The organism is Aurantiacibacter hainanensis, assembly GCF_036321025.1.
Classification (GTDB): Bacteria; Pseudomonadota; Alphaproteobacteria; order Sphingomonadales; family Sphingomonadaceae; genus Alteraurantiacibacter; species Alteraurantiacibacter hainanensis.
In genome coordinates this window covers 1,619,573-1,732,713 of record NZ_JAZAPB010000002.1, presented here as the reverse complement: position 1 = coordinate 1,732,713, position 113,141 = coordinate 1,619,573, and the positions used below count along the sequence as shown (strand labels likewise).

The 113,141-nt window shown below is 64.7% G+C and carries 106 protein-coding genes and 1 tRNA gene (2 of these 107 running past the window's edge); 71 read left to right on the top strand and 36 right to left on the bottom strand.

Annotated features, from left to right (window positions below):
• On the bottom strand, positions 1-235 hold the 5' end (the start) of the coding sequence (locus AAA989_RS15815; RefSeq protein WP_338245250.1) for a hypothetical protein. Its footprint begins 257 nt before the window's first position; 235 of the gene's 492 nt are visible here — the first part of the coding sequence; the start codon lies at positions 233-235; its stop codon lies off the left edge, out of view.
• A 118-nt stretch (positions 236-353) separates the two neighbouring features.
• Between AAA989_RS15815 and AAA989_RS15810 the strand changes: the two genes are divergently transcribed.
• The gene (locus tag AAA989_RS15810) at positions 354-665 is read left to right on the top strand and encodes a hypothetical protein (protein WP_338245248.1); all 312 of its coding nucleotides are present in this window, start codon (positions 354-356) and stop codon (positions 663-665) included.
• An 86-nt stretch (positions 666-751) separates the two neighbouring features.
• On the opposite strand, the gene AAA989_RS15805 is transcribed toward AAA989_RS15810, so the two are convergent.
• Both AAA989_RS15805 and AAA989_RS15800 read right to left on the bottom strand, forming a co-directional pair.
• Positions 752-826: transfer RNA gene (locus AAA989_RS15805), tRNA-Asn, on the bottom strand.
• A gap of 82 nt (positions 827-908) precedes the next feature.
• Complete coding sequence (locus AAA989_RS15800; RefSeq protein ID WP_434781450.1) at positions 909-1,709, bottom strand: NAD kinase; 801 nt, start codon at positions 1,707-1,709, stop codon at positions 909-911.
• A 100-nt stretch (positions 1,710-1,809) separates the two neighbouring features.
• Here AAA989_RS15800 and AAA989_RS15795 point away from each other — a divergent pair, with 100 nt between their 5' ends.
• Complete coding sequence (locus AAA989_RS15795) at positions 1,810-2,619, top strand: EAL domain-containing protein (protein ID WP_338245244.1); 810 nt, start codon at positions 1,810-1,812, stop codon at positions 2,617-2,619.
• On the opposite strand, the gene mfd is transcribed toward AAA989_RS15795, so the two are convergent.
• Genes mfd through AAA989_RS15780 form a run of 3 tightly spaced genes read right to left on the bottom strand, consistent with a single transcriptional unit; the run spans position 2,616 to position 6,908 of the window.
• Entirely contained in the window at positions 2,616-6,098 is a 3,483-nt protein-coding gene (gene mfd / locus AAA989_RS15790) for a transcription-repair coupling factor (protein WP_338245242.1), read from the bottom strand. The genes AAA989_RS15795 and mfd overlap by 4 nt on opposite strands.
• 49 nt (positions 6,099-6,147) lie before the next feature.
• On the bottom strand, positions 6,148-6,420 hold the full coding sequence (locus tag AAA989_RS15785) for an FAD assembly factor SdhE (protein ID WP_338245240.1): 273 nt from the start codon (positions 6,418-6,420) through the stop codon (positions 6,148-6,150).
• 53 nt (positions 6,421-6,473) lie between these two features.
• Positions 6,474-6,908 carry a hypothetical protein gene (locus tag AAA989_RS15780; protein ID WP_338245239.1) on the bottom strand — a complete coding sequence of 145 codons (435 nt, stop codon included), beginning with the start codon at positions 6,906-6,908 and terminating at the stop codon, positions 6,474-6,476.
• Between the two features lie 152 nt (positions 6,909-7,060).
• On the opposite strand from AAA989_RS15780, the gene recG reads away from it, so the two are divergent.
• The 9 genes from recG (at position 7,061) to dnaE (ending at position 19,501) form a co-directional block, all read left to right on the top strand.
• Positions 7,061-9,130, top strand: a complete 2,070-nt coding sequence (gene recG / locus AAA989_RS15775; RefSeq protein ID WP_338245237.1) for an ATP-dependent DNA helicase RecG — start codon at positions 7,061-7,063, stop codon at positions 9,128-9,130.
• A 100-nt stretch (positions 9,131-9,230) separates the two neighbouring features.
• Positions 9,231-10,820: an amino acid permease gene (locus AAA989_RS15770; RefSeq protein WP_338245235.1), complete on the top strand. Its 1,590-nt coding sequence runs from the start codon at positions 9,231-9,233 to the stop codon at positions 10,818-10,820.
• A 69-nt stretch (positions 10,821-10,889) separates the two neighbouring features.
• A complete protein-coding gene (locus AAA989_RS15765; protein WP_338245233.1) occupies positions 10,890-12,656 on the top strand; it encodes a DUF885 domain-containing protein in 1,767 nt (588 codons plus the stop codon).
• A 111-nt stretch (positions 12,657-12,767) separates the two neighbouring features.
• On the top strand, positions 12,768-14,009 hold the full coding sequence (locus AAA989_RS15760) for a lipoprotein-releasing ABC transporter permease subunit (protein ID WP_338245231.1): 1,242 nt from the start codon (positions 12,768-12,770) through the stop codon (positions 14,007-14,009).
• On the top strand, positions 14,002-14,685 hold the full coding sequence (locus AAA989_RS15755; RefSeq protein WP_338245229.1) for an ABC transporter ATP-binding protein: 684 nt from the start codon (positions 14,002-14,004) through the stop codon (positions 14,683-14,685). Before AAA989_RS15760 ends, AAA989_RS15755 begins: the two co-directional genes overlap by 8 nt.
• Positions 14,686-14,734: 49 nt before the next feature.
• Positions 14,735-15,016, top strand: coding sequence for a hypothetical protein (locus AAA989_RS15750; RefSeq protein WP_338245227.1), 282 nt, complete (start codon positions 14,735-14,737; stop codon positions 15,014-15,016).
• Positions 15,017-15,074: 58 nt separating this feature from the next.
• A complete protein-coding gene (locus AAA989_RS15745) occupies positions 15,075-15,596 on the top strand; it encodes a hypothetical protein (protein WP_338245225.1) in 522 nt (173 codons plus the stop codon).
• A 47-nt stretch (positions 15,597-15,643) separates the two neighbouring features.
• Positions 15,644-15,988 carry a hypothetical protein gene (locus AAA989_RS15740; protein ID WP_338245223.1) on the top strand — a complete coding sequence of 115 codons (345 nt, stop codon included), beginning with the start codon at positions 15,644-15,646 and terminating at the stop codon, positions 15,986-15,988.
• Between the two features lie 45 nt (positions 15,989-16,033).
• The gene (dnaE, locus tag AAA989_RS15735) at positions 16,034-19,501 is read left to right on the top strand and encodes a DNA polymerase III subunit alpha (RefSeq protein ID WP_338245221.1); all 3,468 of its coding nucleotides are present in this window, start codon (positions 16,034-16,036) and stop codon (positions 19,499-19,501) included.
• Positions 19,502-19,605: 104 nt separating this feature from the next.
• Here the strand turns inward: dnaE and AAA989_RS15730 are convergent, their stop codons facing one another.
• Together AAA989_RS15730 and AAA989_RS15725 are read right to left on the bottom strand one after the other, a co-directional pair.
• Positions 19,606-20,754, bottom strand: a complete 1,149-nt coding sequence (locus AAA989_RS15730; RefSeq protein ID WP_338245219.1) for an OmpA family protein — start codon at positions 20,752-20,754, stop codon at positions 19,606-19,608.
• A gap of 118 nt (positions 20,755-20,872) precedes the next feature.
• Complete coding sequence (locus AAA989_RS15725; RefSeq protein WP_338245218.1) at positions 20,873-21,955, bottom strand: PA0069 family radical SAM protein; 1,083 nt, start codon at positions 21,953-21,955, stop codon at positions 20,873-20,875.
• 48 nt (positions 21,956-22,003) lie between these two features.
• Here AAA989_RS15725 and AAA989_RS15720 point away from each other — a divergent pair, with 48 nt between their 5' ends.
• Complete coding sequence (locus AAA989_RS15720; protein ID WP_338245216.1) at positions 22,004-22,345, top strand: VOC family protein; 342 nt, start codon at positions 22,004-22,006, stop codon at positions 22,343-22,345.
• Between the two features lie 16 nt (positions 22,346-22,361).
• On the opposite strand, the gene moaB is transcribed toward AAA989_RS15720, so the two are convergent.
• The 3 genes from moaB to AAA989_RS15705 are packed head-to-tail and all read right to left on the bottom strand — an operon-like array spanning position 22,362 to position 25,371.
• On the bottom strand, positions 22,362-22,889 hold the full coding sequence (gene moaB / locus AAA989_RS15715) for a molybdenum cofactor biosynthesis protein B (protein WP_338245213.1): 528 nt from the start codon (positions 22,887-22,889) through the stop codon (positions 22,362-22,364).
• Positions 22,889-24,637 carry a lytic transglycosylase domain-containing protein gene (locus tag AAA989_RS15710; RefSeq protein ID WP_338245211.1) on the bottom strand — a complete coding sequence of 583 codons (1,749 nt, stop codon included), beginning with the start codon at positions 24,635-24,637 and terminating at the stop codon, positions 22,889-22,891. The genes moaB and AAA989_RS15710 overlap by 1 nt, the downstream gene beginning before the upstream one ends.
• On the bottom strand, positions 24,634-25,371 hold the full coding sequence (locus AAA989_RS15705) for a uracil-DNA glycosylase family protein (RefSeq protein ID WP_338245210.1): 738 nt from the start codon (positions 25,369-25,371) through the stop codon (positions 24,634-24,636). Before AAA989_RS15705 ends, AAA989_RS15710 begins: the two co-directional genes overlap by 4 nt.
• An 85-nt stretch (positions 25,372-25,456) precedes the next feature.
• Here AAA989_RS15705 and AAA989_RS15700 point away from each other — a divergent pair, with 85 nt between their 5' ends.
• The 7 genes from AAA989_RS15700 to AAA989_RS15670 all read left to right on the top strand — a co-directional run bounded on the left by AAA989_RS15700 (position 25,457) and on the right by AAA989_RS15670 (position 33,567).
• On the top strand, positions 25,457-27,100 hold the full coding sequence (locus AAA989_RS15700; RefSeq protein WP_338245208.1) for an electron transfer flavoprotein-ubiquinone oxidoreductase: 1,644 nt from the start codon (positions 25,457-25,459) through the stop codon (positions 27,098-27,100).
• Between the two features lie 7 nt (positions 27,101-27,107).
• Positions 27,108-27,920: a 4-(cytidine 5'-diphospho)-2-C-methyl-D-erythritol kinase gene (locus AAA989_RS15695; RefSeq protein ID WP_338245206.1), complete on the top strand. Its 813-nt coding sequence runs from the start codon at positions 27,108-27,110 to the stop codon at positions 27,918-27,920.
• Positions 27,917-28,648: an N-formylglutamate amidohydrolase gene (locus AAA989_RS15690; protein ID WP_338245205.1), complete on the top strand. Its 732-nt coding sequence runs from the start codon at positions 27,917-27,919 to the stop codon at positions 28,646-28,648. Before AAA989_RS15695 ends, AAA989_RS15690 begins: the two co-directional genes overlap by 4 nt.
• Positions 28,649-28,776: 128 nt before the next feature.
• Positions 28,777-30,636 carry a dihydroxy-acid dehydratase gene (gene ilvD / locus AAA989_RS15685; RefSeq protein WP_338245204.1) on the top strand — a complete coding sequence of 620 codons (1,860 nt, stop codon included), beginning with the start codon at positions 28,777-28,779 and terminating at the stop codon, positions 30,634-30,636.
• On the top strand, positions 30,629-30,976 hold the full coding sequence (locus AAA989_RS15680; RefSeq protein WP_338245202.1) for a hypothetical protein: 348 nt from the start codon (positions 30,629-30,631) through the stop codon (positions 30,974-30,976). The genes ilvD and AAA989_RS15680 overlap by 8 nt, the downstream gene beginning before the upstream one ends.
• A gap of 3 nt (positions 30,977-30,979) precedes the next feature.
• A complete protein-coding gene (locus tag AAA989_RS15675; protein ID WP_338245200.1) occupies positions 30,980-32,368 on the top strand; it encodes an NAD(P)H-hydrate epimerase in 1,389 nt (462 codons plus the stop codon).
• Positions 32,365-33,567 (top strand): class I SAM-dependent RNA methyltransferase, encoded by a 1,203-nt coding sequence (locus AAA989_RS15670; protein WP_338245199.1) that lies wholly within the window; start codon positions 32,365-32,367, stop codon positions 33,565-33,567. The genes AAA989_RS15675 and AAA989_RS15670 overlap by 4 nt, the downstream gene beginning before the upstream one ends.
• Here the strand turns inward: AAA989_RS15670 and AAA989_RS15665 are convergent.
• From AAA989_RS15665 to AAA989_RS15650, 4 genes are read right to left on the bottom strand one after another with little or no spacing between them, the layout of a single operon-like run.
• A complete protein-coding gene (locus AAA989_RS15665; RefSeq protein ID WP_338245196.1) occupies positions 33,558-34,337 on the bottom strand; it encodes a hydrolase 1, exosortase A system-associated in 780 nt (259 codons plus the stop codon). The two genes, AAA989_RS15670 and AAA989_RS15665, sit on opposite strands and share 10 nt — an antisense overlap.
• Complete coding sequence (locus AAA989_RS15660) at positions 34,334-34,996, bottom strand: alpha/beta hydrolase family protein (RefSeq protein ID WP_338245194.1); 663 nt, start codon at positions 34,994-34,996, stop codon at positions 34,334-34,336. Before AAA989_RS15660 ends, AAA989_RS15665 begins: the two co-directional genes overlap by 4 nt.
• Before the next feature lie 6 nt (positions 34,997-35,002).
• On the bottom strand, positions 35,003-35,296 hold the full coding sequence (locus AAA989_RS15655) for an acyl carrier protein (protein ID WP_338245192.1): 294 nt from the start codon (positions 35,294-35,296) through the stop codon (positions 35,003-35,005).
• A gap of 12 nt (positions 35,297-35,308) precedes the next feature.
• Positions 35,309-36,292: a GNAT family N-acetyltransferase gene (locus AAA989_RS15650; protein ID WP_338245190.1), complete on the bottom strand. Its 984-nt coding sequence runs from the start codon at positions 36,290-36,292 to the stop codon at positions 35,309-35,311.
• 24 nt (positions 36,293-36,316) lie between these two features.
• On the opposite strand from AAA989_RS15650, the gene AAA989_RS15645 reads away from it, so the two are divergent.
• The 12 genes from AAA989_RS15645 (at position 36,317) to AAA989_RS15590 (ending at position 51,921) form a co-directional block, all read left to right on the top strand.
• Entirely contained in the window at positions 36,317-37,819 is a 1,503-nt protein-coding gene (locus AAA989_RS15645; RefSeq protein ID WP_338245187.1) for an acyl-CoA ligase (AMP-forming), exosortase A system-associated, read from the top strand.
• Positions 37,816-39,042, top strand: a complete 1,227-nt coding sequence (locus AAA989_RS15640) for a pyridoxal-dependent decarboxylase, exosortase A system-associated (RefSeq protein ID WP_338245185.1) — start codon at positions 37,816-37,818, stop codon at positions 39,040-39,042. The genes AAA989_RS15645 and AAA989_RS15640 overlap by 4 nt, the downstream gene beginning before the upstream one ends.
• A 195-nt stretch (positions 39,043-39,237) precedes the next feature.
• Positions 39,238-39,882: an XrtA/PEP-CTERM system exopolysaccharide export protein gene (locus tag AAA989_RS15635; RefSeq protein WP_338245183.1), complete on the top strand. Its 645-nt coding sequence runs from the start codon at positions 39,238-39,240 to the stop codon at positions 39,880-39,882.
• A 16-nt stretch (positions 39,883-39,898) separates the two neighbouring features.
• Positions 39,899-41,416 carry an XrtA system polysaccharide chain length determinant gene (locus tag AAA989_RS15630; RefSeq protein ID WP_338245181.1) on the top strand — a complete coding sequence of 506 codons (1,518 nt, stop codon included), beginning with the start codon at positions 39,899-39,901 and terminating at the stop codon, positions 41,414-41,416.
• 10 nt (positions 41,417-41,426) lie between these two features.
• A complete protein-coding gene (locus AAA989_RS15625) occupies positions 41,427-42,395 on the top strand; it encodes a P-loop NTPase family protein (protein WP_338245179.1) in 969 nt (322 codons plus the stop codon).
• A gap of 5 nt (positions 42,396-42,400) precedes the next feature.
• A complete protein-coding gene (locus AAA989_RS15620; RefSeq protein ID WP_338245177.1) occupies positions 42,401-44,068 on the top strand; it encodes a preprotein translocase subunit YajC in 1,668 nt (555 codons plus the stop codon).
• 24 nt (positions 44,069-44,092) lie between these two features.
• Positions 44,093-45,247 (top strand): XrtA/PEP-CTERM system-associated ATPase, encoded by a 1,155-nt coding sequence (locus AAA989_RS15615; protein WP_338245175.1) that lies wholly within the window; start codon positions 44,093-44,095, stop codon positions 45,245-45,247.
• 24 nt (positions 45,248-45,271) lie between these two features.
• The gene (locus AAA989_RS15610) at positions 45,272-46,183 is read left to right on the top strand and encodes an XrtA system polysaccharide deacetylase (protein WP_338245173.1); all 912 of its coding nucleotides are present in this window, start codon (positions 45,272-45,274) and stop codon (positions 46,181-46,183) included.
• The gene (locus AAA989_RS15605; protein ID WP_338245171.1) at positions 46,180-47,238 is read left to right on the top strand and encodes a FemAB family XrtA/PEP-CTERM system-associated protein; all 1,059 of its coding nucleotides are present in this window, start codon (positions 46,180-46,182) and stop codon (positions 47,236-47,238) included. The genes AAA989_RS15610 and AAA989_RS15605 overlap by 4 nt, the downstream gene beginning before the upstream one ends.
• 8 nt (positions 47,239-47,246) lie before the next feature.
• Positions 47,247-48,470 carry a TIGR03087 family PEP-CTERM/XrtA system glycosyltransferase gene (locus tag AAA989_RS15600; protein ID WP_338245169.1) on the top strand — a complete coding sequence of 408 codons (1,224 nt, stop codon included), beginning with the start codon at positions 47,247-47,249 and terminating at the stop codon, positions 48,468-48,470.
• Positions 48,460-50,016 (top strand): exosortase A, encoded by a 1,557-nt coding sequence (gene xrtA / locus AAA989_RS15595; protein ID WP_338245167.1) that lies wholly within the window; start codon positions 48,460-48,462, stop codon positions 50,014-50,016. Before AAA989_RS15600 ends, xrtA begins: the two co-directional genes overlap by 11 nt.
• A 9-nt stretch (positions 50,017-50,025) precedes the next feature.
• Positions 50,026-51,921: an XrtA/PEP-CTERM system amidotransferase gene (locus tag AAA989_RS15590; RefSeq protein ID WP_338245165.1), complete on the top strand. Its 1,896-nt coding sequence runs from the start codon at positions 50,026-50,028 to the stop codon at positions 51,919-51,921.
• Here AAA989_RS15590 and zapE read toward each other — a convergent pair.
• The 3 genes from zapE to AAA989_RS15575 are packed head-to-tail and all read right to left on the bottom strand — an operon-like array spanning position 51,918 to position 54,248.
• Complete coding sequence (gene zapE / locus AAA989_RS15585; RefSeq protein ID WP_338245163.1) at positions 51,918-53,033, bottom strand: cell division protein ZapE; 1,116 nt, start codon at positions 53,031-53,033, stop codon at positions 51,918-51,920. The two genes, AAA989_RS15590 and zapE, sit on opposite strands and share 4 nt — an antisense overlap.
• Complete coding sequence (locus tag AAA989_RS15580) at positions 53,030-53,464, bottom strand: GFA family protein (RefSeq protein ID WP_338245162.1); 435 nt, start codon at positions 53,462-53,464, stop codon at positions 53,030-53,032. Before AAA989_RS15580 ends, zapE begins: the two co-directional genes overlap by 4 nt.
• A gap of 1 nt (position 53,465) precedes the next feature.
• Positions 53,466-54,248, bottom strand: coding sequence for a succinate dehydrogenase iron-sulfur subunit (locus AAA989_RS15575; RefSeq protein ID WP_338245160.1), 783 nt, complete (start codon positions 54,246-54,248; stop codon positions 53,466-53,468).
• A gap of 253 nt (positions 54,249-54,501) precedes the next feature.
• Between AAA989_RS15575 and AAA989_RS15570 the strand changes: the two genes are divergently transcribed.
• Entirely contained in the window at positions 54,502-55,218 is a 717-nt protein-coding gene (locus AAA989_RS15570) for an SDR family NAD(P)-dependent oxidoreductase (protein WP_338245158.1), read from the top strand.
• Between the two features lie 53 nt (positions 55,219-55,271).
• Here AAA989_RS15570 and AAA989_RS15565 read toward each other — a convergent pair whose 3' ends face one another.
• Together AAA989_RS15565 and AAA989_RS15560 are read right to left on the bottom strand one after the other, a co-directional pair.
• Positions 55,272-56,885: a M10 family metallopeptidase C-terminal domain-containing protein gene (locus AAA989_RS15565; protein ID WP_338245156.1), complete on the bottom strand. Its 1,614-nt coding sequence runs from the start codon at positions 56,883-56,885 to the stop codon at positions 55,272-55,274.
• A 186-nt stretch (positions 56,886-57,071) separates the two neighbouring features.
• Entirely contained in the window at positions 57,072-58,085 is a 1,014-nt protein-coding gene (locus AAA989_RS15560) for a D-alanine--D-alanine ligase family protein (RefSeq protein WP_338245155.1), read from the bottom strand.
• Positions 58,086-58,219: 134 nt separating this feature from the next.
• On the opposite strand from AAA989_RS15560, the gene AAA989_RS15555 reads away from it, so the two are divergent.
• The gene (locus tag AAA989_RS15555; RefSeq protein WP_338245153.1) at positions 58,220-58,855 is read left to right on the top strand and encodes a class I SAM-dependent methyltransferase; all 636 of its coding nucleotides are present in this window, start codon (positions 58,220-58,222) and stop codon (positions 58,853-58,855) included.
• Between the two features lie 3 nt (positions 58,856-58,858).
• On the opposite strand, the gene AAA989_RS15550 is transcribed toward AAA989_RS15555, so the two are convergent.
• Entirely contained in the window at positions 58,859-59,686 is an 828-nt protein-coding gene (locus AAA989_RS15550; protein WP_338245152.1) for an NTP transferase domain-containing protein, read from the bottom strand.
• 26 nt (positions 59,687-59,712) lie between these two features.
• Entirely contained in the window at positions 59,713-62,508 is a 2,796-nt protein-coding gene (locus AAA989_RS15545) for an Rne/Rng family ribonuclease (RefSeq protein WP_338245151.1), read from the bottom strand.
• Between the two features lie 479 nt (positions 62,509-62,987).
• On the opposite strand from AAA989_RS15545, the gene AAA989_RS15540 reads away from it, so the two are divergent.
• From AAA989_RS15540 to AAA989_RS15515, 6 genes are all read left to right on the top strand, one after another.
• Positions 62,988-63,860 carry an N-acetylmuramoyl-L-alanine amidase family protein gene (locus AAA989_RS15540; RefSeq protein ID WP_338245149.1) on the top strand — a complete coding sequence of 291 codons (873 nt, stop codon included), beginning with the start codon at positions 62,988-62,990 and terminating at the stop codon, positions 63,858-63,860.
• Between the two features lie 55 nt (positions 63,861-63,915).
• Positions 63,916-66,438 carry a penicillin-binding protein 1A gene (locus tag AAA989_RS15535; RefSeq protein WP_338245148.1) on the top strand — a complete coding sequence of 841 codons (2,523 nt, stop codon included), beginning with the start codon at positions 63,916-63,918 and terminating at the stop codon, positions 66,436-66,438.
• 69 nt (positions 66,439-66,507) lie between these two features.
• Positions 66,508-67,635 (top strand): peptide chain release factor 2, encoded by a 1,128-nt coding sequence (gene prfB, locus AAA989_RS15530; protein WP_338245146.1) that lies wholly within the window; start codon positions 66,508-66,510, stop codon positions 67,633-67,635.
• Between the two features lie 59 nt (positions 67,636-67,694).
• Positions 67,695-68,489, top strand: a complete 795-nt coding sequence (locus AAA989_RS15525; RefSeq protein WP_338245144.1) for a class I SAM-dependent methyltransferase — start codon at positions 67,695-67,697, stop codon at positions 68,487-68,489.
• The gene (locus AAA989_RS15520) at positions 68,470-69,876 is read left to right on the top strand and encodes an NAD(P)H-dependent flavin oxidoreductase (protein WP_338245574.1); all 1,407 of its coding nucleotides are present in this window, start codon (positions 68,470-68,472) and stop codon (positions 69,874-69,876) included. The genes AAA989_RS15525 and AAA989_RS15520 overlap by 20 nt, the downstream gene beginning before the upstream one ends.
• Positions 69,877-69,920: 44 nt before the next feature.
• Positions 69,921-70,583, top strand: a complete 663-nt coding sequence (locus tag AAA989_RS15515) for a PGAP1-like alpha/beta domain-containing protein (protein WP_338245142.1) — start codon at positions 69,921-69,923, stop codon at positions 70,581-70,583.
• A gap of 9 nt (positions 70,584-70,592) precedes the next feature.
• On the opposite strand, the gene AAA989_RS15510 is transcribed toward AAA989_RS15515, so the two are convergent.
• Positions 70,593-71,021, bottom strand: coding sequence for a nuclear transport factor 2 family protein (locus tag AAA989_RS15510; protein ID WP_338245140.1), 429 nt, complete (start codon positions 71,019-71,021; stop codon positions 70,593-70,595).
• Between the two features lie 50 nt (positions 71,022-71,071).
• Positions 71,072-72,370: an ammonium transporter gene (locus AAA989_RS15505; RefSeq protein WP_338245138.1), complete on the bottom strand. Its 1,299-nt coding sequence runs from the start codon at positions 72,368-72,370 to the stop codon at positions 71,072-71,074.
• A gap of 131 nt (positions 72,371-72,501) precedes the next feature.
• Between AAA989_RS15505 and AAA989_RS15500 the strand changes: the two genes are divergently transcribed.
• A complete protein-coding gene (locus tag AAA989_RS15500; RefSeq protein ID WP_338245137.1) occupies positions 72,502-72,975 on the top strand; it encodes an SH3 domain-containing protein in 474 nt (157 codons plus the stop codon).
• A gap of 63 nt (positions 72,976-73,038) precedes the next feature.
• Here AAA989_RS15500 and AAA989_RS15495 read toward each other — a convergent pair whose 3' ends face one another.
• The 3 genes from AAA989_RS15495 to AAA989_RS15485 all read right to left on the bottom strand — a co-directional run bounded on the left by AAA989_RS15495 (position 73,039) and on the right by AAA989_RS15485 (position 75,244).
• On the bottom strand, positions 73,039-73,419 hold the full coding sequence (locus tag AAA989_RS15495; RefSeq protein WP_338245134.1) for a hypothetical protein: 381 nt from the start codon (positions 73,417-73,419) through the stop codon (positions 73,039-73,041).
• Between the two features lie 65 nt (positions 73,420-73,484).
• The gene (locus AAA989_RS15490; protein ID WP_338245132.1) at positions 73,485-73,934 is read right to left on the bottom strand and encodes a hypothetical protein; all 450 of its coding nucleotides are present in this window, start codon (positions 73,932-73,934) and stop codon (positions 73,485-73,487) included.
• Positions 73,935-74,047: 113 nt separating this feature from the next.
• The gene (locus AAA989_RS15485; protein ID WP_338245130.1) at positions 74,048-75,244 is read right to left on the bottom strand and encodes a thiolase family protein; all 1,197 of its coding nucleotides are present in this window, start codon (positions 75,242-75,244) and stop codon (positions 74,048-74,050) included.
• 127 nt (positions 75,245-75,371) lie between these two features.
• Here AAA989_RS15485 and AAA989_RS15480 point away from each other — a divergent pair, with 127 nt between their 5' ends.
• The 27 genes from AAA989_RS15480 (at position 75,372) to AAA989_RS15350 (ending at position 97,864) form a co-directional block, all read left to right on the top strand.
• On the top strand, positions 75,372-76,574 hold the full coding sequence (locus AAA989_RS15480; RefSeq protein ID WP_338245127.1) for an SMP-30/gluconolactonase/LRE family protein: 1,203 nt from the start codon (positions 75,372-75,374) through the stop codon (positions 76,572-76,574).
• 88 nt (positions 76,575-76,662) lie between these two features.
• Complete coding sequence (ndhC, locus tag AAA989_RS15475) at positions 76,663-77,043, top strand: NADH-quinone oxidoreductase subunit A (protein WP_338245125.1); 381 nt, start codon at positions 76,663-76,665, stop codon at positions 77,041-77,043.
• Positions 77,044-77,105: 62 nt separating this feature from the next.
• Complete coding sequence (locus tag AAA989_RS15470; protein WP_338245572.1) at positions 77,106-77,669, top strand: NuoB/complex I 20 kDa subunit family protein; 564 nt, start codon at positions 77,106-77,108, stop codon at positions 77,667-77,669.
• Positions 77,666-77,866 carry a hypothetical protein gene (locus AAA989_RS15465; protein ID WP_338245123.1) on the top strand — a complete coding sequence of 67 codons (201 nt, stop codon included), beginning with the start codon at positions 77,666-77,668 and terminating at the stop codon, positions 77,864-77,866. Before AAA989_RS15470 ends, AAA989_RS15465 begins: the two co-directional genes overlap by 4 nt.
• Entirely contained in the window at positions 77,866-78,717 is an 852-nt protein-coding gene (locus AAA989_RS15460; RefSeq protein ID WP_338245121.1) for an NADH-quinone oxidoreductase subunit C, read from the top strand. Before AAA989_RS15465 ends, AAA989_RS15460 begins: the two co-directional genes overlap by 1 nt.
• Complete coding sequence (locus AAA989_RS15455) at positions 78,714-79,217, top strand: hypothetical protein (protein WP_338245119.1); 504 nt, start codon at positions 78,714-78,716, stop codon at positions 79,215-79,217. Before AAA989_RS15460 ends, AAA989_RS15455 begins: the two co-directional genes overlap by 4 nt.
• Complete coding sequence (locus AAA989_RS15450; protein ID WP_338245117.1) at positions 79,214-80,434, top strand: NADH-quinone oxidoreductase subunit D; 1,221 nt, start codon at positions 79,214-79,216, stop codon at positions 80,432-80,434. Before AAA989_RS15455 ends, AAA989_RS15450 begins: the two co-directional genes overlap by 4 nt.
• Positions 80,431-80,619: a hypothetical protein gene (locus tag AAA989_RS15445; RefSeq protein ID WP_338245115.1), complete on the top strand. Its 189-nt coding sequence runs from the start codon at positions 80,431-80,433 to the stop codon at positions 80,617-80,619. Before AAA989_RS15450 ends, AAA989_RS15445 begins: the two co-directional genes overlap by 4 nt.
• A complete protein-coding gene (nuoE, locus tag AAA989_RS15440) occupies positions 80,606-81,274 on the top strand; it encodes an NADH-quinone oxidoreductase subunit NuoE (protein WP_338245113.1) in 669 nt (222 codons plus the stop codon). The genes AAA989_RS15445 and nuoE overlap by 14 nt, the downstream gene beginning before the upstream one ends.
• Entirely contained in the window at positions 81,271-81,417 is a 147-nt protein-coding gene (locus tag AAA989_RS15435) for a hypothetical protein (RefSeq protein ID WP_338245580.1), read from the top strand. Before nuoE ends, AAA989_RS15435 begins: the two co-directional genes overlap by 4 nt.
• On the top strand, positions 81,417-81,614 hold the full coding sequence (locus tag AAA989_RS15430; RefSeq protein ID WP_338245112.1) for a hypothetical protein: 198 nt from the start codon (positions 81,417-81,419) through the stop codon (positions 81,612-81,614). The genes AAA989_RS15435 and AAA989_RS15430 overlap by 1 nt, the downstream gene beginning before the upstream one ends.
• A complete protein-coding gene (gene nuoF, locus AAA989_RS15425; RefSeq protein ID WP_338245110.1) occupies positions 81,604-82,896 on the top strand; it encodes an NADH-quinone oxidoreductase subunit NuoF in 1,293 nt (430 codons plus the stop codon). The genes AAA989_RS15430 and nuoF overlap by 11 nt, the downstream gene beginning before the upstream one ends.
• Positions 82,893-83,630 (top strand): hypothetical protein, encoded by a 738-nt coding sequence (locus AAA989_RS15420; protein WP_338245108.1) that lies wholly within the window; start codon positions 82,893-82,895, stop codon positions 83,628-83,630. Before nuoF ends, AAA989_RS15420 begins: the two co-directional genes overlap by 4 nt.
• Before the next feature lie 101 nt (positions 83,631-83,731).
• A complete protein-coding gene (locus tag AAA989_RS15415; RefSeq protein ID WP_338245106.1) occupies positions 83,732-84,436 on the top strand; it encodes a hypothetical protein in 705 nt (234 codons plus the stop codon).
• Entirely contained in the window at positions 84,436-86,424 is a 1,989-nt protein-coding gene (nuoG, locus tag AAA989_RS15410; RefSeq protein ID WP_338245104.1) for an NADH-quinone oxidoreductase subunit NuoG, read from the top strand. The genes AAA989_RS15415 and nuoG overlap by 1 nt, the downstream gene beginning before the upstream one ends.
• A 14-nt stretch (positions 86,425-86,438) precedes the next feature.
• Positions 86,439-87,470 carry an NADH-quinone oxidoreductase subunit NuoH gene (gene nuoH, locus AAA989_RS15405; RefSeq protein WP_338245570.1) on the top strand — a complete coding sequence of 344 codons (1,032 nt, stop codon included), beginning with the start codon at positions 86,439-86,441 and terminating at the stop codon, positions 87,468-87,470.
• Positions 87,471-87,475: 5 nt separating this feature from the next.
• Positions 87,476-87,886, top strand: a complete 411-nt coding sequence (locus tag AAA989_RS15400) for a hypothetical protein (protein WP_338245102.1) — start codon at positions 87,476-87,478, stop codon at positions 87,884-87,886.
• On the top strand, positions 87,883-88,368 hold the full coding sequence (nuoI, locus tag AAA989_RS15395) for an NADH-quinone oxidoreductase subunit NuoI (protein WP_338245100.1): 486 nt from the start codon (positions 87,883-87,885) through the stop codon (positions 88,366-88,368). Before AAA989_RS15400 ends, nuoI begins: the two co-directional genes overlap by 4 nt.
• Before the next feature lie 41 nt (positions 88,369-88,409).
• The gene (locus AAA989_RS15390) at positions 88,410-89,030 is read left to right on the top strand and encodes an NADH-quinone oxidoreductase subunit J (protein ID WP_338245568.1); all 621 of its coding nucleotides are present in this window, start codon (positions 88,410-88,412) and stop codon (positions 89,028-89,030) included.
• Positions 89,027-89,332, top strand: a complete 306-nt coding sequence (gene nuoK / locus AAA989_RS15385; protein ID WP_338245098.1) for an NADH-quinone oxidoreductase subunit NuoK — start codon at positions 89,027-89,029, stop codon at positions 89,330-89,332. The genes AAA989_RS15390 and nuoK overlap by 4 nt, the downstream gene beginning before the upstream one ends.
• A gap of 4 nt (positions 89,333-89,336) precedes the next feature.
• Positions 89,337-91,394, top strand: a complete 2,058-nt coding sequence (nuoL, locus tag AAA989_RS15380; protein ID WP_338245096.1) for an NADH-quinone oxidoreductase subunit L — start codon at positions 89,337-89,339, stop codon at positions 91,392-91,394.
• Complete coding sequence (locus tag AAA989_RS15375; protein WP_338245095.1) at positions 91,394-92,926, top strand: NADH-quinone oxidoreductase subunit M; 1,533 nt, start codon at positions 91,394-91,396, stop codon at positions 92,924-92,926. The genes nuoL and AAA989_RS15375 overlap by 1 nt, the downstream gene beginning before the upstream one ends.
• The gene (nuoN, locus tag AAA989_RS15370) at positions 92,926-94,389 is read left to right on the top strand and encodes an NADH-quinone oxidoreductase subunit NuoN (protein ID WP_338245093.1); all 1,464 of its coding nucleotides are present in this window, start codon (positions 92,926-92,928) and stop codon (positions 94,387-94,389) included. The genes AAA989_RS15375 and nuoN overlap by 1 nt, the downstream gene beginning before the upstream one ends.
• Position 94,390: 1 nt before the next feature.
• Positions 94,391-95,116, top strand: a complete 726-nt coding sequence (locus tag AAA989_RS15365) for a biotin--[acetyl-CoA-carboxylase] ligase (protein ID WP_338245091.1) — start codon at positions 94,391-94,393, stop codon at positions 95,114-95,116.
• Positions 95,116-95,913, top strand: a complete 798-nt coding sequence (locus AAA989_RS15360; RefSeq protein WP_338245089.1) for a type III pantothenate kinase — start codon at positions 95,116-95,118, stop codon at positions 95,911-95,913. The genes AAA989_RS15365 and AAA989_RS15360 overlap by 1 nt, the downstream gene beginning before the upstream one ends.
• Positions 95,910-97,559: a ribonuclease J gene (locus AAA989_RS15355; protein ID WP_338245087.1), complete on the top strand. Its 1,650-nt coding sequence runs from the start codon at positions 95,910-95,912 to the stop codon at positions 97,557-97,559. Before AAA989_RS15360 ends, AAA989_RS15355 begins: the two co-directional genes overlap by 4 nt.
• Positions 97,560-97,573: 14 nt before the next feature.
• Positions 97,574-97,864 carry a DUF1467 family protein gene (locus AAA989_RS15350; RefSeq protein ID WP_338245085.1) on the top strand — a complete coding sequence of 97 codons (291 nt, stop codon included), beginning with the start codon at positions 97,574-97,576 and terminating at the stop codon, positions 97,862-97,864.
• 1 nt (position 97,865) lies between these two features.
• Here the strand turns inward: AAA989_RS15350 and AAA989_RS15345 are convergent, their stop codons facing one another.
• On the bottom strand, positions 97,866-100,451 hold the full coding sequence (locus AAA989_RS15345) for an ATPase (RefSeq protein WP_338245083.1): 2,586 nt from the start codon (positions 100,449-100,451) through the stop codon (positions 97,866-97,868).
• Positions 100,452-100,661: 210 nt separating this feature from the next.
• Between AAA989_RS15345 and AAA989_RS15340 the strand changes: the two genes are divergently transcribed.
• Genes AAA989_RS15340 through AAA989_RS15330 form a run of 3 tightly spaced genes read left to right on the top strand, consistent with a single transcriptional unit; the run spans position 100,662 to position 104,148 of the window.
• Positions 100,662-101,768, top strand: a complete 1,107-nt coding sequence (locus tag AAA989_RS15340) for a hypothetical protein (RefSeq protein ID WP_338245082.1) — start codon at positions 100,662-100,664, stop codon at positions 101,766-101,768.
• Positions 101,769-101,804: 36 nt separating this feature from the next.
• Positions 101,805-102,764, top strand: coding sequence for a hypothetical protein (locus AAA989_RS15335; protein ID WP_338245080.1), 960 nt, complete (start codon positions 101,805-101,807; stop codon positions 102,762-102,764).
• Between the two features lie 4 nt (positions 102,765-102,768).
• A complete protein-coding gene (locus AAA989_RS15330) occupies positions 102,769-104,148 on the top strand; it encodes a sensor histidine kinase (protein ID WP_338245078.1) in 1,380 nt (459 codons plus the stop codon).
• Between the two features lie 60 nt (positions 104,149-104,208).
• Here the strand turns inward: AAA989_RS15330 and AAA989_RS15325 are convergent, their stop codons facing one another.
• A complete protein-coding gene (locus AAA989_RS15325; RefSeq protein WP_338245076.1) occupies positions 104,209-105,495 on the bottom strand; it encodes a citrate synthase in 1,287 nt (428 codons plus the stop codon).
• Positions 105,496-105,541: 46 nt separating this feature from the next.
• Complete coding sequence (gene gltX / locus AAA989_RS15320; RefSeq protein WP_338245074.1) at positions 105,542-106,972, bottom strand: glutamate--tRNA ligase; 1,431 nt, start codon at positions 106,970-106,972, stop codon at positions 105,542-105,544.
• Between the two features lie 28 nt (positions 106,973-107,000).
• Between gltX and AAA989_RS15315 the strand changes: the two genes are divergently transcribed.
• A complete protein-coding gene (locus AAA989_RS15315; RefSeq protein WP_338245072.1) occupies positions 107,001-109,187 on the top strand; it encodes a ComEC/Rec2 family competence protein in 2,187 nt (728 codons plus the stop codon).
• 61 nt (positions 109,188-109,248) lie between these two features.
• On the opposite strand, the gene lexA is transcribed toward AAA989_RS15315, so the two are convergent.
• The 6 genes from lexA to trpD form a co-directional block, all read right to left on the bottom strand.
• Positions 109,249-109,920, bottom strand: a complete 672-nt coding sequence (lexA, locus tag AAA989_RS15310) for a transcriptional repressor LexA (protein WP_338245070.1) — start codon at positions 109,918-109,920, stop codon at positions 109,249-109,251.
• Positions 109,921-109,991: 71 nt separating this feature from the next.
• Positions 109,992-111,197, bottom strand: a complete 1,206-nt coding sequence (locus AAA989_RS15305) for a molybdopterin molybdotransferase MoeA (protein WP_338245068.1) — start codon at positions 111,195-111,197, stop codon at positions 109,992-109,994.
• A 6-nt stretch (positions 111,198-111,203) separates the two neighbouring features.
• Positions 111,204-111,674 (bottom strand): cyclic pyranopterin monophosphate synthase MoaC, encoded by a 471-nt coding sequence (gene moaC / locus AAA989_RS15300; RefSeq protein ID WP_338245066.1) that lies wholly within the window; start codon positions 111,672-111,674, stop codon positions 111,204-111,206.
• A 40-nt stretch (positions 111,675-111,714) separates the two neighbouring features.
• Entirely contained in the window at positions 111,715-112,095 is a 381-nt protein-coding gene (locus tag AAA989_RS15295) for a DUF3597 domain-containing protein (RefSeq protein ID WP_338245064.1), read from the bottom strand.
• A gap of 78 nt (positions 112,096-112,173) precedes the next feature.
• Positions 112,174-112,962, bottom strand: coding sequence for an indole-3-glycerol phosphate synthase TrpC (gene trpC / locus AAA989_RS15290; RefSeq protein ID WP_338245061.1), 789 nt, complete (start codon positions 112,960-112,962; stop codon positions 112,174-112,176).
• Positions 112,959-113,141, bottom strand: the 3' portion of a protein-coding gene (gene trpD / locus AAA989_RS15285; protein WP_338245059.1) for an anthranilate phosphoribosyltransferase. Its footprint extends 810 nt past the window's final position; 183 of the gene's 993 nt are visible here — the last part of the coding sequence; its start codon lies beyond the right edge, outside the window — the gene reads right to left on this strand; the stop codon is at positions 112,959-112,961. The genes trpC and trpD overlap by 4 nt, the downstream gene beginning before the upstream one ends.

Sequence of the window (113,141 nt, the reverse complement as noted above, 5' to 3'; positions counted from 1 at the left end):
CGAGCTTCACGGCGAACTCGATGCGATCGCTCAGGTGCTTAACTGGTCGCTTGAGCAAATAGGCTCTTGCCTCTTCAGGCAGGTCCCGAAGGTGGGCCCGAATTAACTCACCCAGATACCGCTCGATGTAGCCAAATCCAATTAGCGTCGCGAGCCGAATGTCGCCGTCGGAGTCGAGTAGTTCGACTACTGCATCTCGATCGGCGGTATGGGGTTTCTCGTCTTCGTCTGGCATCGGGCCACCTTGGGGCCTGACTTGCCAAAGAATCAAGCAGCGAGCATAACGAGCGGACCAGATCGCTGTTGGAGCAGCGATCCGGCCCTAACCTCAACCGTCTTTAGGAGAGACGATCATGGCTTCCAATCCCGTAAACGCCACGCCTGCGCCTCGCAACTATCGCGAGCGCGATGCTGAATTCTGGCAGCTCCACGCCGTGTGGAAGCTGGTCGAGCTGGACGGCGACCAGGCGCAGCGCGAGCTCGCCTTCCGCGATCTTATGCTGTCGTCAGCATCGAGCGCCAGTGCGGCGATGCTGAAGCTGGCTGCGCTTCGGACGTTTCCGGCCACGAAGGCGGGAGAGGAGTTGCGCCCAGGCATGACGCCGCTGGACCTGATCGATTGGGATCTGCAGCGCGCGTCCAAGATTGAAAGCGGCCTAGCATAGCAATTCGGAATGTGGGGCGGGATGTGGGGATGATTTCCATCCTTTTCCCAAAAATCCTGATAAATCAGGCGATTGACAGGATGATTTGGCTCCCCGAGTTGGATTCGAACCAACGACCAAGTGATTAACAGTCACCTACTCTACCGCTGAGCTATCGGGGAGCAGCCCGTCAGGCAGGTGAGCGCCTATATGGGCGGGGATTCGGTTTGGCAAGGCCCGAATTGCCGCAATCTCACCAATTCCTTACGTCATGAACTGTTCGGCCACGATCCGCTCGTCCAGCGTCTGGTGCGGGTCGAACAGCAGGGTCATTTCCATCTCGCGCGCGACTTCGATGTGCACCTCCGCTACGTCGCGCACTTCCTTGGAATCCGCGACGGCCGCCACGGGGCGCTTGGCCGGTTCGTTCACGCGAAAACTAACGCGGCTGCGATCCGGCAGGATGGCGCCGCGCCAGCGCCGCGGGCGAAACGGGCTGATCGGCGTGAGGGCAAGCATGTTCGAATCGAGCGGCAGGATCGGCCCGTTCGCGGAAAGATTGTAGGCGGTCGATCCCACGGGCGTCGAAAGCAGGATGCCGTCACCCGCCAGTTCCGGGATGCGGACACGGCCATTGACGGAAATCTCCAGCTTTGCGGTCTGCCGGGTCTCACGCAGCAGGCTGACTTCGTTGATGGCGCAGTAGGTGTGGCGTTCGCCGGTCTGCGTCGTCACGTTCATGCGCAGCGGCAGGATCGGCACCGGCTTGGCATCGATCAGTCGCTGGGCGAGGCCGCTGGCGCCGTGATACCGGTTCATCAGGAAGCCCACCGTGCCGAGGTTCAGCCCGAAGATGGGCTTGATACGGTTGCGGTCCAGCATGTCGTGCAATGCATCCAGCATGGTGCCATCGCCGCCCAGCGCGATAATCGCATCGGCCTGGTCCGTCGGAACGAAATCATACCGTTCGCCCAGTTCTCGCGCGGCCTTGCCTGCCCGGTCGTCCTGCGAATGGACGAGCGCGAGCTTGTCGAACTTCGGATGATCGCCTGCCACGAAACTCATTCCCCCGATGACGTGCGGCACCCTAAAAACCGGCGTCCCGATTTGCAACGAGGGTTTCTGGCGGGCAGACTTGTTTGCCGAATTTCGACAGGAGGTGCCCATGTCCGTTCCCGTGCAACTCCACGACCGCCGCAGACGTCAGGATCGTCGTCGCAGCGAGCCCCACCCGATCAGCGAAGAGCTCTCTTCCGCGCTGGATGGCGATGGTGTGCAGATCCTGTTCCAGCCGCAATACCGCTGCAAGGACAATGGCATAGCGGGTGCGGAAGCGCTGGTGCGCTGGAAGCACGACGAACACGGCAAATTGTCCGGGGATGCCGTGGTCGCCATTGCCCAATCGGGCGGGATCGCGCGGCGCCTGGCGCGCTACATCGCGCGCGCAGCGCTGGAGGAAGCGAGGAACTGGCCCGAACATCTGCGCCTGTCGCTCAACGTCACGGCGATGGACCTGTTCGATCGCACGTTCGGAGAAGACCTGTTGGCGATGCTGGACAGCACCGGGTTTCCGGCCCGGCGGCTGACGCTGGAGATAACCGAGCAGGCCCTGGTGGCCGATCTGGACCGTTCTGCCCGTCGCCTGAAGCTGCTGGCCGAGACAGGCATTCATATCGCGCTCGACGACTTCGGAGCGGGCTTCTGCAATTTTCGCTACCTCAAGGTGCTGCCGCTCCACTCCCTGAAGCTGGACCGGGCCATGGTGGAAGGCATCGCGAGTGACGAGCGCGACCTGGCCGTGCTGCGCGGCATCGTCGCCATGGCGCGAGCGCTCGACATTGCGGTGGTTGCCGAGGGTATCGAAACCCCCGAACAGCGCGATGTGGTGGTGCAGGAAGGCTGTTCGATCTGGCAGGGTTTCCACGGCGCGAAGCCGATGCCGATGGATGAATTCGCCGCTCTCGTGCGGGCCTAGGCCGCGGCCTTCTCCGCCTTCTTCACGATCCCGCCCAGGCCCTTGGTCAGCTGGAAGAGACCGTTCAGGCGGCTTTGCGGGTCGCCCCATGCGCGGTTGATCTGCAGCTTCATGTCCGGCCGCAGCTTGGCCGTGCCCTTCAGCCTCTCGACATAGGCGATCAGGCCCATCGGATCGGGGAACCGGTCGTTGTGGAAGGTGACCAGCGTGCCGCGCGCGCCGACTTCGATCTTGGCGATATGCGCCTGAATGGCCTGCGCCTTGATCTCGATCAGCCGGATCAGATTCTTGGTCGGCTGCGGCAGTTCGCCGAACCGGTCGATCATCTCGGCCGCGAGCGATTCCACCTCGGCCTTGCCCTCCGCCTGGTTCAGCCTGCGATAGAGCGCCATTCGCACCGCCAGATCGGGCACGTAGTCCTCCGGTATCATGATCGGCGCGTCGACGGTGATCTGCGGGGAAAGGCCGGTGCGATCCGTCTCCAGCCCGGCATCGCCCGCCTTGGCCGCCATGATCGCGTCCTCCAGCATCGACTGGTAGAGTTCGAAGCCGACCTCGCGGATGTGGCCCGACTGCTCGTCGCCCAGCAGGTTGCCGGCGCCGCGAATGTCGAGGTCGTGGCTGGCGAGCTGGAAACCAGCACCCAGGCTATCGAGATCGCCCAGCACCTTCAGGCGTTTTTCCGCCACTTCGTTCAGCGCGGTGTCGGCCGGCGTCGTCAGGTAGGCATAGGCGCGGATCTTGGACCGGCCCACACGGCCCCGCAGCTGGTAGAGCTGGGCCAGGCCGAAGCGGTCGGCGCGGTGAATGATGATGGTGTTGGCGGTCGGCAGGTCCAGACCGCTTTCCACGATGGTGGTGGAGAGCAGAACCTCGTACTTGCCCTCGTAGAAGGCGCTCATCCGCTCCTCGATCTCGCCCGCGCTCATCTGCCCGTGCGCGGCCACGAACTTCACTTCGGGCACCGTCTCCCGCAGCCAGTCCTCCAGCGCGGCCATGTCGGAAATGCGCGGAACGACGATGAAGCTCTGGCCGCCGCGATGGTGTTCGCGCAGCAGCGCCTCGCGCACGACCATGTCGTCCCACTCCATCACGTAGGTGCGCACGGCCAGGCGGTCGACGGGCGGGGTCTTGATGGTGGAAAGCTCCCGCAGGCCCGTCATCGCCATCTGCAGCGTGCGCGGGATCGGGGTGGCCGTGAGCGTGAGGACGTGCACGTCGGCGCGCAGCTGCTTCAGCCTTTCCTTGTGAGTCACGCCGAACCGCTGCTCCTCGTCCACGATGACGAGGCCCAGGTCCTTGAATTTCGTGGTCTTGGACAGGATCGCGTGGGTGCCGATCACGATGTCGATGTCGCCCGAAGCGAGGCCGTCGCGGGTTTCCTTCATTTCGCGTGAAGGAACGAGGCGGGAAAGGCGACCGATCTTCAGCGGGAAGCCGGCAAAGCGGTCGGCAAAGTTCTGGAAATGCTGTCGGGCGAGCAGGGTGGTGGGGGCGATCATGGCCACCTGCTGTCCGTTCATCGCCGCGACGAAGGCGGCGCGCAGCGCAACCTCGGTCTTGCCGAAGCCCACGTCTCCGCAGACGAGTCGATCCATCGGCTTGCCGCTTTCGAGGTCGCTCAGCACCTCGGCGATGGCCTGTTCCTGGTCCTCGGTCTCCTCGTACTGGAAGCGGTCGAGAAACTGGTTGTAGCTCGCTTCCTCGGGTTCCAGCACAGGTGCCTTGCGCAGGGCGCGGCGCGCGGCGACTTCCATCAGTTCGCCAGCGATGGCGCGGATGCGTTCCTTCAGCCGGGCGCGGCGCTTCTGCCATGCCTCGCCGCCCAGGCGGTCCAGCGGCGCGCCTTCCTCGCTGCTGCCATAGCGCGAGAGGACGTCGAGATTCTCGACCGGGATGTAGAGCTTGTCCCCGCCGGCATATTCCAGCATCACGCAATCGTGCTGGCTCTTGCCCACGGCGATGGGTTCGAGGCCCAGGTACTTGCCGATGCCGTGATCCACGTGCACCACCAGGTCTCCGCGGCTGAGCGCCTGCAATTCTGCGAGAAAGGCGTCGGCATCCTTCTTGCGCTTGCGTCGACGCACCAGGCGATCGCCGAGGAGGTCCTGCTCGGTGACGACTTCCAGTTCGTCGTTGGCAAAGCCGGTGTCGAGCGGCAGCACCATGGCAGTGGTCTTGCCCTTCGCCGCTGCGCCCAGCGCCTCCTGCCAGGTTTCGGCAAGGCCCACGGGAGTTCCCGCTTCCTCGATGATCGAGGTGATGCGGCTGCGTGATCCCTGCGAATAGGCGGCGAGAAGAGGACGCTTTCCGGCCTTTACCACGTCCTTGAAATGCGCGGCCGCCGCTTCGTAGACGTTCTTCCCCGCCGAACGCTCCGGCGTGAAGTCGCGAGCGGAGCGGAAGCCGAAATCGATAACGGTGTCGCTTTCCGGCTCCGCGAAGATCGATGAGCGGTGAATTGGCCACCCGGTCATGGCCGAGCCGAATTCGTCCTCGGTCAGGTACAGGGCACCGGGTTCCAGCGGGCGATAGCTGCCCTTGGACTGGCCCGAGATGTCGCCGCGCTGGCGATGGTAGTCGGCGATGTCCTTGAGCCGCTCCTCAGCCGCCGGCAGGGCACCGGAATCGATCACCAGCGCATCGTCTTCGGAAAGGTGATCGAACAGCGTCGACAGCCGATCCTCGAAGAGCGGAAGCCAGTGCTCCATGCCAGCAAGGCGGCGCCCTTCGCTGACGGCCTCGTAAAGCGGATCCTGCGTGGCATCTGCGCCGAACATCTCGCGATAGCGGCTGCGGAAGCGCTTGATGGAGTCCTCGTCCAGCAGTGCCTCGCTGGCGGGCAGAAGTAGGTGGCTGTCGATGGTCGAGGTGGTGCGCTGGGTGCCGGGATCGAACAGCCGCAGCGATTCCAGTTCGTCGCCGAAGAAATCGAGCCGCAGTCCCGCTTCGAGCCCGCTGGGATAGATATCGACGATGGAGCCGCGCATGGCGAATTCGCCCGTGTCCACCACGGTGTCGACGCGCGTGTATCCCTGTCGCCGAAGCAGGGCGGCCAGGCTCTCGTGCCCGATTTCCGTGCCCACCTTGAATTCGCGCACCGCCTCCCGAATGCGGAAGGGGGTGAGCACGCGCTGGAGCAGGGCGTTGATGGTGGTGACGACCAGCTGGTTGCCCTTGCTGCCCGACTGCAGGGAATGCAGCGCGGCCAGTCGCCGGGCGCTGACCGAGAGGGCGGGGCTGGCGCGGTCGTAGGGCAGGCAGTCCCAGGCGGGAAACTCGATCACCTGCAATTCCGGCGCGAAGAAGTGCGCGGCGTCGGTAACGGCACGCATGGCCGCATCGTCGGGTGCGATGAACACGGCCCGCTTTTTCGCCGCCCGGGCAAGGTCGACCATCACAAGCGGCTGCGCCCCGCGCACGACCGATGCGAGGGTAAGCGGCAATGGGGCTTTCAGGATGCGTTGAAGATCGGGCATGGACTTTTGAAAGGCGCGGGCGGCTGGGCGGTTCCGGCGCGCCTTGCCCCTAGATCTTCACATAGTCCAGCTTTCGCATGGCTTCCATCTGCGGACCGGCGAACGCGTCGGGCACCTGCGCCGTGCCCAGGGCCCAGGCCATCACGTCGACATCGTCATGATCCAGCAGCGCCTCGAACCAGGCCAGACCGGCCTCATCCCATTCCTCGTGATAGCGGTCGAAATAGCCGCCGAACATGTAGTCGGCCTCCCGCGTGCCGCGATGCCAGGCGCGAAACCGGGCGCGGTTCATGCGGGTTGTCAGGTCTGTCTCTTCGGTCATGAAAACGGGGCCTTTCGCGCGAAAGGCCCCGTCTAGGCACTTGCTGGCGGCGATCAAGGGTGCGTGTGGGTATAGAGGGTCATCGAATCCTCTACCATCGCATCCATTTCCTCGCGAAGGGCTCCGAGTTGTTCCTCGCCGCCGACCATTTCCGTCAGGGCTTCCACGAATGCCATACGGCTGGCCGGAGCATGGCTGTCGAAAGTCGCCATGCCGTCGGGCTCTTCTGCGACGACGATGATGTCATAGTCCGGATTCATCATCACCCAGTGGATCGCCTGGGGAGACATTCCCGCGGCCTCGCGCGCCGGATTGATGTAGGTTTCGATGACTTCGAGCCAACGATTCTCATCGGCATCCTCGGCAAACTCGAACATCGTGACGGAGTAGGTGGTGCGCGGTTCTTCCGGCTCGTCCTGCGCAAATACCGGAGTCGCGACAAGCGTGAAAGCGGTCACGGCGGCAGCAAGCTTCAGAGATCTTAGCATATTCAGTCCCCCTTGGAGCCGGGGACGTACCCCGGCCATGAGCGACCCTCGCCCACGGGCTTAGCATCAGGCGGGAATGTGACAAGGCGCGGTGTTGATGCTTTTTCGGGCATGCTTCGCATTCTCCGGCCCATTGGCTAAGGCTTGCGATCATGCGGCCCGACGTCCTCAATCCCCTCTTCGCCGAGACCGAAAGCCTCGAAGGTATCGGCCCGAAGCTCAAGAAGCCGCTCGAAAAGCTGGGCCTGACGCGCGTTCGCGACGTGCTCTATCACCTGCCCGAGCGGTTCGTGGTGCGCCGCGCCGTCCAGGACCTCGACGACGCGAACGTGGGGGAACAGATCGTTATCGCGCTGGACGTGGTGGAGCACCGTGCCAGCCGCAGCCAGCGCGGCCCCTATCGCGTGCTGGCGAGCGACGCCAAGGGCAACATCTGCGCGCTCACGTTCTTCGGGCGCGCCAGCTACACGGCGAAGAAGCAGCTGCCGGTGGGAGAGAAACGCTGGGTGGCCGGCCGTCTCGACCAGTACGACCAGATGCTGCAGATCGTCCATCCCGACCACGTTTCCGAAAAGAGCGACGGGGCGATGGGCCAGCTGGTGGAGCCGATCTATCGCCTTTCGGAGGGGCTGACCCAGCCGCGGGTAGCCAGCCTTGTCGAGCAGTCGCTGGCGCGGGCACCGGACCTGCCGGAATGGATCGAACGCACGACGCTGGACCGACAGGGCTGGCCGACCTGGCGTGACGCCGTGGCGCTGGCGCACAAGGGGGAGAACGCGAAGGCGAGAGACCGCCTCGCCTACGACGAACTGTTCGCCAACGCGCTGGCGCTGATGCTCGTTCGCGAGACGAACCGGAAGCGCAAGGGCCAGGTTCTGCAGGGCGATGGACGCCTGCGGAACAAGTTGCAGCTTCCGTTCCCGCTCACGGGGGCGCAGACGCGTTCCATTGCGGAAATTGCCGGAGACATGGCGCAGCCTTCCCCGATGCTGCGCCTGCTGCAAGGCGACGTCGGCGCGGGCAAGACGGTTGTCGCGCTCGAGGCGATGCTTGTCGCGGTCGAGGCGGGCGCGCAGGCAGCGATGCTGGCGCCGACCGAACTTCTCGCCCGTCAGCATTTCGATACCCTGCGTGCGATGGCCCGGCCGACCGGCGTGGAGATCGCTTTGCTGACCGGACGCGACAAGGGCAAGGCGCGCGAAAGCATCCTGATGGGTCTGCTGGACGGAGGCATCGACATCGTCGTCGGCACCCACGCGATTTTCCAGGAGAGCGTCGGCTACAGGAACCTGGGCCTCGTGGTGATCGACGAGCAGCACCGGTTCGGCGTGTCGCAGCGGCTGATGCTGTCGCAGAAGGGAAGGGTGACCCCGCATACCCTGGCGATGACGGCGACGCCGATCCCGCGCACTCTGGTACTGGCCAATCACGGGGAGATGGAAGTCAGCCGCCTCGACGAATTGCCGCCGGGCAGGCAGGCCATCGACACGCGCGTCCTGCCGGTCGACCGGCTTCAGGATATCGTTGCCGCCGTTGGCCGCCATGTCGAAAGCGGGCAGCAGGCCTACTGGGTGTGCCCGATGGTTCGCGGGACCGAAAGCGAGAACGACGACCTTGCCGCCGCCGAGGCGCGCTTCGCGGGACTCAAGGAGCATTTCGGTGACGATGTGGTGCTGGTCCACGGCCAGCTCGCGCCGGAGATGAAGGATGCCGCCATGGCGCGGTTCGCGGAGGGCAAGGCCAAGGTGCTGGTTGCCACCACGGTGATCGAGGTCGGCGTGGACGTGCCCAATGCAACGCTGATGGTGATCGAGCAGGCGGAGCGCTTCGGCCTTGCCCAGCTGCACCAGCTGCGCGGCCGGGTAGGGCGGGGCAGCGAGAAATCGACATGCCTGCTGTTGCGCTCCAGCGAGCTCAGCGAGACGGGCAAGAAGCGGCTCGAGCTGATGAAGAGCAGCCAGGACGGATTCCTGCTGGCCGAGGAAGACCTGAAACTGCGCGGCGGCGGCGAACTGCTGGGCACGCGGCAGAGCGGGGAGGAAGGGTTCTCGCTCGCCAGCCTGGAGCAGGTCACTCGCCTGCTCGACGTGGCCAATGCAGATGCGAAGCTGCTTGTCGAGAATCAGGGCGGCCTTTCCAACCCCGATCGGGGGGAAGCGGCACGCATGGTGCTCTACCTGCTGGAGCGCGACTGGGGTGTGCAGACACTGCGAAGTGGATAGTCCGCAAAAACCGGATTGCGCGCGACGAAAATCAGCGTAAACAGCGCGTTCCGGCTGGTCGAGCGGGGCGTTCCCGCTGCAAGCCTGGTGGAACCCACGAATGCTACTTGACCGGGTAAAGCCGCTCGACGCCATTTTGGCGACTGCCGAGCGCAAATCGCTTCATCGTTCACTTTCCGGCATCCAGCTCATGCTTTTCGGCATCGGCTGCATCATCGGCACCGGCATCTTCGTTCTGACTGCGGCCGGCGCACAGAAGGCCGGACCGGGCCTGATGCTGGCCTTCATAATCGCCGGTGCCGTCTGCATCGTTGCCGCGCTCTGCTATGCGGAGGTGGCGGCAATGATCCCCGTGGCGGGATCGGCCTACACCTACACATATGCCTCCAGCGGCGAGTTTCTCGCCTGGACGGTAGGCTGGGCGCTCGTCCTCGAATATGCGGTGGCTGCCAGCGCGGTCTCGGTTGGCTGGTCAGGCTACTTCAGCGGTACGATCCTGCAGGAATTCTTCGGATTGGAATTGCCCGCGTGGCTTTCCGCCGGCCCCCTCTCGCTTGGAGGCGCGCCGGGCGGATTCATCAACCTGCCCGCGATGGTGATCGCCTTGCTCGTCACCTGGCTGCTGATGATCGGAACGAGCGAGAGCGCGAAGGTCAATGCGGTGCTGGTCGCGATCAAGGTGGCGGCGCTGACGGCCTTCATCGCGCTGACGCTGACAAGCCCCGAATTCGATGCAGAACGCTTCAATCCCTTCCTCCCCGCCGGTTTCGGCGGCGGCTTCGGTAGTGGGCTGGGCGCCGTCGGCGCTGCGGCGACGATCTTCTTCGCCTATGTCGGTTTCGATGCCGTCTCGACGGCGGCAGAGGAAACGAAGAACCCGCAGAAGAACGTGCCGTTCGGCTTGATCGGTTCGCTGCTGTTCTGTACCGTTTTCTACATCCTCGTCGCGGCGGGGGCGATCGGCACCATCGGCGGACAGCCGATCATGGGGCCGGACGGGATTCCGTTCCCCGCGGGCAGCGAGGAACTGGCGCGGCAGTGCGCCATGCCGCAATATGCCGCCGCTCTGGTCTGCTCGGACGAGGCGCTGGCTCACGTCCTGCGACAGATCGGGTTCTCCGGCATCGGCAACATGCTCGGCATCGCCGCATTTCTCGCGCTGCCGTCGGTGATCCTGGTGCTGATCTTCGCACAGACGCGCATTTTCTTCGTGATGAGCCGCGACGGCCTGCTGCCGGAACGTCTCAGCGCCGTGCACCCCAGGTGGAAGACTCCGCACGTCGTCACGCTGACCACGGGTCTCGTCGTGGCAATCGGCGCGGCGTTCTTTCCCGTGGGCCTGCTGGCGGACTACGCCAACGCCGGCACTCTCTACGCCTTCTTCATGGTCGCGGTGACGGTCATGGTGCTGCGCAGGAAGGACCCGCACACGCACCGGCCTTTCCGCATGAAGGGTGTCTGGATCGTCGCCCCTCTGACGATGGCGGGCTGTCTCTATCTCTACCTCAACCTGCCGTGGCAGGCGATCGCGGTACTTCCGGTCTGGGGTCTGATCGGGATCGCGATCTATTTCGCCTACAGCCGCAGGCGCAGTCATCTGGGCCAGGGCATCGTCGAGGTCGTCGACGATGTTGCGGGAGAGGAGAACATGGTGCCGATCCATCCGCCGGCGCCGGAGGGGAGCACCTAAGTCGCTTGCCAAGCGCCCTTGCGTCGCTAGTCTCCCGCGAAACCAATTCCCGCAGGAGTCTCCCCGCAAATGAACCGCCTTTTCGCTGCCACCGCCCTTGCCCTGTCCGCTGCCGTCCCTCTTCCGGTACTTGCCCAGTCCGCAGAGGAAGACTTCACCGAACTGCGCGAGGACGTGTGGCAGTGGACGCTCGACAATTCGCCATATCTCGCCACCGAGATCGGCGACCGGCGCGGTGATGGCGAACTCGGCGACCCGTCGATGGAAGGGTATGACCGGCGCCTGGCGGAAACGCGCGCCTTTCAGCAGCGCCTGGAGGCGATCGACGTGGATGCGCTGCCGGACAACCTCGGCATCGACTATGCGCTGATGCAGCGCGATTTCCGCGATACGCTAGAAGCGGCTGAGTTCGATCAGGATCGCTACATCACCTTCACCAATCGCGGCGGGCCGCAGGGGGCGATTGCGGGGCTGCCCTATTCCTCGCCGCTGTTCACCGTGGCGGACTACGACAGCTACCTTTCCCGGCTAGAGGCATTTCCCGCCTACATTCAGGCCTTTATCACGCGCAACGAAGGCGGCATCGAACGCGGGCTGACCCAGCCGTGCGAACCGATGGAAGGGTACGAGAACTCGATCGCCGGCCTGATAGCGGAATCGCCGGAAGATTCGGTCTGGTGGGAGGCCTTCGAGACGCGCCCCTCCGCCATTTCCCAGGATGCATGGCAGGATCTGCAGGTGCGCGCCCGTTCCGCCATCAGCGACGGCGCGTTCGAGGGGCTGGGCACCTTCCTGGAATACTACGAGGAAGAATACGCCCCCAATTGCCGCGCCGGCGCATCTCCCGGCATCGGCATGACACCCGGCGGCCAGGACTACTACGCCTACCGCGTGCGCAGTTTCACCACCACCGACATGACGCCGCGGGAAGTGCACGAGCTGGGCCTGACCGAAGTCGCCCGCATTCGCGCGGAAATGGAAGCCGTCGCCGCCGAGGCCGGGTTCGACAGCCGCGAGGCATTCATCGAGCACCTGCGCACCGATCCACAGTATTATCCGGAGGACGAGGAAAGCTACCTCGAATACACGGCCGCCCTGGCGAAGGAGATCGACGGGTGGATGCCGCGCCTGTTCGGCACGCTGCCGCGCCTGCCCTATACCGTTCAGCCTATCCCGGCGGCCAGTGCGCCCGGCAACACCACGGCCTATTACGAGAGCGGGTCAATCGCCACCGGCCAGCCCGGCATCTACCGCCTGAACCTGACCGAGCTCGACCAGCGACCCCTGTGGGAACTGCCCGCGCTCGGCGTGCACGAGGCCGTGCCGGGTCACCACCACCAGATCGCCCTGCAACAGGAACTCGATATCCACCCGCTGCGCCAGCGCGGCACCTTCTTCACCGCCTTCGTGGAGGGCTGGGGCCTCTATTCGGAGCGGCTCGGCATCGAAATGGGCCTGTACGACACGCCCGCCAAGCAGATGGGGCGTCTTTCCTACGAGATGTGGCGGGCCAACCGCCTTGTGGTGGATACCGGCATCCACGCACTGGGTTGGACGCGCCAGCAGGCAGTGGACTACATGCTGGACAACACCGCACTTTCCGAAGGTAACATCAACGCCGAGGTGAACCGCTACATCACCTGGCCCGGGCAGGCGCTGGCCTACAAGCTGGGTGAGCTCAAGATCCGCGAACTGCGCACCCGCGCCGAAGAAGCGCTGGGCGACCGGTTCGACCTGCGCGATTTCCACGACACGGTTCTGGAAAACGGTTCCGTTCCCCTCGACGTGCTGGAGGCGCACGTCGATGGCTGGATCGCGGAGCAGCTGGCCGCCTGATCGGGAAAGGAGGGGCGAAGGGACTGGTTAAGGCCCAATGCAGTTGCCAGTCCTACATTGCCCACCTAAACGGCATCTCCCCTCCTCAATCGAGAAGCGAAGCACCTTTCCGTGATCCTTTCCCCATTTGAATGGACCATCGCCAAGCGATACATGCTGCCTGGCCGCAGCGAAGCCGTGATCGCGCTGGTGGCGGGCATTTCCATCACCGTCGTCATGCTCTCGGTCGCCATGCTCGTGATCGTGATGAGCGTGATGAACGGTTTTCGCGCCGAACTGCTGGATCGCATCACCGGGCTGAACGGCCATGCGGTGGTGCAGATCTTCGGCGGGCGCATGGAAAACTGGGAGGACATTCTCGAGGAAGTGCGGGAAACGCCCGGTGTCACGCGCGCATCGCCGCTTATCGAACAGCCGCTGCTCGCCACCTACAATGGCCGGGCAGAGGGCATCTTCGTGCGTGGCAACACGGCGGAAGATATCGATCGCATGGCCGACAACGTGCTGATCGGCGACATGTCGACCCTGCAGCCCGGCGCGCGCAACGTGGCCATCGGCTCGCGCTTGCAGCAGAACCTGGGAATTCGCCTGGGCGACACGCTCACCGTCATCAATCCGCAGGGCAGGCCGACGCCTTTCGGCACCGTGCCACGGCAGATCGGCTATACCGTCACCGCCGTCTTCGAAGTGGGCCTCTACGACTTCGACGAGCGGTTCGTGGTGATGCCCATTCCCGAGGCGCAGACGCTGCTGATGTCGGGCGACACGGTCAGCATGATAGAGGTGCAGACCGAAGACCCGGACCGGGTGGACGAAATCCTCGCGCCGCTGGTGGAGCGGCTCTCCGGCCAGGCGCAGGTGCTGAACTGGCAGGACATGAACGCCTCCCTGTTCGAAGCCCTGCAGGTGGAGCGTGTGGCGATGGCCTTCGCGCTGGGCATCATCGTGCTGGTGGCGGCCTTCAATATCCTCTCGTCGCTCGTGATGCTGGTGCGATCCAAGACGCGCGACATCGCCATCATGCGAACCATGGGCGCGACGCGGCGAAGCCTGCTCAAGATATTCGTGACGACCGGCTCCATCGTCGGCGTGATCGGCACCGGCGCCGGCGTGGCGCTGGGACTGATCGTCTTGTTCTTCCGCCAGCCCATCGTGGAAGGCATCGGTGTCGCATTCGGCGTCGAGCTGTGGGATCCTTCGGTCCGGTTCCTTACCGAACTCCCGGCGAAAACCGATCCTATCGAAGTGCTGGCCATCGCGGGTTCGGCGATGGGCCTGGCGTTCCTCGCCACGCTCTACCCGGCATACCGCGCTGCCAATACCGACCCGGTGGAGGTGCTCCGCTATGAATAACACGGTCCAGCCGGTCATCCGCCTGCGCAACCTGGCGCGCAGTTTCGAGCAGGGCGGCGTGCGCATCGACGTGCTGCGCGGCGTCAACCTGGAAATCGCGCCGGGCGAGATCGTCGCCCTGCTCGGCCCTTCGGGTTCGGGCAAGTCCACCATGCTGCAGGCCGTAGGCTTGCTTGAAGGCGGCTTTTCCGGGCAGATCGAGCTCGCCGGAACCGAAGCGAGCGAGCTCGACGCCGCCGACCGCACGACCCTGCGGCGGGAGCACCTGGGCTTCGTCTACCAGTTCCATCACCTGCTGCCCGATTTCACGGCGCAGGAAAACGTGATGCTCCCGCAACTGCTGTTGGGCACGAAGCGGGCGGATGCCGTTACGCGTGCAGAAGAGTTGCTGGGCGCACTGGGACTGGAACACCGCCTCGACCACCGGCCCAGCCAGCTTTCGGGCGGCGAGCAGCAGCGCGTTGCCGTGGCCCGTGCCCTAGCCAACAAACCTCACCTCGTGCTGGCGGACGAACCGACCGGCAATCTGGACGAGAAGACTGCCGACCGGGTGCTGGGCCAGTTCCTGGAACTGGTACGCGGGCAGGGCAGCGCCGCGCTGGTCGCCACGCATAACGAGAGACTGGCATCGCGCATGGATCGCGTGGTGCGCCTGCACGACGGACGCATCGACTAGGGAAACCGCCGGGCGGGCGGGGCGTTGATCGGGAAAGGAGGATTTTTCCATGACCGACCATCCCAGCACCTACAAGGCCGAAGACACCCACCGCGAAGGCATCCAGTGGGACGACCGCGCCTTCCTGCATGCTTCCAACGATGGCGATGGCGTGCTCGACGGCGCGAAGTCAATTCGCAGCGGCACCTTTTCCGAACTGGTACGCCAGGTCGCATCGCTGCCGGAGGACGAGCGACACAAGTACTACATCGAGAAAGCCGGCGACCGAGAATTTCACGCCGACGAAATCACGACGCTGGCCGGGCGCAAGGATTTCCCCGCCAGCGGCTGACTTGCGATCCCGCGGTTTCCGGGTAGTCCTTACTCCGGGACACTGAGGGGAGAGACCGATGTCGTTAATCGCCGCCGTGCTTCTGGCCGCGCTGCAACAGGCTCAGGAGCCGCAAGCCGCGGCCCCGCCGCCGCCCGATCCTTGCGCTGCCCGGCAGTTTGCCGCCTTCGACTTCTGGGTCGGCGAGTGGGACGTCTATCAGACGGGGAGCGAGACGCAGGTCGCCACCAGCCTGATCGAGAAGGTCAGCAACGGTTGCGCCGTGCGCGAGACGTGGATGCCGTTGCAGGGCGGGGGCGGAACCAGCATCACCAGCCTCGACCCGCGCTCGGGCACATGGCGTCAGCTGTGGGTCGGCGCGCAACCGGGGCAGATCGAGTTCGAAGGCGGGCCGGTCGATGGAGACATGGTGCTGACCGGATATTGGGGACGAACGCCGCAGGGCGAACCAAACCTCGTCCGCATGACCTATTCGCTGGGGGAAGACGGTTCCGTTCGCCAGTACGGACAGGCCAGCACCGACCATGGCCGGACATGGAGCGACAGCTTCGATCTCACCTACCGGCCAAAGGCGGGGTAACCTTTTTGCCCGCTCCTGCGAAAAGGCGGGAAGACTAGGAGGTCGCCATGCTCGAAGCCGCCAATGCCTGGATTCTTGCGCTGGGCTCCCAGTACAACGTCAATCCGTATATCTTCGCCGCCATCTACGTCGGGGCGATCCCGTTTTTCTTCGCCTCCATCGCCTGGCTTGTGCGGCGGGCGCGGGCGGGGCGATCGACCGTGGCGCCGACCATGCTGGCGGGTTTCTTCTTCGTTTCCGCCTACATCTACCTCGCCATCTTCGGGCAGGATATTCCGCTGTGGGTGTGGATTTTTCTGGCCGCGCTGATCGTCTACGGCGCCGTCTCGACCATTCGTGACACCCGGCGCAAGATCGCCGCCGCAACTGTGGACGAGCCGGGGGACAGCTAGGCGCCCGCGCTTGGAGAATCCCCGCCTGCTGCCCATATTGGCGCGATGCCGTTTGCTCCCTTCGTCCCCCTCCGCGTGCTATCCAGTTATTCGATGCTGGAGGGCGCGATCGATCCCAAGGCGATTGCGAAACTGGCCAAGGAACGCGGCTTTCCGGCCGTCGCCATCTGCGACCGCAACGGTCTCTACGGCTCCAGCATGTTCGCCTCTGCCTGCCAGGGGGAGGGAGTGCAGCCCATCGTCGGCACGCTGCTGGGCGTGCTGGCCGATGACGGGGAGACGGTGGACCACCTTCCCTTGTTCGCGCAGGACGAGGACGGTTGGAACAACCTGTGTCACCTCGTCAGCCGCGGGCACCTCGACAGGCCGCTAGAACGCGTCCCGCACGTCGGCATGGCGGATTTCGAAGGGCGCACCGACGGCCTGATTGCCCTGACCGGCGCCAGCGAGGGAGCGATCACGCGCCTGCTGGCGGATGGCAAGGAACGGCAGGCCCACGCCCTGGCTGACCGCATGGCTTCCCTGTTTCCCGGGAGACTCTACGTCGAACTGGCGCGGCGCGGCGATCCGGTGGAGGAAGCCGCGGAGCAGGGCCTGATCGATCTCGCCTATGCCAAGAACCTGCCGCTCGTGGCCACGAACCCGGCCAATTTTGCAGAGCCGCACATGCACAGCGCGCATGACGCCATGCTGTGCATTGCCAATTCCAGCCAGATCGACAGCGACAATCGCCCCACCTCAAACGCGGAGGCCTACGTCAAGTCGGCCGCGCAGATGGCCGACCTGTTCGCCGACCTGCCCGAGGCGACCGAGAACACGCTGGTCATCGCCCAGCGTTGCGCCTTCGCACCGCCGCGCCGCAAGCCGATCCTTCCCAGCCTGGCAGGCGACCTGGAGGGCGAGGAGCGAATGCTGGAGGAGGACGCGCGCAAGGGCTTGGCAGCGCGCCTCGAGCAATACGGCGAGCTCTCGGACGAGGAACTGAAGACCTATGTCGACCGGCTCGACTACGAAGTCGGTATCATCAAGAACATGGGTTTCCCCGGTTACTTCCTGATCGTTGCCGACTTCATCAAGTGGGCCAAGGCGCAGGGGATTCCCGTAGGGCCGGGTCGTGGCTCGGGCGCGGGCAGCCTGGTGGCCTGGGCGCTGACCATTACCGACCTCGATCCGATCCGACTGGGCCTGCTGTTCGAGCGTTTCCTGAACCCCGAACGCGTCTCCATGCCGGACTTCGACATCGACTTCTGCGAAACGCGACGCGGCGAGGTGATCCGCTATGTCCAGGAGCGGTACGGCAAGGACAAGGTCGCGCAGATCATCACCTTCGGCAAGATGAAGGCGCGCGCCGTGCTGCGCGATACCGGACGCATCCTGCAGATGCCCTATGGCCAGGTGGACCGCCTCACCAAGATGGTGCCCAATCACCCAACCGACCCGTGGACCCTGCCGCGCACGCTGAACGGCGCCGCCGATTTCAAGCGCGAGTACGACAACGACAACGAGGTGAAGCGCCTCGTCGATCTGGCCATGCAGCTGGAGGGTTTCCCGCGCAATTCCTCCACCCACGCGGCGGGCGTGGTGATCGGCGACCGGCCGCTGAGCCAGCTGGTGCCGCTCTACCGCGATCCGCGCTCGGACATGCCGGTAACGCAGTTCGACATGAAGCATGTCGAGGATTCGGGTCTGGTGAAGTTCGACTTCCTCGGCCTGAAGACGCTTTCGGTGCTACGGAAGGCGGTGGACCTTCTGAAGCGTCGCAATATCGAGATCGATCTCGACACCCTGGCCTGGGACGATCCCGGCGTGTTCGATCTCCTGAAGCGCGGCGATACCGTGGGCGTGTTCCAGCTGGAATCCGAGGGCATGCGGCGCACCCTGACGGCGGTGAAGCCCACCAAGTTCGAGGATATCATCGCGCTCGTCTCGCTCTATCGGCCCGGCCCGATGGACAACATCCCCAGCTTCGGCAAGCGCAAGGCGGGCGAGGAGGAAATCGTCTACCCGCATCCCAAGCTGGAAGGCATCCTGGCCGAGACCTACGGCATCTTCGTCTATCAGGAACAGGTGATGCAGGCCGCGCAGATCCTGGCCGGATATTCGCTGGGCGATGCCGACCTGCTGCGCCGCGCCATGGGCAAGAAGGTGCAGGCCGAGATGGACGCGCAGCGCCAGCGCTTCATCGACGGTTGCGGAGAAGTCTCCGGTATCGATCCCAAGCAGGCGAACGAGTTGTTCGACTTGATCGACAAGTTCGCCGGCTACGGCTTCAACAAGTCGCACGCCGCCGCCTACGCGCTGCTCAGCTACCAGACGGCTTGGCTGAAGGCGCACTATCCGGAAGAATTCTACGCCGCATCCATGTGCTTCGACATGCACCAGTCGGAAAAGCTGGCGGTGTTCGTGGACGACCTGCGCCGCAACGGCGTGCAATTACTGGCGCCCGATATCGGCAAGTCCGAAGCCGAGTTCATGGTGGAGACCACCGACGAGGGCTACGCCGTGCGATATGCCCTGGCGGGAATCCGCAACGTGGGCGAACGCGCGATGGAGCAGCTTGTCGCGGAGCGCGAGGCCCATGGTCCCTACGAGAACCTGGAAGACCTGTTCGAACGGCTTCCCGCGGGATCGATGAACCGCAAGCAGCTGGAAAGCCTGGCCGGCGCGGGCGCTTTCGATTCCTTCGAACCGAACCGGGCAAAGGTTCTGGCCAATGCCGACATGCTTTTGGCGATCACCGACGCTGCCAATCGCGAGCGCAGCAGCGGGCAGGCCGGGCTTTTCGGCAGCGAGGAGAAGTCCGAGCCCACCTTGCGCCTCGTCGATGCCGACGCATGGCCGCGTGCGAAACAGATGGAAGTGGAACGCGACGTGTTCGGGTTCTACTTCGCCGCGCACCCGGTGCAGGAATTCCGTGAAGTCGCCTCGGCGAACGGCGCTCGCTCCTATGCCGCGCTGATGGACAGCGGGGTGGAGGGCGGCCGCCAGCCTGCAGTGATGGCTGCGATGGTGGAAAGTTTCAGCAAGGGCCGCACCAAGCGCGGCGCGGAGTTCGTTCGCGCCGATTTCTCGGACAGTTCAGGGCAATTCAGCGCCGCGTGCTTCGAGGAATCGCTGGTCGACAGCTTTGTCCGCTGGGCCGAGGACGGGACTTGCGTGCTGCTGAACGTGGAACTGGATTCGCCCAATCCCGACGATCCCCCGCGCGTGACAGTGCGCGGAGCACGTCCGCTGTCGGACGTGAAGAGCTCTGCCAAGATGCAGCTGACCGCCGAGGTTCACGATGCCGGGGCCATCGCCGCGCTGGCGCAGATGCTGGAAATCGGGCGCGCCGGGCACGGCGAAGTCGTGCTGACGCTGTGTTTGGAAGAAGACAACACGCCGCGCATGCTGCTGGGCAGCGATTTCAAACTCGGCGGTGAACTGGTGGACCGGCTTTCGACCATTCCCGGCCTCGCCAACGTCGCGCTCGCGCCGATCCGTGGCGTCGGACACCTGCGCCTGGTCGCCTGAGAGACATCTAGCCACGCCCGCGTCGGCATTTCGACGCGCCTCCAGCAGAAACAGAAAGGGCCGGGATCGCTCCCGGCCCTTTTCGTTGTTCGGTCCGTGTGGACTTACATGCCCGAACCCGGACCGTAAGTGATTTCCACGCGGCGGTTCTGCAGTTCGCGAACACCGTCGGCGGTCGGCACGCGGGGCATGCTCTCGCCGAAGGCTTCGGTCGAGATACGACCGGCCGGGATGCCGCGACCGGTGAGGTATTCCTGCACCGAGTCATTGCGACGCTCTGCCAGGCCCATGTTGTACTGGACCGTGCCCGAACGGTCGGTGTGACCGGCCAGCATGATCGCCGCAGTACCGCAATCGCCGTAGGCGGTGATGGCGGAGTTGAGCACCGTGGCCGCTTCCGGCGTGATGGTCGACTCGTCCCAGTCGAAGAACACGATGTAGGGGCCCTGCTCGCAGACCGGCGCCGGCGGGGGCGGCGGGGGCGGCGGGGGAGGAGGCGGCGGAGGCGGCGGGGGCGGAGGCGGCGGCGGCGGGGGAGGCGGCGGAGCCGGTTCCTCACCACCGAAATTGAAGATGAAGGTGCCCAGCACGGTATGCGTGCCGACGTGCCCTTCGAAATCGCGGCCGATGTTGTCGACCAGCTCGACATCGGTCACGCGGTGATACTTGTACTTGATCGACGCATCGACATTGTCCGACACGGGCGCGCGAACCTGCGCGATGCCCTGCCAGGCAAAGCGGGTGTCGTCGTCGTCAAGGAAGCCGGGGCTCGGCTCGAAGGCGGTGACGTTGTTGAAGCTGGCGTTCGAGATACCTACGCCGCCACCCAGAGAAACACCGAAGGAGTCGTGTCCGCCAAAGTCGAGCAGGGCGTTGAACATCCCGCTCCATACGGAAAGCTCACCGGCAACCGGATCAAGCACTCCGGTCGCGATTTCGTAGCCGTTCGTGGTCGTAAATCCCGGAATGCCGAGGATCGGACCGGCATCGATCGTGTCGATGTCGAAATCCTTGTACGAACCCTCGACCTCGAAACGAAGCGGACCGGCGTCGTAACCCAGCAGCGCTTCGGCTTCCCAGCCCAGTTCGCTTTCCAGCGTCACGACCTGCTCGAAGATCTGGTCTTCCAGTTCGGTCCGCTCGGCCTTGCCGATGCCCGAACCCGCGCCGATATAGAATTGACCGTCGTCGGCCATGGCCGGCGTGGCGACGAACGCCGAAGCCGACAGCAGGGCGACCGTATATTTTTTCATCAGGATTCCCCCATCTCAAGGAGCGTTCAAGAACGCACGTGATCGCGTCGGCGGCAGGCCGCCAATGCGATGAAACTGTCGCGCGTCGTAACCCAATTCGCTGCGATTGCGAAGCATTTCATAGCAATTGCAGCTGTCCGCGCGCGAGGGGTGGTCTAAATGCAACGGTATCGAGTTCGAACCGCTCCTTGCCGATGCCGGACCGGCGGCAGGCAATGCGGAAGCGCGCGCGGAAGAGATCGGCCCACACGCCTTTCGGCCTCATCCGGGTGAAAAAGTCAGGGTCGTTGTCCTTCCCCTGCCTGATCGAGCGCACGATGCTCATCACCTTGCCCGCCCGCTCCGGATAGTGGACGTCCAGCCATTCGCGGAACAGCGGCGCCACCTCGTGCGGCAGGCGCAGGGGCATCCAGTCGCAGCTCCTGACGCCAAGCGCGGCGGCCCTGGCGACGATGGCCTCCATGAATTCGTCGGTAATCGCGGGGATGACGGGCGCGACGGAGCAATGCACGGGTATCCCCGCATCGACGAGCTTTCCCAGGGCTGCCAGACGCTTGGCCGGGGCGGCAGCGCGCGGCTCTAGCTTTCCCGAGAGGACGGGGTCGAGACTGGTAACCGAAATCGCGACGGCCACGAGACGGTGCCGGGCCATTTCGGCGAGCAGGTCGATATCGTGCAGGACCCGGTCGGACTTCGTCGTGATGGTGACCGGATGGCGCGTTTCGAGGCATACCTCGAGCAGCTGGCGGGTTATCCGGTACTGCCCTTCGATCGGCTGATAAGGATCCGTGTTCGTGCCCATGGCGATGGGGCGCGGAGTGTACTTCGGCCTTGCAAGAGTTTGCCGCAGCAGGTCCGCCGCCTCCGGCTTGGCGAACAGCCTGGTCTCGAAATCGAGGCCGGGGGAAAGATCGTGATAGGCGTGGGTGGGGCGCGCAAAGCAGTAGACGCAGCCATGCTCGCATCCGCGATAGGCGTTGATCGATCTATCGAACCCGATATCGGGTGATTGGTTGAAGGTAAGGATGGTCTTCGGCCGTTCTTCCGTCACGGTCGTGCGAAGTTTTACCGGCGGCCCGTCGAGATTTTCCATCGCATCGCGCCAGTCCCCGTCCACCGCGCGATCGGCGAGGCCGAAACGCTGCGGCACGCGGGCCGACTGGGCGCCGCGACCGGCTTGGGGCGGAGAGGGCTTGCGCATGGAACATAAATAGAACATACGCTGAAGGAGATCAAGCGGAGAGCGGTTATGGGAAAGCTGGACTACGTCGAACTGCCGGTGACCTCGGTCGGGCAGCAAAAGCAATTCTATTCAAGGGTTTTTGGCTGGTCGTTCACATCGTATGGCGATTCCTACGCCGCGCATGAGGAGGGGCCATGCCAGTTCGCGCTGAACGGTACGGGCGAGCATCAGGGGGAAGCCGCGCTACCTGTGGTCCGGGTGGAGAATATCGAAGCTGCGCGCGACGCGGTGCTCGCCGCAGGCGGCACGATCACGCTGGACATCTTCGAATTTCCGGGCGGAAAGCGCTTCCACTTCGACGATCCCGAAGGGCGCGCGATGGCGGTCTACACTCCGGCGGAGACCTGATCTCGCATCGAAGGACTCACTTCTCGCGCAGTCTCGGCATCAGTTCGACGAAATTGCAGGGCCGGTTCCGGCTGTCGAGCTGTTCGGCCAGAATGCCGTCCCACCCGTCGCGCACAGCACCGTTGGAGCCGGGCAGGGCGAAGATGTAGGTGCCGCCCGCCAGCACCGCCACGGCGCGCGATTGCACGGTGGAGGTGCCGATGGTCTTGTAGCTGATCCAGCGAAACAGTTCGCCGAAACCGGGTATGTCCTTGTCCTTCACCCGGTCGAGCGCCTCCGGCGTGACGTCGCGCCCGGTCAGCCCGGTGCCGCCGGTCGAGACGATGGCGTCGATAGCGGGATCCTCTATCCAGCGACGCAGCAGCGCGGCGATACCGTGGGCATCGTCCTTCTGGATCGCTCGCGCCGCCAGGTTGTGGCCGGCACTCTTGACCCGTTCCACCAGGATGTCGCCCGAGGTATCCTCATCCAGTCCCCGCGTGTCCGACACGGTGAGCACGGCGATGTTGATCGGCCGGAAAGTGCGGCTTTCGTCGATGGCCATTACTGTCCCCCCGACATGTAGACCCGGCCGTCGGAACCGCTCTCGGGGAACATGGGCCAGTCGTTCTGCGCCAGCGCCTGCCGGGTGGGTGACGCGGCATTGGCCTGCCGTTCGTACATCCAGTAGTTCCGCAGGACGATGGCGACATATCCGCGTGTTTCCCAATAGGGTATCGCCTCCATGTAGAGCAGCGGATCGTTGCCGTCGTTCACCTCTCCCACCCAGCGCGAGACCGGCGTCAGACCCGCGTTGTAGGCCGCCATTATCTGCGGCAGCCGTCCGCGCGTTGCGGGGTCTCGCGCCACCATCTGCAGGTTGCACTGGCCCAGGGCCAGGTTCATTTCGGGCTCGAAGACATTGATCGCGCCTGCCGGGCGACCGACACACCCGGCGTGCTGGCGCAAGGTCGGCGGGGTGATCTGCATCAGGCCCTGCGCGTTCGCCGGGCTGACGGCGTCGGCGCGGAAGGCCGATTCCTGCAGGATATGGGCAAAAGCGAGGCCGGGATCGATCTGCCAGCCTTCGCGCGGCGCGATCTTGGGCGCGGGATAATGCGAAGCCGGGTCCGCTTCTCCGCCTACCGGCGCGTTCAGCGCCATGAAGAGCTGGGTCTGCGGGAAACCGAGGTCGCGAGCCAGGCGCGAATAGGCATCGTAATGGCGCGGATCGCCGATCCGAGCCTGGTGCAGCAGGACCTGGCTGCCCAGCACGTCGCGACCGATCTCCGCCAGCGCAACGGCCACGCGGGTATTCTGGTAGCCGCCGACAGTTCGCCAGTCCTCTGCGGTGAAATCGGCGCTTTCCACCCGGTCCGGCAGCGAGCGGCCTAGCTGTTCGGCGGCCAGCATTCCGTAGAGCGTTTCATCGAGCAGGGCCGCGTCGCTCAACAAGTCCTGGCTCAAAGCCGGCTGACGGCAGCGCAGGGCAGCGCGGGACGCCCAGAAGAGCGAGGCGGCGCGCAGGGTGGGGTTGATCGCCTGCTGCGCCGCGCGCTGGAACGAGGCCGAGGCATTATCGCAGTCGCCCAGCCGCCATGCGGCGAGGCCAGCGGTCCATTCGCCTTCCGCGACCCATGCCCCGCGCCCTTCCGGCACGGTTCGCGCCATGGCCAGGGCCTGCGTATCCTGGTTCTCGATGAAGTAGCTCCACGCGACGCGCTGACGCCATTCCGCCCGCGCCTCCGGGCTGAGCACATGGTCCACGCCATCCAGCAGGATGCGCGCGCCCGTGGGATCGTCGTTGCTGATCCGCTCCAGTATCTGCGCCTCGATGTCGCTCGGCATGGTGCCGTCGTTTACGGAGCGCGGACGCGTGCGGCGCGGAATGGCTCGCTGCGACACCAGGTCGCGTGCGTAGGGCAGGGACGGGTCGCCGTTCAGCCCGCGGGTCTGGCCCAGGCGGACGAGCTGCGCAGCCTGTGGCAGCTCCGATCCGCTCTGCAACCATTGTGAGATCTGGTCGGCCTCTACGCGCGGAGAGTTGGCGGCGAGATAGTATTCTGCCCGCGCCACGTCGTGCAGCAAGCCCGTGGGCCGTTGCTGGAACAGGCTCTCCACCGTTCCCCAGGCGCCTCCTTCGATGGCGGTGAACAGCTGGTCGTAATACTCCCGATCCTCGGAAGAGAGTTGCTGGGGAGCAGGTCGATCGTAGAGCCGCGCGGTAAAATAGGTGCGCGAGTCAGTCTGCTGGGCGAAGGCCGGCGTCGCGGCCAGGCAGGCGAGCGCAAGTGTCGCGGTGACAAGCTTCATTGGGCAGAGGTCCATTCACAAAGCCTTTTCCAGAGCCGCGCACGTTGGCGTGCGTGGTCCAGCAGGCGATCGGGTGAGAAGGTGGCAAGGGCAGGCACGTCGCCATGCCGGTCGAAGGATTCGGGAGGCTCGGCAGGGTCATGGCCAAGCAGCGCCGGTATGCGGCTGCCGAACACGAGCAACCGCCGGGCGCGCGCCAGCGAAATGTGATGCGCGATAACGGTGCCGAGACCCTCTCCAATCAACCCGTTCCAGTCGGGCAGGGTCGTGTGCATCGGGAGGGCGCTGGAAAAATAGGCGGTGTCGGCATCGATACCGATGGCGCGCAGAATATTGCCTGCCAGCCGGCCCTGTGGGCCCGACAGCAGACTGTCGCGATCGTCGGTTTCCGGCATGGTCGTCAGCACCATGATCGGCGCATCTTCCTTGCCGATGGGGGCAAGGCTCGCGGCGTGGGATGCGCCGAAGGGATTGTCCGGGCCGACCCACCAGGTGCGGAATTCGGCCAGGGTGTCGGGCAGGTCGGAGGCCTTGATCCTGGGCTCGGGCGGCTTTTCGGCCTCGGCCACCTGCGCTGCTTGCGGTGCTGCCGGCCGTGCGGGGGAAGGCAGCTCGTCTTCCGACAGGAGCGGCACGATCTCGTCGGAAAATTGACAGTCCACGCCCGCATCGCGCCACCATTCGATGGTGGCGGCAAACTTTTCGCCAAGCGGGATATCGGTGCGATTTTCCATTATCGGGCTTTTGGCCGGTCTTGACGCCCAGCAAGGCAACGATCAAGTCCCCACCGATGGATGTTCCGCAAAACGAGGCGAAATGATGAGTGAACGGGAATCGATGCCCGTCGATGTCGTGATTGTTGGTGGCGGTGTCGCCGGCCTTTCCGCGGCAATCCGGCTGAAGCAGTTGAACGAAGAGCTTGAAGTGGTGGTGCTGGAGAAGGGCTCCGAGATCGGGGCGCATATCCTCTCCGGCGCGGTGGTCGATCCGAACGCGCTAGACGAACTGCTGCCCGACTGGCGCGACATGGATTGCCCCATGGCAGAGACGCCCGTCACCGATAACTGGCACTGGATGCTCTCGAAGGGCGGCAAGACCGCGCTTCCCCATGCCATGATGCCGCCGTTGATGAGCAACAAGGGCTGCTACACCGGCTCTCTGGGCAACCTTACCCGCTGGCTGGGCGAACAGGCCGAGGCAGCCGGCGTGATGGTGTTTCCGGGCTTTCCCGCCGCCGAAGTGATCATCGGTGACGATGGCGCGGTTACCGGCGTCATCACGCAGGACATGGGCGTTGCCGCCGATGGCTCTCACAAGCCGGACTACCAGCCGGGCATGGAAATCCTGGCGAAATACACGCTGTTTGCGGAGGGTGCGCGAGGCAACCTGACCAAGCAGATGAAGGCGCAGTTCGATCTCGAGGCGAATTGCCAGCCGCAGGTCTATGGCCTCGGCATCAAGGAACTGTGGGACATTCCCGCCGAGAAGCACGTGCCGGGCCGGGTGATCCACACGCAGGGCTGGCCGCTTTCGGAAAGCGACACCTGGGGCGGCGGTTTTCTCTATCACCAGGCGAACGGCCAGGTCGCCTTGGGCTTCGTGACCGCGCTCGATTACGAAAATCCCTACTTGAACCCCTTCCAGGAGTTCCAGCGGTGGAAGCACCACCCGGCGATCAAGGAATACCTCGAAGGCGGCACCCGCGTCGCCTATGGCGCGCGCGCGATCAACGAGGGTGGATGGCAGTCGGTGCCGAAACTCGCCTTCCCCGGCGGCGCGCTGATCGGGTGCGCGGCGGGCTTCGTCAACGTGCCGCGCATCAAGGGCAGCCACACCGCTATGAAGAGCGGCATGCTGGCCGCTGAAAGCGTGGCGGCGGCGATCGGCGAGGGCCACGAGCATACCGAGCTGGCCGACTACGACGCCAACCTACGCGACAGCTGGATCGCAACCGAACTGAAGAAGGTGCAGAACGCCCAGCCGCTGGTCGCCAAGTTCGGCGGCGATATCGGCACCGTTCTGGCAGGCGCCGACATGTGGCTGCGCACGCTGGGGGTGGGGCTCGGTTCGATGGGGCACCACCGCGATTACGAGGCTACCCAGCGCGCCGACCTGCACAGGCCGATCGACTATCCCAAGCCCGACGGCAAGATCAGCTTCGACCGTCTCACCAGCGTGTCCTACAGCTTCACGAACCATGCAGAAGACCAGCCCAACCACTTGAAAGTTAAGGACATGGAGCTTCAGCGCGAAAGCGAGCTGGAGGTCTATGCCGGGCCTTCGACGCGCTATTGCCCTGCGGGCGTCTACGAATGGGTGAAGGAAGACGGCGAGGAGCCGAAGTTCGTCATCAATTCGCAGAACTGCGTCCACTGCAAGACCTGCGACATCAAGGATCCCAACCAGAACATCAACTGGACCACGCCCGAAGGGGGCGGCGGCCCGAACTATCCGAACATGTGATGCTGCCTTGCAGCTGACCGAGACAGCCTATGCCAAGATCAACCTTGCGCTGCATGTCCGCAGGCGGCGCGAGGATGGTTATCACGAGCTGGAGACCCTCTTCGCCTTCGTCGATGCCGGCGACAGGCTGGTCGCCCGTTCGGCGGACGCGGACAGCCTGACAACCACGGGCGAGTTTGCCGCTGCCCTGGACAGCCCCTTCGACAATATCGTGATGGGCGCGCTCGGCGTGCTTCCCCGACCCGATGGCCTGGCGATTACCCTTGAGAAGAACCTGCCCGTCGCTGCGGGGCTGGGTGGCGGCTCCGCCGATGCGGGTGCGCTTTTCCGCCTGGTGGAGAAGGCACACGGATTGCCGGAGGACTGGCCCGAGCGTGCCGCCAGGCTCGGTGCCGACGTTCCGGCCTGTGTCCGCAGCGAAATGGCCGTGGGACGCGGGACCGGGACGGAACTGGAACCGGTTGAAAACGATATGGCAGGAATGGCCGTGCTGCTTGTCAATCCGCGGATACCGCTTCCTACTGGCCCTGTGTTCAAGGGCTGGGACGGGGTGGATCGCGGCGCACTGCCGCAGGGTTCGGCTCAAGAGATCGCCAGCGAAGGACGCAACGATCTGCGCGATCCTGCCATCGCGATATGTCCCGCAATCGCCGATGTGCTGGGCGCTCTGGAGGCCACCGATCCCTGGATTGCCGAGATGTCCGGCTCCGGGGCAACCTGCTTTGCCCTTTATGAATCGGCGGAATTCCGCGATAGGGCGGCGCAAAGGCTGGCATCGGATCATCCCGACTGGTGGCAGATGAAAGGACAATTGCGATGAGCGAGACGGTCTACCGCCATATCGGCGAGGCGAGGCCCGGCGGTATCGTGGCGGTTTGCGACCATGCCTCGAACCGTGTTCCCGAGGATATCGAACTGGGCATTTCCGCAGAGACGCTGGACAAGCATGTCGCCTACGACATCGGCGCTGGCGGCGTGTGCGAGCGCCTTGCCCGCCGTCACGGCATCGCCGCTCTGCTGAGCGACATCAGCCGCCTCGTGATCGACATGCACCGGGAAGAGGAGAACGAGAACCTCATCCCGGTCAACACCGACGGAATACTGGTGCCCGGCAACATCGGTGCCAACCGCGAGGCGCGGCTCGATGCCTTCCATCGCCCCTATCACAAGGAAATGGAGCGCTGGCTGGACGAGGTCGATCCCGGCCTGATCCTTTCCATCCACAGCTTCACGCCCACGATGGAAAGCGATCCCGAGGCGGAGCGACCGTGGGAGATTGGCCTTCTCTACAACGAGGACGAGCGCGCCGCGCAGCATGCCATCCGCCTGTTCGGAGAGCTGGGCGTGACCGTAGGCGACAACGAACCCTATTCGGGCAAGCAGCTCAACGCCACGATGAACCGTCACGCCGAAGCGAAGGGGCGGCCCTACTGCGCGATAGAGATCCGCAACGACCTGATCGCCACCGAGACCGGGCAGGCACGCTGGGCGGCGATCATTGCCGACGTTGCCGGACGGGTGAAGCTGGCGATAGACACTTACGAGTGATCCTGGCGGGCGAGCGCGTCCACTATCCACGTCTCGGAAAAGCGCGCTTCCCGGCGTTCAAACATTTCCTGTTTCGGTTGCGGGTGCGGTTCCGCTAGGTTGCCCGCGAGTTACCGACAGGATCGAAAATGCCCGCATATCGCTCTCGCACGACAACCCACGGCCGCAACATGGCCGGCGCCCGCGGCCTGTGGCGCGCCACGGGAATGAAAGACGAAGATTTCGGCAAGCCGATCATCGCCGTCGTCAATTCGTTCACCCAGTTCGTTCCGGGTCATGTCCACCTGAAGGATCTTGGCCAGCTGGTGGCGCGACAGATCGAGGCGGCCGGCGGCGTGGCGAAGGAGTTCAACACCATCGCCGTGGACGATGGCATCGCCATGGGCCACGACGGCATGCTCTATTCGCTGCCCAGCCGCGACCTGATCGCCGACAGCGTCGAATACATGGTCAATGCCCACTGCGCCGATGCGATGGTGTGCATTTCCAACTGCGACAAGATCACTCCCGGCATGCTGATGGCCGCCATGCGCCTGAACGTCCCGTGCGTTTTCGTCTCGGGCGGCCCGATGGAAGCGGGCAAGGTGGTGCTGAAGGGCAAGGAAGTGGCGCTGGACCTGGTGGATGCCATGGTCGCCGCCGCGGACGAGCGGATGACTGACGAGGAAGTGGCCGACATAGAGCGTTCCGCCTGTCCCACCTGCGGCAGTTGCTCCGGCATGTTCACCGCCAATTCGATGAATTGCCTGACGGAGGCACTGGGCCTCTCGCTGCCGGGCAACGGATCCCAGCTTGCCACGCATTCGGATCGGAAGGGCCTTTTCGAGCGGGCCGGGCGGCTCGTCGTCGCGCTGGCCAAGCGCTATTACGAGGAGGACGATGAGAGCGTGCTGCCGCGCTCCATCGCCAGTTTCGAGGCATTCGAGAATGCCATGAGCCTGGACATCGCCATGGGCGGCTCCACCAACACGGTGCTGCACCTGCTTGCCGCCGCGAACGAGGCGGGCGTGGATTTCACCATGGAGGATATCGACCGGCTGAGCCGCAAGGTGCCCTGCCTGTCCAAGGTCGCCCCGGCCAAGAACGACGTGCACATGGAAGACGTGCACCGCGCCGGCGGGATCATGGCGATCCTGGGCGAACTCGACCGGGCCGGACTGCTGCATACCGCGCTGCCGACCGTGCACAGCCCGACGATGGGCGATGCGCTGGACGATTGGGACGTGGCCCGCACCGGAAATCCCAAGGTCCACGAATTCTATCGCGCCGCGCCTGGCGGCGTGCCCACGCAGACGGCCTTCAGCCAGTCGCGCCGGTGGGAGGAACTGGACCTCGACCGCGAGGGCGGCGTGATCCGTAGCGCCGATCATGCCTTTTCGCAGGACGGCGGACTGGCGGTGCTTTACGGCAATATCGCCCGCGACGGATGCATCGTGAAGACCGCTGGCGTCGATGAGAGCATCCTCACATTCACCGGCAAGGCGCGCGTTTACGAAAGCCAGGACGCGGCTGTCGCAGGCATCCTGGGGGACGAGGTGAAGGCGGGCGAAGTGGTGGTGATCCGCTACGAGGGCCCAAGGGGCGGACCCGGAATGCAGGAAATGCTCTATCCCACCAGCTACCTCAAGTCGAAGGGACTTGGGGCTGCCTGTGCTCTTCTCACCGACGGGCGCTTTTCGGGCGGAACCTCTGGCCTTTCGATCGGGCATGTCTCTCCCGAAGCGGGCGAGGGCGGACTGATCGCCCTGGCGCAGACCGGCGACACCATCGAGATCGATATCCCCGGGCGAACCATCAACCTCGCCGTAAGCGAGGACGAGCTCGCCCATCGCCGCGCGGACATGGAAGCGCGGGGCGACAAGGCATGGAAGCCCGTGGAGAAGCGCCAGCGGCGCGTGACGCCGGCGCTGCAGGCCTATGCCGCCATGACGACCAGCGCGGCCAAGGGCGCGGTGCGCGACGTTTCGCAGGTGACGGGCGGTGTCTGAACGCCTGTTGGCGGCCTGCCTGCTGCCGTTGGCCCTGGCTGCCTGCGGGGCCGAGGCGGGAGAGGGCCTGCCCCAGACGGCTGCGACTGGGATCGATTGTTCGCTGAACGGCGCCGGCGGATTCGGGCGCGACTGCACGATGGAGCGGGTAACGCTCGAAGGACAGAGCCAGCTGATCGTGCGGCATCCCGACGGTGCCTTCCGCCGCTTCGATCTCGGCGTGCCCGGTCGAGGCATCGTGACCGCCGATGGAGCCGAACAGGCTGAAGTGACCGAGCGTGGCGGCTACGTCGAAGTCCGCGTCGGCTCGGATCGATATCACTTGCCGCTCGTCGAGTAATCGATGGAAGCACCGAACCAGATACTCACCGCCGGGCAGATGCAGAAGGCCGAACAGGCCCTGATCGATCGCGGCGAAACCGTGGAATCCCTGATGGAGCGCGCCGGAGCAGGTGCGGCGGACTGGATCTGGCGGCTTGCCGCCGGTCGGCCCGTCACCGTGCTGTGCGGACCCGGCAACAATGGCGGAGACGGATACGTTATCGCCCGCGTACTGGCGGAGCGAGGCCTGGACGTCTCGCTCGTCGCTCCGATCCCGCCCAAGACCGACGCGGCGAAAACAGCGCGGGCGAAATGGGGCGGTGAACCTGTCGATACGGCAGGTGGCGGCGTCTTCGTGGATTGCCTGTTCGGCACCGGCCTGGGGCGGCCCCTCGATGCGAAGTTGCTCGACCGGCTGAATGGGCTGGCCCGGACGCATGATCTTTGCGTGGCCGTGGACATGCCCAGCGGGATCGACAGCGATACCGGGCGGCAACTCAACGATGAGCTTCCCTCCTACGACCTGACAATTGCCCTGGGAGCCTGGAAGCGTGCTCACTGGTTGATGCCCGCTTCAGGCATGATGGGTGCAAGGCGCCTTTTCGATATCGGGGTGGGCGCGGTGGAAGACGCGGTGCAGATGGCCCGTCGCCCCCGCATTGAGGAACCGGCCCCCGATTCCCACAAGTACTCGCGCGGCCTTGCGGGTATTGTCGGCGGCGCCATGCCTGGAGCCGCGATGCTCGCCTCGACCGCGGCGCAGCATGCCGGAGCGGGGTACGTGAAACTCGCCGCACCCCACTCGCACCCGGCCTTGCCAGCCGACATCGTCCTGGACGAGAGCGGAGATGCGTGCGCGCTCTTGAACGATGATCGCGTGGGCGCCCTGCTTATCGGACCGGGTCTGGGGCAGGACGACGCCGCGCGGCGCAGGTTGCTCGACACGCTCAGGGTCGGACTGCCACTTGTCCTCGATGCCGATGCCCTCAGCCTGCTGCGTCCCGAGATGGAGATCATCGCGGCCGACAAGGTGCTTGCAACGCCGCACGAGGGCGAACTGGACCGGCTTTGCGGTGCATTCGGCATCGTCGCGGGCACCAAGCTCGACAAGGCGCAGGCCCTTCACGAGAGCAGCGGCATGACGATCCTCGCCAAGGGACCGGACAACATACTGGTCGGGACACAGGGAACGCGCCTCTTTCCGCCAACCTCGCCGTGGCTCTCCACCGCGGGAACGGGAGACGTCCTTGCCGGAATGTGCACGGCGCGCATGGCAACCGGCCGCGACCCGTTCACCGCTGCGGAGGAAGCGGTGCAGTTGCATGCGGAGGCAGCGAGCCTTGCCGGGCCAAGCTTCACCGCCAGCGAACTTGTCGATGCGCTACCAAGGGCCTACGCGGCCTTTCTGTGAGCGAATCCAGCGAAATCGTGCGCCTCGCGGCCAAGGGCGACGGCATCACTGCCGATGGCCGCCATGTCGCGAACGCCGCACCTGGCGACATGGTGGGTGCCGATGGCACCCTCGTGCCCGGTCCGCACCATGTCGAGCCGCCTTGTCGCCACTTCGGCACCTGCGGAGCGTGCCAGTTGCAGCACTGCGACGAGGCGACGCTCGCGGCCTTCGTGCGTGACCGGGTGACACACGCGGCTCTTTCCCAGGGGCTGGAGCCCGCAATCGTTGCCGAACCCGCCATGTCCCCCCCGCGAACGCGCCGACGCGCATCCCTGCGTGCCATCAACGGCGGCGGACGGCCCCTGATAGGGTTCACGCGCACGGCATCGCACAAGGTGGTCGACATGCGCGAATGCCATGTCCTGCATCCTCAGCTGTTCGCGCTCGTCCCGCCGCTGCGCGACTATCTGGCCCGGCTGAAGGGGCGCTATGCCATCGGCGTAGAGATGACCCTGACCGATCAGGGCGTGGACCTCGGGCTGGAAGGGTTCACGCCCGACGGGCTCGAACAGACCGAAAGCCTGCTGGACTTCTGCCGCGATCAGAACCTTGCCCGCCTGACGCTGGACCATGGCTTCGGAGCCGAGAGCTTCTGGGAGCCCGAGCCCGTCACGGTGACACTCGGCGGCGTGCCGGTGCCGTTTCCGGCAGGGGCTTTCCTGCAGGCCACCGCGCATGGCGAGGCCGCGCTGGTGCAGGCGGCGCGCGACTGGATCGCGGGATCGCAGCGGGTGGCAGACCTTTTCGCGGGGCTGGGTACCTTCGCACTGTCGCTGGCAGGGCAGTCACAAGTGCTGGCGGCGGAAGCGGACGCAGCGGCAATCACTGCCTTGCGAAATACCGCCAATCAGTCACGCCTGCCGGTCGATTGCGCGCACCGTGACCTCTTCCGCAATCCGCTGCGCGCGGACGAACTTTCTTCTTTTGACGCCGTGCTGCTCGATCCGCCGCGTGCGGGGGCGAGATCGCAGGTGGAGCAGATCGCCGCGAGCCAGGTGGCGAAGGTCGTCTATGTCAGCTGCAATCCGTCCAGCTGGGCGCGCGATGCGGCGCAGTTGGCCTCGGCAGGGTTCGCGCTGGCGGAGTTGCGACCCGTGGGGCAATTCCGATGGTCCACGCACGTCGAACTCGCCAGCCTGTTCGTGCGTCAGGACTGACATTCCAACAGGCCGACGATCTGCTGTTCGAGCCAGTCCCGGTCCGCCGGCTCGCTGAAAGCATGGTCCGCTCCCTCGCGCAGCAGGACTGTCTCGCCAGCAAGCGGATAATGGCTCCGGAACGCCTGTGCCGTTCGGTCGCGGCCAGCCAGCAGGATACGCGTGTCGCCGCGAAAGCTGGCCATCCGTTCCGCCATTTCCGCTCCCAGCCGGGTAAGTCCCGATGCCTTCCGCGCCTTGCCCAGATCACGGGCGACCCCGCGAAGCGAGACCTTGCCCGTCAGCAGGCGCGCAAGTTCGCGCGGATTACCCAGCTTCTGCCGATAGCGCGCCTTCAGTGCGGTGGATGGCGTCGTCTCGGCTTGCCCCTCGTCGAAAGTCCAGGGGTTTGCCAGAACGAGCGCGTGGGCACCGCATCCTTGCCACAACATCAGCGCAGAGGCGGCGTCGCAGTTGCCGAACGCGACCAATCGGGACACGTGGCTGCACTCTCGACGAAATGTCTCGACTGCGGCTTCGATATCGGACCGGGAGCCGTGAAAGCCCGCGTTGGTGCCGCTGCTGTCGCCCACGCCCCGCCTGTCGAATCGGAAGACCGGATAGCCGCGTGAGGCCAGACTTGCGGCGAGGCGAGCCTGGCCGGCAAATGCCCCGCTTCGCACTTCGTTTCCGCCGCTCACGATCAGCAGGCCCGCCGTTCCGGTGGCATTGTCCAGCGTGCCGACCAGCGATGCGCCCTCGCAGGGAAAGGTCAGATGACGCCGGGTCATGCCAGGCGACTCGCCACCAGCGCAGCCAGTCTTTCCGCCTGTGCGGGATCGTGATCCGGCTCGGCCCGCAGCCACAAGGCGCTGCCGCCGATATCGCCCTGGGCGATCTCCACCGCATCGTCCTGCCGTGCAACGGCGCTTTCCAGATCGGCGATCATTGCGGGACCGAGTTGGTAGCCGGCAAGCCGCAGTCCTCTTGAACGGCCTTGCTCCAGCAGATCGTCGCGACTTTGCGGGCGTCCGGTTTCGCGGGAGGTCATCACTTGTGCCCGCAACATGGAGCGCAGCAGGGTCGCGCCCGACGCGGGAGCATAATGGATGTTGGGCAGGTCGTCCGGGCTCACCAGCGCGGCCCCCCGGAAAGCCAGGACGTGCGTGGCGGCGAAATCGCTTGCGGCAGCGCGCATCGCATTGCGCCAGCTGTCGAGTGTCTGCTCCTCAAGCGGTTGCAGGCTTTCGTTGGTGCCGGGAAGGTCCGGCAGGCTGCTGTCGATGTCGGCTTCGTCCAGTCGTCGCATGAGGTCGGCGGCGAAATGGCGCAGCTTGTTCCCCTCGTCGAACAGCGCGTTCACCACGAGAAGACGCCGTTCGCGCCCCCTGTCGCAAAGGAGAGCGTATTCGTCCGGGCCGGAAGGCGAGGGCCAGCGACCCGTCAGCATCGCCGTTCAGCCGTCGGCGCGCTTCGTCTTGAGGAAGGACAGCAGTCCGCCGAACGTCTCCAGCATCTCGCCATCGACGTCATCGTCCTCGATAAGGATGTCGAGCCTGTCTTCCAGTTCGGTGAGCAGGCCTGCGACGGCCATCGAATCAAGTTCGGGCACGTGGCCGAAAAGGCCTGAATCGGCATCGAGATCGGCAATCCGTTCCGCCGAGAGGCCGAGAACGTCTGCAAGCACTTGCCGCAGGACGAGATCGGTGTCTTCGTCCTGTTGGGTCGGGGCGGGGAGATCGGTCGCCATAGCAGCCTCGCCCTAGCCATGGCGCGCTCCGGAAACAAGCTTGCGCAGGATATGGCGCGCAAGAACGGGCCAGTTGCGCGGATGGTCGGGGCGCAGGCACGTAAGCTGCCAGCGGGTTCGCACCTCCTCCATCCAGTCGCGCTTGTAGGGATCGTCTCCGGTGCCGAAATCCACCAGAGCAACCCCGTCTATATCGATCACCCGTTCGAAAAGGGCAGCGGTAAGGGTGGTGCCTGGCGAAAGGTTCTGCGCGTCCTTTCGGTGAGCCAGCTTGTGAATGTAGGCCGTGTCGCCGTCCACCGTCCAGAACTGCGCGGCGACTGCCGTCCCCTCGTGGCGAGCCAAGGCGAAGCGATAGCGCCCGGCTTCGCTTTCGCGCTGGGCAAAGGCGCGCAGCATGACGGGATCGCCCTCCGCGGGCTTCCAGCTTGCCGCGTAAATCGCCTCATACTCCCCCCATTCCGCCGGGTCGAAGCGGTCGGAAAGCGTGACATCCACTTTTCGGGCCTTGCGCTTCAGCGTCGTGCGAAGCTGGCCCGGCCTGTCGGCCAGGAAATCGGCATAGGTGCGCCCGTTCACTCGCAGCACGTGGTTCGTGTCGCAGGGTTCGGCGAAGGTAATCCACCCGGCACCTGCGAATGCAGTCTCGATGCGGGCGAGGGTGCCATCCTCTGCCGAAAGCTTGGTAAGCGTGACCCTCGAGGCGCGCTTTGCCAGGTCCCCCGCCAGCAGGTGCAACATCGCGGTATCGCTCTCGTGCGTGCGAAGTTCGCACCAGGTGAAGGCATACCAGTTCGTCAGCGCTTCAAGGCCGTATTCCGTTCGGCACAATGGCAGCGCGACGGCCCGGTCTCCTTCGCTGGCCTTGGCGAACAGCGGTCGAAACGCGCCGTTTTCCAGCAGTCCAAACCATTCCGGACGTGCAAATGGGCCTGCGTCAGACCAATCAAGGCCTTGCAGATCGTTAACCGTGTCGTGATAGCTGATCGCCGTCACCGCAATGCGCACTCCAGGAACTTGATGTCCACCACGCCCGATCCGACGCCCTGGCCGCTAGACCACCTCGCCTTGCGCGGGGCGGACGGTGACACGGCGCTGGTCCTGCGCGGCGAAACGCTTAGCTGGAAGGATTTAAGAAGCCGTGTCGCGCAGCTTTCCGGTTGGCTCGCGCAGCAGGTGCCGGAAAAAGGCTCCCGGGTCGCCACCTGGGCGGCCAAGGGTGAACTCACATGCCTCATGCCTCTGGCTGCGGCGCGCGCAGGACTGGTGCACGTACCCATCAATCCGCTGCTGAAACGGGCGCAGGTAAACCATATTCTTTCAGACTGCGCCGCCAGCATCCTGGTCGCCAATTCCGCGCGACTGGCTTCGTTGGAAGAGGGTGATGTGCCCGGGACCTGTCGTATCGAGGAAGAGGGGGCGGCGCTGAAGGCGTCGCAGCTTTCCGATCCGCTCGCCGATGTGTCCAGCGCCAATACGGACGACCTTTGCGCCATCCTCTACACCAGCGGATCGACCGGGCTTCCCAAGGGCGTGATGCTGAGCCATGCGAACCTCTGGCTGGGTGCCGTCAGCGTGGCGCATTACCTGGGGCTGGAAGCCGACGACGTTACCCTGGCCGTGCTGCCTCTCAGTTTCGATTACGGGCAGAACCAGCTGCTCTCCACCTGGTACGCGGGTGGAAGCGTGGTGCCGCTCGATTACCTGACCCCCCGCGACGTCATCAAGGCCTGCGCGCATCATGGGATCACGACCCTGGCGGCCGTGCCTCCGCTGTGGGTTCAATTGGCGGCGCAGGACTGGCCGGACGAGGCTGCGGCGTCCATGCGACGCCTTACCAATAGCGGTGGCGCGCTGACCGAAGAACTGGTGCGAGATTTGCGCTCCATGTTCCCGAAAGCAAATCTTTTTCCCATGTATGGACTTACCGAGGCTTTCCGATCGACCTTTCTCGATCCCGAGCTTGTCGACGACCATCCCACCTCCATGGGGCGTGCCATTCCGTTCGCGGAGATACTTGTCGTCGATGCAGCCGGCGAAGTCGCCAGCGAGGGCGAACTGGTGCATTGCGGGCCGCTCGTCGCCCAGGGGTACTGGCAGGATGCGGAGCGTACCGCGCTGCGCTTCAGGCCCGCTCCCAAGGCGTCCGTCTACGGGGGTCTGGCCGTATGGTCCGGAGACAACGTGCGGCGCGAAGAGAACGGACTGCTCTATTTTCTCGGCAGGGACGATGCGATGATCAAGAGCGCGGGCAATCGCATCAGCCCGCAGGAGATCGAGGAGGCCGCGATCGGGACGGGGCTGGCTGAAGAGGCGGTGGCGATCGGTGTGCCTGACAAGCGGCTCGGACATGCGATCCATCTTGTCGTGCGCGGTTCCGGTGACGAGGAGGGCCTACGCGCGGCTCTCAGGCGCGAACTGCCCAATTTCATGCAGCCTGCGGAAATCCGTTGGGTGGATGCCATGCCCCTCAACCCGAATGGCAAGATCGACAGGGCGTTGCTGGCAAGGGAAGTGGCATGAAGCCCCTGGGACCCATTCCGCCGGACTTTTCCGCGCTCGAAGGCGAACTGGCCATCGGCGGGCGAAAGGTGAGCGCGCTGGTTAAGGAGGCCGGCGATACTCCCCTGTTTGTCTATTCGAAGGAAGTCATCGAAGCACGCATGGCCGGTCTGCGGGAAGCCATGCCCGAACGGCTCGATATACATTATGCCATGAAGGCAAACCCTTACGGGCCTTTGCTCGAATTCATGGCAGATCTCGTGGACGGGCTCGATATCGCGTCGGCAGGCGAACTCCGGCTTGCGCGCGATGCGGGTTACCTGCCGCGGGAGATCAGCTTCGCGGGGCCCGGCAAGCGTGACAGGGAGCTGCTCGCCGCAATCCGGGCAGGCGTGACTCTCAACCTCGAGTCCGAAAACGAGACCGATCGCGCCCTGCAGATCGGTAAGGAACTGGGCATCGCGCCGCGCCTTGCCATTCGCGTCAATCCCGACTTCGAACTGCGCGGATCCGGCATGAAGATGGGCGGCGGGGCAAAGCCGTTCGGCGTGGACGCCGAGCAGGTTCCGGACCTTGCCCGGAAGATCGTCGCGGCAGGGGCGAATTGGCGGGGCTTTCACATCTATTCGGGCAGTCAGGCGCTCGATGCCGAAGCGATCATCGAGACGCAGGGGCAGGTCGTGGACCTGGCAGCCAGATTGGCTGAGGAAGCCGGCGTGAACGTACCCCATCTCAACATGGGCGGCGGCTTCGGCATCCCCTATTTCGACAGGGACAAGCCGCTGGACATCGCTGCCGTCGGTGCCGCGCTGAAGGAGCGGTTCTCACGGTTGCCCACCGCGCTGTCAGAGACGCGGTTCGCTATCGAACTCGGCCGCTATCTGGTTGGCGAAGCAGGGGTTTACCTGACTCGCATCCTCGACCGGAAAGTGAGCCACGAAACAACTTACCTCGTGACCGATGGCGGTCTGCATCACCAGCTTGCGGCATCCGGCAATTTCGGGACGGTCGTACGCCGTAACTATCCCGCCGCGATTGCCTCGCGCTTCGATGCAGCGCCGGAGGAGGAGGTCAATATCGTCGGTTGTCTGTGCACGCCGCTAGACCGACTGGCCGATGCTGCGCATCTGCCGCGTGCCAAAGTAGGAGACCTCGTGGCGATCTTCTGCGCCGGAGCCTATGGCGCCAGCGCCAGCCCGGCGACTTTCCTGGGCCAGGGCCCGGCGTTGGAAATGCTCGTCTGAGCACATCCCCGCGTGCTGTCCCGCTGTGGGACAGGCCTTCAAAAACCCCGCGTAACGCGCGGTTTTGGGTGTGAAGGCTAACGCAATGTTCACCGATTTTCGCGAGAACCTCCCACCATATCCAAGGGCGAACTGAATCCGCGGCCCAAGAGGCCGGTTCAGCACATCACCCGAAATCCGCGAAGGACGCGATCAATGCGACTGAAAAAGCCCGTCTCCCTCCTCCTGGCTTGCATGAGCCTGGGCCTTGGCCTGTCCGGCTGCGGAGCCGGCGCTTCGGGCCCGCAACTCGAACCTGCCCGCTTCGTCGCCATGCAGGAAGGGCCGGGCGAAGAGTACGTCATCGGCCCGCTCGACCAACTCACGGTTCACGTGTGGCGCAACGAGGAGCTGGGGGCGGAAGTGCAGGTGCGCCCCGATGGACGCATCACGACGCCGCTGGTGGCCGACATGCCCGCCGTCGGCAAGACACCGACCATGCTGGCCGAGGACATTCGCCTGCAGCTTTCCCAGTACATCGAGGAACCGCTGGTGACGGTCATCGTGAACGAGTTCGCGGGGACATTCAGCCAGCAGGTGCGCATCGTGGGTGCGACGGCGCAGCCCGCGTCGCTTCCCTACCGGGCCAACATGACGCTGCTCGACGCGATGATCGCGGTGGGCGGGCTGTCCGAATATGCCGCCGGCAACCGCGCCAAGCTTATCCGGTTCGACCGCCAGAGCGGCCAGCAGCGCGAGTACGCCTTGCGCCTGTCCGACCTGCTGCGCCGCGGAGAGAGCGAAGCCAACGTGATGCTGCGACCGGGCGATGTGATCATCATCCCCGAGAGCATGTTCTAGGGCAGGGGGCGCAGTCTTGAACCACCTCATCGAGGAGATGCGCGCGGGCCTGTGGGCGGTGTGGAACCGCCGCTGGCTGGCGCTCGCCGTTGCCTGGGGCACGTGTCTGCTGGGCTGGCTGGTCGTGGCGCTGATCCCAAACACCTACGAGAGCGAAACCCGCATCTTCGTGCAGCTGGACGACGTTCTGGCCGAGCAGATCGGCATCGGGGCCGCAAGCCGTGCGCGCGATATCGACCGCATTCGGCAGACGCTGGTCAGCTCGGTCAATCTCGAGACCGTCGTGCGCTCCACGCGCATCGGAGACGGCGTGACCACGCCCACCCAGATGGAAGCCGCGATAGAGGGTCTGACCGAGGACATCGAAGTCGTCAGCGAGGGTGAGAACATCTTCGAGATCACCGCCCGGAGCGGTCGCAGCGACCTGTCCGACGCGGAAAACGCCGAACTGGCCCAGGTTATCGCACAGAGGATGATCGACATCTTCCGCGAGGAAAACCTCGGCGGTGCTCGCGGCGACATGCAGGATTCCATCGAATTCCTGAACCAGCAGCTGGCCCAGCGCGAAGCCGAACTTGCGGCGGCGGAGGAACGGCGCCTGGCGTTCGAGACTGCCAACCCGGAACTCATCGGCGGCGCGCAGGCCATTGCCAACCAGCTGGCCGCAACGCGCAGCGAATTGCGCAGCGTCGAAGCCGATCTCGCCGCCTCGCAAAGCGCGCTAGCGGCGCTGGAAGGGCAGATCTCATCCACCCCCCGCACCGTCGTCACCCCGGGTGCCGGCGGCCCCCAGGCAAACCTGGCGCAGGCGCAAGCCAATCTTGCCGCGTTGGAAGCGCGGGGGCTGACCGACGAACATCCCGACATGGTGGCTGCGCGGCGGACCGTGGCCACACTTCGCGAACAGGCGCAGGAAGCCGGCCCCGCGGGCGGCACGACCAATCCCGCCTATGCCAGCCTGCAATCGATGCGCGTTGAGCGCCTGTCGAACGTGCAGTCGCTGCAATCGCGCGCGGCAGCGCTACGGGCCGAGATCGCCTCCATCACCGCCAGCCAGGCCCGCGAGCCCGGCGCGGCGGCGGAAGCCACGCGCATCAGCCGCGACTACGACGTGCTTCGCAGCCAGTATGACCAGCTGTTGCAGGACCGCGAGGAACTGCGCCTGCGCGGACAGGTGGAAAACGAACGCAGCGCAGTGCAGTTCGAAGTCGTCGATCCGCCTACCACCCCGGTCACGCCTGCTGCGCCGAACCGGCTCCTGCTGCTGCTGGGCGTGCTGATCGTCGGCCTGGGCGCCGGTGCGGGCACGGCCTACGCCATGAGCAAGCTGGGTTCCACCTTCGCCACGGCGAACCAGCTGGAGCGAACCTTCGGCCTGCCGGTCATCGGAACGATTTCCCACACCTTCACGGAAGCCGGACGCGAACTTCGGGCAAAGCGCCTGAAGTATTTCGCAGCCGGCGCAGGCGGGCTGGGCGTCCTTTTCGTGGTGCTGATGGGCCTTGAATTCGTCCAGCGCGGCATGGTGGCGTGAGGAGCAGGCAATGACGGAACATCGCAAACTGCCCGACGCACCCAAGACCCTGCTGGAGCGTGCCGAAAGCATGTTCGGCCTAGGCGGATACAAACCGGCTCCAGTGCCGGAAGATCTTGCCAGGCCGGTTAACCGCCGGCCCAGTCGGGCAACTCCCAAGCGTCCCGCTCCCGCCCCCGCATCCGACGGCGTGCCCGAGGCGGAGGCACAATCCGAACCCACCTACGAGGATGTCCGGTTCTCCGAGACGGTCCATCCGGTCGATCGCGAGTGCCTGACGCGTCACGGCCTTATCCAGCCCGAAGGTCAGGTTACGGAACTGCTGGAAGAATTCCGCATCGTGAAGCGGCAGGTCCTGCAATCCGTGCGCAAGGCGCGAGAGGCGGGGAACGGAGGGCTGGCCCAGCGCGTGCTGATCTGTTCGCCCCATGCGGACGAGGGGAAGAGCTATTGCGCGGTGAACCTTGCGCTGGCCATGGCCGCCGAAAAGGACAGCGAAGTGCTGCTCGTCGATGCCGATTTCGGAAAGCCGTCGCTGCTCAAGATGCTGGGCCTCCCCAGGGGGCCGGGGTTCATGGACGTGCTGGCGCGCGAGGACATGATGGTGGAGGACTGCGTCCTGACCACCGATATTGCTGGCCTGCACGTGCTGCCCGCCGGCAATCACACGACGTCCGATAGCGAATACCTCGCCAGCCATCGCACGGCCGAGGTCCTCGACCGGCTGACGCGCGCCGCGCCCAATCGCATCGTGATCTTCGACAGCCCGCCTGCGCTTGCGGCATCGCCCGCGGCTGAACTGGCGAAACATGTCGGGCAGGCCATCGTGGTCGCTCGCGCCGACCGGACCGGACAGAATGCGCTGGAGGACGCGTTGACGCTGCTTTCGGCATGTCCCGATCTCAAGCTGCTGCTGAACGCGGCGCATTTCAGCCCCAGTGGTCGCCGCTTCGGGGCGTACTATGGAGAGGGTGCCTAGTTTCCATGCGCACTCTCCTCGCCTTTCTTGGAGGACTGGCCTTCGCACTGGGCGCGGCTTCATCGCCCGCGCTCGCGCAGGATGCTGCTGAAGCTCAGGCGCAGCGCGGCGAGGAGCGCGAGCGTGGCGAACGTACGTCTGGTGCAAACGTCGCGCCCTACATTGAAGCCGCGCAGGTCATCACCGCCCAGTTGCAGCCAGGCGATGACGTTCTGACCTATACCCAGCTTGCCGCAGGCGTGGATGCCAAGATAACCGGTCGCAACAGCGCGGCATCGGCGTCGCTTCGCTACGAGCGCGAGATTGGCTGGGGCGATGCCGTCGACAGCGATACGATTTCCGGCATCGCCCGCGCCTCCATCGGCTTGTTGCGGCAGGGGATCACGCTGGAAGCGGGTGGCCTTGCCTCGCGCACCAGCGTGGACGGCAGCGGCTTCAGCTCGATCGGTCAGATTGCCGGCAACGAGGACGCGACGAGCCAGATCTATTCGGTCTACGCCGGTCCTTCGATCCAGACGCGCTCGGGCCCTTTGCAGATTACCGGGGCCTACAGGCTGGGCTACACCCGTGTGGAGTCTCCCGACGCGATCGTGACGGCGCCGGATCGGGAACCGGTCGATATCTTCGACGATTCGCTCACCCACAATGCTGCCCTGCGTGTTGGCGTGGCCCCGCGCACGATCGCTCCCTTTGGCGTGGGCATCGGCGCCGGGTGGAACCGGCAGGACATCTCGAACCTCGATCAGCGGATCGACGATCGCTACGTGCGCGCCGACGTCATCCTGCCGGTGTCGCCCAATGTCGCTCTCGTGGCAGGGGTGGGCTACGAGGACGTAGAGGTGAGCAGCCGCGATGCGCTGCTGGACGCCGATGGAGACCCGGTGATCGGGCCTGATGGGCGACTGGTCACCGACGAGAGCGAACCGCGCCGGATCGCCTACGATACCGAGGGCCTGATCTGGGACGTTGGTGTCATGTGGCGCCCCAGCAACCGCACTTCGCTGGAGGCGCACGTGGGTCGCCGGTATGGCTCCACCACGTACTACGGCACCTTCTCCTACGCCCCCCGCCGCAATTCCAGCGTCAATGTCGCGGTCTATGACAACATCACGGGTTTCGGCGGCCAACTGACCTCGGCCCTGGACCTTCTGGGCACGAACTTCGAAGCGTCACGCAACCCGGTATCGGGCGATCTCGGCGGCTGCGTAATCGGCGCGGAGGGCAACAATTGCACCCTAGCGCAGCTGAATTCGCTGCGTTCGTCGGTGTTCCGCAATCGCGGCGTTGCCGCCAGCTATTCCGTGGCGCGTGGCCGCACGTCCTTCGGCATCGGTGCAGGCTACGACCGCCGCAGCTTCATCGGCGGCGAGGATACCTTGCTGGGCGATATCGATGGGGTGATCGACGAAAGCTATTACGTCGCTGCTAACGCCACCCACGAACTGGACCGTAATTCGGCCCTTTCGGCAGGCGCATATGCCAGCTGGTTCGACAGCGGATCGGGCAGTCTTGGCGACGGCTTCGGCTACTCCGCATCGCTGGCCTACAACCGCCATATCTGGCGCGGACTGACGGGCGTTGCCGCCATCGGCATCGACGGTATCAGCCGCGACGATCTTCCCGACTATTCCGCCGCATCGGTCCTGCTGGGCCTGCGCTACACGTTTGACTGACCGGGTCAGCAAGGAGACAGAACCATGTTCGACAACTTCTACGGCCTTACCGGCAAGCCATTTCAGCTTACGCCCGATCCGGAATTCTATTTCCGCTCGGTCACGCACCGCAAGGCGCTCTCCTACCTTGGCTACGGCCTGGCGCAGGGCGAGGGCTTCATCGTCATCACGGGCGAGGTCGGTTCGGGCAAGTCGACCCTGGTCGCGCACATGATGGAAAGCCTGGACGAGAGCCAGGTCACCGTCGCCCAGATCGTCACCAGCAAGCTGGACGGTGAAGAGATCGTGCACGTCGTGGCGCGCAGCTTCGGGCTGGATATCGAGGGGCACGACAAGGCCACCGCGCTGACCGAGATCGAAAGCTTCCTGCACGACGAGGCGCGCCAGGGCAGACGCTGCCTGCTCGTGCTGGACGAGTCTCAGAACCTCAACGTCTCGGCGCTGGAAGAGCTGCGCATGCTGTCCAACTTCCAGCTCGGCAATCATCCGCTGTTGCAGACTCTGCTGCTGGGGCAGCCGGAATTTCGCATCACGCTGCAAGCCGATCCCCATCTCGAGCAATTGCGCCAGCGGGTGATCGCCGCCCACCACCTGGAGCCGATGCAGAAGGGCGAGATCGAGCCCTACATCGTCCACCGCCTGACCAAGGTAGGATGGGACGGCAATCCCTCGTTCGACCAGCGCGTCTTTTCCGAACTGTTCGATGCGAGCGGCGGCATCCCGCGCACCGTCAACCTGATCGCCAATCGCCTGCTGCTGCTGGGCGCCGTGGAGGAACGCAGCCGCATCGACGCCGCCATGCTGCAGAACGTGCTGGCCGAAATGGACGCCGAACGCGCCTTTCCCGAGGCTGCGCCGGCTCCCATGCCAAGGCAGGAGGAACGGAGCGAGCCGGCAGCGGCAAATCCCTCCGCACCGACCATCGACAAGGCGATGCTGGAGGAATTGCTGGCCGAGCGTGACATGCGGATCGCAGAGCTGGAGCAGGCCATCCTGGAATTGGCTCAGCAGCGCGACACTGCCGCCGCGGAAGATGTCAAACCCGAGATCGAGACTCTGCGCGCCCAGCTCGCCAAGGTCGAGGCCAAGTGCTTCGAGCAAGAGCGAACGATCCGACACACGGTCACCATGCTGATCGACTGGATCGAGAGCGAGATGGATTCCAGCAAGGCCGCATGATGCAGCCGCTGGGGAGCCGAACTCATGAACGCGCTTAACCTGGATCACTTGCCCGCCCAGGCAGATTCGATCGTCAACGGCCTGTCCGTCGACGTCGAGGACTGGTTCCAGGTGGGCGCCTTCGAGGAGGTGATCGAACGCGACCAATGGGGCGCGCTGGACGACCGGGTCGATCGCAACGTTCGCCAAATTCTCGACCTGTTCGATGCGGCGAACGCGAAAGGCACCTTTTTCACGCTGGGCTGGGTTGCGCAGCGTCACGGCTCCCTCTTGCGCGAGATCGCCGGCCGCGGGCACGAGATTGCCAGCCACGGGTGGGATCACCAGCGCGTCTTCCGCATGAACCCCGTCGCCTTCGCCACCGATATCGCGCGCACCCGGAAGGTTCTGGAAGACGCCAGCGGCGTAAGGGTCGTGGGCTATCGCGCGCCGAGTTTCTCTATCGACGCGCGCACGCACTGGGCGTTCGAGGCGCTGGCCGAAGCGGGCTATGCCTATTCGTCCAGCGTGGCGCCCGTCGCGCACGATCACTATGGCTGGCCAGAAGCTCCCCGCTTCGCCTTCAAGCCGCTATCGGACAGCAATTTCATCGAGCTGCCCGTCACCACCGCGATGTTTCGCGGAAGGCGACTGGCAGCAGGCGGGGGCGGGTTCTTTCGGGTCCTTCCCTATGCGTTCAGCCGGTGGGCGATCCGGCAGGTCAACCGCAGGGAGGGCCGGCCCGCCATCTTCTATTTCCACCCGTGGGAAATCGATCCGGGCCAGCCCCGCGTCGCGGGCGCTCCGCTACGCTCTCGGCTGCGCCACTACACCAATCTCGACAAGATGGCCGGCAAGCTCGAACAACTGGTGAGCGACTTCCACTGGGGCCGCATGGACGGTGTCGCCAGGCGCGAGAACCTGCGCCTTCGCCTGGAGAGGGCGGTGCAGGGATGAATGCGCCTTTTCCCCTGACGCGGGAGGTGGTGCATTCCGTCGACCTGCGGCAGCCGGACGAGGCCGCGCGCATCGAAGCCTTCGTCGCCGAGCACGGCGGAAGCGTATTCCATCGCCCGGCCTGGCTGACGGCAGTCGAGATCGGCACCGGACAGCGTGCACGGGGGCTGGTGGTGGAGAAGGGCGGCCGCCTGATGGGCTGGCTGCCGCTGACGCAGATACACTCGCCGATTTTCGGTCGCATGCTCGCTTCGTCCGGCTTTGCGGTGGAAGGCGGGACGCTGTCCCTCGACGACCGCGTTGCGGGCACCCTGTGCCGCGCGGTGCAGGAATATGCGCAGCGGCTTTCCTGCCCGACGGTGGAACTGCGCGGCGGAGCGGCCGGCGATGACTGGGACGTTCGCAATGACAGCCACTGCGGTTTCATCGCGCCCCTGGCCGCGGACGGTGAAGAACAGCTTGCGGCCATCCCGAGAAAGCAGCGTGCCGAGGTGCGCAAGGGGCTGAAGAACAACCTGCGCGTAACAACCGGCAGGCAGGCGATCAATCGCTTCGCGCATTACCGCGTCTATTCCGAAAGCGTGCGCAACCTGGGCACGCCGGTGTTTCCGAAGGCCCTGTTCGATATCGTGCTGGAACGGCTCGATGCCGATATCCTCACCGTCTGGAACGGCAGCGAACCGGTGGCGAGCGTGCTGTCGCTGTATCACGACGGCGCGGTGATGCCCTACTGGGGCGGCGGCACGTGGGACGCGCGGGGACTGCGTGCCAACGATCGGATGTATTACGAGCTGATGATGCATGCGCGCCGGCGCGGCTGCGACCGCTTCGACTTCGGCCGCAGCAAGACGGGCAGCGGTGCGTATCACTTCAAGAAGAACTGGGGTTTCGAACCGCAGCCGCTGTCCTATGCCACCTGGACGGCTCCGGGCCACCAGGCGCGCGATGCCGACCCCACCAGCGCCCGCCACCAGTCGCGCATCGCCCTCTGGAAGAAGCTTCCGCTGCCCCTCGCCAACATTCTGGGGCCGTACATTTCCCGCGGCCTCGGTTAGGGGGCCGGATGACTGGCGATATCCTCTTTCTGGCCCACCGCCTGCCCTATCCCCCCGACCGCGGCGACAAGATCCGCTCGCATCATGTGCTGAAGGCCCTGGCGAAGCTTGCGCCGGTCCACGTGGGCTGTCTGGCGGAAAACGAGACCGACCTGGCGAACGAGAACGCCCTGTCGCATGACGCGCGAAGCTGGTGCATGCCGCGCCGGTCGACTTTCCTCCCGAAATCCGGACTCGAGGCGCTTGCGCGTGGCGAGCCCGTGAGCCTCGCGGCCTTCCGTTCGCGCGAACTGCAGGACTGGGTGAGGCGCACCCTGCACCGTGAGAGTATCGGTGCGATCTACGTGTATTCCGGCCAGATGGGGCAATACGTCCCGCGCGACTGGCAGGGACGCCTGATCGCGGACCTTGTCGACGTCGATTCGGCCAAGTTCGAGGCATACGGCAAGACGGGACGCGGCCCCCGTAGCTGGATCGACCGGCGCGAAGCGCGGCTGCTGCGCGCCGTGGAAGCCGATCTCGCCTCCCGTGCCGAAGCGACCTTGCTCGTCAGCGAAGCAGAGGCCGGCCTGCTGCGTCGCCGCGCGCCCGGAGCAAGGAATGTCCGTGCCCTGCGTAACGGCATCGACTGCGCGCTCTACGATCCCGATGCGGTTGCGGCAGAAAAGGCGCTGACAGCAGGCGGTCCGCATTACGTCTTCACCGGCCAGATGGACTACGCGCCAAACGTGGAGGCCGTCACCCGCATGGCGCGACAGGTCATGCCGGCGCTGCGACGGCATCTGCCCGCTGTGCAGTTCCACATCGTCGGCAGGGCACCGTCGGCGCCGGTCCGTGCGCTGCACGGTGTCGAGGGGACGCGCGTCGTCGGCGAGGTTGCGGATACGCGCCCCTGGCTTGCCGGGGCCGATGCCGTCGTGGCGCCGCTGGCTATCGCGCGGGGCGTGCAGAACAAGGTCCTCGAGGCCATGGCGATGGCACGTCCCGTTGTCCTGTCCCCTGATGCAGCAACCGGCATCGATGCCCGAAACGGCGCGCACTACCTTATAGCGGACGACGATGCCGCGTTCGTCGAACATCTCCGTCACCTCCACGCCGAGCTGCGAAGGGCCGCCGCGCTGGGCCGCGATGCGCGTCGCTTCGTGCTCGAGAAGATGAGTTGGGACGCCATGCTGGCCGACCTTCCTGCCCTCCTGGGGATGGACAAGCAGGGCGAGCGCAATGCCGCTTGAGGCCATTTGTCCGCGCCGCGCCCTCGTGGCGGACAGGATCGCACCTTCGTGGAAGGCTCCGCTGCTCCGCCTGAGCCTGGCCTGGCTCGCCCTGATCGCGCTCTTCGCGCGGGACTGGGCGGCGATGGCCCAGCAATGGTGGGACATTTCCACCTACAATCATATCCTGCTGGTCCCCGTCATCATCGCGTGGCTGGTCTGGCAACGATCAAGCGAGCTGGCGCGTCTCGCACCGCAAGCCTGGTGGCCGGGTCTGGTGCTGGTCGCAGGGACGCTGTTCGCTTGGCTCCTGGGGGACATTTCCGGCACCGCGACAATCAGCCACCTGGGCCTCGTCGCCGCGATGCAGGCCATGGTCGTCGCCCTGCTGGGGCCGCGCGTGGCCTGGGCGCTGCTGTTTCCCCTGGGCTACGGCCTTTTCCTGGTGCCGCTGGGGGAGGAGCTTGTACCGGCTCTCCAGTCGATCACCGCAGACATCACCATTGCCCTGACGCACGCCAGCGGCATCCCGGCCATCATCGACGGCGTCTTCATCGATACGCCTGCCGGATTGTTCGAGGTTGCCGAGGCCTGCTCGGGCGTCAAGTTCCTGATCGCGATGGTGGCGCTGGGCACTCTGGTGGCCCACGTCGGCTTCCGATCGTGGAAGCGGCGAGCTGCCTTCATGGCGATGGCCGTCATCCTGCCCATCGTGGCCAACGGGTTCCGTGCATGGGGCACGATCTACATTGCCCAGTCGCAGGGCATCGCCTTTGCCGCCGGGTTCGATCACATCATCTATGGCTGGATTTTCTTCGCGCTGGTCATGGCAGCGCTGCTCTTGCTGGGGTGGAGGTTCTTCGATCGCCAGGTGGATGACCCGTTCATCGACGCCGAACGGATCGCCGGGGCTGAATGGCCCAGGCGGTTCGAGCGCTTCTCGGGCCATGGTTGGCGCGTGCTGGTGGGCGGCGCGGCGCTCGCCCTGGGCGCGGTCACGTGGTCGGCGCAGGCCCGAGGGGTCGAGGCGGAATTGCCGGCAACGATTGCGCTGCCAGAAGTTCGCGGATGGTCGCTTGCCGCGCCCGATCATTCCTATCCCTGGCATCCGCGCGTCTCGGGGGCCGACCACAAGCTGGTCGGGAGCTACAGCGATGCGGAGGGCAGGGTGGTCGACGTGATATACGCCCTCTACGGCGCGCAGGAGGATGGACGCGAAGCCGGGGCCTTCGGCGAAGGCGCCCTGCCGGAGGGAACCGAATGGCGCTGGCTCGCCTCCGCCACCGCTCCCGGCGGCGCGACCGGCGAGCGGTTGCAGGCGCTCGGCACGCACCAGCGCGTGGCCTCCACCTGGTATCGCCATGGCGACTGGACCGGCAGCAGCCGTCTGCGTCTCAAGATTGCCAACATGCGCGACCGCGTGCTGGGAACCCCGCAGCCCACGATCATGCTGATCCTGTCCGCCGAGGATAGCGAGCGCCAGGACGCGCGGGAGGCGCTTGCCGCTTTCCGCCAATCAACCGGCCCGCTGCCAGAGTGGATGGACGCTGTCGCCCTGCTGGACTAGTCCGCAAGCATGTGCGGGATTGCAGGTCTTTTCCATTGCGGAACGATAAAGCCGGTCGACCCTGCGCGGGTGGCGCGGATGACCGAGGTGCTCGCCCATCGCGGCCCGGACGGATCGGGTGTCTGGACGGCTCCCGGCGTGGGTCTGGGTCATCGCCGCCTTTCGATCATTGACGTCGCCGGTTCGCCGCAGCCCATGATGTCCGCCAGCGAGAGGCTGGTCATCAGCTTCAACGGCGAGATCTACAATTTTCGCGAACTGCGCCGCGAACTGGAAGCGCGAGGGCTCGAGTTTCGCACCGAGGGTGATACCGAGGTCATCCTGGCGGCCTACGAACAATGGGGCGCGGATTGCGTGGCAAAGCTGCACGGCATGTTCGCCTTCGCGATCTACGACCAGAAACGTCGCGAGCTTTTCCTGGCCCGCGATCGCTTCGGCGTGAAGCCGCTTTTCCTGGCCGAGTTCTCCGACGGCTCGATGGGTTTTGCGTCCGAATTGAAGGGCTTGCTGGCGCATCCTCTCATGCGGAGAGAAGTCGATCCGCGCGCGGTAGAGGATTTCATGGCCTGGGGCTACGTTCCCGATCACAGGTCCATCCTCAGGGGCGTCCGCAAGTTGCCGGCCGGTCATACGCTGCTGCTGAAGCACGACAGCCCCGTCCCCGAACCGCAGCAATACTGGGACATCAGCTTTACCGAGCGACACAAGGGCAAGGCGAAGGACCTGGAGGCAGAGCTGCTGCACCACATCCAGCAGGGCGTGAACAGCCGCATGGTGGCCGACGTGCCGCTGGGCGCATTCCTTTCGGGCGGGGTGGACAGTTCCAGCGTGGTGGCCTTCATGGCCGAGGCAAGCCGCCATCCCGTGAAGACCTGCTCCATCGGCTTCGACGTCGCCAGCGCAGACGAGACACGCCACGCGGAAGTCGTGGCTAGACTGTTCGGGACGGACCATACGTCGCGCACCGTGAAGGCGGACCAGTTCGACGCCATAGACACCATCGCCGGCATGTTCGACGAACCCTTTGCCGACGCCAGCGCCCTGCCGACTTGGCACGTGTGCCAGCTGGCCCGGGAAAACGTGACCGTGGCGCTTTCCGGCGATGGCGCCGACGAGGCGCTGGCCGGATACCGCAGGCAGGTGTTCCATGCGCATGAAGAGCGGCTGCGCGGAATGCTGCCCGAGGGATTGCGGCGCAACGTTCTCGGGCCGTTGGGCCGCCTTTATCCGAAAGCAGACTGGGCACCGCGACCGCTGCGGGCGAGAACCACGTTGCTGTCGCTGGCCGGTTCCGCGGAGCAGGCCTATGCCCGTGCGCTGGCCGTCGTTCCGCCGGAAGGACGCTTCGCGCTCTATTCGCCGGACCTTTCCGGGCAACTCGGCAGCTACCGCGCCGAAGACCCGCTGCTCGACCTGATGGCCAGGGCGCCGATGCGCACTGCGCTGGACCAGGCGCAGTATGGCGATCTCAAGTTCTGGCTGCCGGGAGACATCCTGACCAAGGTGGACCGCACCAGCATGGCCGTCAGCCTGGAGGCGCGCGAGCCGCTGCTCGATCACCACCTGGTGGAATTCGCGGCGGGACTGCCGGACGGATTGCGGGTGCGCGGCATGCAGGGAAAGTGGCTGCTGAAGAAGGCCATGGAGCGGTATCTGCCGGACGATATCCTCTACCGCCCCAAGCAGGGTTTCGTCACGCCGATCGCCGAATGGCTGCGCGGGCCGCTGGCGGGGAAGGCGCGGGGCATAGCCAGAAGCGCGATGCTGGCGCGGACCGGTTGGTTCGACAATTCGCGGACCGAGCAGATCGCGGAGGACCACATTGCCGGCCGGGCCGATCATTCGCGCCTCTTGTGGCAGCTCATCATGCTGGACCGGTCGCTTGCCAGGCTGGGTGTGGCCTAACCCGCAAGCCCGTGGCCCAGCGCCATGTATTCCTCGCTCTGCATTTCCTTCAGGCGGCTGACGGTGCGCTGGAATTCGAATGAACCGTCGCCGTCCACGTAAAGGTCTTCCGGCCTTGTGGCGGCCACGGCAAACAGTTTCACGCGATTTTCGTAGAGCGCGTCGATCAGGGTGACGAAGCGGCTCGCCTCGTTGCGCATGTCCTTGCCCATCTGCGGGATGCCGACCACGAAAACGGTGTGATAGGCCTGCGCGATGGCAAGGTAATCCGGCGCGCCGCGTGGCTGCTGGCACAGGCGGCGGAAGCTGAACACGGCCACGCCCTTCAGGCTCTTGGGCACGTGGAGCGTGCGCCCGCCGCCCACGTCCAGTTCGGCGCTGGGCACATTCTCCGCGTCTTCGGGCGGATAGTCGGTCAGACGGAAGAATGCCTCGCGCACCCTGGCCGTGGCTTCCTCGCTCATCGGATAATGCCACGTATCCAGGCCCCCGATGCGTTCCATGCGATAGTCGGTCGGCCCGTTCAGTTCGATCACGTCGAGTTCGGCCTCGATCAGTTCGATGAACGGCAGGAAATGCTCACGGTTGAGCCCGTCCTTGTAGAGCTCCGACGGACGGCGGTTGCTGGTGGTGACCACCGTCACGTTGCGTTCGCAGATCAGCTGGGTGAACAGGCGGCTCATGATCATCGCATCGGCGGAATTGTTCACCACCATCTCGTCGAAGGCTAGGCACTTCAGGTTCTTCGAGAGCACTTCCGCCACGGCCGGTATCGGATCGCCCTTTTCGCTCCTGCGCGCTTCTCTCAGCGCGGCGTGGACTTCCTGCATGAAGGCGTGGAAGTGGACGCGGCGCTTTTCGGGAATGTCGAGCGAGGCGTGGAACAGGTCCATCAGCATGGATTTGCCGCGCCCGACGCCGCCCACCATGTAGATGCCCTGGGCCCGCGCCTTTTTCCGCGTGAAGAGCTGGCCCAGCAGGCCGCCCGACTGTTCCGCCTGCAATTCCCTTTGCAGCGCATCCAGTCGCTCCGCCGCGCGGCGCTGGTCCGGGTCTGGACGAAGCTCTCCGGCGGCGATCAGGCGTTCGTAGCGGGAAAGGACGCCGCTCATCGATCGCGTGGCTGCATCGCCTCGAACTGCGGAAGGTCCGGATCGAAGCGATCCCAGACGGGCGCATCCTTCACGTAGATCACGCTTTCCGGGGAGACGATGTTGGGATCGTCGAGCGAGCCCGCCTGCAGGATCGCCATTTCCTCGCCCGGCAGGTCTCCGGTGGTGAACAGGCGGCCACCGCAGGTGCCGCAGAAATGCCGCGTAACCTTGCCGCCGGTATCGCCGTCATTGGTGTAGGCGGCAGGCGTTCCGCGCAGGTCGAGCTGGTCGCGGCGCAGGCCCACGATGGTCGTATGGCCGGTGCCGGTCGCCTTCTGGCAATCCTTGCAGGCGCACTGCGAGGTGAACAGGTCCGGCCCCGTGACCGTGTAGCGGATGGCACCGCACAGGCACCCGCCTTCCGCCGTCTCGCCTGCACCGATACCCATCTCAGACGTGCTTTTCCGCCTGCATCTTCTTGATTTCGGCAATCGCCTTGGCGGGCGAAAGCCCCTTGGGGCAGACGTTCGCGCAGTTCATGATGGTGTGGCAGCGATAGAGGCGGAACGGATCCTCGAGGTCGTCCAGCCGCTCTCCGGTCATCTCGTCGCGGCTGTCGGCCAGCCAGCGATAGGCCTGCAGCAGGATCGCCGGACCCAGGAACTTGTCGGAATTCCACCAGTAGCTGGGGCACGCGGTGGAGCAGCAGGCGCACAGGATGCATTCGTAGAGCCCGTCCAGCTGCTCGCGCTGTTCGGGGGATTGCAGCCGTTCCTTGCCCGAGGGCGTGGTGGAGACGGTCTGCAGCCAGGGACGGATCGAGGCATACTGGGCGTAGAAGTGCGTGAAATCGGGCACGAGGTCCTTCACCACTTCCATGTGCGGCAGCGGCGTGATGCGGATTTCGCCTTTCACGTCCTCTATCGCGGTGGTGCAGGCCAGGCCGTTCTTGCCGTTCATGTTCATCGAGCAGGATCCGCAGATACCTTCCCGGCAGGACCGGCGGAAAGTCAGCGTCGGGTCGATCTCGTTCTTGATCTTGAACAGCGCATCCAGAACCATCGGACCGCACTCGTCCAGGTCCACCTCGAACGTGTCGTAACGCGGGTTCTTTCCGCTGTCGGGATCGTAGCGATAGATGCGGAACTTGCGGATGTTCCCGCCGCTCTCGGCCTTGTGAACTTCTCCGTCGGAGCGGATCTTGCTGTTGGCGGGGAGAGTGAAGGTGGCCATGTGCTGTATCGTCCCTAAAGCGTCTGATGCCTATCTAGCCATGCCGCGGGCAAGGGCAAGGCAAAGCATGGGAAAAGGTCCGGTTTCGCGCCGCTTTTCCAGCTAATGTGGAACACATGGAACACTGTCCTGGGCGCTAAAATCGCTGGCGACATATCGCACCAGGGAACTGGCGGAAATACGGGCTTGAGAGGGTGTTTTGCCGGGCATGGGCCGTGCGTATGGCAGGGCGCGTTCGTAGGAAAGGAATCCCATGGGCTGGCGCAAGGCGGCAATCTTCGGAAGCAGCGGCGGTATCGGCGGCGCGCTGGTGCGGGTGCTCGCGAGCCAGGGAGGCGAAGTCATGGCGGGGTCGCGCAGCGGGGAGGGGCCGGACCTTGCGGGCGTCACGCCGTTCATCTTCGACCTTGACGACGAAGGCACCATCGCCGCCGCCGCCGAGGGCTGGGCCGACGATCCACCCGATCTGGTGATCGTCGCCACGGGCGTGCTGACGCTGCCGGACGGCACCGGGCCCGAACGCAGTTTCAGGCACGTGGAAGCCGATGCGATGGCGCGCGTCCTCTATCTCAACACGGTCGGCCCCGCGCTCGTCGCCAAGCACCTGCTGCCACTATTCCCGCGCGATGGAAGGTCTGTGTTCGCAGCGATTTCCGCGCGGGTCGGCTCGATCGGCGACAACAGCATCGGCGGATGGCATTCCTACCGCGCCAGCAAGGCGGCGCTGAACATGCTGGTGCGCAACTATGCAATCGAACTGGGGCGAACGCACAAGCAGGCGATCGCGGTGGCCCTGCAGCCCGGCACCGTGGACACGAAACTGTCGCAGCCGTTCCAGTCCAACCTTCCCGATGGCCAGCTGACCACTCCGGAAGAAAGCGCGGCGAACCTGCTGCGAGTGCTCGAAACGCTCACGCCCGAAGACAGCGGTTTCATGTTCGACTGGCGCGGAGACCGGCTGCCGGCATGAAAAAAGGGCCGCCCGCGCGATGCGGACGGCCCCTTTTCTCGATATGCGGCGGATCAGGCGAAGATATCGGCCTGGGGCACGTAGTCGAGATTCTCGAAGATCACGGTCTGGTCGATCGAGCCGTCTCCGTCGATGTCGATGAGAAGCGCATTGCCGTCTTCGGTCTGGATCGAATCGCCGTCGAGGCCGAGCCACGACAGGTCGAGAATATCGACGCCGGCCTCGAAATCAGTGATCGTGTCGGTGCCACCGTTCTCGAAGCTTTCGATCAGGTAGTTGCCACCGTCCTGGATCACGAACACGTCCGAACCGGCGCCGCCGGTCAGCGTGTTGTCGAGCTCGTTGGTCACGATGATGTCGCGATAGTCGGAGCCGACCGCATTCTCGATCTCGGTGCCATAGGCGATGGAGATGTTATCATACGCGGTCGCCCGCACGCCGCCCCAGCCAAAATCGCCAGCGATCTTCGAAGCCGAGTTGTTCTGGTACGAGGCGAGGGTGTTCGCGAGGCTGGCATCGGTCACGGTCGCCGGAGCGAACACGCCGGTTTCCTCGAATAGGTCGAGACGGTTCTGGTTGACTTCCGCTGCCGTGGGCGGGGCTTCGGCGCCCGACGAGAACTGGCCGTCGTTCAGGTTGATCACCGTGCCGCCGAAGAAGCCGGAGAAGTCCAGCGTATCCTCGCCGCCAGCATCGTAGATGGTGACGTTGGGGAAGCTGTTGGACGAGAAATCGAACACGTCGCGATCGGCGGTCGAGTTATAGCCGTACACGGTATCGCCCACGCGCGTCGTCGGGTCGGCACCGTACTTCTGCTGGATGACGTAGACATCGTGCAGCATCGGGGTCTGGGCGTTGCCGAAGAACAGCAGGTCCCAGTTGAGGATATTGGCGCCGGTAATGTTGGGCGCCCAGTACGACATGATCGTGTACTGTTCGGTATCCTGGGCATATTCGGCCTGGTTGGCGTAGGTCGTCGCGCCCGCGCCGTTATAGGCACCGGGGTGGCTGAGGCCGATGGCGTGACCCAGCTCGTGAATCAGCGTGGTGGCGCCATAGCCGTTGAAGTCCAGCCAGGCGTTGGAGCCGTTGACCGAGGGATCGGCCACGAACACGTCACCGAAGAACTTGTATCCCTGCGCCTTGGTGAAGCCGTTCTTGTTACCGGGATAGTACTCCGGGTAATAGGCGTAGGCCTGTGCGGGATCGGTGGAGTTGGCGAACTGGATATCCGCGCCGCGACCGTTCTTCTCGACGAATTCGGGGGCGACGAGATCGTCCCACAGCGCGATGGAATCGCGCGCTTCGGCGATCTGCGCGTCGGTGAACGCCGCAAGACCTTCACCCGCGGTGAAGCCGTAATCGGGGTTGTTGTAGAGGCCGATCAGGTCCTGCCCTTCCTTGAGGAAGGTGTATGTGATCTTGCCACCCGAAGTGTTGATCGCGTTGCCGGAATCGATCTGCGTCACCACCTGATCGAGATCGGCAATCGTCTTGCCACCGAACGTGAAGCCCAGGCCGGCGTAGTCATCGAGGTTGAAGTCGTTCCGGTTGAACACCTTGTCATGATCGCGATCGGATTCGTCCGACCAGCCGTAATCGTGATCGTCCAGCGCGATATCTTCCATCGTGAGGACCCCGCGATCCCCCAAATTCCTACGTCCCATTGAATTCAGTCCCTTCCTGATAACCGGAGCCGTAAATACGGCGACGATTTACCTATTGGTAACCAGAGAGACCAAAGGCACAAGCGGAAAGACTATGTTAAATGTTGTTGCTTGTCGTTTTGCGACAATTTTTTCTTTTCCGGGGGCGGAATTGGGCCAGAATGGGGCAGTTGTGACCTGAAAGGGTCAGGAAATCAGCGCATTGCGCCGCCACGATTCCGCCAGGATCGTTTCCAGCAGGTCAGAGTGGCTGAAGCCTACCTGTGCCGCGGCCTTGGCCATCACCTTTTCGCTCCACAGGTTGCAGTTGAGGTTGATCTCGATGAAATTCAGGTCGCCCGTCTTGAGGTCGACGCGGAATTCGATACGGCCGTAATCGAACGGCACGAATTCCTGCGCCACCTTCTTGGCGTATTCGGCGACCCGTGGCTCGAGCTCCGGATGGTCGAAGCGCTTGAGCGCGGCCTTCTCGGTATTCTGCACGAGGTCGCGCTTCTCGTAGTAGGTCCACAGCCGCTGGGTATCCTCGCGCTCGTACCACAGCATGGGCAGTTGCACGGGCTCGCTGTCGATGGTGATGAAGGCGACCTGCACATCGTAACCGTCGAGATAGGGCTCCACGATCGCGTCGTGGCCCTGGCCGTGGATGTCGGCGATGGCGTTGGTCACGCCGTTCCAGTCATGCGCGTCGGAAATGCCCCAGCTGGCCGACGATGCGTTCGGCTTGATGACCCAGCGACCCGCTTCGGAAGGGGGCAGGTTCTTTTCCAGCACCGGCGCTCCGCGGCGATAGCAGAACCACGGCGCGGTAGGCACTCCGGCATGGGTGCAGACTAGCTTGGACACGGACTTGTCGTCTCCCAGCCCGCGCAGGAACGGCATGGCGCCGACGTAGGGGATGCGGTGCATGTTGCACAGCGTGGGGATGAGCATCTCCGAATTCACGAAGCCGCCGCGGTTCAGCAGCGGAAAGACGAAATCGACATCGGGCCGCTCGAACAGGACATCGTAGCTGTTGGCGAACGCGAGGTTGAGGCCGAGCCCTTCCAGCGTGGTGCGCACCTCGTGGTGGTAGATGGCGTGGTTGCCGTCTTCCGGGTGCATCCCGCCGCCCCAAAGGGCGTGCTTCGCCATGAACAGCATCCGCACCCGCTCCTTCGCGTCTTCGGGAATGCGTAGGGGGGTAATCGTCTTGTTCATGGAGTCGCCCTCGTTGGCAGCAGCATCGCCGCGCCGTTACGGACAAATTCCGGGCCGCGCAATCACAGTTGCTTCAGCCATTGCAAATTCGGTGAATCGTGAAACAATCGCCGTCCTGCGCCGGGGAATGACAAATGGGCCTAGGTGAGTGGTATGACGCGACCGTGCTGCCCAAGGTGGTTTCCCTGGGCTGTGGATCGCAGGACGTGGACGAGCTGCGGGCCGAGGTCGTGCCACTGGCGAAGGGCGCGGTCTTCGAACTCGGCTGCGGGGGCGGCTTCAACCAGAACCATTACGACCCGCAGGCCGTCACCAGCTTTTCAGGGATCGACCCCAACGCCAGCCTGCTCGAAGCGGCGCAGAAACGTGCGCGGGAGAAGGGCTGGGACGCGGATATTCGCGAGGGGAAGGGGGAGGATATTCCCTTTCACGACGGGGCCTTCGATACGGTCGTGTGCACCTACACCCTTTGCTCGGTCGATGATCCGGTCCGCGTGCTGGCTGAAATGCGCAGGGTGCTCAAACCGGGCGGTCGCCTGCTGTTCCTTGAGCACGGGAAAGCTCCCGATGCCGGTCCTGCCAGGTGGCAACGGCGGATAGAGCCGGTGTGGAAACGCCTGGCGGGCAACTGCCACCTGACCCGGGAGATCGGCCCGTCGATCCGCCGGGCGGGGTACGAAATCGAACCGATCGGCCAGAGATATTTCGAAAAGGCACCGCGATGGGCGGGCTGGATGGAATGGGGCGTGGCGCGCCGGGCGGGGGCCTGAGCGCTAGCTCCAGGACTCGATCTCGGGCTTGGGAATGTCCATTCCCAGCCGCTGGCCCAGCACCCACTCGCAGATGGCGTAGGTCCGTTCGTTGTCGACATCGATGGCGAGAGCGCCGTCCTCGAACACGACCGGCTTCAGCTTCGCATCGAACCGCTTGCCGACGCGGGTCAGGCCATCCGCAAAGGTGGTGAGGCCAAAGCGCATCATCAGGATATTGAGCAGGCCGAAGGCCCGCACCATGCGACCCCTGTTGGCCTGGAACTGACCGCCTTCACGGAATATCTCCGCGGCCTTCAAGCCCTTGCGATTGGACAGCCCGTAGAGGTTGCAGTTGGCATAGCCCGCTTCCTTGAATTCGTAGAAGCCCCGCTGCCCGCGCTCGTGCACCGCGTGGACTCGTTCCTTGGTGGTGACCCCGATCACGCCGTCGGCATCGCGCATTGCACTGCGCAACTGCTCGAAGCCATCGTGCGTCAGCAGCACGTTGTCGCCGGTGGTCACCACGAAGGGTCCGTCCTCGCCCCTGGTCGCCGCAAGCACGCTTTCGACGATGTTGGGATCGCTGTCGTGGATGGTGATCGGGGTGCCGCGCTCGCGGAACGGTTCGAGGACCGCGTCCACTTCGGCCTGTCCGTCCTTTTCCAGCACGACCCGGATCTCGCGGATCGCGGGCAGCGTGGTCAGGGCTTCCATCACGTGCGCTATAAGCGGGCGGCCGCAGATCGGCGCCAGGCACTTGTGGCTGACCCCCGCGCGCGCGGCGAGGGGATTGACCACGCCGGTGCGCTGCGCCGCCAGGACGATGACGGTTACTGGAAGCGGGTCCATGACCACTCTCCTCCTCTTTCGGGCTGTCAGTTACCGAACGTGCGTTGCCACCATCCGCGACGGGGCGAGCCGTCTTCGTTGACGCCGTCATCGCCGTTGTCCGAAGAGGCCTCGCTGTCCTTCTTCAGCGGGGTGTCATCGCCGGTGATGACTTCCGAGATCACCGGCTTGTCACCGCCGTCGAGGTTGGCCTTGGCCTTCGCGTCGGCAGGCTTTTCCGCCTTGTCGTCGGTTGCAGCGGCAGCCTTCTTGCGAGGTGCGCGCTTCGGCTTCGGCTTTTCTTCCGCCTTGGCGTCGTCCTCGCCGCTCGGCTCCGTAGTTTCGGCCTTCTTGCGACGCGTGCGCTTGGGCTTCGGCTTTTCCTCGCTCTCGGTCTCGGCTCCGGAAGCGTCCTCGGTCTTGGCAGGAGCTTTCTTCGCACGGGTGCGCTTCGGCTTCGGCTTCTCGGCCGGGGTGTCTTCCCCTGCAGGAGCAGCATCGCTCTCCTGCTCGGCCTTGGCCTCTACCTCGTCGCGCTGACCGCTGTCGGGACCGCTCTGGTCGCCATCGGAGTCGTTATCGGATTCCTTGCCGGAGGCACCGTTGTCGCCATCCTGCCGCTTGCGGTTGCGTCCACGGCCGCCGCGGCGTCCGCGACGGCGACGCGGCTTGTTGCCGCCTTCATCGCTGTCGGAGTCGTCCGACGAACCCTTGCCTTCGTCGCGGCTGTCTTCGTCATCGTCGGCTTCGTTGTCGTTATCGTTGTCGTCCGACGTATCGTCGTCCTGCTGACGGTTCTTGTTGCGGCCGCGACCACCGCGCCGACGGCGGCGGCGCTTGTTCTTCTGCCCGCCGTTGCCGTCATCGTCCTCGTCGTAGGAATCGTCGCTGTCGGTCTCGGTATCGCTCTCGTCTTCGTCCTCGCCGACGTAATCGTCGTCGTCATCGTCGACGATCGGTTCGAACTTGGGCGCCTGCGACGGCTTGGGTCCGGACGACGAGACGCGCATCTTCGCGCCCTCGTTCTCGCCCTCGGGCTTCACTTCGACCGTCACGCCATACCGCTGCTCGATCTCGGCAAGGTCGCCGCGCTTGGCGTTGAGCAGGTACACCGCCGCCTCGGTAGAGGCGAACAGGGTGATGACCGTGCCCTTGCCCTTGGCCGCCTCGTCCTCGATCAGACGCAGGGCCGAGAGGCCGGCGGAAGAGGCCGTGCGGACAAGGCCGGTGCCATCGCAGTGCGGACATTCGCGCGTGGTCGCTTCGAGCACGCCGGTGCGCAGGCGCTGGCGGCTCATTTCCATCAGGCCGAAACCGGAAATGCGGCCGACCTGGATCCGGGCGCGGTCGTTCTTCAGCGCATCCTTCATGCACCGTTCGACCTTCCGCACGTTGCCGGTGCGTTCCATGTCGATGAAGTCGATCACCACCAGGCCTGCCATGTCGCGCAGGCGCAGCTGGCGGGCGATTTCCTTCGCCGCTTCCAGGTTGGTGTGCAGGGCGGTCTGCTCGATCCCATGTTCCTTGGTGGAACGGCCGGAGTTTATGTCGATCGACACCAGCGCCTCGGTCGGGTTGATGATCAGGTAGCCGCCGGATTTCAGCTGCACCATGGGATCGTACATCGCCGAAAGCTGGTCTTCCGCACCGTATCGCTGGAACAGCGGGACGGGATCGTTGTAGCTCTTAACCCGGCGCGCGTGGCTGGGCATCAGCAGCTTCATGAACGACTTGGCGGCCTTGTAACCCGCTTCGCCTTCCACGATCACTTCCTCGATCTCGCGGTTGTAGATGTCGCGGATGGCGCGCTTGATCAGGTCGGAATCCGAATGGATCACGCTCGGCGCGCTGGAGCTCAGCGTGCGTTCGCGTATCTCGTCCCACAAGCGGGCGAGGTAGTCGAAGTCGCGCTTGATCTCGGGCTTGGTGCGCGAGAGGCCGGCCGTGCGCACGATCAGGCCCATGGATTTGGGCAGGCTGAGGTCGGACACGATGCTTTTCAGCCGCTTGCGATCCGAACCGTTCGAGATCTTGCGGGAAATACCGCCGCCGTGGCTGGAATTGGGCATCAGCACACAATAACGGCCCGCCAGCGACAGATAGGTGGTCAGGGCCGCGCCCTTGTTGCCGCGTTCTTCCTTGGCGACCTGCACCAGCAGCACCTGGCGGCGCTGGATGACGTCCTGGATCTTGTAGCGGCGACGCAGCGCCTGGCGCTTGGCGCGCGCTTCGTCGATTTCCTTGGCGCGGCTGCCGCCCGAACGGCGCCCCTGCGGGCGACGGCCCTTGCCACGACCCCGGCCGCGACGCTGACCGCGGTTGTTGCCGCCGTTGTCGCTGTCGTCCTCGTCGGACTCCTCGTCTTCTCCATCGTCGTCGTCGGCTGCGTCCTCGCCGTTCTCGACGTGACCGTCTTCGATCGTGGAGACGTCGTCCTTCTCGCTGGTGTCGATTTCCTCGACGCCGGCTTCGTCCTCGTCTTCATCCTCGCCGTCTTCGTCGATGGGCGCGCCATCGTCGTCTTCCTCGGCGCGCAGCTTCGCTTCTTCTTCCGCTGCGGCCTGTTCCTCGGCCAGCAGGGCTTCGCGATCCGCTGCGGGGATCTGGTAGTAGTCGGGATGGATTTCGCTGAAAGCGAGGAAGCCGTGGCGATTGCCGCCGAAATCGACGAACGCCGCCTGCAGCGACGGTTCGACCCTGGTGACTTTCGCTAGATAGATATTGCCCTTGATCTGCTTGTGTTCGGCAGATTCAAAGTCGAACTCCTCAATCCGGTTTCCCTTGAGCACCGCCACCCGTGTTTCTTCCGGGTGGCGCGCATCGATAAGCATGCGCGTTGCCATTGATTATTCTCCGGGCAAACGCCTGCGGGCCGGGCGGGCGCTTGCGCGCCGGTCCGGTAGGAAGCGATTGCCGATATGTGTGGGTCCCGCCATTCGCGCGGGATTTGAAGATCATCACCCCATCGCGCCAGCCGTCGACCGGTTGGGGGATGGATGTGCGAAACGTGTCTGCCGCGTTGCAAAGGCGCAGGGTTTGCATCTGCGCTGGGAGCCTTGCAGCCAACATGCGCCCTTTCGAACGCATCGTGACTTGCTGGCAATAACTCTGCATCGGGGCATCAACCTGTAAGCATTGCCGGATACAGCCGATCGGGCCTTTCCGGGATGCCGGTAAGCAATATCGCTCCGGCCACCTTTAGCTAGCAGCCGGGGAAAGCCACGGCAACCTTGTTGCGCATTCACGCAAATTTCCCTTGTGGTAAGCATGAACATTCCTGCGCCAGCAAGCGGCGCGCCAGACAGGACGCATAGGACCTCGCATGTCGCATCGCCTGCAGATCGGCCTGCTGCTCGCCTTCCCGGTGCTGGTCGTGGTCGCGCTCTATGCCCTGGGTTCGGCCATACCGGTGCCCGTGCTGGGCCGCGACTACGTGGTGCGGGTGGACCTGCCCGACGGCGCGCAGACGATCGGTCTTCCCGAAATCGCCGGCCCTTCCGACCCGTCGCGCCCGCTAGTGCTGATCGACGCCGGCCACGGCGGTTTCGACCTGGGGGCCGTGGGCGAAGGCTATCTCGAGAAGACCATCGTGCTGGGACTGGCGCAGGCGCTGCGCGACCGGCTGCTGGAAGAGGGCGGCATTCGCGTGGCGATGACGCGCGAGGACGATCGCTTCATCGTGCTGGAGGAACGCGCCGAGATCGCCCGCGCGCTGGGGGCTGACCTGTTCCTCTCCATCCACGCCGATTCCGCCGGGGACAGCGAGGGGGTGGCCGGTGCCACCATCTATACCCTGTCCGAAACCGCCTCCTCCGAAGCCGCCGCGCGGTTCGCCGAGCGCGAGAACGAGGCCGACATCATCAACGGTGTGGACCTCTCGGGACAGGACGAGGAAGTGAACGCCATCCTGGTGGAACTGTCGCAGCGCCGCACGTCGGAGCAGTCCGCCGCCTTTGCCGAACTGATCGAGCGGGAAGGGCAGGGCACGCTCGAATTCCACCCGCAGGCGCGCCGCTCCGCCGCGCTGGCCGTGCTGCGCGCGCCCGACGTGCCGGGCGTGCTGTTCGAATCGGGTTTCGTCACCAACCCCGAGGAAGCGGAAAGGCTGGCCTCCGAAGAGGGGCAGGAGCGCTTCGCGGACGTCCTGACCCGCGCAATTCGCATCTATTTCGCCCGGGAAAGGGTCGAAACCTGATGTCTATTCATTCTGGCGCCATGATCGGATGGCATGTAGAGTGCCTTCCTGCCTTATGACAAACGCCTTCACATCCTCCATTGGCAGCGGCTGGAGCCGCTTCCGCGCATTCACCCGCTACGTCGGCACGCCACTGCGGTCCGCATGGCAGGGCAATCGTCTGTTCCGCATCGGCGGCTACCTGCTGCTTGCCGCGCTCGTCGTCTGGCTGGCCGGGTGGGCCTGGCTGGCGCGCGACCTGCCGGACGCGGATTCGCTGCTGGATTACGAGCCGAACCTGCCAAGCGTCGTGCGCGGCATCGATGGCGAGATCGTCCACCGTTACGAACGCGAACGGCGCGTCGAACTGCAATACCGCGACCTGCCCGAGCAGCTGATGAACGCCTACATCTCAGCCGAGGACGAGACCTTCTGGCGGCACGGCGGCATCGACGCGGGCGGCTTCTTCAATGCCGTGGTCGACTACATCTCGAAAATGGGCTCGGGCGAGCGGGCCGTTGGCGGCTCCACCATCACCCAGCAGGTGGCTAAGAACATCCTGGTGGGCAACGAGTACTCGGTGACGCGCAAGCTGCGCGAAATGATCCTTGCCACGCGTATCGAGGATGTTCTCTCCAAGCAGGAGATCATCACCCTTTACCTGAACGAAATCCCGCTGGGTCGGCGCAGCTACGGCGTGCAGGCGGCCGCGCGCGCCTATTTCGACAAGGACGTGGACGAACTCGAACTGCACGAGATGGCCTATCTGGCGATCCTGCCCCGCGCGCCCGAGGTCTACAGCCGCGAGGCGAATTACGACACCGCGCGCGAACGCCGCAACTGGGTGCTCGCCCAGATGGAAGACAACGGCTTCATCACCGCGCAGGAAATGCGGGCGGCGCAGGCCCAGCCATTGGGCATCAACGAAGGCCAGCGCACTGAACGCTCCGCCGATGCAGGCTACTTCCTCGAGGAAGTTCGCCGCGAACTGATCGAACTTTTCGGCGAAGAAGCGGAAGACGGGCGCAACAGCGTCTATGCCGGCGGCCTTTGGGTACGCACCTCGCTCGACACCGAACTGCAGGACGCCGCGCGCAACTCGCTGCGCGATGCCATGCTGCGCTATCACGGCAATCGCGGCTGGACCGGACCGATCGCCACGATCAATCCCGATAACGGCGACCTGACGGAGCAGCTGCGCAGCTCCTACCTCTCGATCAGCTACAAGAACTGGCGCGTGGGCGTGGTCACCGCCCGAAGCGGCGATTCTGCTACCATCGGCTTTTCCGATGGCGTGGAGGCGCCGCTGTCCAACGTCGCCAGCGAAGTGAAGGTGGGCGATGTCGTGGCTGCGTCGCCCAGCGGCAGCAACTGGCGCCTGGAAGCCATTCCTTCCGTCTCGGGCGGCTTCCTGGCCATCGCGCCGGACAGCGGACGGGTGCTGGCCATGCAGGGCGGGTTCGATTCGCGCCTTGGCAGTTTCAACCGCGCCACGCAGGCCAACCGCCAGCCCGGCTCCACCATCAAGCCCTTCGTCTACGCCACCGGGCTGGACAACGGCATGACGCCCGCCTCGATGATCCCCGATGCGCAGTATTGCTATTACCAGGGCGCCAACCTGGGCGAGAAGTGCTTCACCAACTTCGGCGGCAGCCGCGGCGGGGGCGAATACCCCATGCGTTACGGGCTGGAGCAGTCGAAGAACCTGATGACGGTGCACATCGCCATGGATTCGGGGATGGAGAACGTGATCGACACGTTCGAGCGCGTGGGCATTGCCGAGGAAGGCGAACTCGAACCCTATCCTGCCTTTGCCCTGGGTGCCGGTGACACCACGGTCGAGAAGATGGCCGCCGCCTATGCCATGCTGGTGAACCACGGTCGCCTGAACGATCCGACGGTGATCGACTACGTGCAGGACCGCGACGGCAAGGTGATCTGGCGCGCCGACAACCGCGAATGCACCGGCTGCAACATGGACGAATGGGATGGCGGCCCGATGCCGCGCTTCGGCCGGACAGGTCGCCAGGTGATGGACCCGCGCACCGCCTTCCAGACGGTGAACATGCTGACCGGCGTCGTCCAGCGGGGCACCGCCACGCGCCTGCGCGATCTCGACATGCCGCTGTTCGGCAAGACCGGCACCAGCTCTGGTCCCACCAACGCCTGGTTCGTGGGCGGATCGCCCGACATCGTAGGCGCCACCTATCTCGGCTTCGACCAGCCCCAGAACATGGGCGGGTGGATCCAGGGCGGCAACACGGCCGCTCCGATCTTCAAGCAGTTCGTGCAGGAAACCCGCGATCACTGGAGCGGGCGACCGTTCATCGCGCCCAGCGGCGTGCGCATGGTCCGCGTGGATCGCCGCACGGGCCGCCGCGTATTCGATGCCTGGCCGACGGACGAGCCGACTTCGGCAGTCATCTGGGAGGCTTTCCGCCCCGATACGGAGCCGCGGCGCAGCCAGCGGCAGGACGAGGTGGATGCGATGCGCGAGACGATCCTGGCGCAGTTGCGCCGCCGGGCGAACAGCGGCAGCTCGAGCAGTCGTCCGGGTGAACGCGAGGACTTCGTCGAAGAGCAGGGCGGTATTTACTGATCGGCGCACTTTCGCGCCGCGCCCGCTTGCGCTAGGCGCGCGCATTCAATCTTTTGAAGGACCAATGCCATGCGTGCCGAAGGGCAGGCCCATATCGATCGCATCGAAGCCGCGCTGGCGCTGGTGCGCAAGTCGCTGGACTGGGAACACGCGCTGCGTCGCCTCGACGAGCTGGAGGCGCGCGTGCAGGACCCGGACCTGTGGAACGATCCCAAGCAGGCGCAGGCCATCAGCCGCGAGCACAAGCAGCTGAAGGACGCCATCGGAACGGTTAACGAGATCAGCCAGGAAATGGCGGATGCCACCGAGTTCGTCGAAATGGGCGAGGCCGAGGGCGACGATGAGGTCGTGGCGGAAGGACTCGCCAGCCTGGAAAAGCTCGCCCAGAGGGCCGACCGCGACAAGGTGAATGCGCTGCTCTCGGGAGAGGCCGACAACCACGACACCTATCTGCAGGTCAACGCTGGTGCCGGCGGCACCGAAAGCCAGGACTGGGCGGAAATGCTGATGCGCATGTATGCCCGGTGGGCCGAACGGCGCGGATTCAAGGTTGAAACCGTGGAATATGCCGCGGGCGAGCAGGCGGGCATCAAGTCCGCGACACTGCTGATCAAGGGCGAGAACGCCTATGGCTATGCCAAGACCGAAAGCGGTGTTCACCGCCTGGTGCGCATCAGCCCCTACGACAGTTCTGCACGTCGCCACACCAGCTTCTCCAGCGTGTGGGTCTATCCGGTGATCGACGACGAAATCGACATCGAGATCAACGAAGGCGACCTGAAGATCGACACCTACCGCGCATCGGGCGCGGGCGGACAGCACGTGAACACGACCGATTCCGCCGTTCGCATCACGCACAAGCCGACCGGCATCGTGGTCGCCAGCCAGAACGACCGCAGCCAGCACAAGAACCGCGCCACGGCGATGAACATGCTGAAGGCGCGGCTTTACGAGGCTGAACTGGCGAAGCGCGAGGCGGAGGCTGCCGGCGAATACCAGGAAAAGACCGAGATCGGGTGGGGCCACCAGATCCGCAGCTATGTGCTGCAGCCCTACCAGATGGTGAAGGACCTGCGCACGGGCACCACGTCCACGGCTCCGGGTGACGTGCTGGACGGCGAGCTGGACGATTTCATCGCCGCCGCTCTTGCCCAGCGCGTGACCGGCGAGACGGTGGACGTAGAGGACGTGGAATAGGCCTGGCACCGCAAGGATCGCGCTTTGCCAACCGTTAACGCACCCGCTAGAGCGGGCCTATGAGACAAAGGGTCGTCACAGCTGCCCTGGCCGCGCTCGGCGCCAGCCTGTCGCTCGTCGCCTGCGACGTGGCCGAGGAAGAGCGCCCCGTAACCTCGCGCGATTTTCCGCGCCCCTATCGGCCCGTGTCCGACCTTGGCGGCAATGCCTTCTCCACCGAGCAGATCCGCGACGACCGGCGCGAGGCGCAGACGGTGATGGACCAGGCCAATATCGCCGAGGGCATGACCGTGGCGGATATCGGCGCGGGCGAGGGCTATTACACAGTGCGCCTGGCCGCCCGCGTGGGCGAGGATGGCCGCGTGCTGGCGCAGGACATCGACGAGGATGTGCTGCGCCGCCTGGGCAACCGGGTGGAGCGCGAGCGGCTCGACAACGTGTCCATCGCCCTTGGCCTGCCGGACGATCCCAAGCTGCCCGAAGACAGCTTCGATCGCATCTTCATGGTCCACATGTATCATGAGATATCGGAGCCTTACGCCCTGCTGTGGCGGATGCGTCCGTCCTTGCGCGAGGGCGGGCAGGTCATCGTGGTGGACGTCGATCGACCGGCGGACCAGCACGGCATAAATCCGCAACTTCTGTTTTGCGAATTCGAGCGGGTAGGCTATCGGCTCGTGGAATTCGTGCGCAAGCCGCAGATCGCTGGCTACTATGCGCAGTTCGAAGTGGTCGGGGAGCGCCCGGAACCACGCGATATAGAGCCTTGTTTACAACCAGGCGACACTTCCACCGAGTTCTCTCTGATAGACGAGGACACCTCTGGGGATAATGATGAGTTTCAAGGGTCTTAAGCCGATTTCCTATGGTGGCCGCGAGGTTTGGCCGCTGATCGAGGGCGGTAAGGGCGTATCTGCCACCAACCATGCAAGTTCCGGCGCCTGGGCCGCCGCGGGCGGCATCGGCACGGTGAGCGCGGTGAACGCCGACAGCTACGATGCAGAAGGGAAGATCATTCCCCAGGTCTACGACCAGCTGACGCGCAAGGAACGGCACGAACAGCTGATCGAATACGCCATCGACGGCGCCACCGCGCAGGTGAAGAAGGCGTACGACATTGCCGGCGGCAATGGCGCGATCAACATCAACGTGCTTTGGGAAATGGGCGGCGCCCAGCAGGTGCTGGAAGGCGTGCTGGAGCGCACGAAGGGCCTCGTCACCGGCGTGACCTGCGGCGCGGGCATGCCCTACAAGCTGGCCGACATCGCGGCCCGCTTCAACGTAAGCTACCTGCCGATCATCAGCTCCGCCCGCGCTTTCCGCGCGTTGTGGAAGCGCAGCTATCACAAGGTTTCCGACCTCATGGCGGCCGTGGTCTACGAAGATCCCTGGCTGGCCGGCGGTCACAACGGCCTCTCCAACGCCGAGGACCCGACCAAGCCCGAGGATCCCTATCCCCGCGTCGCCGCCCTGCGCGACACCATGCGCAAGGAAGGCGTATCGGAAGACGTGCCGATCGTGATGGCGGGCGGCGTCTGGTACCTGCGCGAGTGGGAAAACTGGATCGACAATTCCGAGCTGGGGCAGATCGCCTTCCAGTTCGGCACGCGTCCGCTGCTGACCGAGGAAAGCCCCATTCCGCAGGGCTGGAAAGACATGCTGCGCACGCTGGACGAAGGCGACGTGCTGCTGCACCGCTTCAGCCCCACCGGCTTCTATTCCAGCGCGGTGAAGAACGATTTCCTCTATGACCTGATTCACCGCTCCGAGCGTCAGATCCCCTACAGCAAGGTGGAAGCCGGCGAGCACACGGTGCAGCTGGACGTGGGCGTGAAGGGCAAGAACTTCTGGGTCGCGCCGAAGGACCTGGAACGGGCGCGGGGCTGGGTGGCCGAGGGCCACACCGATGCGCTCAAGACGCCGGACGACACGGTGATCTTCGTCACCCCGGACAAGCGCGCCGAGATCCGCAAGGATCAGGCCGACTGCATGGGCTGCCTGTCGCACTGCGGTTTTTCCAGCTGGAAGGACCACGACGACTATACGACCGGCCGCCTTGCCGATCCGCGCAGCTTCTGCATCCAGAAGACCCTGCAGGATATCGCCCACGGCGGCGACGTGGACCAGAACCTGGCATTTGCCGGCCATGCGGCCTACCGCTTCAAGACAGACCCGTTCTATTCGAACAACTTCACCCCCACGGTGAAGCAGCTTGTCGACCGCATCCTGACCGGAGACTGACGCTGCCGGACAAGCGCGAAGAACCGCCTCCGCTGCGCAATACCTTGCGCGAGGGGCTGGCAATTCCGCGCGTCCTGCTCAATCCGCTCCGCCCACCCAAGAAGGGTGCGAACTTCGGACGGGGAAGGGCAGCGCTCGTCATCCCGGGCCTGACCACGGGCGATATCTCCACCACGCTGCTGCGGCGCACGCTGAAGACGCGTGGTTTCCTGCCAGAGGGCTGGAAACAGGGCCTGAACCTGGGTGCGGACGCGGCAAAGCTGAAGTCGCTGGAAGCGCGTATCGGCGAACTGCAAAGGCAGACGGGCCACAAGGTGGTGCTGATCGGGTGGAGCCTCGGCGGTCTCTACGCCCGCGTGCTGGCGCACCGCTGTGCCCACATGGTCGACATGGTGGTGACCGTTGCCAGCCCGTTCTCGGGAGACCGGCACGCCAACCGTGCCTGGAAGCTCTACGAGGCGATCAACGATCACACGGTGGACAATCCGCCCTTCAGCGAATCCGTATCGGCCAAGCCGCCTGTTCCCACCATCGCCGTATGGTCGGCCAAGGACGGGATCGTGGCGCCCGATTGCTGTCGGGGCGGGGAAGGGGAAGCGGATCACACGGTGCGGATCGATGCCCCGCATTTCACGCTGGGCACGTCCGCCAGCTGCATCGAGAAGATCCTGGCCAAGATGGCGGAAGTGGATGCCGAGCGGCTCTGACCCGGCGCGTCAGGTCCAGAGCTGGAGCTTCTTCATTTCCTCGCGCAGGGCATCGTCACCGTCCGGGCGGGACATGACCCGTTCCACCAGCTTCCAGCCCTGTCGAAGGCGCGATGCGCGCCACAGGTCGGTCACCCATACCGTGCCGGACCAATCGTGGTCGCCAAGCCTCGCCTCCATCTCCATCTGGCAGGCGAACAGGCCCACCCGGCCATGGCGCCGCACGTAGATGTCGCCGAAGCGATAGGAATGGAGATGCAGCCGCGTGGTTGCCGCTTCCAGCCAGCTGACGCGGTCGAGGATCGTCGCCTTGCCGCTGCCCAGCAGCAGCACGAAGTCGCGCGCGGCGACTTCCTTCATCAGCTTGCGATCGCCGCGCATCCATGCGCGCATCCACTGGTGTTCGAGCGTTTCCAGGCGGGCTGCGAATGTATCCATATCTCGCAGCACCTAGACCATGCGCGGCGGTGTGCAAGCAATGAGTTAGGTCAGTCGAACTGCCAGCTGCTTTCGCCGTGGCTGGTCTGGTCGAGCCCCTGGATTTCCTCGTCCTCGCTTACCCGCATCGGAATGAACAGCGACACGCCGATGGCGATCAGTGCGGTCACGATGGCGGAGAACACCGCGACCACCGCAATGCCCAGCGCCTGGACCCCGACCATGTCGACCATGCCCACGCCTTCCGCGTAGCCGGTTCCGCCAAGGTCAGCCGAGAGGAACACGCCCAATAGCAGCGTACCCAGCATGCCGCCCACGCCGTGAACTGCGAACACGTCGAGCGAGTCGTCTATCGCCAGCTTCGTCTTCACCACCTGGATCGCGTAGTAGCAGACCAGCGCGGCGAGGATGCCGAACAGGATCGCCGCGCCGGGAGAAATGAAACCCGCCGCCGGCGTCACGGTGGCAAGGCCGGCGATCGCACCCGTGGCAAAGCCCACGGTCGTCGATTTGCCGAAGGCGGCCTTTTCCACCATCGCCCAGGTAAGGGCTGCCGTTGCGGCGGCCACGTGGGTGTTGATGATGGCCATCGAGGCATCGTCGGTCGCGGTCAGCGCGCTGCCGCCGTTGAAGCCGAACCAGCCGACCCACAGCAGCATCGCGCCCAGCATGGTCATGCCCGGTGCATGCGGGAGCAGCGCAGAGCCGGGGAAACCCTGCCGCTTGCCCAGCAGCAGCGCCACTACCAGCGCGGACACGCCCGCAGTGGTATGCACGACGATGCCGCCCGCGAAATCAAGCACGCCAAGTTCGCCCAGCCAGCCACCGCCCCACACCCAGTGTGCCACGGGGGCATAGACCAGCAGCCCCCAGATCGCGGTGAAACCGACGACCCAGCCAAATCGCGCGCGGTCGACCCACGCGCCCACCATCAGGGCGGGGGTGATCGCGGCGAAGGTCATCTGGAAGGCGACAAACGAGCTTTCGGGCAGCGTCAGCCCGGCGCGCACGTTGTCGAGTTCGATGAGCATCCACCTGCTGCCGTCGCCGATCCAGCCACCCGTCGTGTGACCGAAGGCAAGGGTGTAGCCGACCACGATCCAGAGGACGGAGGCGATCCCCGCGACCGCGCCGACCTGCAGCAGCACCGAGAGGAAGTTCTTCGCTCGAACCAGTCCGCCGTAGAACAGTCCGAGGCCGGGAAGCGTCATCAGCAGGACCAGGGCCGTGGCCGTCAGTATCCATGCGGTATCGCCTGCATCGTTCTGCGCGATGGCCGTAAGGTCTTGCGCCCCGGCAGTGGTGGACGTCGCGCACAGCAACGTCGCGGCGACAATCTTGCGAAGCATTTGTTTCCCCCTCACACCCGCTCTAGTGGCGGGATTGCGTCAGGCGGGCCTGTTAGGACAGAATCTTGCCTATGGGCAAGTATGCTGATGCATGTTGCCGCCGGCACATGTGGACGGCTAATCCATCTTGCATGGTCCGCACCCTCCGACTCGCCGTCATCGCCGTTCTCGCCAGCCTTGCAGTTCCCGCCGCCGCGCAGGATGTCGAGCTGCCGTACTGGGCCAGCATCGACACGCCGGAAGCCAACATGCGAGTGGGGGCGGGGGAGCAATTTCCCATCAAGTGGGTCTACCGCCGCGAAGGCCTGCCGGTGAAGGTGGTGCGCCTGATGCAGGGCTGGCGCTACGTCGAAGAGCCTGACGGCACGATGGGCTGGATCTCGCAGGGGCTGCTCAGTCGGCGGCGCACGGCCATCGTGATCGGCGAGGACCTGGCGCCTATGCGCGAGGAGCCGGACGCCGCGTCGCAGTTGCGCTGGAACGTGGAAGTCGGCGTAGTGGGCAACCTGGGTGACTGCACCGAAAGCGGTTGGTGCGAATTCGATGTCGGCGGTCACGTTGGCTGGGTCGAGCAGGCCAGACTTTGGGGCGCGGGCGAACCCTGAAGGTGGCGCCAAAAGAAAAGGGCGGCCCCGCAAGACCGCCCTTTCCGTGATTTTCGGGAGTGCTCAGGCTTCGAAGCTGTAGCTCATCGTTTCGCCCTGGCCGTCGGTGACATCCATCATGCCTTCCTCTGCGCCGGGCTGGATGTTCCAGCACTCTTCGCCGTCGCCGCCTTCTGCCATCAGGCAGGTGCCACGGATGTTGTCTTCCCAGGTCCCGGCTTCCACCTGCTCGCCACCCTGCACGACGGTGTAGGTGCCGTCCGCGTTCAGCGAGACCGATACTTCGGTGCCGTCTTCGGTGGTGGAAGTGTAGGTGCCGGCGGTCGTGCTGGGGATGACATCCGCAGCAGCTTCGTCTTCGATTTCGGCCTCGGTGGCCTCATCGGTACCGCCGCCGCAAGCGGCAAGCGAAGCGAGAGCGGCAACTGCGATAAGCTTTTTCATACTGATTTCCCTGTTCCTTTTATGGATGTGATGGGTATCCGCCCGCATGCGGGCCTTGGATGGGGTTACGCGGAATCTCCGACATGGTCTTCAAGAGAGCCTTCCACAGGGCGCACGGTCGAGACGTCGCCCGCGGTCGACGTGGTTTCCATGCTGCCATCGGGCTGCATCGGACCGTCGGTGAAGCAGTTCTCCTCGTCAGCGCCTTCGACAAGGAAGCAGGTCTGCCCGTCCTTCATGAAGATGACGCCGCCGGTTGCTTCTCCATCGGCATCCACGCGCGAGAAGGTCATGCCTTCGTGTATCTCGATGTAATCGACCTGACCCCCTGCGCGCGTAACTTCGTACGTGCCCGGGGCCACGGCCTCGAAACCGGGTTCTTCGCCTTCGAGCATCGAATCCCCGGCATCGGCCACCTCGGTCTCGGCCTCCATATTGGTTTCGGTATCCGTATCGCCCGCGCCGTTGCAGGCGGCGAGCGCCACAGCCAGACTGGCCACAATCAGTTTCTTCATAGCAATCCTCCTCACTTTCCATCCCGTTTGTTGACATTGTCCCACGGACAGCGAGGCTTGCCAAGGGCGCACATGCGAACAAAAGTCGGTGCGCGCCCTTAACGAATGTTGGCTCAGGCGAGTTCCACTGCGACGGCCGTAGCTTCGCCGCCGCCGATGCACAGGCTTGCAATTCCGCGCTTCTTGCCCTGCTGCTTCAAGGCGTTGAGCAGGGTGACGATGATGCGCGTGCCGCTGGCGCCGATCGGGTGGCCAAGGGCGGTGCCGCCGCCATTCACGTTGATCTTGTCGTGCGGGATGCCGATGTCGCGCATGGCGAACATGGCAACGCAGGCAAAGGCCTCGTTCACTTCCCAAAGGTCGACATCGTCAACGCTCCAGCCGGTCTGTTCCAGAAGCTTCTGGATCGCGCCGACCGGGGCGATGGTGAATTCTTCGGGCGCCTGGGCGTGGGCGGTGAGGCCGTGGATCGTGGCGACCGGGCTCAGGCCCTTGGCTTCCGCCACGCTCTTGCGGCTGAGGACCACGGCAGCAGCGCCATCGGAAATGGAGGAGGAGGTGGCAGCGGTAATGGTGCCGTCCTTGGCGAAGGCCGGGCGCAGGGTCGGTATCTTGTCCGGCCGGCCCTTCGAGGGTGCCTCGTCGGTGTCGACCGTAACCTCTCCCTTGCGCGAGCTGTAGGTGACGGGGACGACCTCGTCGGCGAAGGCACCGCTTTCGATGGCCTTGTTGGCGCGGTCGAGCGAAGCGATCGAGTACTCGTCCATTTCCTCGCGCGTCAGCTGATACTTGTCGGCCATGTCCTGCGCGAAGGTGCCCATGGCGCGGCCTTCCTCGTAGGCGTCTTCCAGGCCATCGAGGAACATGTGATCATAGGCGGTGTCATGACCCAGGCGCGCGCCGCTGCGGTGCTTCTTCAGCAGGTAGGGCGCGTTGGTCATGCTTTCCATGCCGCCCGATACGATCACGTCCACGGTGCGCGTGGCCAGCGCCTCGGCTCCCATGATCACGGTCTGCATGCCGCTGCCGCAGACCTTGTTCACGGTGGTCGCCTGCGCCGAGAGCGGCAGGCCGGATTTCACCGCCACCTGGCGGGCCGGGGCCTGGCCCAGGCCGGCGGGAAGCACGCAGCCCATGTAGACGCGGTCCACGTCCTCTCCGGCAACGCCCGAGCGCTCCATTGCCGCCTTCACCGCGGTCGCGCCGAGGTCGGTCGCGGAGACTTCGGACAGCGCGCCCTGCATGCTGCCCATGGGGGTGCGGGCGTACGAGAGGATGACGATCGGATCGGATTCGTTAAAGATGGCCATGATGATTCTCGGTCCTGTTATTTTGCAACTGCGAAATGCGACCCGCTATCTAGGTCGGGGCACGATGTTTGGCAAATCTGCTTCCGTCACTGTTGCAGCGATCATGCTGGCCGCATGTTCCCCTTCCGTGACAGTGCCCGCGCAGGTTATTGCGCCTGCCGCGTCAGCGGAATGGCGTCCGGTCGATGCCACCACGGGACAGATCGAGGATTTGACCGGGCTGGAGCAACTGGCCGAGGACTTTCCCAACTCCGCATCGGTGCGACTGCGGTTGCTGAATGCCTATGTGGTGGCCGAGCAGGCCGGTGCGGCGCTGGCTGTGGCGGAGAACCTTGTGGCCCAAGGTTACGCCTTCTCGCCCGGCGCTGTGGAATTCCTGCAGGGTCTCGTGGAGACAGGAGGAACGCCCGCATGGCTTTCCACCTCCGGGCAGAACGCGGCGCCTGTCGCGGCAAGCCACGTGGCGGCGACGATTCCGGCCGAGGCGCTTCTGCCCGAGGGGGTGGCGGTGCTGGGAGACGATCGCTTCGCCGTCACCACCGTCGTTTCGCGGGAGGTCTGGATGTCCGATGACGCGGGATGGGAAGCCTCGACGTTTCCGGACGCAGCGAACCTGAGCGGGATCGCGGCCGACACCAGCGGAATGATCATCGCCTCGGGCGATCTCGGGATGGTTGCGGAGGGCGAGGAGGTCTTCGCCGGCCTGATCGCGCTCGAGAACGACAGTCGTCCCGTTCGCATTGCCGCTCCTGAGGGAGTGCAGCTTTCCGATATGGCATTCTTCCGCGACCAGACCGTCTACGCCAGCGATCCCCTCGGCGGCGGGGTCTACCGCTCCGATGGCATGGGGGAAGGGTTGGAGGCGCTCGTCCCGCTTGGCACCCTGCGGTCGCCCCAGGGGATTGCCCCCAGCGAGGACGGCTCACGGCTTTACGTCAGCGATTACCGATATGGTCTCGCCATGATCGATACCGCCACTGGCGCGGTCTCGCGCCTCGCCGCCGATATTCCCGTGCTGCTGGACGGGATCGACGGGCTCTGGCTGCACGTAGGCGAACTGGTCGCAATCCAGAACGGCCTGAGCCCCATGCGGATAATCGCTCTGCGCCTGTCTGCCGACGGCACCCGCATCACTGCCATGCGCGTGCTGGAACGTGCCAATCCCGACTGGACGGAACCGCTGGGCGGCGACATCCACGAGGGTGCGCTCTTTTACATCGGCAACGGCAGCTGGGACCTGTTCGAGGAAGGCGGCAAGCCGAAGGACGGGGCCGAACTGCGCGCAACGCACATCCGACGGCTCGAACTGGCGGAGAATCCCGCAAATTAGGGCAGGATAGGCCTTCCGAGTGCCTTGCATGATGGGCGGGCATTCCGTAGACGCGCCCACGCAACCCCTCAAGCTAGCCGAGTCCGCCGTGACCAACCTCGATCTCACGCAATATTTTCCTATCCTGCTGTTCCTCGTGATCGCAGCAGGGATTTCGGCAGCGTTCGTTTTCCTGCCGATGGGCGTGTCCCGCCTTACCGGCGCGCATAACCCGCAGGCGAACAAGCTGACCGAATACGAATGCGGCTTCCCCGCGTTCGAGGATCCGCGCAGCCAGTTCGATGTGCGCTTCTATCTGGTGGCGATCCTCTTCATCGTCTTCGACCTGGAAGCGGCGTTCCTGTTTCCCTGGGCCGTCAGCCTTGATCTGACGGGGTGGCCGGGATGGATCACGATGATGATCTTCCTCGCCGAACTCGGCATCGGCCTCGCTTACGCATGGAAGAAGGGAGCTCTGGAATGGGAGTGACCGACGACAAGACCAAGGAGATGCGGGGCGAACCCGCGCTCTATCCGCCCTATCAGGACGGCATGCCGGATTCCGGCAACCCGGCACTGCACGATGCGCCTACCGCGAAGGGCGGCGACGTGCGTCAGCCCGATGCGGACTATTTCAACGCGCTGCAGACCGAAGTGGACGACAAGGGCTTCCTCGTCACCAGCACAGAGGAACTGTTCCAGTGGGCGCGCACCGGTTCGCTGTGGTGGATGACCTTCGGCCTAGCGTGCTGCGCGGTGGAGATGATCCACGTCAACATGCCGCGCTACGACATGGAGCGTTTCGGCGTCGCCCCGCGCGCCAGCCCGCGCCAGTCGGACGTGATGATCGTGGCCGGAACCTTGTGCAACAAGATGGCCCCGGCACTGCGCCGCGTCTACGATCAGATGTCGGACCCGAAATACGTCATCTCGATGGGCAGCTGCGCCAATGGCGGCGGCTACTATCACTACAGCTACTCGGTGGTGCGCGGCTGCGATCGCATCGTGCCGGTGGACATCTACGTGCCCGGTTGCCCGCCGACGGCCGAGGCGCTGCTTTACGGCGTGATGCAGTTGCAGCGGAAGATCCGCCGCGTCGGGACCATCGAGCGATGAGCAAGGCAGTTTCCTACCCCGCCGGGAGAATTGGCGCATTGGCGCTCGGCGCGCTGGCCACGGGCGCACTGGCGTTCGGCGCCATCGCCATCGGTCGGCTGATCCTTGGCCGCGTGACCATCGGCTCGGCCCGCGTGAAGCGGCTGGAAGTTGACGAACTGGTCATCGGCCGGGTCGTCCGGAAGGATGAAGTGTGATGGCGAAGATTCTGCATCCCGCTCCGCGCTATGCCTCGAACGAGGGCGTGCGCGATACGCTCGTCGCCGCGCTGGGCGACATGGTATTGTCGCACGACGAGCAATACGGCGAGATCCTGATCACCGTCCGCCGGGACCGGATCGAGGATGCCCTCCGCCTGCTGCGCGACGAGCACGCCTACCAGCAGCTGATGGAAATCGCCGGTGCCGACTATCCCGGTCGGCCCGAGCGGTTCGAAGTCGTCTACATGCTGCTGAGCCTGACGAAGAACCACCGCGTGATGGTGAAGTTGACGACGGACGAGACCACGCCCGTTCCCACCGTCACCACGCTGTGGCCCGTGGCGGGCTGGCTGGAACGCGAAGTGTTCGACATGTACGGCGTGACTTTCGACGGCAACACGGACCTGCGTCGCATCCTGACCGACTACGGTTTCGAAGGGCATCCCTTCCGCAAGGATTTCCCGCTGACCGGCTACACCGAAGTCCGCTATTCCGAAGAGGAAAAGCGCGTGGTGTACGAACCGGTGGACCTGGCGCAGGATTTTCGCAGCTTCGATTTCATGTCTCCCTGGGAAGGCGCGGACTACGTGCTGCCGGGCGACGAAAAGGCTGACATGCCCCCGGTCGACGAGCCAACCACGACCGAAAGCCCCAAGCAGACCGGGGCCGGAAAGAAGACCGACGAGAAGGCCGAGGAGCACGTGAGCGCTGGCGCTCCTGCCGAGGAAGAGACCGGCAAGGATGATCCCGGCGCTCCCGAGGCAACGGAAAACCAGCCCGACCGCGAACCCAGCAAGGGCGACGTCACCGATACCAAGGGGGCGACCGAGCCGGAGGACAAGAAATGATCCGAACAATTGCTTTGGCCCTGGTGTCGTCGCTGGCGCTGGCGGCCTGCGGCGATACGCAAGAGGTCGTCGAGGACAACGACGCCATCGAGACCGACTTCGTGAATCCGGACGTTGCCGTGATCCCGACCCTCGAGCCCGTCAACGCGGACGAAGTCACCATGGATTTCGAGCCGAGGCTGGGCGTGTGCAATTTCGAAGCCGACGGCGAGACGCTGCTGGTGGCCGGCACCACCGGTGACGAGGGAACCAGCGGGCTCGGCGTGGTGAGGATGAATGGCCAGGACCTGCGCCTGCAGGCTGGCGAGCTGGGCGGCCCGGATGCCCTGTCCGCCGGTCCGATGCTGTTCGGCGGCGAGTACACCGTGCAGATCGACCGCGCCGAAACCGGCACCGATGCAGAAATGGAAAGCCTGAGCTACCCGGCGACCCTGACCTTGAGCAAGGAAGGGATGAGCGAAGTGGTCTACGGCCCCGGAAGATGGACCTGCAGCGTATGAGCGACCATGGCCTGACACTGGAGAAATCTCCCACCGTCGAAGGGGAGGAGATTTCCAACTACACGATCAATTTCGGCCCGCAGCACCCTGCGGCGCACGGCGTGTTGCGCATGGTGATGGAGCTTGACGGCGAGATCATCGAACGCATCGATCCGCACGTGGGCCTGCTGCATCGCGGCACCGAAAAGCTGATCGAATACAAGACCTACCTCCAGGCGCTGCCGTACTTCGACCGGCTCGATTACTGCTCTCCGCTCTGCCAGGAACATTCCTACGTTCTGGCGATCGAGAAGCTGCTGAACGTCGAGGTGCCGATCCGTGCGCAGTATCTGCGGGTGTTGTTCGCCGAACTGACGCGTATCTCCAACCACATGCTGAACATCGGCGCGCACGTGATGGACGTGGGTGCCATGACGCCCAACCTGTGGGTGTTCGAGCTGCGCGAGGATACGCTCAACTTCTTCGAGCGGGCATCGGGCGCGCGCATGCACGCGGCATGGTTCCGCCCCGGCGGCGTGCACCAGGACGTGCCGCTGAAGCTGCTGACCGACATCGGCGACTGGGTGGACAACCGCCTGCCCGAACTTTTCGGCGACGCGATGAGCCTGGTTCAGGACAACCGCATCTTCAAGCAGCGCAATGTCGATATCGCCGTGGTGAGCAAGGAAGACGCGATCAGGTGGGGCTTTTCCGGCCCGATGATCCGCGCCGCCGGCATCCCGTGGGACCTGCGCAAGGCGCAGCCCTACGACGTGTACGACCGGATGGACTTCGAAATCCCCGTGGGCACGAATTCGGACTGCTACGACCGCTTCATGGTCCGCTGCCAGGAAGTCTACCAGTCGGCGCGCATCATCAAGCAGTGCCTGGCGGAAATGCCCGAAGGCCCCATCGCTTCCGACGACCGCAAGGTTGCGCCGCCCAAGCGCGCCGAGATGAAGCAGTCGATGGAAGCGCTGATCCACCACTTCAAGCTCTACACCGAGGGCTTCCACGTGCCTGCGGGCGAAGTCTACGTGGCGACCGAGAGCCCCAAGGGCGAATTCGGCGTCTACTTGGTCAGCGACGGGTCGAACAAACCCTACCGCTGCAAGATCCGCCCGACGGCGTTCTCTCACCTTCAGGCGATGGATTTCATGTCCAGGGGTCACATGCTGCCGGACGCGACCGCCATTCTCGGCGCGATCGACGTGGTCTTCGGGGAGTGTGACCGGTGATCCTGCGCGAGCTTTTCATCTTCGTTGCTGCCTTCGCCGCCTTCGCCTCGGCGGTCGCGGCCTATCTGGCGGTCTTTCATGGCGAAGCGACGCTGAAAGAAATCCTCTCCACCGCCTTTGCCGCGGTGATCGGCCTCTACGTGGGCCGCTTTATCGAACGGAGGCTGGCCAATGGCCGCGCGTAACATCGCCCTCGACACGCCCGAACTGCGCGAGCAGTGGGGTGGCTGGACCTTCACGGATGCCAACCGTGAGAAGGCCGACTGGCAAATCAGGAAGTATCCCGAAGGCCGCCAGAAAAGCGCGGTGATGCCGCTGCTCGACCTGGCGCAGCGCCAGGTGGGCGAAGAGACGAGCACGCAGGGCTGGCTGCCACTGCCGGTGATCGAATACATCGCCGAATACCTCGACATGCCGGTGATCCGCGTGCTGGAGGTGGCGACCTTCTACACCATGTATAACCTTGTTCCGGTGGGCAAATTTCACGTACAGGTCTGCGGCACCACGCCGTGCATGCTGCGCGGATCGGACGACATCCTCGAAGCCTGCTACGCGCGCGGCATGAGGAAGGGCCACACCACCGACGATGGCCTGTGGACCCTTACCGAGGTGGAATGCATGGGCAACTGCGCCACCGCCCCGATGGTGCAGATCAACGACGACAATTACGAGGACCTGACGACCGAGCGGTTCAACACGGTCCTCGACGCCTTGGCTGCGGGCGAGACGCCGAAAGCCGGGACGCAGGAGCCCGGACGTCACACGTCCGAGCCTTCGGGCGGGCCGACGACGCTGAAGGAAATGGTCGAGGCCAATCACGACTACCGGAGCGAGTGGTGATGGAGCAGTTCCTGCCCATCCTCATCGCGATCGTTCTGATCGCGCTCGCCTGGAAGGTGCTGAAAGGCATCGTGAAGACGGTCGCGCTGGTGGTGATCCTGGCGGCGGTCGCGCTCTGGGTGTTCGGAGGGATAGCCGCGTGATGGAAAAGCTCGTCCTTCGCAGGGTTTCGCGCGCAGGGCTTGCGCTGGGTAGCTTCGGCTTCATCGCGGGTGGCGTGCTGATCTATCTCGGCCTCGACACGCTGGGCGATGGATTGATGATTTCGGGCGGGATCGCACTGCTGATCTTCGCCCTGTTGCTGGCGACGACGCCGACAGGAGACAAAGATGCTGGCTGACAAGGATCGCATCTTCACAAACCTATACGGGTTCCAGGACTGGGGCCTCGATGCCGCGCGCAAACGCGGCGACTGGGACGATACGAAGAACCTGATCGCCAGGGGTCACGATGCCATCATCGAGGAGGTGAAGACTTCCGGCCTGCGCGGTCGAGGCGGAGCGGGCTTCCCGACGGGCATGAAATGGTCGTTCATGCCCAAGGAAAGCAAGGACGGGCGTCCATCCTTCCTGGTCATCAACGCCGACGAATCCGAGCCGGGCAGCTGCAAGGACCGCGAGATCATTCGCCACGATCCGCACAAGCTGATCGAAGGCGCGCTGGTGGCCGGCTATGCCATGCGGGCGAGGGCGGCCTACATCTACATCCGCGGCGAATACATCCGCGAGGCCGAGACGCTTCAGGCCGCCATCGACGAGGCCTACGACGCCGGCCTGATCGGCAAGAACGCCAGCGGCAGCGGCTACGATTTCGACGTGTTCATGCACCGCGGCGCGGGCGCCTACATCTGCGGTGAGGAAACCGCGATGATCGAAAGCCTGGAGGGCAAGAAGGGCCAGCCGCGCCTAAAGCCGCCGTTCCCGGCAGGCGCTGGCCTCTACGGCTGCCCCACCACGGTAAACAACGTGGAATCTATTGCCGTGGTGCCCACGATCCTGCGCCGTGGCGGTGCCTGGTTCGCCAGCTTCGGGCGCGAGAACAACAAGGGCACCAAGCTGTTCCAGATCAGTGGCCACGTGGAAAAGCCCTGCGTGGTCGAAGAGTCGATGAGCATCCCCTTCCGTGAGCTGATCGAGAAGCACGCTGGCGGCATCACCGGCGGGTGGGACAACCTGCTGGCCGTGATCCCCGGCGGTTCATCCGTTCCGCTGGTTCCGGCTGCGCAGATCATGGATGCCCCGATGGATTTCGACGGGCTGAAGGAACTGGGCTCGGGCCTGGGCACCGCCGCCGTCATCGTGATGGACAAGAGCACCGATATCGTGCGCGCCATCAGCCGCATCAGCTATTTCTACAAGCACGAGAGCTGCGGCCAGTGCACCCCCTGCCGCGAAGGCACGGGCTGGATGTGGCGCGTGATGGAACGACTGCGCGTGGGCGAGAGCACACCCGCCGAGATCGACATGCTCTACGAAGTCACCAAGCAGGTAGAGGGCCACACGATCTGCGCGCTGGGCGATGCCGCGGCATGGCCGATCCAGGGCCTGCTCAAGCACTTCCGCCCCGAACTCGAACGCCGCATCGCGGAGCGTGAGAACGCGATGCCGGAGGCGGCCGAGTGATCCGCACGCTTGTCATTTGTCTTGCAGCGGGTCTGGCTGCGCTGCCGGTCGCGGTGTCCGCTCAGATCGAGGGTAATCGTAAGCCCACGGGCTTCACCCTGCGCGCATACGAGACGGATCACCGAACAGTGAACGCCGCCACACCGTCTCACGTGACGCTTGCGATGACTGCACGCTGCCTTGCGGACAACCGGGCCGAGCATGTCCGTGCTTACCTCGCCAGCGTACCCGGCAGCGAGGCCGAAATCGGCGCCTACGAGGCCTTTCGGGAACGTATTGGCCCCTGCATGCCCCGGATTGACTTTTCCGAGGTCGGCAACCTGCAGCGGGGCCGCGGCACGCTGAGCCTGGGGTTCGACCACGGCTCGCTGCGCGGCGCATTGGCCGAAGCGATAATGCGCGAGGAAGATACTATCATCGACACCGGGCGATTGGCCCTGGGGGACGAGGGCATGTATGTGGCCGAGCGCTTCCACGGCCAGCGGTCCGAAATTCCCGCGCGCGTGTTCTCCCTTGGATTTGCCGGCTGCGTCATGGGCTTTAACGCAGAGCGCATCGAGGCGCTGCTGTCGACCAGTCCCGCCAGCACCGAAGAACGCGATGCCATCATGGCGATGGTCGACAGTTTTGGCGGCTGCGTGATGGAAGGCCAGACCCTGAACATCGATCCATCAACTCTGCGTAACCAGATGGCGGAAGTGGTCTATTACGCGATGTCGGGGAGCGCGACGTGATCCGTCCCCTCGCTATACTCTCCCTCGCGGCCTCCACGCTTGTCGTGGCTCCGTTGGCCATGCCATCTGGTCACACCGCACAAGCGCAGTCAGATGATTACATGGCGCCCAATTCGCGCATCCCGCGAGAGCGCCAGTTCCCTACAGAGCCGCGCGGGCGACGGGTCGATCGCGACGAGTTGAGCCGCTTCGCGCGCAGCCGGAACAACGACATGCTCGACCAGTTCGCCACGTGTATCTGGGACCGTTCCAACGAAGACGGCCTGGACTTGCTGGAGCGTACCGATTTCGGCTTTCGCAATTTCGAGCAGATCGGCGTGTCGAACGACGAGATCGGAGACTATTACCCGGTCGGCACCTGCCTTGACCGCGTGGCCAGCCGCAACCGCAGCGGCGTCCGCCTCTCCTACAATGCCGAAAGCATGCGCCGTTGGTATATTCAGGCAGCCTATCTCGACATGTACGAAGACGGGCCCAGCTGGATTCGCCCGGGTTACGTGCAGGGCGAGCGGGACTATCCGCTCTCCGCGCGTAATCCGATGATCCAGGCGGCCATGACGCTGGCCGACTGCGTCGTGCTTAACGATCCGCACGGCGCCGACCTTTTCTATCGCACCACGCCGGATAGCGACGAGGAGTTCGATGCCCTGCAGGACTTGGTCCCCGCGATCAGCCCGTGCATTCCGCAGGGCCAGGATTTCGAACTGAACCCGTTCGCCATGCGGGTCTGGATCGGCGAGGGGTTGTGGCACGCTGCCAACAAATCCTATCCGGCCCCTGCCGAGTCTCCCGAGGAAACCCAGTAATGCCGACAGTCAAAGTAGACGGACAGGAAATCGAGGTTCCGGACGGTGCCACCGTCCTCCAGGCCTGCGAGCTTGCGGGGAAGGAAATCCCGCGTTTCTGCTATCACGAGCGCCTGAGCATCGCGGGCAACTGCCGCATGTGTCTGGTCGAGGTGAAGCCCGGTCCGCCCAAGCCGCAGGCCAGCTGCGCGCTGCCCGCCACCGAAGGCCAGGAAATCCGCACCGACAGCGAGATGGTGAAGACCGCGCGCGAAGGGGTGATGGAATTCCTGCTCATCAACCACCCGCTCGATTGCCCCATCTGCGACCAGGGTGGCGAGTGCGACCTGCAGGACCAGGCCATGATGTATGGTCGCGGCGCCACGCGCTATCACGAGAACAAGCGCGCCGTGACCGAGAAGTTCATGGGCCCGCTGATCAAGACGATCATGACCCGCTGCATCCACTGCACCCGCTGTGTGCGTTTCTCCGAGGAGATTGCCGGCGTGGACGAGATCGGCGCGCTCTATCGCGGCGAGGACATGCAGATCACCACCTACCTCGAACAGGCGGCCAAGCACGAGCTTTCGGCCAACGTGATCGACCTGTGTCCGGTCGGCGCGCTCACCAGCGGCCCCTATGCCTACGAGAGCCGCCCGTGGGAGCTGAAGAAGACTTGGGGCATCGACGTCTCCGACGCGGTCGGCTCCAACATCCGTATCGACAGCCGCGGGCGCGAAGTGCTGCGCGTGCTGCCGCGCATCAACGATGACGTGAACGAGGAGTGGATCTCCGACAAGGCGCGCTACCAGGTGGACGGCCTCACGCGCCGCCGCCTCGACAAGGTGTGGATCCGCAGGCGCGGCAAGCTGGAAGCCGCTTCGTGGGACGAGGCCTTCAAGAAGATCGCCGCCGCCAAGCCGGGCAAGAGCATTGCCGCCGTGGCGGGCGACCTTGTCGACTGCGAGACGATGTTCGCGGCGAAGGCGCTGCTCAAGGCCAGCGGATCGTCGCTGCTGGAAAGCCGCCAGACCGGCATGGACTATGACGTGTCGAACCTGGCAGCGGTCAACTTCAACAGCACCTTCGCCGGCATCGAGGAGGCGCAGGCCGTTCTCATCGTCGGTAGCCATATCCGCTGGGAAGCGCCGCTGATCAACGTTCGCCTGCGCAAGGCGGTGAAGCGCGGCGCGAAGGTGTTCGTGGTCGGCCCCGAATGGGAAACGACCTATACGGCCGAATTCCTGGGCGAGGATGCGAGCGTGCTCGGCAACCTTCCGCAGAACGTGCGCGAGGCTTTCGACGGGGCGGAAAACTCCGCCGTGATCCTGGGGGCGGGCGGATTTGCCGCCGGCGCTCACGGCGCGGCGATGGCCGCCGCCAGTTCGCTGGGCGCGACATTCAACGCGCTGCACACCGCAGCGGCCCGCATGGGCGCACTGATGCTGGGCTTTGCCAGCAAGGGCGGCATCGCCGATCTGGCCGATGCGAAGCCCAAGGTGGTGCTGGCGCTGGGCGCGGACGAAGTGGACTGGAGCCGCTTCGAGGATTCGCTGAAGGTCTACATTGGCCACCACGGCGACAAGGGTGCGCACGCTGCCGACATCATCCTGCCGGCCTCCGCCTACACGGAGAAGGCGGGCACCTACGTGAATACCGAGGGCCGCGTGCAGACGTCCGACAAGGCGATTTTCGCACCGGGCGACGCGCGCGAGGACTGGACGATCCTGCGCGCCCTGGCCGATGCGCTGGGCGTGACCGTCGGCTTCGACAGCTTCGACCAGCTGCGCGCTGCCATGGTTCAGGACGTGCCTGCCCTGGGCGAGGAAGGACTTGCCGATTACGGCGCCATGCCCGATGCTCCGGCGGGGGCCACCGCCTCCGGCACGATCGGCTATCCGATCAAGGATTTCTACCTCACCAACCCCATCGCCCGCGCCAGCCTGGTGATGCAGCGCTGCTCGGCTGAACTGCTGCATGGCGAAGAGATCAAGGAGGCAGCGGAATGATCTCCGAAACTCTCATGTCCTGGGGCATGGCGGAGAGCTGGGCGCTGTTCCTCGGCTCGCTGATCGGCGTGCTGCTGATCGCCTTCCCGCTGATGCTGGCCGTGGCCATCGTGATCTATTGCGACCGCAAGATCTGGGCCTCGATCAACCTTCGTCGCGGACCCAACGTGGTCGGCCCCTTCGGGATCCTGCAAAGTTTCGCGGACGGTTTGAAGGTGTTCCTGCAGGAAACCATCATTCCCTCGGCGGCGAACAAGGGCATTTTCATCCTCGCGCCGATCATCACCTTTACCGTGGCCCTGCTGGCCTGGGCGGTCGTGCCGTTCGATGCGGGCTGGGTGCTGGCGGACATCAATGTCGGCCTGCTCTACATCCTCGCGATCTCGTCGCTGTCGGTTTACGGCGTGACGATGGCGGGCTGGGCGTCGAACTCGAAGTACCCGTTCTTCAGCGCGATGCGCGCCGCGGCCCAGATGATTTCCTATGAAGTCTCGATCGGCTTCATCCTGGTGTGCGTGGTGCTCTACGCGGGCACCTTCAACCTCTCGGCCATTGTGGAGGCGCAGCGCGGGCACGGGCTGGGCTTTATCAACGGCTATTACTTCAACCTGCTGCTGTTCCCGATGTGGGTGGTGTTCTTCATCTCCAGCCTGGCGGAGACGCAGCGCGTTCCCTTCGACCTGACCGAGGCGGAAAGCGAGCTGGTCGCCGGGTACCAGACCGAATATTCCAGCATGGCCTTCGCGCTGTTCTGGCTGGGCGAATATGCCAACATCCTGCTGATGTGCGCCTTGAACACGCTGCTGTTCTTCGGTGGCTGGCTGCCGCCGGTGGACTGGGCACCGCTGTATTACGTCCCGGGCATCATCTGGTTCTTCGCCAAGACGTTCTTCTTCTTCTTCATGTTCAGCTGGGTGATGGCGACCGTGCCGCGCTATCGCTACGACCAGCTCATGCGCCTTGGCTGGAAGGTGTTCCTGCCGATGAGCCTGCTGTTCGTCGTCGCGATTTCGGGCTGGCTGATGCTTACGAGGTATGGAGGGTGAACGCGATGTCCGCATCCCCCATGTTCGGTCTGCATTGCACCGGCTTCCAGCGCCTGGGGTCGGACGATCGCGATACGAGGTCGCAGGATGACGACTGGAAGCAGGTCGATCTCGATCTGGTCGTGGCGGAAGACGGTGTGCGCGGCATCCCGCTGCCGAACGGCTTCGACTTCTACGACATGCATGCCATCGAACCCCGTGAGGACGAACACGAATACCAGTATCTCGCCAGTCTTACGCCTCCTTCCTCGAGCGACCGCACCAGCGGCATTTCCATTCTGATCTCTTATTCCGTCGAGGGCCTGAGGCGCGTGGATTGGCATGGTGGGGAACGGCTTGGCGAAGACCGGGCTGTCAACGTTTCAACCGGCCAGGTGATCGGGGCCGAATATTCAATTTCCAAGGACGTCGCATGACCGTCGCTCAACTCGTAAAATCGTTCACCCTGTGGGAATTCCTGAAGGCGCATGCCCTCACGCTGAAGTACTTCTTCAAGCCCAAGGTCACGATCAACTACCCGTTCGAGAAGAACCCGCTTTCCCCGCGTTTCCGGGGCGAGCACGCGCTGCGCCGCTATCCCAACGGGGAAGAACGCTGCATCGCCTGCAAGCTGTGCGAGGCCGTGTGCCCGGCGCAGGCGATCACCATCGAGAGCGAGCCGCGTTCGGACGGCAGCCGCCGCACCACGCGCTACGACATCGACATGACCAAGTGCATCTACTGCGGCTTCTGCCAGGAAGCCTGCCCGGTGGATGCCGTGGTGGAGGGGCCGAACTTCGAATACGCGACCGAAACGCGTGAGGAACTGCTCTACGACAAGGCCAAGCTGCTGGCGAACGGGGACAAGTGGGAGCGTGCGATTGCCGCGAGCCTTGAAGCCGACGCGCCCTACCGTTAAGCGCGCCGCAAGACTCGCCGCGCGTTGATTTCCAGGGGTTCATTTTGACCGTCTTCGCATTCTATCTCTTTGCCGCGCTGATGATCGCCTCCGGGGCGTTCACCATATTCGCGCGCAACCCCGTGCACTCCGTGCTGTGGCTGATCCTCGCCTTCTTCAACGCGGCGGGGCTGATGGTGATCGTGGGGGCGGAATTCCTCGCGATGCTGCTGGTGGTGGTCTACGTGGGCGCGGTCGCCGTGCTGTTCCTGTTCGTGGTGATGATGCTCAACATCGACTTCGCCGAAATGCGCGCGGGCTTCATGAAGAACGCTCCGCTGGGCGTGGCCATCGCCGTGGTACTGCTGGCTGAGCTGGTGCTTGGCATCGGCGCCTACCGCGCCGGCGCGCTGGAGCTCGGCACGCCCGACGGCAGCGCCGCCCCGCTGGTGGGCGAGAGCAACATCGAGAGCATCGGCGCGCTGCTTTACGGCAACTATCTGTTCCTGTTCGAAACCGCCGGCATCATCCTGCTGGTGGCCATGGTGGGCGCCATCGTGCTGACCCACCGCGCCTCCGCCAATCCGCGCGGGCACCAGAACATCAGCAAGCAGGTCTCGCGTCGCCCGAAGGACGCGACGCGCAACGTCTCTCCCGAGATCGGCAAGGGGATCGAGCTATGATCGGCATAGAGCACTACGTCATCGTCAGCTCGATCCTGTTCGTGCTGGGCGTTCTGGGCATCTTCATGAACCGCAAGAACATCATCGTCATCCTGATGGCGATCGAGCTGATCCTGCTGTCGGTGAACCTGAACCTGGTCGCCTTCAGCGCCTATCTCGGCGATCTGACCGGGCAGGTCTTCGCCATGTTCGTGCTGACCGTGGCGGCGGCGGAAGCGGCCATCGGCCTTGCCATCCTCGTCATCTATTTCCGCAATCGTGGCACCATCGCGGTGGACGACGTCAACCGGATGAAGGGATAGTCTCTTGAACTCCATCCTCATCATCGTCTTCGCGCCGCTGCTGGCCGCGATCATCGCCGGGCTGGGCGGTCGCCTGATCGGCCACACCGCGGCCAAGGTGCTGACCACCGCGGCCCTGTTCCTCGCCTGCGGCCTGAGCTGGCCGATCTTCATGTCGTTCATCGCGGGCACGGGAGAGGCGAGCGTCACCCCCGTCCTCACGTGGGTACAGTCGGGCGCGATGACGTTCGACTGGGCCCTGCGCGTCGATACGCTGACGGCAGTCATGCTGGTGGTGATCACCACCGTATCCGCGCTCGTGCACCTCTACAGCTGGGGGTACATGGAAGAGGATCCGGACCAGAGCCGGTTCTTCGCCTACCTCAGCCTGTTCACCTTCGCCATGCTGATGCTGGTGACGGCGGATAACCTGGTGCAGATGTTCTTCGGGTGGGAAGGCGTGGGCCTCGCCAGCTACCTGCTGATCGGTTTCTGGTACAAGAAGCCCAGCGCCAATGCCGCCGCGATCAAGGCCTTCGTGGTCAACCGCGTGGGCGACCTCGGCTTCATGCTGGGCATCTTCGGCACCTTCCTGGTGTTCCAGACCACCAGCATCCCCGCCATCCTCGATGCCGCCCCGGCCATGCAGGGCAGCACCATCACCTTCATGGGTGCGCGCTGGGATACGATGACGATCCTGTGCCTGCTGCTGTTCGTGGGCGCCATGGGCAAGAGCGCGCAGCTGGGCCTGCACACCTGGCTGCCCGATGCCATGGAAGGCCCGACCCCGGTTTCCGCCCTGATCCACGCCGCAACCATGGTGACCGCGGGCGTGTTCATGGTCTGCCGCTTGTCGCCGATGTTCGAAGCGGCTCCTGCGGCTCTGGCCGTCGTCACCGTGATCGGCGCCGCCACCTGCCTGTTCGCCGCGACCATCGGCACCACGCAGTGGGACATCAAGCGCGTGATCGCCTATTCGACCTGCTCGCAGCTGGGCTACATGTTCTTCGCCGCGGGCGTCGGCGCATACGGCGCGGCCATGTTCCACCTGTTCACGCACGCCTTCTTCAAGGCGCTGCTGTTCCTGGGCGCGGGCAGCGTGATCCACGCGATGCACCACGAGCAGGACATGCGCTATTACGGCGGCCTGCGGAAAAAGATTCCCATCACCTTCTGGGCGATGATGTTTGGCACGCTGGCGATCACCGGGCTCGGCATCTACGACCTGCATGTCGGCTTCGCCGGTTTCTGGTCGAAGGACGCGATCCTCGAGGTCTCCTACGCCGCCGGCGGAAACGGCACCGGGGCGTTCTGGGTCGGTGCCTTTGCTGCGCTGCTCACCAGCTTCTACAGCTGGCGCCTGATGTTCCTCACCTTCTGGGGCAAGCCCCGCTGGATCGAGAGCGAGCATATCCAGCACGCCGTTCACCACGGGCATGACGAGCCGGACGAGCACAACCCCGCCGCGCAGGAAGATTCGGGTCACGACGTGGCGCACGCGGTCCCCGATCCCTCTCACGCAGACGGCACCGGCGGCTATCACCCGCACGAAAGCCCGTGGACCATGCTGGTCCCGCTCGGCGTGCTCTCGCTGGGGGCCATTTTCGCTGGCCAGTTCTTCGCCGGGTCCTTCCTCGACAGCGCCAGCTTCTGGAACGGTTCGATCGCCTACAACGCGGAACTGATGCACGCGATGCACGAGGTGCCGAAGTGGGTGAAGTACACCGCGCTCATCGTGATGCTGATCGGTCTGTTCTTCGCCTGGCTCGCCTACATCCGCCGCACCGACCTGCCGGGCCAGGTGGCGGAGCAGCTGGGGCCGATCTACAATTTCGTCTTCAACAAGTGGTATTTCGACGAGCTCTACAACCTCATCTTCGTGAAGCCCGCGTTCTGGCTGGGACGTGTCTTCTGGAAGAAGGGCGACGAGGGCACGATCGACCGCTTCGGGCCTGACGGCATCGCGTGGGTCGTGTCGCAGGGCAGCGGCTACGCGAAGAAAGTCCAGTCCGGTTATCTCACGAGTTATGCGCTGATCATGCTGCTAGGCCTTGTCGCCGCCATCACCTGGGTATTGTTCTGATGGGCGGTTTCCCGATCCTTTCCGTCATGCTGGCGGTGCCGCTTGTCGGTGCCATCGCCTGTCTTTTCCTGGGCGCGAAAAGCGCGCGCATGGTGGCGCTGGTGGCGACGCTCGCCAACCTGGCGCTGGGCGTGGTGCTGTGGGCCAATTTCGATATCGGCGGAGCGCAGTGGCAGTTCCGCGAATACCACGAGGTGTTCGACGGCTTCGCCTATGCCCTCGGCATAGACGGCATCGCCCTGATGCTGATCATGCTCAGCGTGTTCCTGATGCCGATCTGCATCGGCGCCAGCTGGGAAGCCATCACCACCCGCGTGGGCGAGTACATGGCGGCCTTCCTGCTGATGGAAGTGCTGATGATCGGCGTGTTCGCCGCGCAGGACATCTTCTTGTTCTACATCTTCTTCGAAGCCGGCCTGATCCCGATGTACCTCATCATCGGCGTGTGGGGCGGGCAGAATCGCATCTACGCCGCCTACAAGTTCTTTCTCTACACCCTGCTGGGATCGGTGCTGATGCTGATCGCCATGCTGTGGATGGTGAACCAGGCGGGCACGACCTACATTCCCTACCTGCAGGAATACGATTTCCCGGTCGACGCGCAGACATGGCTGTGGCTGGCCTTCTTCGCCAGTTTCGCGGTGAAGATGCCGATGTGGCCGGTGCATACCTGGCTGCCCGACGCGCACGTGCAGGCGCCCACGGCCGGATCGGTGATCCTGGCGGGCGTGCTGCTGAAGCTGGGCGGCTATGGCTTCATTCGATTCAGCCTGCCGATGTTCCCCGATGCCAGCGCCGAATTCGGTTGGCTCGTGTGGGGCCTTTCCATGGTGGCCGTCGTGCTCACCAGCTTGATCGCGCTGGTGCAGGCGGACATGAAGAAGCTGATCGCCTATTCGTCCGTCGCGCACATGGCCATCGTGACCGTGGGCCTGTTCGCCTTCAACGTGCAGGGCCTGGAAGGCGCGATGATGATCATGCTGGGCCACGGCCTGGTGTCGGGCGCGCTGTTCCTGTGCGTGGGCGTGATCTACGATCGCCTGCACACCCGCGAGATCGACCGCTACGGCGGCCTTGCCATCAACATGCCCGCCTATGCGGCGCTGTTCATGCTGTTCACCATGGCCAGCGTCGGCCTGCCGGGCACCAGCAACTTCGTGGGTGAATTCCTGGCGCTGGCTGGCATCTACCAGGTCAACAGCTGGGTCGCCTTCGTCTGCACCACCGGTATCATCCTGGGTGCGGCCTACATGCTCTACCTCTATCGCCGCGTCGTATTCGGCATCCAGAAGAACGCCGACGCCGCCGCCATGCCCGACCTTTCCATGCGCGAATACCTGCTGCTTGGCCCCATCGCCGCCGCGGTGCTGTGGATGGGCGTCTATCCTGAAAGCTTCCTTGCTCCCATGCGTGCCGACATCGAAATCCTCGACACTCGCCTTGCCACGGCCGCGCCCGCCGGCGATGCGCAGCTTGCGATCGGGGAGGGTGCTCCGCCTGCCGAGGATCTCGGCGAAGGGGAGGCGCACTGATGGACTATTCGACCTCTCTTGCGCTGATCGCGCCCGAAATCGTCCTGTCGCTGTCGGGCCTGATCCTGCTGCTGCTGGCCGCCTGGGGCGGTGACAAGGGCGCGCGCGTCATTTCCATCGCCGCGGCCATTGCGCTGGGCGGAGCCTTCGCCCTGGTCGCGCCTGCCGTATGCGGCGGCGCCGCCGGTCCGGATACCGTCGCCTTCGGCGGCCAGTTCCGCGCCGATGCCTTTGCCGGCCTCGCCAAGCTGATGATCTTCGCCGCCAGCGGCGCCGTACTGGTGATCGCGCCGCGCTTCTTCGAACGCCTCGACGCCATGCGCGCCGAATTCCCCGTGCTGGTGCTGTTTGCCGCGTTGGGAATGAGCATCATGGTGTCGGCTGCCGACCTGATCACGCTCTACATCGGGCTCGAGCTCAATTCGCTGTCAGCCTACGTGCTCGCCTCGATCCTGCGAGACGACGAGCGCAGCGCGGAAGCGGGCCTCAAGTACTTCGTTCTTGGCGCGCTCGCATCGGGCATCCTGCTGTTCGGCATGAGCCTGACCTACGGTTTTGCCGGGACGACGAACTTCACCGGGATCGCGGTTGCCGTGTCGGACGGGCTTTCCACCGGCCAGCTGTTCGGCCTGACCTTCGTGCTGGCAGGCCTGGCCTTCAAGATCAGCGCTGCGCCGTTCCACATGTGGACGCCGGACGTCTACGAGGGCGCGCCGACGCCCGTCACCACGTTCTTCGCCAGCGCTCCCAAGGTTGCCGCCGTTGCCCTGCTGGCGCGCGTCTCGCTGGAGGCGTTCGGCACCCAGGCCGATGCCTGGCGCCAGATCGTCATCTTTGCCGCGCTGCTTTCCATCGTGATCGGCGCGCTCGGCGCGATCGGCCAGCAGAACGTGAAGCGACTGCTCGCCTATTCCTCGATCAACAATGTCGGCTTCATCCTCATCGGCCTTGCAGCCGGGACCCTGGGCGGGGCGAGCGCCATGATGGTGTACCTCGCCATCTACGTCGTGATGACCGTCGGCAGCTTCGTTGCCGTGCTTCTCATGCGCGATGCGGAAGGCAACCCGGTGGAGGGCGTTTCCGACCTTGCCGGCCTTTCCACCACGCGCCCGGCGCTGGCGTGGTGCCTGATGGCGCTGATGTTCAGCCTCGCAGGCATTCCGCCGCTGTTCGGTTTCTGGGGCAAGTTCGTGGTGTTCCGCGCCGCGGTGGAGGCGGATCTCGTCGCGCTGGCCGCCATCGGTATCGCGGCCTCCGTGATCGGCGCATTCTACTACATCAAGATCGTCAAGGTGATGTTCTTCGATGAGCCGGCCAACAAGGTGACCGGTGCCAGCGATGTGCCCCACTGGGTCCTGCTCACCATCTGCACGGTGCTGATCTCGCCGCTCGGCTATCTCATCGCGCCTTGGCTGGGCAACCTTGCGGACATGGCGGCGGCGTCGCTGGCCGTCGCATTCTGACTTGTCGCCCCAGATCGAGTTCATTTCCGAAACCGGCAGCACCAATGCCGATCTCGTGGCCCGGCTCGCCGCCGGAGATCGCGTACCTGAAGATTACTGGCTGGTGGCCGACCGCCAGAGCGCGGGGCGCGGGCGACAGGGACGCAGCTGGATCGATGCACCGGGCAACTTCATGGGGTCCACCGTCGTTCGCCTGAACCCGGCAGATCCCGCGCCAGCGACGCTCAGCTTCGTGGCATCGCTGGCGGTTTACGAGACTGTTCTGCCCGGACTTCCCGATCCGTCCGCACTGATGCTGAAATGGCCCAACGACGTCCTCCTCGGTGGCGCGAAGTTCTGCGGCCTGCTGCTGGAATGCGAGCGCGGCCATGCAGTGATCGGCATCGGCGTGAACCTTTGCGCCGCGCCCGCGATCATGGACCGCGCGGTCCGCTCCCTGTCCGACATGGGCCCGGCTCCCACGCGCGATGCCTTCGCCCAGGCACTGGCAAGGCAGATGACCATCGAAGTACAGCGGTGGCGGGAATTCGGCGCCGAACCCATCGTCAACCGCTGGAAAGCCGCCGCCCATCCCGTGGGCACGCCTCTGAGCGTGCACGATGGCCAAGGAAATCGCCTTTCCGGGCAATTCGATGGCCTGCTGGAAGACGGCGCGCTACGCTTGCGGATGGCCGATGGCACCTCACATGTGGTGCACGCTGGCGATGTAATGCTGGAGGAAAATTGATGCTGCTCGCCGTCGATGTCGGCAATACCAATGTCGTCTTCGCCCTGTTCGACGACGATTCCGGGCCGGGGGAGGGTGCCTTGCGCGCCCGCTGGCGTATCGCAACAGACGGTCGGCGCACCGCCGACGAATACGCGACCTGGTTGCTTCAGCTGTTCGCCATTGAGGGGTTCGAGCGGAAGGACGTAACGCAGATCATCTTCGGCTCCGTCGTGCCGCGCGCCAATCACAACCTCGAAGTGCTCGCCAGCAAGTATTTCGGTATCCGCCCGCTTTTCGCGGGCGAGGGCGAGGCCGCCTGGGACTTCGAGATCGACGTGGAGCAGCCGCACACGCTGGGCGCGGATCGCGCGCTCAACTGCATTGCGGCTCACCACCTGGTCGGTGGGGACATGATCGTCGTCGACTTCGGTACGGCGACCAAGTTCGAGGCGGTGGATTTCAACGGCGCCTACAAGGGCGGCATCATCGCGCCGGGCATCAACCTCTCGCTCGATGCGCTGGTGGGCAATACGGCGAAGCTGCCTCGCATCGCCATCGCTGCGCCCGAGACCGCCAATGTCATCGGGCGCAATACCGAGGACCAGATGCTGATCGGCGTATTCTGGGGCTACGTGGCGATGATGGAAGGGTTGATTGAGCGCATGAAGGCGCAGATCGGTCGCCCGGTGAAGGTCGTCGCAACCGGCGGACTTGCCATCCTTTTCAACGAAAAGACCGACATCTTCGATCACATCGACGCCGACCTTACCATCCGTGGCCTGCAGATCCTGGCCCACCGCGCTGGAGCGAAATGAAGAAAGATTACACCCCTCAAGACGAATTGCTGTTCCTGGCCCTCGGCGGCTCGGGCGAAATCGGCATGAACGTCAATCTCTACGGCTGTCAGGGCAAGTGGCTGATGGTGGACCTTGGCATGAGCTTCGGTTCCAACGAGTATCCCGGCACCGAACTGATGTTCGCTGATCCCGAGTTCATCGAGGAACGTGCCAGAGACCTGCTGGGCATCGTGCTGACCCACGCGCACGAGGACCATATCGGCGCGATCCCCTATTTCGCCGCCGACCTCGGCGTGCCTCTCTATGCCACGCCGTTCACCGCCGATCTCATCACGCGCAAGCTGGACGAGGCGGGCCTTACCCGCGAGGTGGAACTGCACGTGATCGAGGAGGATCACGGCGAGATCGCTCTCGGGCCCTTCACCGTCACCTACATCCCGCTGGCCCACTCGATCGCAGAAGGCAACGCGTTGCTGATCGATACGCCGCATGGCCGCGTGTTCCACACCGGCGACTGGAAGCTGGACGACGATCCGCAGATCGGCACCCCTGCGACCGAGGAGGAGCTGACGGAGATCGGTGACGAGGGCGTGCTCGCGCTGGTCTGCGATTCCACGAACGTCTTCAATCCTGTCCCCTCGGGCAGCGAGGGAGCGGTCTATGCCGGTCTGCTGGAGGAAGTTCAGAAGCACACCGGCAAGCGGGTGCTCGTCACCACCTTTGCTTCTAATGTCGCCCGGTTGAAGACCCTTGGCGCGGTGGCGGAGCGTACCGGACGGCAGCTTTGCGTCGCGGGTCGTTCACTGGATCGCATGATCGAAGTCGGCAGCGCCAACGGCTATCTCGACGATTTTCCCGACACGGTGGACTTCGATACCGCCATGGGCCTTCCGCGCGGCGAGGTGATGATCATCGCCACAGGCGGGCAGGGAGAGCCCCGCGCGGCGCTTTCCCGCATTGCCGAGGACAATCATCCGCTGGCGCTGGACGAGGGCGACGTCATCCTGTTCTCCAGCAGGGTCATTCCCGGCAACGACATTGCCATCGGCCGGGTGCAGAACATGCTGGCCGAACGCGGGATCGTGATGGTGACCGACAGGCAGAGCGAGATCCACGTCTCGGGCCACCCGGGCCGTCCGGAACTGGAGGCGCTTTACGGTTGGCTGCGTCCCGACATTCTCGTGCCCGTGCACGGCGAAATCCGTCACATGCAGGAACAGGCGCGGCTCGGCCGGGCCTCGGGCATCGCCCACGCGGTCTTCCAGAAGAACGGCGACATCGTGCGCCTCGCGCCCGGCGCACCGGGCAAGATCGCTGAAGTCCGTACCGGGCGCCTGGTGCTGGACGGCGATATCATCGTGCCGGCAGATGGCGATGCTGTTACCATGCGTCGACGCCTGTCGCGCGACGGCCTGCTCGTCGTGGTGCTCGACCAGGAAGGCGGCGTGCGCGTCGACGGGATCGGGCTTCCCCTGGACGAGGATTACGATGCTTTCGTCGAGGAGGCGGAAAGCGACGTGCTGGCGGCGCTCGGCAAGCTGAAAGGCCGCCGCGGGCAGGATCGCGAGGAAATAATGGAGGCCGCTCGCCTTGCTGCGCGCCGGGCGGCACAGCGATGGTCCGGCAAGAAACCGCAAACGCGCGTGATCATCGCGGGCGATTAGGCGGGCGAACCATCATGAAGATCACTTCCATCGTGGCCATCTACGCGCTTTTTTGGGTGATGAGCGCTTTCCTGCTGCTGCCGTTTGGCGTCAAGACGCCGGACGAGGCGGGAGTGGAGAAGGTGCCGGGCCAGGCGGAGAGTGCTCCGGTGAATTTCCGCCCGGGCCGGGTCGCCCTGCGCGCAACTGTGCTCTCCGCGGCGCTGACGGCACTGTTCGTGGCAAACTACACGCAGGGGTGGATCACGATCGCCGACATCGACCTCATCGGCAGGTTGTCCCCGCCGCCGGAGGGCGGGGCCTAGCCTAGTCGCGCAGGCGGTCGATTGCCTGGGCGAGGGCGACGTAGAGCTTGCCCATGTCGCTGGAAAGCAGGGTAACGGCCATGGCATTGCCATCGCGCGTGGCCAGGATGCCCCGCAGCATGGCCTCGAAATCGTGGATGTAGCGGTTCACCACGTCGCGGAACTCGGCATCGTCTGAATAGACGCCGCTGATCTGCCGTTCCTCCTGCTTGTTGAGCAGGCGCACGGCACGGCGCGTGAAGATACCCCGGTCGCCGCGGAGGTACTGGGCCCACTGCGTATCGCCGATGTCGTTGTCGAAGGCCTTGGCAATATCGATGGCGCTGGAATTGAGTGCCTCGGTGATGAGCGCCATGCGCCTGGCGAAATCGTTGTCGACCTGCTCCTCGGCCCGCTCGCGCGCGTATTCCACGCGCTGCTCCAGGTTTCCGGCCAGTTCGTTGACGCGCTCCAGCTGGTCGCGCAGCCGTTCAGCCGTATCGCGACCGGCCGCGTCCGCGCGCGTCGTGGCCTCTTCAAGTTCGCCGATGGCTTCCGTCGCATGGCGGCGCAGGGCATCGGCCAGTTTCTGACGGCTTGCCTCTGCAATGTCCTGCGCCAGATCGGTGACGCCCCTGGCCTGCTCGCCGCGCAGGTTTTCCAGCACCGTCGCGGATGCGGCCGTCAGCATGTCGATGGCCTCGCGCAGCTCGGTCGAGGTGCGCTGGGCAACCTTGTCGGTCTCGGTTGCCACGGCGGCCAGTTGTTCTTCGATGGATTTGAGCTGCTCGATCGACACGCCCCCGGTTTCGCGGGTGTTGTCCAGTTGCTCGGCCACGCGGCTGCTGCGCGATTCGATCTCTTCGATGATACCGTGCAGTTCCCGGGCCTTCGATCCGAATGCGGAAAGCCGCTGTTCTGCGCCGGAAACCGCATCGGAAAGCGCACCTTCGGAATGATCCGCGCTGGAGCGGATGATTTCCAGCAGGCGCACGCTGTCGTCTGTCAGGCGGCTGATGAACTCTCCGCTTTCATCCAGCACCGAGCGCGATTGCGAAAGCCGCTCGGCAAGGGCATCGGTGGCGTCGAGCACCTTCCCGCCGGTATCGTCGGCCTGGCTACCAAGCTTCTGCATCTCCCTGTCGAGATTCGAGAGCCTGCTCGCCAGCGCCTCACCGCGTTCGGCCAGCCCGGCGATATGGGCGAGGTGCTCCTCCTGCCGTTCGGCGATGCGCGCATCGAACTGGGCGATGCGATCTTCCAGCTGGGCGAGCGCCTCATCCTGGCTCGCGCTGTTGGCCTGGCGACGACGGGCAAAGTCTTCCTCGAACGAAGCCATGCTGTCCGCCAGACGCTCGTCGACTTTCGACGCCTCCTCGTTCAGCGCCAGCAGGCGCATCCGGGCGTTCGTCATCGCGGATTCGTCCAGCTTGATGACGCCTTCGAGCACTTCCTTCATGCGATCTTCGAGCCTGGTGATGGCTTCGGACCACCTCTTGGCCGCTTCGGCCTGGCCACCGTCCATGGCGGCGACCAGCCTTTCGCCTTCCACCCGCAAGGCGACAAGGCGCTCGCGCATGGCGGCGCCCGCGGCGGCCTCGCGTTCGTGCATGGCTTCGGCATCGTCGTGCAGCTGGCGGGCCAGGGCTTCGGAGCGCGAGGCGATGGCGTCGAATACGCGCTCTTCCGACGTATCCAGTTCCCGGCGGAACTCTTCGCTGGTGGCACGCAGGCGATCGAAGCGCTGGCCGGCGAGATCACCCATCGCGACGATCTGCCGTTCGAAGGCGGCAAGGGTCGCGTCCACCTTCCCGCCGATCTGCTCGACGTGCTTCTCGCCTGCCTCGCCGAAACGGTTCAGGCGCTCGAAGGCGGCGACCAGGGCATCCACCTGGGTCTGGGCGGATTGGCCCGCACCGCCCATCTGGTTGTTCATGTCCCGCGCCGCGTTGGTGAGAACGGGCAACTGGTCGCGCAGCGATTCCAGGTTGCCCACCGCCGTTTCGCTGACCCGCCCGATGCTCTCCACCTGCGCGCTGTTGTCGCGGATGAGATCCTGCAGGCGATCCGCATGGGTGGCGATCCGGTCCACCGCCACGCGGCCCAGGCTCTCCAGGTCGCGAGACTGCGATTCGATGAAGTCGCGCGCCAGCGCCAGCTCGCGATTGACCACCAGCAGCCGGCTTTCGAGCTGGGCGGTCTCCTGCGCCAGCATGCGCGCGGCATCGGTGAAGCGGTTGGCCTCGCGGCGGCTGTTGCGCATCGCGACAAGATACAATCCGGTGAGCAGGATGAGAGGCACTGCCCACTGCACGACCCATTCGATCCACTGGGCGGGCGCGGCACCGGCCAGCATGGCCTGGTGGTTCACCCATACGAAGAATACGCTCCAGCCCAGGGCAGCCGCGATCGTGAGGACCGGGGCCAGCCAGGTCGCGCGCGGGCGAACCTGTTCGCTGGCGGGCTCTTCTTCCCAGTAGTGTTCTTCGTAGATTTCCTCTTCGGAAGTCTCGTAGGTTTCGTTCGCGTCGCCACGGGCGACGGTCTCGTCGTGGGAATCCTGGGCAGTATCGTACTGCTCCGGCACAAAGTTTCGCCTGCGGGTCATGAGTCGTCCTTAACACAGGGTAAAGGGCAATGGAGTATGGGAAATGGTTAAAACCCACGACGCGGCTCAACCGCGCGGCAACCTGCCCGTTTCGCTTGTCACGCGACTTGGCAGCGCCGCCGGGCGGCCCTAGCTAGCCTGCATGTTCGTGAAAGAGTGGTCCCCGTGCGCGCAGCCCTGATAAGCCTTCCCCAGGCAGGCGAGGGCGACATGCCGAAGATCGCTGGCAAGACGATTGCGCAGCGGCAGCTTCTCTTTGCGCGAGAGGCCGGATGCGAGAAGGTGATCGCCCACGGCAACGGCGCCAGGCCGGAAGCCATCGACCTGCGCCATGCCGCCGAGGGGGCGGGCATGAAGTTCCAGATCGTTTCGTCCAGCCATGCCCTTTCGGGAATTATCGCGGACGACGACAGCCTGCTGGTGCTGCAGCCCGGCCTCCTGCCCGAATCGCGCAGCGCGCTGGACCTGCTGCGCGCCGAGGGGGACAGGGTGCTGGTCGTGTCGGCAGGGCCGGGCGCCAACGCCGGGTTCGAACGCATCGATCTGGACCGCGCATGGGCAGGGGTTCTTTCCCTTCCCGGTCAATGGCTTGCGGATCTGGCCAGCCTGCCGGACGATGCCGCTCCGCATGCTGCTCTCCTTCGCATCGCCCTGCAGCATCGCCTTCCCGAGGCTCGCCTTGCAGACAAGGTGCTGGACGAGGGCCGCTGGTACATCGTTTCCTCGCACGAGGCGGCCCGGAAGAGGGCCGTCGACTGGCAGCGGCTGCACCTGGGCGATGTGTCGGAGGGTCGTGTCTCCCGGTGGCTGGGCCGGGCCGCGGTCATTGGCCTGGGTACCAGGATCGGCGACACGGCACGCGCCCGCACCGCTCTTCTTGCTGTCGCAGGTCTCCTCATGGGGATCGGCGTTGCATTGGGCTTCTACGAACGACCGATCCTTGGTTTCGCGCTTGTCGCTCTCGGCGTTCCGGTGCTGGAAGCCTTTCTGGCCCTGTCCCGCCTGGCAGTCGCGCCGTTCGGGCGGATCAAGCGGCTTCCCTGGATCCGATGGGTGGCGGATGCGGCCCTGCTCGCGCTCGGCATCATGGCAATCGACAGCCTGCTCTATCGCAGTATCTATCCGCCGCTGGTGCTGGCATCGTCCCTGCTGCTGCTCGACAGGCGGAACCTGCCGGCGTGGCTGGAGCCGCTGCGCGACAGGATGCTGATTGCCATTTTCGTCGCCGTCGTGGCAGCTGTTGCGACGCCGGAGATCGCGCTGATGCTGGCAGGCTTGCTCGTGCTTGCCGCCAATATCGCGGTACCGCGCAGCTAACGCGGGTTTAACCAAGATGCGCTAGGGGCTTTGAGCATGAGCGAGATCACCAATGCCGGGCCTTCTGCCGAGTCCGTGGAGGACATGCTGCGCGGTGAACTGGCGCAGGGTGACGTAATCCTGTCTACCGCGCGCCCGATCCTGCGTCATCTGCTCGCCAATGACGATCACAGCCTTTTCAGCGACGAGGTCATCGCCCGCATTCGCGGCATGATGGTGCACCTCGCCCGGCAAATGCTCTTCGCTCTGGCCGCGGAACTCGATGAGGGCGATCAGGGCGTGTTCGTGAACAGGCACCAGGACCTGCTCGCCACGGCTCTGCTCGAAGACACCGTGTTCCTCGGTCACTCCCATGCGCTCTCGATTGAGGCCCAGATGGCCGACCGCATGCATGGGCGTGCCGGAATCGACCCGGTGCTATCCCCGCTGGCGCAGGAGCTGGCGGCGTCCGACGATCAGTCGGTGGCGGCCGCCGCGATGCGGGTGGTGGCGGCACAGGCGCGCTTCATGCAGCACCAGCGGCGGATGGAATGTCCGCTTGCCGAACTTCCCGCAGAGCTGTTTCACGCCGCGACGAAGACCTTGAAGACCGTCATGGTCGACCATCGCGCGGAAGCTAAGGCGGTGTGCGACCGCTTGCGCAGCGAGTATGACGAAGGCGAATGCCGCATCGGGCTGATCACGCGTCTCGTGATGGGCATGGGCAAGGATGCGAAGCGCGCCCTTGCCGTAGAGCATTCCGGGTTGTCGATCTTTGCGACGGCGCTCGCCATGTCCTCGGAACAGGAGCGTGACGTCGTGGTGCTCTCGCTGGGAGAGAACCAGTCCGCCCGCCTCGCCATATCCCTGCGTGCCGCCGGTCTTGAACAGACCGACGTGGAGGAGCAGTTCGTCTACCTGCACCCCGAAATCGTTCTGCCCGCGGGTCTTGCCGCTCTGGATCCCGATCGGGCAGCGGCGCTCCTGACCAACGCCAATCCCGGCGGGGCGCATTGAGGTCATGGTGGCCCCTTCGCCCATAATCGCGCGAGCGCGCACTGACGAGCGGGACAGGCTGATCGAAGCCGAAGAGCCGCTTGCCGGGTTCCACCTTCGGTCGGGAGGCGAAGTACCGGGCGCACTGGTGACGCCGGCGCTGATCGAGATGGTGCGAAAGTCTCGTGTCTACGGGCTTCGTCTGGCGCGCGTTATCCGCGCACAGGACGAAAGCGAGCGCGTAACCGCTTGGGTGGAAGTGAAGCCGGAGGGTACCGGCGTATCCATCGCGATCGCAGACTGGCAGGCCGAACCCCTGCGGCCCGGATCGAATGCACAGGTCTCGCAGGAGAGAATCGCGCTCGTCCGCCACGTCGCGGGGCTCAGCGCGCGGCTTGGCCCGGCGCAGGAATTGCTCGCGGTCGAGAGCACGGCCGACGACCTGGCCGATCTGGCCGCGAAGATGCGCGACGGCACGGGCGAGATCTGGACACAGTTCGTCGTTCCCTCCACCGGCCGACAACACCAGACCATGCACTGGCGTCTGCTGGACGGTGCCTCTGTCGATATCGAAGGATCGTCGCGGCGCTGGATGGTTCATCTCGTGCCGCTGGGAAAGCCGCAACCGGGTAGTGCTGGTTTCGAACTGTATCTCGTGCCGCAGCAGGCCGTTCCCGAGCAGTCGCCAAGGGCGGAAGAAGACGGAAACAGGACAAACGGCATCGGCCGCGACATTGCGCCCGTGCTGCGCCAGCCCGTCAGCCGGATCATCGCCAATGCGGAAACAATCCGCACCCAATTGGCCGGCCCACTTGCGGACGAATACAGCAATTATGCCGCCGACATCGCCTCGGCAGGCGAGCACCTGCTGGCGCTGATCGACGACCTGACGACGCTGGAAATGGTGGAGGACGAGGAATTCGAAACCGCGCCCGACAGGATTGACCTGGCCGATGTGGCAAAGCGTGCGGTGGGTATCCTTGGCGTTCGCGCAAGAGAGCGCGGCATTTCGCTGGATGCGCCGAAGTCTGCCGACAGCGTGCCGGCGATCGGCGAATTCCGGCGCGTTCTGCAGGTGCTGCTCAACCTTGTCGGCAACGCCATCCGCTACTCACCCGAAGGCGGTCAGATCTGGATCCGTACGGAGCACGACGAGGATCGTGCACGCATTACCGTCGCCGATCAGGGCGAAGGTCTGAGCGAGCAGGAGCAGGAAAAGATGTTCGCCAAGTTCGAGCGGCTTGGTCGCAGTGGCGACGGCGGCTCCGGGCTCGGCCTCTACATCTCGCGCCGTCTTGCAGACGCCATGGGCGGTTCGCTGACGGTGGAAAGCGCCAAGGGGCAGGGTGCCCGCTTCACGCTGGAGCTTCCGAGCTTCGAAGAGCGCCGGAAGGTGCCTCGCTAACATCGGCGGCCGCGAACGGCACCCGATCATTCGACCGGGTGCCGTCGAGTACGGCGTGTATCAGCGGTCGCTGAGCGGCACGTAGTCGCGCTGCGTCGGCCCCGTGTAGAGCTGGCGCGGACGGCCGATCACCTGGCCGGGATCGGAAATCATCTCGTTCCACTGCGCCACCCAGCCGACCGTGCGCGCAAGCGCGAACAGGGCGGTGAACATCGTGGTCGGGAAGCCGATGGCGGAAAGGATGATGCCCGAATAGAAATCGACGTTCGGGAACAGCTTCTTTTCCTGGAAATAGGGATCGTTGAGAGCGATCTCTTCCAGCTGCAGAGCCGTTTCGAACACGGGATCCTTTACCTGCAGGGCATCGAAAACCTCGCGCACGGTCTTCTGCATAACCGTCGCGCGGGGATCGTAGTTCTTGTAGACGCGGTGCCCGAAGCCCATCAGGCGGAACGGGTCGTTCTTGTCCTTGGCGCGTTCGATGTAGTGCGGGATGCGATCGGGCGTGCCGATCTCGCGCAGCATGTTGAGCGCGGCTTCGTTCGCGCCGCCGTGCGCCGGGCCCCACAGGCAGGCGATGCCCGCAGAGATACAGGCGAACGGGTTCGCACCGGACGAACCGGCCAGGCGAACCGTGCTGGTCGAGGCGTTCTGTTCGTGATCGGCGTGAAGGATGAAAATGCGATCGAGCGCCTTCTCCACTTCCGGCACGATCTCATACTCTTCCGCCGGCACGCCGAATGTCATGCGCAGGAAGTTGCCGGTGTAGCTCAGCGAGTTGAGCGGCTGCATGAAAGGCTGACCAATGGCGTACTTGTAGGCCATCGCCGCAATCGTCGGCATCTTCGCGATCAGGCGGTGCGAGCTGATCTTGCGGTGCTCGGGATCGGAAATGTCGGTGCTGTCGTGATAGAACGCCGACAGCGCGCCGACCACGCCGCACATGATCGCCATCGGGTGCGCATCGCGGCGGAAGCCCTGGTAGAACTGCCGCATCTGGTCGTGCAGCATGGTGTGGTAGGTGATCGTCTTGGTGAAGTCGGCGTACTCGTCCTGACTGGGCAGTTCGCCGTTCAGCAGCAGGTAGGCGACTTCCATGAAGCTGGAGTTCTCCGCCAACTGCCCGATGGGATAGCCGCGATGGAGCAGGACGCCTTCCTGGCCGTCGATGAAGGTCAGCGCGCTCTCGCACGACGCCGTCGACTTGTAACCTGGATCGAAGGTAAACCGGCCCGTCTCTCCGTAGAGTTTGCGGATGTCGATGACATCGGGTCCGCAGCTACCCTCGAGAGTGGGGAAGTCGTAGGTCTCACCACCAACCTTCAGATCCGCCTGCTTGTCAGCCAAAGCTGTTCTCCTTCAAATGTTTGTAAGCAGCAATTGAGGCGAAACCTCAACCGCGTGCCTGAGCGTCTATCCGCGCAAGGCTCTCTTCCCTGCCGAGAAGGACCAGCACGTCGAAAATTCCGGGGGAAGTGGTTTGCCCCGTCAGCGCCGCGCGAAGCGGCTGCGCGAGTTTGCCGAGACCAAGGTCCAGCTCCTCCGCATAGGCTTTCAAATTGGCCTCCAGCGCCTCGATTGTCCAGTGGGTCTCTTCCCGCAACCGATCTGCAATGGCCGCAAGCCGCATGCGTGCCTCGTCATCGAGCAAACTCTCGGCCTTTTCGGTGAGTTCCAGGGGGCGCTGCTTGAAAAGGAAGGCGGCGCCGTCGGCCAGCTCGTTCAGGTCGCGGGCGCGGGTCTTCAGCTCTGGCATGGCCCGGGCCAGCAGCTTCTCGTCCGCCTGAGGGCCAATCAGCGGCGCGACAAGACTTGCGAGGCGCGCGTCGTCAGCCTTGCGGATGTAGTTGCCGTTCATGTTCAGCAGCTTCTTCATGTCGAAGCGGCTCGGCCCCTTGCCGACGGCATCGATATCGAAGAGTGCGATGGCTTCTTCGCGGCTGAACTCCTCCTGGTCGCCGTGGCCCCAGCCAAGGCGGAGAAGGTAGTTGAACAGGGTTTCGGGCAGGATGCCCATGTCGCGATAATCGCGAACGCCGAGCGCGCCGTGGCGCTTCGACAATTTGGCCCCGTCGTTGCCGTGGATAAGCGGAACGTGGGCGTAGGTGGGTTCGTCCCAGCCATCTTCCACGCCCTGCATCGCACGGATCACCTGGATCTGGCGGAAAGCGTTGTTCAGGTGATCGTCGCCGCGGATGATGTGGGTGCAGCCCATGTCCATGTCGTCGACGACCACGGCGAGCATGTAGGTCGGGCTGCCATCGGCGCGCAGCAGGATGAAATCGTCGATCTCGCGGTTGTCGACCTTCACGCGACCCTGAACCGCGTCCTCGATCACCGTCTCGCCGCCCTCGGGCGTCTTGATGCGGATGGTGAAGGGCGCGCCTTCGGGTGCGTCTGCCGGATCGCGGTCGCGCCAGCGACCATCGTAGCGCAGCGGCTGCTTCGCCGCCTTCTGCTGCTCGCGCATTTCGGCCAGTTCTTCGGGCGTGGCGTAGCACTTGTAGGCGTGGCCCGCGTCCAGCAGCTTCTTCGCCACTTCGGCGTGCCGCTCTGCCCGCTGGCTTTGATAAACGGTATCGCCGTCAAACTCGAGGCCGAGCCAGTCGAGGCCCTCCAGGATCACGTCGATGGCTTCCTGGGTGGAGCGCTTCTTGTCCGTATCTTCTATTCGCAACAGCGCCGTGCCGCCGTGATGACGGGCGTAGAGCCAGGAGAACAGGCCGGTGCGGGCATTGCCGATGTGCAGGAAGCCGGTTGGGCTGGGTGCGAAGCGCGTCACCACCGGACGCTGCGCCGTACCATTGCCAATCGAGCTTGCCATAACTGTCTGTTTCCTGTCCTGTATTTCCATGGCTTCGAAGCATATGCCGCTGGTGCCGCTGGGGGACGAACCGGGCAATGCTGCGCCGCAGCACACGCCTTGGCGAAAGCTGCGTGGTTTGTCCAGCATAGCAGATGGCGCCGAGGGTTTCCTTGCTTCTTCGGGCTTCGATCGCGGTCCCTGGATGGCCGTGGTGCTGGCCGCGGGCATCGCAGCCTGGTTCGTGCTGAACGGCCCCGCCGGATGGATAACAGCCATGGCTGCAGGACTGCTGGTCGCCCTGGGTGCCGTTGCGGCCTGGAAAGGGCGGGAGGATCGCACGCACCTGATCGGGGCGCTGGTGGCAAGCGGCCTGTTGCTGGCTTTCGGCACGGGCCTGGCATGGAGCAGGTCCGAAATCGTCGGTGCCGAAGCGTTCGAAAGACCTGTCCACGATACTTTCGAGGGCCGTATCCTGGAGCGGATCGAGCAACCGGCGCAGGAGCGGATTCGCCTGGTACTCGCATCGCGGCATCCCGAAAGCGGCGAGCCCGTGAAAATCCGCGTGAACGTGCCGCTCGACGCGGACAGGGACGCGCTGGGCGAGGGGGCCCTTGTAGAACTGCAGGCGCGACTGATGCCGCCGGCCTCTCCAATGTTACCGGGCGGATACGATTTTGCCCGCACGGCGTGGTTCGAGGGTTTCGCTGCCACGGGGAGCGTTCAGGGCGACGTTCGCGTGATCGAACCCGCGACGGAGAGCGGCGACGTGATCGCCTCCCTGCAGAGGCAGCTGTCGGGGCATGTTCGCCAGCAACTGGACGGATCGGCAGGCTCCATCGCCGCCGCCTTCGCCAGCGGAGACAGGGGCGCGATCAGCGAGGCGGACGAGGACGCCATGCGCGATGCGGGCCTCACGCACCTGCTTTCGATCAGCGGTTTGCACGTGAGCGCGGTGATCGCCGGCACATATCTCATTGCCGTGAGGCTTCTGGCGCTGTGGCCCTGGCTGGTCCTGCGCATGCGCCTGCCCGTCGCAGCGGCGGGGATCGCCGCACTATCGGGCATTGGCTATACGCTGCTGACCGGGGCACAGGTGCCCACGGTGCGCAGCTGCATCGCCGCGCTGCTGGTGCTGGGCGCGCTGGCGCTGGGGCGAGAACCCTTGTCGCTGCGCATGGTCGCGGTGGCAGCCATCACCGTGATGCTGCTGTGGCCGGAAAGCCTTGTCGGGCCCAGCTTCCAGATGAGCTTTGCCGCCGTCATCGCCATCGTCGCCTTGCACAACGCAGAGCCGGTGAAACGCTTTCTCGCCGCGCGAGAGGAAGGCCGCGCGGCCTGGCTGGGCCGCAGGGCCCTCATGCTGCTGGTAACGGGTCTGGTGATCGAGATCGCCCTGATGCCTATCGTGCTGTTTCACTTCCACCGCGCAGGCGTTTACGGAGCGCTTGCGAACGTGATCGCTATCCCTCTTGTCACCTTCATCTCGATGCCGCTGATCGCCCTGGCGCTCGTTCTGGACATTGTCGGGGCAGGTGCCCCGGCGTGGTGGCTGGTGGGTCAGTCGCTCGACCTGTTGCTGGGTATCGCACACTTCACCTCCAGCCAGCCTGGCGCGGTAAAGCTGATCCCGCAGGTGAGCACATTGGCGTTCGCCCTCTTCGTCGCGGGCGGCCTGTGGCTGGCGCTATGGCGCGGGCGAGCGCGGCTGCTGGGTTTCGTGCCTGCGGCAATCGCCAGCCTCGTGCTTGCAACGACTCCGATCCCCGATCTGCTCGTTTCGAGCGACGGTCGCCATGTCGGAATTACAGGTGAGGACGACCGGCTGCTCGTCCTGCGAGATACGCGCAGCGACTACACGCGCGAGAACCTGATGGAACTGGCAGGGGTGGAGGGTGAGCCGGTGCCGCTGGCGGCGTGGAGCGGAGCCCGGTGCAGCGCCGATTTCTGCGTCGTCACGCTGGAGCGCGAGGGCCGAAGCTGGGACATCCTGATGAGCCGGAGCAGGAATATCGTGGGCGAACGCGCACTCGCGGCGGCATGCGAGCGGGCCGACATCGTCATATCCGACCGGTGGCTGCCACGCACGTGCACTCCGCGCTGGCTGAAGGCCGATGGACGAATGCTGGCAAACACCGGCGGCCTCGCGATCGTCCTCGATGAGACCCCCGAACTGCGCAGCGTTTCCGATACGCAGGGCGAGCATGGCTGGTGGCGCGGTCTGGCGGGCAGCTAGGTGCGCACGAAAAAGGCGGCACCCTCGAAGGATGCCGCCTCTTGCTCGCTCTGACAGCGCCTCAGTGGTAGCGCCGCAGCAAGCCCGCGAGCTTGCCTTGCACCTTGACCTGCCGATCTTCGTAAACCTGCGCGGTGTGGGTGGAATTGGCGGGATCGAGCCGGATCTTGCCGCCGTCGTGGTAGAGATACTTGAGCGTCGCTTCCTCGTCGTTGACCAGCGCCACCACGATATCGCCGTCGCGCGCAGTATCGGCCTTCTTCACGAGCGCGAAGTCGCCATCGAATATTCCCGCCTCGATCATCGAATCGCCGGAAACTTCAAGCGCATAGTGCTCGCCCGCACCGAGCAGGGCGGCCGGAACGGGCAGGGTCTGGTGATCCTCCAGCGCCTCGATCGGCATGCCCGCCGCGATGCGGCCGTGCAGCGGAATTTCGATCACGTCGTTGGCGGGTTCGGGCTTTGCAGCCGGGGGAGTGGTGGCCTTTGCCACGGGATCCGGGGCCTTCGCACCCACGTTCTCCGGCATCTTGACCACTTCCAGGGCTCGCGCCCGGTTGGGCAACCGGCGAATGAAACCGCGTTCTTCCAGAGCGGAGATCAGGCGGTGGACACCCGACTTGCTCTTCAGATCGAGCGCTTCCTTCATTTCCTCGAAACTGGGAGAAATGCCGCTGTCTTCCAGGCGGCGGTGTATGAACAGCAGCAATTCGTGTTGCTTGGCAGTCAACATGGGCAGGCCCCTCATCAATGTTCCACCCTTGGGAACGAATAAGGAACAATTAAGAAACAGATTCGCTCAAGTCAAGCGATACCGCCATTTTGGATGCGATAGGTCGGCACCAGTTCTCCCGGCTCAACAGCGGGTGCATCGATATCGCGGCGGATCAGGACATCGGCGGCGGCAAGTGCGCGCAGTGCGCTGCTATCCTGTTCCTCGATTGCCGCCACCCCACCATCGACAATCCGGCCACGAAGAAATTCGGTTCGCGAACTCCCGGCGGGGAGCGGGGACGTGCTACGCAAGTAGACGGCATCGGGCAGGGCAGTGGCTGCGCCCGCCATGGTGCGGAGCAGCGGGAGAAGGAAAAGATAGGCCGTGACGAAGCTCGATACCGGGTTTCCAGGCAGTCCGAGCACGACCTTCTCGTCTTTCCGGGCGACCATCAGCGGCTTGCCCGGCTTGATCGCCACACGCCAGAAATCGATTTGCGCACCCCATTTCTCGAGCGCCGGGCGCACGAGATCGTGATCGCCGACCGAGGCGCCGCCGCTTGTGACGATTACATCGGCGACCGAGGCGCGTTCGAGGCCATCGAGCATGTCGGCCATGGTGTCGCGAACCGGACCGATGCGGCGCAGGCGCGAAACCCATGGCCGGGCAAGGGCGGCGATTGCGGGACCGTTGCTGGCGGGAATCTGGTGCGGCGCACAATTCGCCGGATCCGCGCTCAACTCGTCTCCGCTGTCGAGAACAGCCAGGCTCGGCAAACGATGCGCGGACAGGCGCGAATGGCCGCCGGAGATGGCAAGTGCCAGCTGTGCCGGCCCGATCCGCGTCCCCGCGGGCAGGAGAACATCGCCCGCCGCGAAATCGAAACCGGCTCGACGGATATGGCGTGGGGTGGCTTCGCCTTCACCATTCAGCCGCAAGTGCTCGCCATCGCGTGTCGCGTTCTCCTGCAGCAGGATGGCGCCTGTACTTAGCGGCATCATCGCCCCGGTGGAAATCCGCGCAGCCTCGCCCTTGGCGATCGCGCCCTCGTAGGGATGTCCCGCCGCGCTCTCGCCCACGACGCGCCACGGGCCAAGCAGGTCGTTCTCCTGCAGGGCGTAGCCATCCATGGCGGAAAGATCGGCGCTGGGCTGGGTCCTGCGGGCGACCAGGTCTTCCGCCAGGACCCGACCGACAGCTTCCGAAGCATCGATGCTTTCAGCCGGCAAAGGCGAAGCGAGATCGCAGAGCCGCCGCTGCGCCTCTTCCAGGGGTAGGGGTTTCGGCAAAGCCATCGGGCGCTATTCCGCCCGCCAGTCGCCGCTCTTGCCGCCGGTCTTCTCGATAAGGCGGACCTGCTCGATGATCATGCCCTTTTCCAGGGCCTTGGCCATGTCGTAGAGCGTGAGGAGCGCGACGGTGGCCGCGGTGAGGGCCTCCATCTCCACTCCGGTCTTCCCCGTCAGCGCAGCGCGGGCCGTTACCTCGACCGCATGTTCGGTGAACGCGAAATCCACGCTGACGGTATCGAGCGCCAGCGGGTGGCACAGCGGGATCAATTCGCCGGTCTTCTTCGCCGCCATGATGCCGGCGATCCGCGCGGCGGACAGCACGTCTCCCTTCGGGCCGCTGCCATTCCTCACCGCTTCCAGCGTTGCGGGTGCGATGCGGATGCGACCGGCGGCAGTTGCACTGCGCACGGTTTCCGGCTTGCCGCCGACGTCCACCATGCGCGCGGCGCCCTTGTCGTCCAGATGGGTGAGATTGCTCATGCAGGCGACCTATCGCAGATCGCCCGGACGGAGCAACACGTTAGCTGCGCAGGCTTTGCGGAACCTTGCCGCCGTTCTCCGCCAGCTTGTCCATAACGTGGCGGTGAAGGGCGATATTTTCCTCGGCCTTGCCCGAATAGTCGTCATCGCCAAGCTCGTGTGCCAGTTCCTTGCGGTTCTCGTAGCTCGGGTCGAGGCCGACCAGCTTCATCAGGTCCACGATGGACGTGCGCCAGTTCAGCCGGTCAGAACCCTCCATCGCGTCCAGCCGCGCTTCCACATCGACCTCATCGATGGGTTCGCCTTTTGCCTGGGCCCGGCCGAACCCGCCCGAACCGGCAGTGGAGCTGGTGGGTGGCGCTTCCTGGGCTTTCGCTTCCTTGCCGAAGATCGCGTCCTTGATGGAACCGAAGATACCCATTGCCGTCTCCTTGCCGATTATGCGGGCTGAACTGCCGCATATCTATAGCGCTGCCGCGTGCAATGGTTCCCGGCAAGCCTAGCCCTGAAGCAACTTGCGCGTTGCCGCCTCGACGTCTTCGTGCCGCATCAGGCTCTCGCCCACTAGGAAGCAGCGCACGCCCGAGGCCGCCAGGCGCTGACAATCTGAGTGGGTGCTGATGCCGCTTTCTCCGACAAGCAGGCTGCCTTCCGGAGCAAGCCTTGCCAGGCGCTCCGTTGTCGCCAGATCGGTGCTGAAGGTCTTAAGGTCGCGGTTGTTAATCCCGATCAGCGGGGAGGTGAGCCGCTCGGCGGCTCGCTCCATTTCCGCCTCGTCATGCACCTCGACCAGCACGTCCATGCCGTAATGCAGGGCAGCGGCCTCGATCTCGGCCATCTGCGTGTCTTCCAGCGCGGCGACGATGATGAGGATGGCATCTGCGCCGATGGCCCGGCTTTCCGCAACCTGCCAGGTATCAACCATGAAGTCCTTGCGGAGGACCGGCAGGGCGCAGGACGCGCGCGCGTCGATCAGGTAATCCTCGTGCCCCTGGAAATAGGGCGCATCGGTGAGGACGGAGAGGCAGGCGGCGCCGCCCTTGGCGTAATCCATGGCATGCTGATGCGGGCGGAAGTCCTCGCGGATCAGGCCCTTTGACGGAGATGCCTTCTTGATCTCTGCGATCAGGCCGAAGCCGTCGCTGGCCTTGGCCTCCAGCGCGCGCTGAAACCCGCGCGGCGCCGATGCCTGCTTCGCCAGCAGGTCGAGATCGGATTGCGTGCGCGCAGCCTTGCGAACGCGCACCTCTTCGCGCTTGGTCGCGCAGATTTCCTCGAGCTTGTTCATTGCGCCGCCGCGATCCAGCAGTCGAGCAGGGCTTTCGCAAGGCCCTTGTCGAGCGCTTCGCCAGCCTCCTCGACGCCTTCTTCCCAGCTCTCGACCTCTCCCGCCACGATCAGCGAGCCTGCGGCATTGAACAGCACAGCGTCGCGGTAGGGGCCCGGCGTCCCCATCAGCAGCGCCTC

What these genes read in the sequence shown, in the direction of transcription:
- AAA989_RS15550 (WP_338245152.1), bottom strand. Translation starts at nt 59,686, where the DNA reads ATGGACCCGCTTCCAGTAACCGTCATCGTCCTGGCGGCGCAGCGCACC.
- AAA989_RS15295 (WP_338245064.1), bottom strand. Translation starts at nt 112,095, where the DNA reads ATGGGTATCTTCGGTTCCATCAAGGACGCGATCTTCGGCAAGGAAGCG.
- AAA989_RS15565 (WP_338245156.1), bottom strand. Translation starts at nt 56,885, where the DNA reads ATGGGACGTAGGAATTTGGGGGATCGCGGGGTCCTCACGATGGAAGAT.
- dnaE (WP_338245221.1), top strand. Translation starts at nt 16,034, where the DNA reads ATGCCGTTTGCTCCCTTCGTCCCCCTCCGCGTGCTATCCAGTTATTCG.
- AAA989_RS15605 (WP_338245171.1), top strand. Translation starts at nt 46,180, where the DNA reads ATGAATGCGCCTTTTCCCCTGACGCGGGAGGTGGTGCATTCCGTCGAC.
- AAA989_RS15450 (WP_338245117.1), top strand. Translation starts at nt 79,214, where the DNA reads ATGAGCGACCATGGCCTGACACTGGAGAAATCTCCCACCGTCGAAGGG.
- AAA989_RS15675 (WP_338245200.1), top strand. Translation starts at nt 30,980, where the DNA reads ATGGAAGCACCGAACCAGATACTCACCGCCGGGCAGATGCAGAAGGCC.
- AAA989_RS15465 (WP_338245123.1), top strand. Translation starts at nt 77,666, where the DNA reads ATGAGCAAGGCAGTTTCCTACCCCGCCGGGAGAATTGGCGCATTGGCG.
- AAA989_RS15700 (WP_338245208.1), top strand. Translation starts at nt 25,457, where the DNA reads ATGAGTGAACGGGAATCGATGCCCGTCGATGTCGTGATTGTTGGTGGC.
- zapE (WP_338245163.1), bottom strand. Translation starts at nt 53,033, where the DNA reads ATGAGCGGCGTCCTTTCCCGCTACGAACGCCTGATCGCCGCCGGAGAG.
- AAA989_RS15665 (WP_338245196.1), bottom strand. Translation starts at nt 34,337, where the DNA reads ATGACCCGGCGTCATCTGACCTTTCCCTGCGAGGGCGCATCGCTGGTC.
- AAA989_RS15555 (WP_338245153.1), top strand. Translation starts at nt 58,220, where the DNA reads ATGGGCCTAGGTGAGTGGTATGACGCGACCGTGCTGCCCAAGGTGGTT.
- lexA (WP_338245070.1), bottom strand. Translation starts at nt 109,920, where the DNA reads ATGTTGACTGCCAAGCAACACGAATTGCTGCTGTTCATACACCGCCGC.
- mfd (WP_338245242.1), bottom strand. Translation starts at nt 6,098, where the DNA reads ATGCCCGATCTTCAACGCATCCTGAAAGCCCCATTGCCGCTTACCCTC.
- AAA989_RS15545 (WP_338245151.1), bottom strand. Translation starts at nt 62,508, where the DNA reads ATGGCAACGCGCATGCTTATCGATGCGCGCCACCCGGAAGAAACACGG.
- AAA989_RS15505 (WP_338245138.1), bottom strand. Translation starts at nt 72,370, where the DNA reads ATGCTTCGCAAGATTGTCGCCGCGACGTTGCTGTGCGCGACGTCCACC.
- AAA989_RS15580 (WP_338245162.1), bottom strand. Translation starts at nt 53,464, where the DNA reads ATGGGTATCGGTGCAGGCGAGACGGCGGAAGGCGGGTGCCTGTGCGGT.
- AAA989_RS15575 (WP_338245160.1), bottom strand. Translation starts at nt 54,248, where the DNA reads ATGGCCACCTTCACTCTCCCCGCCAACAGCAAGATCCGCTCCGACGGA.
- ilvD (WP_338245204.1), top strand. Translation starts at nt 28,777, where the DNA reads ATGCCCGCATATCGCTCTCGCACGACAACCCACGGCCGCAACATGGCC.
- AAA989_RS15655 (WP_338245192.1), bottom strand. Translation starts at nt 35,296, where the DNA reads ATGGCGACCGATCTCCCCGCCCCGACCCAACAGGACGAAGACACCGAT.
- AAA989_RS15455 (WP_338245119.1), top strand. Translation starts at nt 78,714, where the DNA reads ATGATCCGAACAATTGCTTTGGCCCTGGTGTCGTCGCTGGCGCTGGCG.
- nuoE (WP_338245113.1), top strand. Translation starts at nt 80,606, where the DNA reads ATGGCCGCGCGTAACATCGCCCTCGACACGCCCGAACTGCGCGAGCAG.
- AAA989_RS15520 (WP_338245574.1), top strand. Translation starts at nt 68,470, where the DNA reads ATGAGTTTCAAGGGTCTTAAGCCGATTTCCTATGGTGGCCGCGAGGTT.
- AAA989_RS15560 (WP_338245155.1), bottom strand. Translation starts at nt 58,085, where the DNA reads ATGAACAAGACGATTACCCCCCTACGCATTCCCGAAGACGCGAAGGAG.
- AAA989_RS15710 (WP_338245211.1), bottom strand. Translation starts at nt 24,637, where the DNA reads ATGAAGCTTGTCACCGCGACACTTGCGCTCGCCTGCCTGGCCGCGACG.
- AAA989_RS15765 (WP_338245233.1), top strand. Translation starts at nt 10,890, where the DNA reads ATGAACCGCCTTTTCGCTGCCACCGCCCTTGCCCTGTCCGCTGCCGTC.
- AAA989_RS15660 (WP_338245194.1), bottom strand. Translation starts at nt 34,996, where the DNA reads ATGCTGACGGGTCGCTGGCCCTCGCCTTCCGGCCCGGACGAATACGCT.
- AAA989_RS15340 (WP_338245082.1), top strand. Translation starts at nt 100,662, where the DNA reads ATGCCGAAGATCGCTGGCAAGACGATTGCGCAGCGGCAGCTTCTCTTT.
- AAA989_RS15705 (WP_338245210.1), bottom strand. Translation starts at nt 25,371, where the DNA reads ATGGAAAATCGCACCGATATCCCGCTTGGCGAAAAGTTTGCCGCCACC.
- AAA989_RS15770 (WP_338245235.1), top strand. Translation starts at nt 9,231, where the DNA reads ATGCTACTTGACCGGGTAAAGCCGCTCGACGCCATTTTGGCGACTGCC.
- AAA989_RS15625 (WP_338245179.1), top strand. Translation starts at nt 41,427, where the DNA reads ATGACGGAACATCGCAAACTGCCCGACGCACCCAAGACCCTGCTGGAG.
- AAA989_RS15510 (WP_338245140.1), bottom strand. Translation starts at nt 71,021, where the DNA reads ATGGATACATTCGCAGCCCGCCTGGAAACGCTCGAACACCAGTGGATG.
- moaC (WP_338245066.1), bottom strand. Translation starts at nt 111,674, where the DNA reads ATGAGCAATCTCACCCATCTGGACGACAAGGGCGCCGCGCGCATGGTG.
- AAA989_RS15485 (WP_338245130.1), bottom strand. Translation starts at nt 75,244, where the DNA reads ATGGCCATCTTTAACGAATCCGATCCGATCGTCATCCTCTCGTACGCC.
- AAA989_RS15360 (WP_338245089.1), top strand. Translation starts at nt 95,116, where the DNA reads ATGCTGCTCGCCGTCGATGTCGGCAATACCAATGTCGTCTTCGCCCTG.
- AAA989_RS15615 (WP_338245175.1), top strand. Translation starts at nt 44,093, where the DNA reads ATGTTCGACAACTTCTACGGCCTTACCGGCAAGCCATTTCAGCTTACG.
- AAA989_RS15305 (WP_338245068.1), bottom strand. Translation starts at nt 111,197, where the DNA reads ATGGCTTTGCCGAAACCCCTACCCCTGGAAGAGGCGCAGCGGCGGCTC.
- nuoN (WP_338245093.1), top strand. Translation starts at nt 92,926, where the DNA reads ATGGACTATTCGACCTCTCTTGCGCTGATCGCGCCCGAAATCGTCCTG.
- AAA989_RS15490 (WP_338245132.1), bottom strand. Translation starts at nt 73,934, where the DNA reads ATGAAGAAACTGATTGTGGCCAGTCTGGCTGTGGCGCTCGCCGCCTGC.
- AAA989_RS15415 (WP_338245106.1), top strand. Translation starts at nt 83,732, where the DNA reads ATGGCGCCCAATTCGCGCATCCCGCGAGAGCGCCAGTTCCCTACAGAG.
- recG (WP_338245237.1), top strand. Translation starts at nt 7,061, where the DNA reads ATGCGGCCCGACGTCCTCAATCCCCTCTTCGCCGAGACCGAAAGCCTC.
- nuoI (WP_338245100.1), top strand. Translation starts at nt 87,883, where the DNA reads ATGACCGTCGCTCAACTCGTAAAATCGTTCACCCTGTGGGAATTCCTG.
- AAA989_RS15355 (WP_338245087.1), top strand. Translation starts at nt 95,910, where the DNA reads ATGAAGAAAGATTACACCCCTCAAGACGAATTGCTGTTCCTGGCCCTC.
- AAA989_RS15720 (WP_338245216.1), top strand. Translation starts at nt 22,004, where the DNA reads ATGGGAAAGCTGGACTACGTCGAACTGCCGGTGACCTCGGTCGGGCAG.
- nuoH (WP_338245570.1), top strand. Translation starts at nt 86,439, where the DNA reads ATGTCCTGGGGCATGGCGGAGAGCTGGGCGCTGTTCCTCGGCTCGCTG.
- AAA989_RS15645 (WP_338245187.1), top strand. Translation starts at nt 36,317, where the DNA reads ATGTCCACCACGCCCGATCCGACGCCCTGGCCGCTAGACCACCTCGCC.
- AAA989_RS15795 (WP_338245244.1), top strand. Translation starts at nt 1,810, where the DNA reads ATGTCCGTTCCCGTGCAACTCCACGACCGCCGCAGACGTCAGGATCGT.
- AAA989_RS15780 (WP_338245239.1), bottom strand. Translation starts at nt 6,908, where the DNA reads ATGCTAAGATCTCTGAAGCTTGCTGCCGCCGTGACCGCTTTCACGCTT.
- AAA989_RS15350 (WP_338245085.1), top strand. Translation starts at nt 97,574, where the DNA reads ATGAAGATCACTTCCATCGTGGCCATCTACGCGCTTTTTTGGGTGATG.
- AAA989_RS15600 (WP_338245169.1), top strand. Translation starts at nt 47,247, where the DNA reads ATGACTGGCGATATCCTCTTTCTGGCCCACCGCCTGCCCTATCCCCCC.
- nuoF (WP_338245110.1), top strand. Translation starts at nt 81,604, where the DNA reads ATGCTGGCTGACAAGGATCGCATCTTCACAAACCTATACGGGTTCCAG.
- AAA989_RS15690 (WP_338245205.1), top strand. Translation starts at nt 27,917, where the DNA reads ATGAGCGAGACGGTCTACCGCCATATCGGCGAGGCGAGGCCCGGCGGT.
- AAA989_RS15785 (WP_338245240.1), bottom strand. Translation starts at nt 6,420, where the DNA reads ATGACCGAAGAGACAGACCTGACAACCCGCATGAACCGCGCCCGGTTT.
- AAA989_RS15330 (WP_338245078.1), top strand. Translation starts at nt 102,769, where the DNA reads ATGGTGGCCCCTTCGCCCATAATCGCGCGAGCGCGCACTGACGAGCGG.
- moaB (WP_338245213.1), bottom strand. Translation starts at nt 22,889, where the DNA reads ATGGCCATCGACGAAAGCCGCACTTTCCGGCCGATCAACATCGCCGTG.
- gltX (WP_338245074.1), bottom strand. Translation starts at nt 106,972, where the DNA reads ATGGCAAGCTCGATTGGCAATGGTACGGCGCAGCGTCCGGTGGTGACG.
- AAA989_RS15470 (WP_338245572.1), top strand. Translation starts at nt 77,106, where the DNA reads ATGCCGGATTCCGGCAACCCGGCACTGCACGATGCGCCTACCGCGAAG.
- AAA989_RS15335 (WP_338245080.1), top strand. Translation starts at nt 101,805, where the DNA reads ATGAGCGAGATCACCAATGCCGGGCCTTCTGCCGAGTCCGTGGAGGAC.
- AAA989_RS15375 (WP_338245095.1), top strand. Translation starts at nt 91,394, where the DNA reads ATGGGCGGTTTCCCGATCCTTTCCGTCATGCTGGCGGTGCCGCTTGTC.
- AAA989_RS15640 (WP_338245185.1), top strand. Translation starts at nt 37,816, where the DNA reads ATGAAGCCCCTGGGACCCATTCCGCCGGACTTTTCCGCGCTCGAAGGC.
- AAA989_RS15620 (WP_338245177.1), top strand. Translation starts at nt 42,401, where the DNA reads ATGCGCACTCTCCTCGCCTTTCTTGGAGGACTGGCCTTCGCACTGGGC.
- AAA989_RS15740 (WP_338245223.1), top strand. Translation starts at nt 15,644, where the DNA reads ATGCTCGAAGCCGCCAATGCCTGGATTCTTGCGCTGGGCTCCCAGTAC.
- prfB (WP_338245146.1), top strand. Translation starts at nt 66,508, where the DNA reads ATGCGTGCCGAAGGGCAGGCCCATATCGATCGCATCGAAGCCGCGCTG.
- AAA989_RS15495 (WP_338245134.1), bottom strand. Translation starts at nt 73,419, where the DNA reads ATGAAAAAGCTTATCGCAGTTGCCGCTCTCGCTTCGCTTGCCGCTTGC.
- xrtA (WP_338245167.1), top strand. Translation starts at nt 48,460, where the DNA reads ATGCCGCTTGAGGCCATTTGTCCGCGCCGCGCCCTCGTGGCGGACAGG.
- AAA989_RS15610 (WP_338245173.1), top strand. Translation starts at nt 45,272, where the DNA reads ATGAACGCGCTTAACCTGGATCACTTGCCCGCCCAGGCAGATTCGATC.
- AAA989_RS15590 (WP_338245165.1), top strand. Translation starts at nt 50,026, where the DNA reads ATGTGCGGGATTGCAGGTCTTTTCCATTGCGGAACGATAAAGCCGGTC.
- AAA989_RS15750 (WP_338245227.1), top strand. Translation starts at nt 14,735, where the DNA reads ATGACCGACCATCCCAGCACCTACAAGGCCGAAGACACCCACCGCGAA.
- AAA989_RS15730 (WP_338245219.1), bottom strand. Translation starts at nt 20,754, where the DNA reads ATGAAAAAATATACGGTCGCCCTGCTGTCGGCTTCGGCGTTCGTCGCC.
- trpC (WP_338245061.1), bottom strand. Translation starts at nt 112,962, where the DNA reads ATGAACAAGCTCGAGGAAATCTGCGCGACCAAGCGCGAAGAGGTGCGC.
- AAA989_RS15745 (WP_338245225.1), top strand. Translation starts at nt 15,075, where the DNA reads ATGTCGTTAATCGCCGCCGTGCTTCTGGCCGCGCTGCAACAGGCTCAG.
- AAA989_RS15345 (WP_338245083.1), bottom strand. Translation starts at nt 100,451, where the DNA reads ATGACCCGCAGGCGAAACTTTGTGCCGGAGCAGTACGATACTGCCCAG.
- AAA989_RS15315 (WP_338245072.1), top strand. Translation starts at nt 107,001, where the DNA reads ATGGCTTCGAAGCATATGCCGCTGGTGCCGCTGGGGGACGAACCGGGC.
- nuoK (WP_338245098.1), top strand. Translation starts at nt 89,027, where the DNA reads ATGATCGGCATAGAGCACTACGTCATCGTCAGCTCGATCCTGTTCGTG.
- AAA989_RS15535 (WP_338245148.1), top strand. Translation starts at nt 63,916, where the DNA reads ATGACAAACGCCTTCACATCCTCCATTGGCAGCGGCTGGAGCCGCTTC.
- AAA989_RS15800 (WP_434781450.1), bottom strand. Translation starts at nt 1,709, where the DNA reads ATGAGTTTCGTGGCAGGCGATCATCCGAAGTTCGACAAGCTCGCGCTC.
- AAA989_RS15400 (WP_338245102.1), top strand. Translation starts at nt 87,476, where the DNA reads ATGTCCGCATCCCCCATGTTCGGTCTGCATTGCACCGGCTTCCAGCGC.
- AAA989_RS15570 (WP_338245158.1), top strand. Translation starts at nt 54,502, where the DNA reads ATGGGCTGGCGCAAGGCGGCAATCTTCGGAAGCAGCGGCGGTATCGGC.
- AAA989_RS15810 (WP_338245248.1), top strand. Translation starts at nt 354, where the DNA reads ATGGCTTCCAATCCCGTAAACGCCACGCCTGCGCCTCGCAACTATCGC.
- AAA989_RS15430 (WP_338245112.1), top strand. Translation starts at nt 81,417, where the DNA reads ATGGAAAAGCTCGTCCTTCGCAGGGTTTCGCGCGCAGGGCTTGCGCTG.
- AAA989_RS15525 (WP_338245144.1), top strand. Translation starts at nt 67,695, where the DNA reads ATGAGACAAAGGGTCGTCACAGCTGCCCTGGCCGCGCTCGGCGCCAGC.
- AAA989_RS15460 (WP_338245121.1), top strand. Translation starts at nt 77,866, where the DNA reads ATGGCGAAGATTCTGCATCCCGCTCCGCGCTATGCCTCGAACGAGGGC.
- AAA989_RS15725 (WP_338245218.1), bottom strand. Translation starts at nt 21,955, where the DNA reads ATGCGCAAGCCCTCTCCGCCCCAAGCCGGTCGCGGCGCCCAGTCGGCC.
- AAA989_RS15755 (WP_338245229.1), top strand. Translation starts at nt 14,002, where the DNA reads ATGAATAACACGGTCCAGCCGGTCATCCGCCTGCGCAACCTGGCGCGC.
- AAA989_RS15500 (WP_338245137.1), top strand. Translation starts at nt 72,502, where the DNA reads ATGGTCCGCACCCTCCGACTCGCCGTCATCGCCGTTCTCGCCAGCCTT.
- nuoG (WP_338245104.1), top strand. Translation starts at nt 84,436, where the DNA reads ATGCCGACAGTCAAAGTAGACGGACAGGAAATCGAGGTTCCGGACGGT.
- AAA989_RS15635 (WP_338245183.1), top strand. Translation starts at nt 39,238, where the DNA reads ATGCGACTGAAAAAGCCCGTCTCCCTCCTCCTGGCTTGCATGAGCCTG.
- AAA989_RS15540 (WP_338245149.1), top strand. Translation starts at nt 62,988, where the DNA reads ATGTCGCATCGCCTGCAGATCGGCCTGCTGCTCGCCTTCCCGGTGCTG.